This window comes from Bacillus sp. 3255 (assembly GCF_031456485.1).
Classification (GTDB): domain Bacteria; phylum Bacillota; class Bacilli; order Paenibacillales; family NBRC-103111; genus Paenibacillus_E.
Map to the genome: position 1 here is coordinate 230,685 of NZ_JAVDUS010000003.1, position 115,343 is coordinate 346,027.

The window sequence follows — 115,343 nt, forward strand, 5'->3', positions numbered from 1 at the left end:
CCGCTAGCAGTCTTGTAAGCGCTGTCGCAATGAACAATATGAAAGGAGTGGAAGAATGAATGTGGAAGAAATAGCGGTATCGAAACGTTCGTTATCGTTTAGCCGCCTTAGGAGAAGGAGCCTTCTCTCCAACGAGCAAAATTTGGCCGGTTATTTATTTATATCTCCATGGCTGTTGGGATTTTTTCTATTAACCGTTTGGCCTATCTTACGATCCTTTTATCTTTCTTTCACGGAGTACTCGCTGCTTGAGGACCCGGTGTGGGTCGGCTTTGACAACTACAAGGAAATATTTTTCAAGGATCAGCTGTTTCGCAAATCGTTAGGGGTCACCTTTACATTCGTCGTGTTTTCGGTCCCCGTGAAGCTGTTTTGCTCATTGATGGTAGCTATGTTTCTGAACAGAAGTATGCGGGGGATTCAACTCTATCGGACCGCAATTTATTTCCCGTCGCTAATCGGCGGCAGTATTGCCGTATCCGTGCTTTGGAGAAATATGTTTGACATGAAAGGGTATGTGAACCACGTTTTGGGCTGGTTCCATATGGAAGGCGTGGGCTGGCTATCCAATCCAAGCACTTCACTATATACGCTTGTACTGCTGAATGCCTGGCAATTCGGTTCGACGATGGTCATTTTTCTTGCCGGCTTGAAGCAAATTCCACAAGATTTGTATGAATCTGCATCTGTTGACGGCGCAGGGTCTTTCCGAAAATTTTTCCATATTACGCTTCCGATGCTTTCACCTGTCATGTTCTTTAATCTGGTTCTTGGTATTATAGGATCGTTCCAAATGTTCACTTCCGCGTTCATCATCACGAATGGCGGACCTGCTAACTCCACCTATATGTATGCGCTATTTCTGTTCGAAAAAGCTTTTAAAAATTATCAAATGGGTTATGCATCTTCGCTTGCCTGGATTTTGCTTGTGATCATCGCTGCACTGACCGCACTGAATTTCCTGATGTCCAAATATTGGGTGTTCTATGAGTCTGAGGGAGGTCATGCCAAATGAAAATGTCAAGAACCAGGCTTTCCTCTTTCAGTAACCATGTTGTATTAACGGCGATATCACTTCTCATGCTTTATCCGGTGATTTGGTGGCTCGGAGCTTCATTGAAAAAAATTCAGAAATGAGTTTACCGACAATCTGGCCGGAAACGCCGATGTGGGAAAACTTCAGCAAAGGCTGGAACTTTTCTGCTGAATACAGCTTTTCCACTTTTTTTGCCAACACGTTGATCATGGAATTTTGGAACTTAGTCGGTGCGGTGATAACAAGCGCATTGGTGGCTTATGGATTCGGCCGTCTGAAGTTTAAGCTGCAAAACTTTTGGTTTTCCATCCTATTGCTCACGATGATGCTGCCGGGTCAGGTTACGATCGTTCCGCAGTACATCATGTACAACAATTTAGGACTCGTTGACAGTTATATTCCCTTGGTTTTGCCGCATTTTTTTGGCGGAGGCGCGTTCTTTGTCTTTTTGCTTGTTCAATTTATTCGAGGGATTCCCCGAGAGTTGGATGAAGCCGCCAAAATCGACGGAGCTTCGGTATACAGCATTTTTTTGAAAGTCGTATTCCCCTTAATTAAACCTGCATTGATCACAGTCGCGATATTTACATTTATTTGGAGTTGGGACGATTTCTTCGGGCAAGTCCTCTACTTGAGCTCGATCGAGAAATATACAGTCGGTTTAGGGCTGAGAATGTTCATCGATCAATTCGAAGTTCAGTGGGGGCAGCTTCTCGCCATGTCCTTATTATCGACCCTTCCTTCCGTAATCGTCTTCTTCCTCGCTCAGAAATATTTCGTAGAAGGTATTGCTACAACCGGTATTAAAGGTTAGACACCATAAAATGAATCTGAAAGGGGAAAAGGAAAGTATGCTCATAAAGAAAACATGGGGTTTACAGTTCTCAGCGGTTACTCTTGCAGCACTCATGTTCATGTCCGGTTGTAGTTCAGAATCGACTTCAGGTCAAGGTGAAGGGGGGACTTCAGCGACAACGGATGCTCCTAAATCCGCTAAACAAGCAAATCTCAAAATCATGTGGTGGGGGCCAGATGCCAGGCATCAAGCTACGCTAAAAGCGCTGGAACTGTATTCACAGCAACATGCAAACATCAAGTTTACGCCGGAGTATTTGGCCTGGGACGGATATTGGACGAAATTAACGACACTGGCTGCATCCAAGTCCATGACCGATGTTCTTCAAATGGATGCTGCCTATATCCAGGACTATGCGAAGCGGGGATTGCTTGAAGACTTGACGGATGTGGACTTAAAGGGGATTGTGGATCCCAAAATTATTGAAAATTCGAAGATTAACGGAAAACTCTATGGCATCCCTCTTAGTCATAACGGGGCCGGATTTGCTTATAACAAAACGGATTTGGAAGCCGCAGGAATCAAACTCCCATCCAAAGATTGGTCCTGGGATGATTTCTTTGCCTTCGCGAAGGAAGCGCGCTCGAAATTGCCCAAGGATAAGTTCGGAATTGCTGACAGCTCTACGGGCTGGGAGTGGTATCAATTTTATCAAACTTCCTATGGCAAAGGTCCTGTTATGATCGACGGAACGAAATTTAACCTGGATAAAGACTTGTGGTATAAATTCCAGCAAACCTATGAACAGTTCCGCAAAGACGGTGTAGTTCCTCAGGGGCAGATACAGGCTGCATTTAAAGAAAACGATCCGAAAGGCGATCCGATGGCATCCGGAACCGTCATGACGAGAGGCGCGACGGTCGGCTCTGTGAGTGTGCTTGAACAGTTGATGCCGGGTAAAGTTGCCGTTGTGAACAATCCTATAGGTCCGTCAGGAGGCGGCTGGGCACAGTCTACGATCTATTTGAGCATTAGCGCCTCTTCCAAAAATAAAGCGGAAGCGAAGCAGTTCGTCAAATGGTTTATTACCGATAAGGAAGCCGGCAAGGTGCTCGGTACGACCCGGGGCATTCCGATCAATGAAAGCATTTATCAAGAGTTGATGCCGAACTTGAAGAAAACGGACACGATTGGAAAAGATCTTCTGGACGCTGCTCTAGGTAAAGCACTGCCGTTCTATCCGGCTCCTCCGGGATGGGAAGATTTCGTCAAAACGTACACTTCGGAAATGGAAAATGTTATGTTCGGCAAACAAACGCTTGATGAAGCATTCGCGAAAATTACAGCAAAGGGCAAGGAAAGCGAAGCCAAGCTCAGTAAAAAATAAGTGAATCGCAGAGGAGGCGTGGCGGCCATGAAATTAGCTGAATTTTTCACTTCTCATCCAAACCGGCTTTGGCATTTAGCCAAACAGATGGGCGTCGACTATGCGGTTGGTCCTCTTCCACGGGAAGAAAACGGCTGGAAGCCCTGGGATTTTATGAATCTCCTGCATATGAAGCAAAGATTCGAGAATTTCGGCATCGAGCTGGCTGTCATTGAATCGGCGCCCCCGACGAACAAGATTAAACTAGGCTTGCCAGGTCGCGATGAAGAGATCGAAGTGATGAGGCAATTGATTACAAACATGGGTAAATTAGGGATTTCTGTGCTTTGTTATAACTTTATGGCACAGTTCAACTGGTTCCGTACCTCAACGACAACCCGTACAAGAGGCGGCGCGCTTGTATCCAGCTATGATCATTCGCTGATGCAGAATGCTCCACTGACAGAAGCCGGCGAAGTTTCGGAAGAGCAGCTGTGGGAAAATTTGAAGTATTACTTGGAAAAAATAGTTCCGACAGCAGAAAAAGCAAAGGTAAAGCTTGCGCTACACCCGGACGATCCGCCGATTTCTCCGATTCGCGGAGTCTCTCGCATTTTGCGAAGCGCAGATAGCTTGCGTCGGGCGATTGATCTCGTTCCGAGCGAATACAGCGGCATCACGCTTTGCCAAGGAACGCTGGCAACCGCAGGTGAATCGATCCCCGCCGTCATCCGTCATTTCGCGGCTGATGATAAAATCTTTTTCGTTCATTTCCGCGATGTGCAAGGGACACCGGAGAAATTCGAGGAGACTTTTCACGACGACGGCAAAACCAATATGCTGGAAGCCATGCAAACTTATTATGAGGTCGGCTATAACGGCATCGCCAGACCTGACCATGTCCCGACAATGGAAGGGGAGGATAATTCGAATCCAGGCTATGAGCTTTTAGGGCGGTTGTATGGCGTTGGTTATATCAAAGGTCTGATGGAAGCAGCCGCTTCTCAGCAGCAGTCATCCATCAATACGTGATAGGGAAGGGAGATTATCATGCAAAAAGCAGTGTTAGGCCGAACCGGTCTTGAAGTGACCCGCCTTGGATTTGGCGCCATGGAAATACGCGGAACGCGGGTTTGGAACGGACGTCCGCTTATGGATGAAGATGCGGAGCGGATCCTAAACGCCGTCCTCGATGCAGGCATTAATTTTATCGATACATCTTATGACTATGGACTTAGCGAATCCTACATCGGACGCTATATCAACCATCGGAGAAGCGAATACTTCTTGGCGACAAAGTGCGGCTGTACGCTGGTCGACTGCGGAGATCATTTTGAGACACCGCATGTATGGACGAGAGAAAACCTGCTAAGCAATATTGAAACGAGCTTGAAACGAATGAACACGGATTACATCGACTTGCTTCAACTTCATAATCCAACGGTGCAACAGACAGAGGATGGCCAGCTCATCGAGGTTCTCCAAGACATTCAAGCGTCCGGCAAAGTCCGCTGGATCGGCGTCTCCTCTACGATGCCTCATATTACGACCTACATCGAGTCCGGCGCTTTCGACACCTTCCAGCTTCCTTATTCCGCACTGGATAGAGACCATGAACAGATCATTACGGCAGCAGCCCAGGCAGGGGCGGGAACCATTGTTCGCGGTGGAGTCTGCAAGGGAGAAACGAACGGAGGGCGCGAGCTCCCAGATCGATGGGCCGTATGGGAGAACGCCGGCTTGGACGATCTGTTGGATGTCGGGGAGAGCCGCACAGGATTCCTGCTGCGTTATACACTCAGCCATCCGGATATGTCGACCACAATCGTCGGCACCAAGAATCCCTCTCATCTGGCCGACAATCTACGAATGGTTGAGAAAGGCCCGCTTTCAACTGATGTGTACGAGGAAGCTCGAAGACGACTGCACTTGTCCAGTCAAGAGACGGAGAGTCACGCATAAGAAAGGAATGTTTGGATGATTTAAGGCGGTCCGTTAGGACCGTCTTTTTGCGATTGGAGTTAGTAGACACATTATAGTTACAGGCAGTTTAATCGGCTAAATGTTACAATGAGTTAAGGAAAAAGAAGGCATATATATGATAAGTTTTTTTGTTTGAATGATAAATTAAGCATAGGAGATAACTTAATGGAACAGATTGGTGAATATCGAGAACTTTGTGGAGTACCATGCATCATACTTGAACCTTCATCTGAACAGATTGGCCAAATTGTACTGTATCACGGGTGGGGATCAACCATGGATAGTTACAAGTTTTTTGCCACATTAATATCTAACTGGGGGTATAGAGTCATTATACCTGAACTACCTTGCCATGGAGAGCGTGGAAGTCTTAATTATTTGGATGAAGAAACGCTGCAAACGAATTTCTGGCCCATCGTTTTTCAAGGTGTACAAGAAGCGGAGAAAATCGTTTCAGAGCTTATACAAAACAGTGATAGTCCAATAAGTGTGGTTGGCCACTCAACAGGCGGGTTTATTACTGCTGGAACTTATGCTAAACATCAGCAGGTTCAATCCGCAATCGTTATTAATGGTTCCTGTGCTTGGGTTCAATTTGAAGAACTATTTCGTGAAAAAAATGGTTTGAATCCAATAGAGGCTAGTGCCAAAGCTCTTTTACAACAACATGATCCGCTTTCCTATATTCACAGGAATCTTGAAAAACCATTATTGCTTCTTCATTGCCAGGATGACACTTCAGTACCTATCGATAGTCAGTTATATTTTATCAATGCTATATCAGCAGAGGGAAAATCAGTTGATCATCTCCAATTGATTGAATATCCGAGAGTTAATCACCAGATCACACTGGGAATGCTGCAAAAGATAAAGGAGTTTCTTGATAAAAATCTAAAAGCAGAACGATAGTTCAACCACCAAGATGACTGGGAGGGTGGTGAATTTTTATAAATTTATGTCTAGCATTGTAATGCACGAAGGGAGGAAGGTGTTGTTGAAAAATATTGGAAAATTAACATTTGACCTATTGGTACTAGTGAAATATCAAAAGGTAACTCGAAAACAGATTATGGTATTAATTTTGTAGGATATACCCAGATACCAATGTCTGCCCCAAATTCGTCTGTAATAATTGTAATAATCAGTACGACTAGTCCAAAAAACCAAATGATTGGTGCTCTATTGCGGTCAACAAGTTTTACAAAAAGTAACCATGGGATACAGATCATAGGCCAGGGAGCAGATTACCGCAGCAGCGGAAATTCAGGAGGAATTGAATGGTCTGATTATTATGATGTTAGAGCTTAAAAAGGAAACGGAAGATTCATTAGAGGGGTTTGGGATTCAACTAACTGGGAACGATACTTAAATTAACAGGGAGCAGTCGCCGCGGCCGGCAGCTGTTCCCTTTTTCTTTGAAGTAATGGGAGGATAGCATGGGAAGTTTCAGTTATAATAGCTATTAATAAAAGTACCAAAAGTTACCTCGAACACCTTATGTTTTTCCCTTTACTGTTTACACTAAGCCTAAAGGTACGCGACTAGCCCCATTGAAAAACCTCTTATACATCACCTTATTGCCTTGAAGGGGGACATCTATTTTGGATGCACAGTTTCTAGATTTATTGGCCCAGAAATATGATACGGAAGAAAAAGTTATAACAGAAATCATCAACCTTGAAGCGATCTCCAATCTTCCCAAGGGAACTGAACATTTTGTCAGTGATTTGCATGGGGAGTTTCAGGCTTTTCAGCATGTGCTAAGGAACGGATCGGGTACTGTAAAAGAGAAAATCAAAGCCTTATTCTATGAGGTTTGGACGGATCAGGAAATCAATGATTTTACGACGTTAGTTTATTACCCGGAAGAAAAAATACAGATGGTTAAAGGAGACCTGTGCAATAAACAAGCCTTGAACTTATGGTACAGACAAACGATTGAACAAATGCTTAAGCTCATTTCTTATGCCTCTTCCAAATATACGCGCTCGAAATTGCGTACTGCTCTGCCGGAGCAGTTTGTCTATATTGTAGAAGAGCTTCTATACAAGACGGATTCGACTAACAATAAGGACCCTTATTATGAGGAAATATACCGGCAAATTATTTCCTTGGGCCAGGCGGACAAGCTCATTATCGGCCTTGCTTATACGACCCAGCGACTGGTGGTTGACCATCTTCATGTGGTCGGAGATATCTATGACCGGGGGCCGGACCCCGATAAAATTATGGACACGCTGATCAACTACCATTCTGTAGATATTCAGTGGGGGAACCATGATGTCCTGTGGATAGGCGCCTATGCGGGTTCCCTGGTCTGCCTTGCAAATATTATCCGGATCTGCGCCAGATACGACAATCTGAATATCATCGAAGACGTGTATGGAATCAATCTTCGCCCGCTGCTGAACTTGGCGGAGAAATACTATAATGACAATCCAGCCTTTAGACCGAAGCTGCAGACCGACCATAACGGTTCGGAGCAGGAAATTCTGCAGATTACCAAAATTCATCAAGCCATTGCCATGATCCAGTTTAAGCTTGAAATCCCTATTATCAAGAGGCGCCCTTACTTTAATATGTCTGAAAGGCTTTTGCTTGAGCAAATCGATTACGACAAAAGTGAAATCGAGATCGGCGGAAAAACGTATCCGCTGGAAAACACCTGTTTCTCAACTGTAAATCCGCAGCAGCCTGAACAATTGCTGGAGGAAGAACAGCAGGTGATGGAAAAGCTGTTGTTCTCCGTTCAGCATTCCGAAAAGCTGTCCAGACATATGAATTTTTTTATGAAAAAGGGCAGCCTTTATCTAAAATACAACGGGAATTTATTATTCCACGGCTGTATTCCTTTGGATGAAGAAGGTAATATGGAAGAAATGCAGATTGAAAACGAGACGTATTCGGGCCGTAAGCTGCTCGATGCTTTTGAATATTATTTACGTTACGCCTTTGCGCATCCGGAAGAGACGGATGATCTGGCTACGGATATGGTATGGTACATCTGGACAGGGGAATATTCCTCGCTCTTTGGGAAGAGAGAAATGACCACCTTTGAAAGGTACTTTATTCAAGATAAAGAAGCCTATAAGGAGAGAAAGAACCCTTATTATCATTTACGTGAGAACGAAGAGATCTGCCGGAAAATCCTGCTGGAGTTTGATATGAATCCGGATCATGGTCATATCATTAACGGCCACACGCCGGTTAAAGAAATACGTGGAGAGAATCCCGTTAAAGCAAATGGGAAAATGGTTGTCATTGACGGCGGTTTTTCCAAAGCCTATCAATCCACAACGGGCATCGCCGGATATACCTTGTTGTATAATTCTTTTGGCATGCAGCTCGTTGCCCATCAGAAATTTAAGTCAAAAGAAGATGTATTATGTAACGGAACGGACGTATTGTCTGTAAAAAGGCTGGTGGACAAAGAACTGGAGCGGAAGCTGGTGAGGGAAACCAATATCGGGGAGAAGCTGCAGCAGAAAATCTCAAATTTGAAAAATCTCCTGGAATATCGCTACATGAAATGAACTAACGGCGAAATGAAACAACTGTTACAGCCGCGTTACGTTCCCTCGAAAGGGAATTATAGGCCCCATATGGAAAGTATAGAGGAGACGCTGTGTTACCCTACTTATTGCACAGGGGGGAGACGAATGGTAAACCTTATCCAAGGGGCCTTTTCTAATTTCAAATTCCGAAGTTTATTTTTTCGAATTTTGTTTCTCCTCATCTTGCTGGTGGTGATCACCGTTCTGATCGTGGGATTTTTCGCAAATCGCTACAGCCAGAATGTGGTGAAGACGGAGGTTAAACAGTCCAGTATTCAAATGCTGGAACAGACGCGCCGGCTCATGGATACGCTCCTCAACGATGTGGACCAGATCACAGTCAGGTTGGCGCAGAACCGTGCATTCTCGGAAGCGTTGGAAGCAGGGGCCGAGGGCCCCACACAATCCGATGCAGACGAAATTCGAAGTTACTTGCTCGATTCATACATAACTTCACCGTATATTGAATCCATGTATGTGTATTATGCGGCTAGCGATACCGTACAGACTTCGCTCATCGGACCGGTAAAGTCGATGGAAATGGATGATTCGGCGTGGCTCCCTTATTACCGGAGTATGAACCGTACGGAAGGAAAATGGTTAATCCGTGAATATCCGGATGAGCATAAAAATTTATCCGAAACGCAGGTTACATTCATTCGAACCACACCATGGGCAAGCTCTCCTATACAAGGTGCCATTATTGTCAATATGAATCAGCAAGCACTGTTTCAAATTCCTTCTTTCCGGCTCATGCGGCAAGGGGAAGAGATATGGATGGTCAGCCCGGATGCTACGCTGGCATTCAACAGCAACACGGGGCTCGAAGTGCCCAGCGAGGAATTCGCAGCTATTCAAAAGAAGCTGGGCAGCGATATATCGGCCTTTACGGGTCCTTTCCGTGGCAGCGAGTATTCATTTACAGCGGTATCTTCGCCGTATACAGGTTGGAAATATGTCGACCTCATTCCAACCTATTCGTTATACAAAAGCAGCAAAGAAATTCAGAGCTTCATGCTGATCCTCATGGCATTCAGCATGCTGGCGGCTGTACTGGTCGCTTTTTATATAACGCTCCGGATTTACAGCCCAATTCACTCCCTCGTGCAAATGGTTAATAACAAGAAAGGCGATTGGAAATCTGTGGTTCCGGTCCGGGAGCAGAGCGAACTGGCCATGCTGTTCTCGGCATTCATCTCGTTGAAGGAGCATGGTGCGGAAATGGAGGGCCAGTTAAAAGATAATTGGCCGGTGCTGCAGCAAAGCTTTCTTCAGCAATTAATCCATGAACGGTCTAAACTCCACGAGGAGCGTTATGCCAAATTTATTTATTATCAACTGCCTGTGACGCGCTGCGGATTTTTCGTTATGGTGATCCGCATCGATGATTATCATACATATGTGAACCAGTATGGGAGTTTCGACCAGAGCCTGATTCGATATTTTATCGCTAAGCTTGCGGGTGAGCTGGGCGGCCATTTCTATAGAAGCTATCCGCTGCATACGGAAAGCAGAGATATCATCCTGGTCTGCAATCCGGAAGAGAGCATGACGGCGGAAGCATTTGGCCAGGGAGCGTTGGAGACGGCTGAGCGGATTCGCGATGCGATCCGGGAATATTTACATTTGACCGTGAGTACGGGCATCGGCGAACTTAAACAGCAGGCAGGCGATATCAGCGAGTCTTACCGTGAAGCGGTAGATGCACTGGAGAGCAGGGTGTTTAAAGGCTACGGTCTAATTGCGGCAAGCTGGCTTGTCCGGGAGAAGAAGCCAGGCGACAACCTGCTGATCCGCAAGCTGGCGGAACACAAACGCGAGATTCTTTTGCTGTTTCGCGAGGAGCCCTCGGAGAGCTTCGAAGAAGAATTGCAAAAGCTTGACGAGGCGGCCCGAGGTGCTGAGGGCTTGCCATTTCCGCTCATCCAACATGCTTACTTTCAGTTGATCGTCGAAGTGTTCCAGCGTTCCACAGAACTTGGCCTGCCGCCTCAAGCCGACAATGAGCTGGCCATGCTGCAGGAAAAACTGCTGCGGATGGAAACGGTTGACGACGTTGTTAAGGTTACCAAGATGTATATCCGTCATACCAGTCGGCGCTTTCATGATGAGAAGAGGCGCGAACCGGATACGGTTGCCAAGCAGATTCTTGACTACATACAGATTAATTATGATAAGGAAGTTTCGCTTGGAGGCATCGCTGACCAATTGCAATTGGACCCGTCATATGTCAGCCGCATGTTCCGGCAGGAGATCAGCATCACGTTCATGGATTATGTCATCTACCTGCGATTGGAGAAGGCGAAGGAACTGCTGAAGATGAGCGACCTTACGGTGAAGGATATTGGAGCGGCCGTTGGCTATGCCAATCAGCGGAGCTTTAACCGCATTTTTAAGAAACATGAAGGCATGACGCCCGGTGAATTCAGGGACATTCACGCTCCCAAGAAGCTGCATACCAACGAAATTTATTAACTTCTCATGCAGGTGAACGATATCAGAAAAGGTCCATAGCCTGGATGGACAGGGATCTCAGGCGAAGGCTACAAAGTCCGGAAATGGTCTCTTTACGCTTATCGCGTCTTGTCACTATGATCGGAGTTGTAGATGCTCGAGTCTACAACACCATCTTTTCTCAAGGAGGAAGAGTACAATGAAGCGGGGTACCAGAAAAACGTCTACGGTCTTGTTCACCACGCTGGCCTTATTCGCAGGTATGCTTAGCGGATGCAGCGATTCCACGCCGCAAGCGCCAACCAGCGCGGGTGTGACGGAGGCAGCCAAGCCCTCTGAAGCGGCTAAGAAAGGCGAGCCATTGGTTTATCATCTCGGTGAAACGGTAAATCCGGAGCAAGTCACCAATTTTAACCCGTTTCTCGCCACGGGCAACTGGCAGCCGTTCTTCGATTACGTGTTTGATCCACTGTACTACTTTAATCCCGTGAAAGGAAAGCTCGTTCCCCGATTGGCCGCGGGTGAAGGAGTCTGGTCAGACGAGAACAAAACCTATACCGTCAAGCTGAATATGAAGGCCAAATGGCAGGATGGCAAGCCTTTTACCGTAGATGATGTGCTCTATTCCTTCAATACTTTGAAAAATAATAAAGTGCTCGACCGCTACCAGCTGTGGGGAGAGGGCAGGCTGCAAGAAGTTAGTGCACAAGGCAGCGATACCGTCGTATTTAAACTGAACAAGCAATTTCCTTCCTTACCCTTCTATTTAACGACCGTTTATATCGTGCCGAAACAACAGTTTGAGAAAGAAGATCCATCCCAATTCCTGAACAAAACCCCGATTGGCACAGGTCCGTTCCAATTTAAAAGCATAAATGAAAGCGCTATAGTGATGAATAAAAATGCCGATTATTTCCTTGGCGCCCCGAATATCGATCAATTGTACATTAATCGTTTTAATAACTCCTCCACGCTAACACTAGCTTTGGAAAAAGGCGACGTGCAAGGCTCAACCGGAACCGTTGCCATGCCAAGCGTGCCGAAATTGTTGGAGAATCCCGTAAACAAATTGCAGGTATATCCGGGGTTAAATACGTTCTCCGTCATTATGAATAACGAAAAACCGGGGCTGACGGATGCCACTGTGCGCCGGGCCATCCAACTCGCGCTGGACCGCAAATCGCTCATTGAGAAGGGCGAGTCCAACGGCGTATTCCCGGCCAATCCAGGGTTCTTATCCTCTGTTTTTGGGGAGTTTGCGGACGCCAAACTGGTCGACAATCCAGCCTATGCCTATAACGTCAATGATGCCATCAAGCAATTGGAATCCGCAGGATATAAGAAAAATGCCAAGGGCATTTACGAAAAGGACGGTAAGCCGCTTTCCTTCACCTATCATATGGCGGCCAATGCACCGGCCCAGAATAAAGAGGGCGCCATGATCACCGACTGGCTGAAGAGCATCGGCATTGAAACGACAGTGAAGCTGGTGACCTGGCCGGAGCTGACGAAGCTCTTAATGTCGGGTGATTATGAGCTGCTGCAGAACGGTATTCAAACACCGCCGGACCCGCAAGCCATGCTCGAGATATTCCATAGCAAAATGACGGCGCCTACCAAAATGAATACACCAGGCCTCAATTACATGCGTTTCCGCGATGCAGATGTCGATAAATGGCTGGATGAAGCATCTTCCGCAGATACCGGCAAACGGAAAGAGCTGTACCTGCAGGTTCAGAACCGGATCGCGGAGAAAGCGCCGATAGCCGTCATGTATAACGTTGGCGGGCATATCCCTTACCGTATCGACCAATTCACGAATTACAACGAAGATCTGCCTGTCACCTCCGCACTCTCACTGCTGCAAATTAAGAAGAAATAACCAAGCCAAGAGAAGAGGAGGTGTGCCAAATGCGTTACAATTCCGTATATCTGTTGAAAAGAATCGGCTTCGCCTTCATCACGTTATACGTTGCGGCAACGCTAAACTTCTTGCTCCCCCGCCTCATGGGGGGAGATCCTGCGAGTGCCCTTGCGTCGGATAAGGCACTAGGCTCGCAGGAGGTGGCTAACGCACTGAAGGTACAATTCGGGCTGGATAACCCCAGCCTCTGGTACCAATATGTGAAGTACTTGAGGCAGCTGCTGCACGGCAACCTCGGCGTTTCCTACGCCAATTTTCCTTCGCCTGTTGCCGATGTCATGCTGAAAGCGCTGCCTTGGACATTCGGTACAGTCCTCACAGCAACTCTGTTCAGCTATCTGATCGGCTGGCTCATCGGCATCCGTGGCGCGTGGAAAGCGGGATCGCTCTTCGATAACACGACATTATTTACAGCCTTCTTCTTAAATTCAGTTCCTTTCTTCTGGATAGCGATCATCTTTATTATGATCTTTTCCTTTTATCTGGGCTGGTTCCCGCTGGGGCAGGCGGTTGATCCTGCGTTCGACAGCTTCACCGTGTGGGATAAAGGGAAATCGGTCCTGTATCACGCCTTTTTGCCCGTATTCACCTTAATCATAGCTACACTTGCCGGACATATTTTGGTACTGCGCAACAATCTGATGCGTGTGCTGTCTGAAGATTATATGCTGCTGGCCAAGGCCAAAGGGCTCCGCACAAGACGAAGGAAATACATGTACGGCGCACGCAACGCGCTGCTTCCCTCCTTTACCGGATTGATGACCTCACTTGGACACGTCATTGGGGGGGCGATCACGACCGAGATCGTCTTCTCCTATCCCGGTGTGGGACTGGTCACCTTCAATGCGATTCTGAATCATGACTATCCATTGATTCAGGGAAGCTTCTTGTGTATTGCCATTTCGGTTATCGTCTGCAATCTGATTGCCGATCTCGTCTATCCGCTGATTGATCCCCGCGTGGCGCTCAATTAACCGGTCTAGGAGGCTGACATGCAAACTATGAAACAATTACTGAAGGCAAGCTGGTCCGTCGTTCCGGGAACAAAAGGGAAGATGGGTCTCCTTATTTTATTGTTGTTCACCGTTATTGCGGTGTTCGGCTCCTGGTTCGCCCCGTACCCGAAAAATTTCATAGGTTTCGATTCATGGCTGGCACCGTCATTCAGCCATTGGTTGGGTACGGACAGCTACGGGCAGGATGTTTTGAGCCAAATGATTTACGGCACGCGAACCTCATTCTGGGTCGGAATCCTTGCCGGATTAATTACAACGGTGATCGGTGTAACGGTCGGCGTTGTATCCGGCTTCAAGGGAGGATGGGTGGAGGAATCGCTGATGCGGATCGTTGACCTGTTTCTGATTATCCCTACGCTAGCTCTGATGATTATCCTAGCATCTTTCCTTCCTTCTATGGGGACGCTCAGCACAATACTGATAATAGGTTCGTTAAGCTGGCTCTACATGGGTAGAAGTATCCGCAGTCAGACGATGAGCGAGCGGCAAAGCGGGTATGTGGAAGCCGCTAGGATGGTTGGCATGAGGGATTCAGAGATCATGTTCCGCGAGATTCTGCCGAATATTGTCCCGGTGATCCTGGCGAATCTCGTACTCGTGACGACGCAAGCTGTGTTAGCGGAAGCGGGACTAAGTTTTCTCGGGCTTGGCGATCCCACGAATGTAAGCTGGGGGACCATTCTCGCGCTCGCGAATGCGAATAATGCCGTGCTGTTCCATGCCTGGTGGTGGATTCTTCCGCCAGGGCTGGCAATCGCCTTTTTCTGCTTCGGGTTCATCTTGATTGGCAATGGCATTCTGGAGAAATATCGTTCGAACCGCGGTAATGCGGCCTTGTAGAACAGGAAGGCTGCCGGAATTTAGGAATTCGAAGGAGGAAATGTCTTGGCGGATTTGTTGCGGGTTCATCATCTAAGCATTGAATACGCTTCGCCCCGGGGTGTCGTCAAAGCGGTCGATCAGGTCAGCTTCTCCATTGGCCAAGGAGAGATTTTCGGTCTTGCCGGGGAATCCGGCTGCGGAAAATCGACGACGGCCTTCGGCATATGCCGATTGTTGCGCCACCCGGCCCAAATTACAGGAGGCAGTGTGCAATTGGCGGGCATGGAGCTGACGGCGCTGAGCGACGAGGAATTTGATCGGCTGCGCTGGTCCAAGATATCCATTGTTCTTCAGAGTGCGATGAACAATCTGAATCCGGTGATCAAAATTCGCGACCAGCTGGTCGATGCGATACTGGCACATGAGCCGGTTGCAGGGCAGGAAGCTTATCAGAGAGCTGCGCATCTAATGAGGCTCGTCGATCTTCCGGTTGACCGCTTGGACAGCTACCCGCATGAATTGTCTGGCGGGATGCGGCAACGGGTAGTTATCGCCATGGCGATGGCGCTCAAACCCAATCTGGTGATCATGGACGAGCCGACAACCGCGCTCGATGTCGTGGTTCAGAACGGCATTATACGTAAAATTCTGGAGCTTCAGAAGGAGTTCGGCTTCTCCATCCTATTTATTACGCATGATCTTCCTTTAATGCTGGAGATGTGTGACCGGATCGGCATTATGTATGCGGGCAAGCTGGTGGAGGTGACGGCTAAGGAGCAGATCCTGCGAGGACCCCGCCACCCGTATACACAGGGACTGCTCAACTCGTTCCCTTCTCTGTCCGGTCCCAAACAAAGGCTTGCCGGCATTCCCGGGAACCCGCCAGACTTGATCCGGCCGCCTGCGGGTTGCCGTTTCTATCCGCGCTGTTCGCAAGCGGTTCCCCAATGTCAGACCCAGCAGCCGGCATTCATACAGGATGAACAGGGGGAGATAGCCTGCCATCTATATTCCGAGGAGGGATTATCCCGTGAGCAAGCCTCTGCTGCACGTGAATGAGCTCGGCAAAGTGTTCAGTACCCGCTCCATGTTTCGCAAGAAGAAATTTCGTGCGGTGCATGAGGTTAGTTTTAGCCTGGAAGCGGGGGAGGTGCTGGCGATAGTCGGCGAATCCGGAAGCGGCAAGAGCACGATTGCCCGCATGCTGACTAATTTGATTCCAGCTACTTCCGGGGATATTGTCTATAACGGGAAGTCCTTGCAGGCAAGCAGGCAGCTGCGAGAGAAGCTGCCAACCTTTGTGCAGATGATCTTCCAGGACCCTTTCGCCGCACTGAACCCGCATCATCCTATCGGCTACATCATTGGCCGTCCTCTGCAGGTGCAGCGCATAGCGAAAGGTGATCTTCGGCCGCGTGTACTGGAGCTGCTGCAGAAGGTCGGTCTTACGCCAGCGGAGGACTTCATCGATAAGTATCCCTATCAATTATCCGGCGGACAGAAGCAGCGCGTTGTCATTGCCAAAGTGCTGGGGCTTGCACCCAAGGTCATCGTCGCTGACGAGCCGACATCGATGCTGGACGTTTCCATCGGCGTCGATATTATGAATTTGCTGCTCGATTTGAAAGAGAAGGAGAATCTAGCGCTGATGCTGATTACCCATAATCTAGGCAGCGCCAGATATATGGCGGATCGCATCATGGTGATGTACGCAGGGCAAATGATGGAATGCGGACCTTCTGAGGAGCTGATCCATCATCCCCGGCATCCGTATACGAAACTGCTGCTGCATTCGTCTCCCGATCCATGGAGAGAGCAGTCGGAAGACTTCGAAGTCATCGATCCGAATGGTAAGGATATCCCCAGCACGGGCTGCAGCTTCCAGCACAGGTGTCCTTACGCGAACGAAATTTGCAGGACAGAGGCGGTTCGTGCTGTACATCTAGCAGACGGACATCAAATACGTTGTCATCTCTTTGGATAAGTGGAGGAACTTAACATGAAACGACCGAATGTCATCATTTTCTATTGCGATGATTTGGGATACGGCGATCTGAGCTGCTACGGCTCCGACGCCATGAAGACGCCGCATCTCGACCGGCTTGCCGGCGAAGGCATCCGCTTCACGAATTGGTACTCCAATTCGCCGGTCTGCTCGCCTTCGCGGGCCTCACTGTTGACGGGCAAATATCCGGCGCGAGCGGGGATCAGCCATATTCTTGGAGGAAAAAGAGGGACCAAGGGACTTCCGCTTGAACAGAAGACGTTAGCGGCTGCCTTGAAAACGCAGGGTTATCGAACGGCTATATTCGGTAAATGGCATTTGGGAGCATCTGCGGCGTATGGGCCGAATGCTCATGGGTTTGATCAATTTTATGGCTTTCGGGCAGGGTGTATCGATTATTATTCGCATATTTTCTATTGGGAGCAAAGTAGCGGCGTCAACCCCGTACACGATTTATGGCAGAATGAGACGGAAGTATGGGAGAATGGCCAGTACATGACGGAAGTGATTACGAGGGAAACAGTGGCTTTCATCGATGACGCTTCAGATCAGGAGCCCTACTTCCTATATGTTGCTTATAATGCGCCGCATTATCCCATGCATGCGCCCAAAGCGTATATAGACCGGTTTCCGGATCTTCCTCCGGACCGCAGAATTATGGCTGCCATGATTGCGGCCGTTGATGACGGGGTAGGTGAAATCGTTGAGGCGTTAAAGCGGCGAGGCGTCTTCGATGACACGATCATCTTCTTCTCGAGTGATAACGGTCCGTCGACGGAAGCCCGCAACTGGCTCGATGGCACCGAGGACCTGTACTATGGGGGAAGTGCAGGCCGATTCCGCGGCCATAAGGCCAGTTTGTTCGAAGGCGGCATTCGGGAACCTGCGATCCTGAGCTATCCGGCGGGGTTAGCAGCGTGCAAAGGACAATCGAACGATGAAGTCTGCGCCATGATGGATATTTTCCCCACGATGCTGGAACTGACCGGAACTGACCCGGGAGACTATGACCTGGACGGCAGCAGCCTGTGCGCTACTCTTCGAGGTGCTGTCCCTGGCCCTCACCGGCAGCTCTTCTGGGAATACGGAGATCAATTGGCGGTTCGCGAAGGCAAGTGGAAGCTAGTGCTGAACGGCAAGCTGGACTTTAGCCGAACGGCAGCCGACCCTGTGCACTTATCCGATCTTGAGCAGGACAGCGGCGAACGTGTCAATCTGGCGGAGCAATTCCCGGACATTGCCCGGAGGCTGGAGGAAGATGTGAGACGGTGGTACCGATCACTTAACGAGGAGGCGCAGATGCTTTGAAAGCGATTGTGCTGATGTTTGATTCCCTGAACCGCCATATGCTTCCCCCATATGGATGCGATTGGACGCATGCCCCGAATTTTAGCCGCCTGGCCGCACATAGTGTAACGTTCGATAATAATTGGGTGGGGAGTATGCCTTGTATGCCAGCCAGGCGCGATATGCTTACCGGCCGTTACAATTTCCTGCATCGAAGCTGGGGGCCATTGGAGCCCTTCGACGATTCCATGCCTGCGCTGCTAAGAGCGCAAAAGGTTTACTCGCATTTGGTTAGCGACCATTATCATTATTGGGAACCGGGAGGCGCCACTTACCACAGCCAATACAGCACCTGGGAATTCGTTCGCGGACAGGAGGGCGACCCGTGGAAGGGGGAAGTCTTAGATCCTGAGATTCCTGAGCACGTAGGGAGCTTCGAAGGATACCGGAGCCAACTGTTTCGCCAGGATTGGATTAACCGGAAATATATGAAGGAAGAATCGCTGCATCCACAGTCTGAGACCTTTGCCAGAGGAATCGAGTACATTCGGGCGAATCACACCGCAGACAGGTGGGTGCTGCAAATTGAAGCCTTCGACCCGCATGAGCCGTTCTTTTCTCCCGAGAGGTATAAAGACTTGTATCCTCATGATTATTCGGGCAAGCACTTTGACTGGCCTGGCTATCAGCCTGTTCAGGAAGCGAGGGAAGAAGTCGAACACTGCAAATACGAGTATGCGGCGCTGCTCAGTATGTGCGACGCCTACTTAGGCAAGGTGCTGGATATCATGGATGAATACGGGCTGTGGCAGGACACCATGCTAATCGTCACGACCGATCATGGTTTCTTGCTTGGGGAGCACGACTGGTGGGCCAAGAATATCATGCCTTTTTATAATGAAATCGCCCGGTCTCCGCTCTTCGTTTGGGACCCTCGTGACAAGAGGAAGAACGAACGCTGCGGTGGTTTAACGCAGTTGATTGATTTGGCGCCGACATTATTGGAATTCTTTGGCGTGGAAATACCTAAGGATATGCTGGGTGTTCCCCTGCATACAGCCCTTCAGGCAAACGGGGGCTCGCGTGAAGCGGTATTATTCGGCATTCATGGCGGCCATGTCAATTGTACGGATGGCAGATATGTCTATATGCGCGCCCCGGTACGACCGGATAATACGCCGTTGTTCAACTATACGTTAATGCCGGCGCATATGGCTTCATTATTTCGTGTAGAGGAGCTGCAAGAGCTGGAATTGGCAGAACCGTTTTCATTCACGAAAGGGGTTCGAACTCTCAAAATTCCGGCGGCCTCGTATATTCCCGCGCATCGCTTTGGAACCTTGTTGTATGACTTAGCGGCGGATCCGGGGCAACAGCGGCCGATTCAGGATGCCGCAGTTGAAAAGCGGATGATCGGACATATGATCCGAATCATGAATCAGCATGATGCGCCGCCTGAACAGTTCGAAAGATTGGGCATTACCGATTAATGTGTACCTTCATAGTAGAGCGACCTCTGATGTGGGATTTATTTTAAGGGTAGTAGACCCATTTCGATTTCCCATCCAGCCGTAGGCATAATCACAATAGGGATAGTCCTCGCAGAGAGTTCGAAGTTCTGCGAGACTGTCCCTTTGGATTGGAATCAATGGATGAGCGCTCCCCTGGGTGCTTTTATGAATTCGGCGTATTTTTCTGCTACATGCGCCAAATCAATATCCGTAGCTTGCACAACGTCGTACATAACGAAGGCCGGAAGAAAGGTACCGTTGCATTTCGTCAGTGTTCTTTCGATTGGACGCAAGAGCTCGCTGATTGTATACAAGTTCTCACCGCCCGACCTATAACATGGTTCCGTTCCTCCGGTCGTAGTGGCGATCATGAATTCTTTGCCGAGCAGCTTCTCTCCACCGGGACCAAAAGCCCAGCCAAACGTCAGTACGTCGTCAAACCACTTCTTAAGCAGAGGTGGACAACTGTACCAATAAAAGGGGAACTGGAGCACAATCCGATCGAATTGCTGCAGCATCCGCTGCTCTTTTTCAACATCGATCTGCCAAGTGGGGTATTCCTGATATAGGGCACGTACGTGAATATCCGTGTATTTATTAAGCTCTTGGAGTAAGGTCTTATTGGCTCTGGACTGAACTAAATTGGGGTGTGCGGCGATAACCATAATGTTCATAACGATCATCCTTTACTTGGTTTTGGCAGTATCGCGATCTGCAATCACTATTATTAGGGAGAAAGAGCATCTTGCAAAGTACGCTCTTTTTTCGTACTAGGTTCTGCCGAACATACTATAGTTTCCGCGGGATTTATATGTCAAAAAGTACGAAAAACCGTACTAAGTACGGTAAATGATCGTACTGTTCGATTTCCGGATACTCTGGTAAAGTGGCATTAGAAGAATCGTTATCAGTAACGTGGAGGTGGGAAACATGCACGACGGTATACGCGAACCGAATCAACGCACACAAGGAATTATAGCGACGCTGCACGCGATCGGGGGGAAGTGGAAACCGCTGATCCTGTTTATTTTGCTGCATGACGGGACTAAAAGATTCGGGGAATTGCGCCGTCTGCTCCCGCACATTACCCAAGGAATGCTTACGGGCCAGCTGCGCGAGATGGAACAGGACGGACTTATCGTACGCCGGGTCTATCAAGAAATACCGCCGAAGGTCGAATACTCGTTATCCGATCATGGAATGACGCTAAGCTCGGTGTTGACCGATATGTGCGGGTGGGGCTTCAAGCATATCGAATTTATGAACCAATCGAAGACAGAATCGGAGAACGATTGAGTGATATCTTGACCCTTATTGCACCCCGATTTTTTCTCCCTAATTTACCAAGTATCGTTCATTTTTAGGTTTGTTAACAGGGAGCATATATTCAACAAGATAGAGGAGAATGGGTGAGAATTAAGGACAGGAAGATCTTGTCCTTTTTTGATATTCTTTTATCTTTAAGCGGCGGGCACAGTAAAGAAAGAGCTAAGCTGTTTATACGGCTTGGCTCTTTTTTTACATCCATTTCCGCCACACAAGCTCCCACGTTGCACATCCATCGGCGAAAAGGAAATACAGTACGCTATTTCACCACGAACCACCTATTCTGCGAATGAAGAGGAAATACGATTCGTTATTACGCGGTTTTTCGCAGAAATTGAAGGAACAACCGCGAAATAAGGTCTTACACTTCCGCATCCTCCACCAAAGCTCCCTCTTGAGGCTAAATAACGAACCGTATTTCCGTTAACTTGCTGGTGAGGAGGTGCGCCCGTATATTGAGCTGCACAAGCTGCACGCACAACATTGAGCTGCACAAGCTGCACAACTAGCCGCGCCGCAATAACTGGAAAAACTCCAGTTATTCTAGTGTCCAGGCAGCCCGCGGGAAGGTATAAAACGAAAGGCAGCATAACTAGACTGCCGGATAAATGAGGTATTCTTTGGATATATTTCATGAAAATACCTAGATGCAGGGGGAAACAAAGCTATGCCACATCAGAGGTTCCAGTCAGCTAACATAAAACCTCGCTATTCCAAAGGGCAAATATCCGTATTCGGGATCAATTCTGTATATCCCCGCACGCCTTGGGTTACATCAGGGTGGTCGGCAGCTTTGACCGTATATGTATTCTGCATTTGGGACAGTTACCGCTGTGCAGTTGAGATCAAAAAAATCATCTTCTGTCTGAAATCGAAGATGCGCCTGTCACACCATCAGATATTAGCTTTTTCGACATTGTCACCCTTGACAAGAAAATCCTTGGGTGGGAATGCTCTGGTCCGTTTTCTCACCTGGCTTAGGGCAATTATATGGCGGCAGTACAGTTGTTGGCACATTTGTTTTGGCTTGGTGGATAGTGATTTACTATAAGGCTGTGGCAGTTCGTCCATGTACGGCTTTGCAATTTATCAAGCTTATGTATCGGTAACTGAATCCAATACTTTATTCGATATTGAACAAATACGATTCCTGAGAGTGAGGGCTGAAAACTTGGGACACCGAGACGAAACCGATAACAATACCGTCCATATACTTGCCACATTCGATCATTCACCATTTGTGGAGATGGCGATCCATGATATGGAGAAGTTGGGCGTGCCGTCGCAGAATATCGTAGCATTGCCTTTGGAAAACCTGGATTCACAAACCCATATCATTGACACGATTCATCGGGTGTTTTTTCGAGCCGTAAAAGTGAGGATATTATCGAGGTAACATGTCAAGCCTCCCTTCAGGAGCAGCTGATTACAGTTTTGAAATCACGGAAGGCGGATGGGTTCGTGATTACGCACCAACGATCTTAGCTTTTGGTAGGAATGCCCATCGAAACGATATTTTTGGCGAATGTCTTCGTTCTATTTTTATGCTAGCATAGAGAAAGCGGTTTAGCATTTATACGTTTACTTGTAAACGCTAATATAGCACCTTGATTAGGCAAAATGATCCGATGGCTAAAGTTCTTCGGCAGATCCCTGGTCAAAGGGGCTTCTTCGTTATTGAGGGGAAATCAACGTACAGACGGGTGGGGCCTCAATTGAAATACAGATACGGACAATATGTCCCATTTTCTTATAAAATGATGATCCCATATCTGCTGCTAGTTATGCTGACTGATATCATCGTCGGATACTTCTCTTACCGGACGGCTGTGATGTCCAGAACTGAACTGGTCCAATCCAATGTGAGCTGGGCCTTAAGGCAAATCCGTGACAATACCCACTACCAGCTGGCTGATTTACAGGCTGTATCGGATTCGCTATTCAGTAGTCCGGCTTATCAACATGATTTGCAGGTCACCGGCGGTGCTGCGCTGATGAATAACGTCATGATTCATAGCATTGTGCCACTCATGGAAACACCGCTCAGAATGACTGCCCAAAAACAAAGAATCATCGTCTACGTTAAAAATCCCCTTATCAATGAGATCTATGGAGATTTAACATCGGAAATTAAAGATAAAAGCATCGCGATTCTTTCGATGTCCAGGCTGCAAAATGAAAAGTGGTACGGTGAGCTGGTCCTTCATGGAGAGGACAATACGTGGAGGCAAGTAGGCACTGATGAAAATCAGGGCAACATTTCTTTGCTTCGGAAGCTGATATCATTTACCGATTACCACACGGAGATCGGTTTTCTGCGGATTTCCGTCCCGATGAAGGAGCTGTTTCAGGCATTTACTTCATCTGGCTTAACCAGCGGCTCAATCATCGAAGTGGAGGATACGAGAGAAAGCCGGGTACTGTTCACTAATCAAGAGAGCGGATTACCTCTGGATGAGACCCGTTATTTAACCGTGATCGAACAAATACCGGATACAAATTTATCACTTAAAGTCAAAGTTCCTATGTCGGTTTTGAACCAAGACGCCGGTCAAATCCGAACAATCACGTTGTTTGTCTGTGTTTTAAGCTTCATGGTAATGGCGGGGATGGCTATTCTGGTTGCCCGATACTCTGGGCGTAAAATGGTTCGCATTGTCTCGTTTGCACGCGCCATGCAGTCCGGCAATTTTGCCAGACGTATTCCGGTAAAAGGCAACGATGAGTTTGGCCAAATTTCCGAAGCTTTCAATCAAATGGCGCAACATATTGACGAATTGATCCGCAAGGTGTATGTCCAAGGCATTGAAAAAAAAGAGGCGGAGCTTCAAGCACTCCAAGCGCAAATCAACCCGCACTTCTTATACAATACGTTATCGTCTATCAACAGCCTGGCGAAAATTGGCGAGACCGAGAAGCTGAGTGCGATGGTATCGGGGCTTGTCAAGTTTTACAGACTGACGCTCAATGACGGGAACATCATGATTACAATTGAGAATGAGATCAATCAGGTTCGAAGCTATTTGGACATTCAAGCAATTAAGTATGCCAATCGGTTTACCGTATTTTATGATATTGAGCCCGAAATCCAGCGCTGCTTAACGATTAAGCTGCTCGTGCAGCCCTTTGTAGAGAATGTTTTCAAGCATGCCTGGTTCGAGGAACGGATCCATATCCGGATTACCGGCAGGCGAGAAGGGAACCGCATTGTGCTTCAGATTATTGACGACGGTGTCGGAATGACGGCGAATCAACTGAAACAGGCTTTCGACCGTAAAGAGGAACCTGGCGGATATGGTGTCCGCAATGTGAACGAACGGATTAAACTGCAGTATGGGGAGGAGTACGGAGTGAAAATTTTCAGCCGTCACGGGATCGGAACGACAGTCCAGCTCAGTCTTCCCAATCAAGTAGCAGACTATTAGAAGGGAGAGCCTATGATGGCGTATCAAATCATGTTAGTCGATGACGAATCGGTTGATTTGGAGTGGCTTGCGCGAAGAATCCGCAACCGCTATGACAAACTTGAAATTGCCGCGACGGTGAATAGCGGTTTCGCAGCCCTACAAGTTTTGCGGGAAAAATCGATAGATATTCTGCTGTCCGATATCCATATGCCCATTATGAGCGGGATTGAACTGGCTACGAAGGCGAAGGAGCTTCATCCGCATGTAAAAATCGTATTTATTAGCGGTCATGAGGATTTTGGCTATGCCAAACAGGCTATTAAGCTGAACGCCGCCGCTTACCTCCTGAAACCGGTGGATGATCACGAACTGCATGAAACATTGCTTGAATTGGCGAATTCGCTGGAATCGCAGCTGCCTCCCGCCGATAAGGAGAAAGAGCGGGAGCAACAGGTGGCATCCAAACAGAACCGCAAAATCATTGATCTAATTACCGTTTATGTAAAAGATCAGATTGAGTCGAAAATTACGCTTAAGATGACAGCCGACCACTTCGGATTTTCTCCTAATTATTTGGGCCAGTTGTTTAAGGAAGAAACAGGGGAACATTTCAGTGATTTCTTAGTCCGTGTCCGTATGCAGAAAGCCTGCGAGCTTCTGCTTGATCCAAGATGGAAGGTTTATGAGATCGCGGATCGGATCGGCTATAAAAATATTTTATATTTTAACCGGCAGTTCAAGCAACATTTCAATATGACACCGGGCGAATACCGCAAAGCCAATCATGTTTGAGAGCTTCAAACCGTTGAATATGTATCATATTTCGTTGCTCAGCCCCATATTGGAAGCGTTGTCATTCATATATGCTAAAGATAGAACAATCAAGAAAAGGTTGTGAATGGCATGAATCCTATAGCACCGGCAAAAATGGCAAAATCAAATGAGAAGAGGGCCTTGTCGAAATCCCTGTCGCGCAGACTGTCCGCCCAGTGGCAAATTCAGTCGATGATCTTGCCCGGTATTCTGCTGATCTTCTTGTTCAGCTATATTCCCATGTGGGGAATATCCATAGCGTTCAAAGAGTACGACATCTTCCAAGGGGTATCCGGCAGTCCATGGGTGGGGTTTAAACAGTTTCAGCTATTTTTTCAATCCCCTGATTTCCTAATGATTATGAAAAATACAATCGTCATCGCGCTGTTAAAGCTTATTTTCATCTTTCCAGCTCCGATTATTCTGGCCCTAATGCTAAATGAAGTGAAGCATGCGGTTTATAAGAAAACCATGCAAACCCTGACCTACCTTCCGCATTTCATCTCATGGGTAATCGTGTCGGGTCTTGTATTCTCCATCCTTGCAGTTGACGGAGGGAGCCTAAATCTGCTGCTTCAGAAGCTGAAGCTCGTTGATCAGCCGGTTAACTGGCTGTCACTTCCTCAGTACTTCTACACGATATTAATCTCAGCCGGCGTGTGGAAGGAAATCGGGTTCAGTTCCATCGTTTACTTGGCTGCCATCGTCGGTGTGAATCCACATCTTTACGAAGCAGCTGCTATGGATGGAGCCAGTAGATTCAAGCAAATTTATCTGGTTACACTGCCAAGCATCGCTCCGGTCATCATCATCTTTTTTATTCTGCATATCGGCAATTTGTTGAATGCCGGGTTTGAGGATATTTTGGCGATCACGAACGGCGGGAAAAACACCATTTTGCGCGAGGTTTCTGAAGTTATCGATACCTACGTCTACAATGTCGGCGTCAACCAGCAGAGATACTCGTTCGCTACTGCGGCGGGGCTGTTTAAAGCGGTTATCAATGTGCTGCTCCTATGGGGCGCCAATTCACTCGCCAGAAGAACAGGAGGCTCGTCGCTTTGGTAAAGCACATCGCATTCACGGCATGGGAGGAAAAGAAATGAAGCTTACTCTCGAAGATCGATTGCTCCACACATTCGTATACATCGTGTTATTTATACTTTCTTTATTATCGCTATACCCTTTCTGGAATGCACTGGTCGTATCACTGAATTCAGGTACGGATACCTCCTTAGGCGGATTGACCCTATGGCCGAGAGACATGACGCTGGACAATTATCACGTGATTCTAAGCGATCCACGTTTTTTTAAAGCTTTAGGGATTTCAACGTTACGGACAATTTGCGGGACGATTGCCTCAATCTTTTTCACGGCGCTCCTGGCTTACGGGCTATCCAGAAAAGAAACGATGGGGCGCAAATTTTATATGATCATGGCCGTCTTTACGATGTATTTTTCCGGCGGCTTGATTCCAACCTATTTGTGGTTACGCGAGCTCGGTCTTTTCAATAATTTTGGGGTGTTGTTCATCCCTTGGACCATCAGCGTTTGGAATATGATCGTGTTCCGCACGTTTTTCCAAGAGCTGCCGGTGGAACTGGAGGAATCGGCTAAGCTCGACGGCTGCGGTCATTATGGTTTATTTTTTCGAATCGTTCTACGACTATCGGGTCCTGTCATTGCCACTTTGTCGCTCTTGCAAGCCGTCTTTTTCTGGAACGAGTGGTTTGCATCCGGAATTTATATTAACGATTCGAATCTGCTGCCGGTTCAAAATTACTTGATGAACATGATCAATTCGAATTCCGCCCAGGAAATGATCAGCCAGCTTAGCGGCGTATCCGGAAGCGTTGGCGATATGGTGACCCGATCGATTACACCGAAATCGCTGCAAATGACCGCTTTAATGGTCGTCAGTCTGCCGATTATTCTGGTTTATCCGTTTGTTCAAAAGTTTTTCGTGAAAGGCGTTATGGTCGGTTCGCTCAAAGAATAAGCGCATTTACAGGCATGGCCTTTAAATGATATCAATGACGGTCTGAAAGGGGTATCAACCATGATAGGGATAAGAAAGCTAGCCGTACTGCTTACCGGGGTTGTCGCTTCAAGTCTTCTACTGTCCGCATGCAGCAAGGAAGAACCGGCTCAAGCACCGGCCGCCTCTGCGGATGCGGCAGATAGTAACCCGTCTGCAGCTGTCGCGAAGTTTGGGGAACAGCCACTTGCGTACAGCTTTTACTCCAACTATGATTTTGCATCGCCGATCGGTTATGGCAACGACGTAACGACGAAGTGGCTGAAGGAGAACAAAAAACTGAATCTCATTGAAATCGGATCGAACGGTAACGCCAAACAGAAGTTCGGAGCGATGGTCGCTTCGAACGATCTTCCGGATGTCATTATGCTGGATCGAGGCTCATCGGAGTATACGACGATGCAGAAAAACGGCATGTTAGTCCCGCTTGACGATTATTACAAGAAATATCCTGTCCTGCAGAAGCTGGTGGATCCGCAGACCTACAATATGCTGAAGGCGGAAGACGGCCACATCTATGTCATTCCGAACTGGTTTGACAGCGCTCAGAATGAATATAAATATTCGAATACCGGGTGGACCGTGAATCGAAAGATATATGCAGAACTCGGAAAGCCTGAGTTGAAGACGTATGACGACTTGTACAATTACTTGAAGCAAGTTAAAGCGAAATACCCGGACGTGGTGCCCCTTGAACCTGGCATGACACTAAGTGGGATCAACATGCTATATAAATTGCTTTATGCCGGTTTCGGGGATAACCGGACGATTTGGAACATTGGCGATGTCCCCTCCTTCCCGAACATGAAAACCAGTACGTTGGAACCCATTTTTAACGATTCTGCTTATAAGGATGCGTATAAGTTTTTGAACAAGCTCTATAAAGAAGGACTCGTTACGCAGGATATGTTTACGCAGAAGCTTGAACAAGTGCAAGAGAAGCTGAATACGGGACGGATTGCCGTAACCGGTTTTTCAAACATTACAGGTCAAGGTAATAACGCGAATGCCATTTTACAAGCGAAGGACCCTAATGCGGGCTATGATTTCATACCTTTCCTATATAACAAGGGCGTTGATCCGAAAACAGTAAATCCGCACACGTATGGAACGCTGGGCTGGAATGTGAATGTGATCACGAAAAAGGCCAAAAATCCGGAACAAATATTCCAGTTTTATGATTGGTGGGCAGGGGAAGACGGGCAGCGTATCAATGCCTTCGGTCCTCCGGGACTTTTGTACGACAAGGTGGATGAGAACGGGGCGCCGATTGACAACGAAAAAGCGAAAACGATATCTCCACAGGAAAAGGCAAACTTAAAGTTTGGTCTTTTTAATCCGGAAGGCTCTTGGTTGTTCTATAAAATCGGACATTTCAAAAATGCACAAAATCCCAACGCGGTGAATTGGGGGAATGCCGCCAGCGAGTTTTTCGGTTCCTTTGCCAAGCTTAATGCCGATCAATTCAATAACATGTCGCTCGACCCTAAGTCTGACATCGGGATCAAAGAGCAGCAAATCAAGCAATTATGGTACGAAGCTAATGCCAAAATGGTGTTTGCCAAAACCGACGAAGAGCTCGAAGCGGTTTATAAAAAGCTGCAAGCGGATGTCACGAAGGTCGGCTATGAGACTGTGCTGGCGGAAAAAACAAAAATTTGGAAATCGAATCTCGACAAAATGAAATAACTAAAAATGAAATAAATAGCGTTAGTTCAAACAAGGGACAGATCGCCACGGCAGGCGGTTGTCCCTTGTTTCATTCCACTCCAAAAGGGGCTAACATTCGCCGGCAAAACGGCGGTGGTGACTGGAGCTGGCTCGGGAATCGGCCGGGCGTCCGCGTTGAAGCTTGCGCGCGCCGGAGCGAACATCTGCCTGCTTGATCTAATGGACGAGCGGACTAAGGACGTCGAGGAAGAGATTCGCGGCATAGGCATGGAAGTTGAGTGTTATGACGTTGACGTTTCCGATCCGGGTAGAATGGAGCATGCCATTCGCGCCGTATCAGAGCGCTTCGGCAGCATTGATATCGTATTTGCCAATGCCGGAATCAACGGCACGCTCGCTCCGATCGAGGACTTAACGCCTGAGGCGTGGGACGAGACGTTGGGGGTCAACTTGAGGGGGACTTTTTTAACGGTTAAGTACGCCGTTCCTTATATGAAAGAGAAGGGAGGCTGTATCATTGTGACGAGCTCGATTAATGGAAGCCGTAAGTTCTCTGGCTTCGGCATGTCAGCCTATACTTCCTCGAAAGCCGGGCAAGTAGCCTTCACCAAGATGGCCGCACTGGAGTTGACCCGTTACCGGATCCGGCTCAACGCCATTTGCCCGGGGCGAATTGAGACAAATATCGGAGAGAACACAATGCGAACTAAAGAGGCTGATAAAATCAGAATACCGGTCGAATATCCGGAAGGTTCGGAACCCCTTGAACACGGGCCAGGGCGGCCCGAGCAAGTGGCTGATCTAGTCATGTTCCTTGCTTCCGACCAGTCCAGTCATATTACTGGCACTGAGATTTACATCGACGGGGCAGAAACCTTACTTTAGAAAGACTCCTACTAATTCGGAACCGGATTCACCTGGTTCATTAACTATTCTCGTCATTAAGCGCTGCGATCACCTCGGCAACGAGCCGGTTGGCTCCGGCGATAAGTCCTTCTGGATGATGTGACATGCCCAATCGCACTACGACCAAGTTCTGTGAAGGTACGATTACAACATGCTGCCCCATATTGCCCATGGCGAAAAATGCATCATGCGGTACATGGGGCATTCCCCATGGTAGTCCATACGGTGCATTGCCATTCGCAGCAACATTTATCCAAAAGCCTGCTCCATAGCCGGTATCAAGTGTCTGTGAAGACGAGAATTGAACCCACCCTTCCGGAAGGATACGTTCAGTACCGGCCATGCCGTCGTTTAAGTACAAGAGTCCAAAACGAGCCCAATCACGCGCGGATGCCAGCATAGACATCGCACCGTTAGGTGTGCCGGTCGCATCAAATTCAAGTGTTACATGTTCCATGCCAATCGGTCCGAACAGTTCGCGCTGTGAAAATTGTCTTACATCCGAGGCCCGACCACCAACGACGTCTCTGATGATGCGCGAGAGAAGGATGTAGTTGCCGTCAGTGTAAGCCCATTGACTTCCAGGCGTCGCAACTTGTTTTGCACTCTCAACAAAACCCGCCATGTCACGTTCGAGAAAGATCATTCTGGATGCGGGATCGAAGCCTGAACTCGTTTGTTTAAGCGCGAGGCCGCTTGTTTGCCGTAACAATTCTTCGATTGTAATCGTTTGGCGCGGATCTCTTTCATGATTCCAAGTTGCAATCGGTGCAGCTTGATCGACTTTCAGTTTTCCCTGGCGGACCAGAATGCCAATAAGTGCATTGGTGACTGATTTCGTTACGGAAAATCCCAATAACGGAGTATCCACTCCTATGCCCGTAGCATACCGCTCGGCGACGATCTTGCCGTCTTTGACCACAACAATCGCTTGAGTGCGTATATAGGGCGGTTGCTCACGTTCTGCAAAAGCACGGTCGAGCGCTGCACTAAGTTGTTCGTTCGTTGGCTCAACCACAGAAGTTCCCGCAATCTCGGGGGCCTGTGAACTCGTTGAGACAACTGGGGAATTAAAAGCAGGCGTTGTACTTAGATTGGCATCTTCAGGTTTATGAACTAGCATGCAACCAATGCCTTTGCTGTACACGGCCTGGGTTTTGTAAAGTCCCCCAATAGTGGTTGAAACTTCATGCTTGTCACGGTCAACGGTGAAGTGAATCAAACGACTAATGATTCCAATTGCCCCTTCAGGCTTGACCATGTCGGAGTAAACTTGATGGGGATCAAGGTTGGAGACAAAGGTCCCGGAGCAGATTTCCTTGCTGGCGTATCCCGAAGCAACCATTAATGGTTGATAAAGGATAAAGCCTGTGCAAGCGGATAGTGCCATCACTGATGCGACCGTAAGCAAAGTAAATCTGCGTTTGTTTTTACTTCTAAAAAGGTTGGAAGATGGACTATTCAATAACGAGCTCACTCCTCACACTCTCAGGTATACACTGTATACCTGACATTATAAGTATACGGTGTATACTAGTCAACCTTCTTGTTGTATACTACGGTTATACTATTTCTTGCGGGAGCGTTGAACTGTGTTCAATAATAACAATGATCAAATACCTGAAGATACTGATAAACGGAAAGACCCTGTTCGCCTTAGTCGAGAGGCCATCGTAGGACTGGCATTACATGTTGCTGATACGGAAGGAATCGATGCGGTAAGTTTTCGGCGTTTATCCCACGATTTAGGCGTAACCCCCATGGCCATATATCGGTATGTTCACAACAAAGATGATCTTCTAGATGCTATGACCGAACAATTGTTAACTTCTTTCGATACCTCGGCAGTAAAGGAAACGGATTGGCGGGAACAGGTTAGAGGGTTACTTTATGCCTTACGTCGAGTGCTGCTTACGCATCCCTCTGGCAAATTCTTGCTATCCAGACGGTCCGTGCCTTCGATAAATAGGCTCAAAATCTTCGAGACTTCGCTTGGCATCCTTCGCAATGCTGGATTCGGGCCTCAAGAAGCATTCTTAACTTTTGAATACCTGCTAAGTCAAGTCGTATCGTTGATTCTAACGGGCGATAGTTACTTTCAAGGGTCTGAAGAAGAACGCCAAGTGTGGGGAGCTAAATTATTGGAATTCTATGGCGGACTTCCGCAGCAAGAATATCCTTGGCTTGTAGAAGCAGCCCCGAATATTGCTGCTTGCGTCGATAAGGATCGTCACTTTAAGTTCGGTGCAGACCTTATACTGGCTGGAGTGGAGGCAATGGCGGTCTCATTACGATCAAATCATGCAGCTAATTTAAACCGTCTGGAGTGATTCCTCCTGACGGTTTTTTGTGTATCAATTTTGAGATGAATGGATGTTAGAGTCCGAGGTCGTCGATTTTTTCAATAAGTCTAGCGAAATTAACTTTCCGTTTATCGCGACAGCTGGAACAGCTTGAATGCCGCAGGTTTTGGCTATAAAAATTTCGACCTTAGGCATAGTTAACTTCCTCCTTCAGATAATTTTTTGATAATAGGGCATTGTTCCTTTGGAAGTGAGAGACCCGGTTCTTTCCTAATAGCAAACTCTAATAAAGATTTGAAATAACTTAGTTGATTGATTTTTTCTTCAATTTCTTGAATTTTTACCGCGGCAAATTGGCGCATTTCCTCAATAGGAAATTAATCTTCGTTCTTGTGAACATGTAAAAGAGTTTTAATTTCATCTAGGGTAAATCCTAAATCCTGTGCACGTTTAATAAACCGAATGTCTTCAACTGCTTCGTTAGAATACATCCTGTAACCGGATTCGGATCGAGGCGGATTAATGAGAAGTCCACGTCTTTCGTAATATCTGACTGTTTCAATATGAACATTTGAAGCTTTTGCTACTTGGCTTACAGTAACCAGTTCATTTCTAGTCCTCCTTCTATACAAGTATAAACCCTGTACCAAGGTACAAAGTCAATATAATCTTCTCAATCCGATAGGTGGGATATAAAAGAAAGTGTATTGCTTTCGAATTGCGTGGGGGAGGGAGGCAATTAAATAAAAAAAATTATTGACTGATCGATCTGGAAATGATAGTATGATTTCAGATCGAACAGTCTAGAATGAATGAGAGGAAAAAGAGGTGTTAAGGAGACGCAGAGAATAGATTTATTTTTGGATTTTTCGGACTGATTAGTCAAAATAATGAATCAAATGGAGGAAAAGAACATGCAAAATCAAACATTAATACAAGAAGTGGTACGCGAAAGAGCACATCAAACATTCCGAAATCACTTGAAGCATCTGTCCGGTGGAGATATTAAGGCATGGGTAGAACTGTGGGAAGAGAACGGCGTGCTTGAATTCCCATACGGACCGGCGGGGTTCCCGGACAAGAAGGTAGGCAAGGTCGAACTATATGATTACATGCAGAATTTCCCAAAACATTTCGAAGTGGTGTTCACTGACCTTGAATTCCATCTGACGGTGGACCCGGAGCTGGTAATTGCAGAATTCAAGTCGGCCGGCAAGCATCGGGAAACGGGTAACCCATATAACCAGACGTACATTAGTGTTGTGGAAACGAAAGACGGTTTAATCACGCGCTACCGTGACTTCTGGAACCCTCTTGTTGCGATTGAATCGGTCGGCAGTGTAAATGATGCAGTACGTTTTTCTGAGTAACTTGGAGCATACAGTTAGCATAACTGCCTTTATGACCGTTACATTCCTTTTCTTGACTGAACGTTCCATTAGGGGTAGCATGGATGGGGAGAAAGGGGGAGATCCCTATGGCTAGAAGCAAGGAATTCGATACAAATCTTGTACTGCACAAAGCGATGGAGGTCTTCGGTCATTATGGCTATGAAGGCACCTCCTTGCCGCTGCTACTCGAAGGCTTGGGCATCGCCCGTCAAAGCTTGTATGATACGTTTGGCACGAAACGAGATCTTTTTTTGAAAGCTGTCAAACACTATGTGAACGAGAAGTCTTCCGCGGTTGTCGCCTATTTGGCGGAGACTACGCCTGTAAAAAAAGCCATTACCGATATCTTCCATGTAATCGGGGATACGTTGCGAGACGAGCAACGCCGGAAGGAGTGCTTTATTCTCTACAGTGCGATTGATCAAGTTCCTCATGATCCGGAGATCGCGGAGTTGTTCGAGCAGGATAAAATCCGGTTGGAACAAGCACTGTATGATGCGTTGGTACGCGGCCAGAAGCTGGGCGAATTCAGCGCGAACCGGGATATGCTGGCACTGGCACGTTATTTGTACCATGCGCGATATGGGTTGACGCAAGCAGCCAAATTGACGGATGACCCACTCGTTATCGAACAGATTACAGCAGTTACGTTGTCTGTGCTGGACCAAGAATGAAGCTTTACAAGGAGCTTCATTCCTTTTTACTCAAAATAGACCGTTTGGTCAAAAATACAAGAGAATACAGACTAACTTGTCTGCATGCGAAGGAGAATGAAAGATGAACGGATCGAATTTCAAAGGCTTAGCGTTATTTATCCTGGCGATCTCACAGCTGGTCATGGCGCTTGATTATACAATCATTTTTGTAGCTATGCCGTCTTTAGGTAATGCGCTTGGTTTCTCGGCTAATCATCTGCAGTGGGTTGTGAGTGCTTATTCACTCGCTTTCGGAGGCTTACTGCTTCTAGGCGGGAGATTATCCGACCTGTTGGGGAGAAGGCGCATGTTTATAATCGCGATGGGGCTTTTCGGACTAGGATCGCTGCTTGGGGGACTGGCCGAATCGCAACTGATGTTAATTGCTGCCAGGGGACTTCAAGGTTTAGGCGGTGCACTGTTATCGCCAGCAACTCTGTCGCTCATCATGTCGAATTTCAATGAGGGTTCAGAGCGTAACCGGGCAATGGGCATATGGGCTTCCATGGGGGGTGTCGGCATGTCGCTCGGTCTACTCCTTGGTGGAGTGCTCACTAGCTATGTTGGATGGGAAGCTACCTTCCTGGTGAATGTGCCAATCGCGCTCGGCGTCGTTATTCTAGCACCTTTCGTGCTGAAGGAAAGCAAGGTATCGACTAGCAGCCAACATTATGATGCTGCTGGAACATTTTCGGTAACAGTCGGACTGCTGCTTGTTGTCTACTATTTGATTCAAGCTCCGGTAGAAGGCTGGTATAGCGCCTCAACACTTCCGTTTGTCTTGCTCGGTTTAGTGCTGCTGTTAACTTTCGCAGCAATTGAGAAACGAACGCAGGAGCCGCTGATTTCCTTCCGCATGTTCCGTAACCGCAATTTGACAGGAGCCGCACTTACGGCATTCCTGTTCTCGGCTTCGTTCGGCTCGCTGTACTATTTTTTGACACTGTATACGCAAGGCATACTGCATTATTCAGCTATACAATCGGGGCTTAGCTTCCTGCCGCTGACACTGAGTGCTTTCGTTGGTGCCAAGCTGATCAATAAAATGCTTACCAAGGTCGGTGTGGCAGGTACTATCGTAACGGGGATGGGACTTGGGTTCGTAGGATTCCTGATGCTGACAGGCTTGTCCGAGAACGGATCGGCTCTAGGGATCATACCAGGAACCGTGATCATCGGTATCGGTCAGGCACTGGTCTTCACGACCATGTTTATCGCGGGAAGCTCAGGTATTAATCCGAAGGAGCAAGGCGTTGCCTCTGCATTGATCTCGACCGGTCAGCAAATCGGAGGGGCCATTGGACTGGCGGTTATTATGGCTATCATCTCGGCCAGCCTTGGTATGGGATCGACCCTTGAGCATATGCCGCAAGCGGATCTGAATCATGCCATCCATATCGCGTTCATAATCTCCGCCGTGATTACCTTGCTTGGTATTCTGGTTGCCTTCTTTACTCTAAAGCTGCAGAAGCCTTCAAATGTGGATGACATTCAAGTAACGTCCTCTCATTAACAGGTTATCCGCGGCTAGTTCGGTACGGTTACCGGGCGGAATTAATGAATAGAAAGGCAGCCGGCGACCGGCTGCCTTTGTCTATTGAATCGGTTAATACAGTGACCGTTATGAATGTGGTACAATATTCCATATAATGAATGGAAAGAAGGAATTGTTATCCGAACAGTCTATATCTTATCGGGGCAAGCGGGAGTTGGAAAATATTGACACTTATTTGGAATGTAATTGATTATGTTACTTTTCCAGAAGAGGCTAACTGGCTCAACGGGAAACATCTCTTGGATACAAGTCAAAATAATGTAGATGCAATCCATCAGGTGGTTGATGAGATCATGAATAATAAACAATACAGGTTAGGATAAATAATTTCATACTGAATAGCTCTCTGGATCCAAGTCCCACGGGCAGAAACGTTTGATCCCCGCTATCGCCGACTAGAAATTAGTGAGAAGAGGTGTTTATTGATTAATTTAATGAATGGTTGTCGGGTTAAAATGATCATTTTGCTAATCGTACTTATTAACTTAGGTTGTAGTGTTACACATTCAGTAAGCACATCATCAACCGTTTCCTTATCGAAACAGTTAAAAAAAGAAATCCCAACAATCAAAAACATCAAATACACATTCACTAGACCCAATCTAACTATAAACATTGAGATGAGAGATGTTCCTACCGAAGAATCGGTAAATTCCATACTAGGTAACATTAAGGAATTCTCAACGATTGAGAACATAAATGAAATTGCAAAATCCGTAAAATGGAAGAGTGAGATTTACAATATTAATCTTATTATTCATAGTCCTTCAGAAAAAAAACCTCCCTTAAAATATTCTGCGAGTTATTTCAAAACGTTTGATGCTTCTGACACTTCAGAAAAAAACATTGATGGATACAAAACGTGGACGAAGTATGAGGAACCCTGATAAGGCTAAAGAATTTTTGAATGGGTTTGAGAAACTCTGATTGAGTCCCGCTTTTCTTTCAAGTAACATTCTATAAGAGTTGGGCAAAGATGAACACTGGAAAGATGAACATTAAACAATAAACCTCCAAACCACTTGCACAGTGGAATGGAGGGAGGAATGACTCGGATAACAACCGATTATTGCGTATTTCGATTAACTAACTGACGAGGATTGATGTTGTTCTGAATGTCCAACTTCGGCAAAGCGCCATCCGCGATTTGCTCCCAACCGACAATCTTGAAGTTCTGGTTGAGTTTCTTGCCGTTCTCTAGATTAGCGTCATCCTGTGAAACGAAGATACCGTTAGGGTAGTTAACTCCGAGACCGAAGCTCATTACATCGATTCCATCCGTCTCGCTCGTTCCGTCGATTTTATCACCATCCGCAATGTTGAATGTTGTCACGAACGGATTATTGCCTTCACGCTTATAAATGGCATAGCTGTTACTTCCTTGACTTGAAGCGATGAGATAACCCGCTCCATCTTTACCGTAATAGAGGGTGAGACCCTCGATATCATCTTGTAAACGGCGTCCATCCGCAATATCAACAGTCGCTAGAGGTTCTTTGGCACCATCTGGTTCAGCGCTGTATTTCCAAATCGCGAAGTCTTCTTCAGCGATATACATCGTACCATATTCATCATCGGCTACAAGTCCTTCTGATTGTGTTGCGAGATGCAGCTCACGAACGAGCTTGCCGGCAATTTTACCATTCCCGTTATCCGAGAGCTCATATTGTTCGAATTCGCCTTTTTTTCCGAGTACAAGTGCGTAAAATTTACCTGTTTTCAAGCTGTGGTATAAGCTGAATCCGTAAACTTCGCTCATGCTTGATTTAATCGGTTCGGCCACGATATTCGTCAACTCACCCGTATCCCCAGAGATCACAAATACGTCAATCGTATTCGTTGTGCGGTTGGACGCAGCGACGATATCGACCTTTTTGTCACCTAACGGGAAATCGTAACGCAGGTCGATATTGTTCATTTTACCGACTTTATAGGACTGCAATTGCTTGCCATTCAAATCATATACGAGCAAGCCTCCTGCTTTATTCGTAGCGACCAACTTACTCTTCGCCGGATCCTTCGGATCTACCCAAATCGCCGGATCGTCGGCTGCATCTTCCCCCGAGTCAACCGCTTCCGTCTCTCCCTGTGCTTTCACGGAGAAAGTTGGAATTATATCTTTTGAGTCCTGGTATTTAGCGTTTTCTGCAAGAATACTTTGCATCAACGATGCAGGAATAACCGTTTTTTCATTCACCAATTTAACTGGAGCGGATAGTTTGGCCTCTTTTCCAGCTAAGCGGTACTTCGCATCATCGATAGTTACGATCCCAGCAATGCCATTTTTCAGCTTGAATGTAACTGTACGATCTTCCATATCCCACATAATCTTCGATCCGATCTTCTCTAATTGTTCACGCAGCGGTACATAATCAGCCTCAGCAGCGTTCAGGTGCAGTGTGGGCAAGATCATCCCCGCGATTAATGTAGATGCTATTAACGTATGATGCTTTCTCATATTGCACAGTCTCCTTATATTTCATAATAGTCTCGCTTTAGGTTAAAGAATAACAAACAAAGATCAAAACTTAGTACAAGTTATGTAAACGGTTTGTAATATATGGAAGCAAATATCAAGACGATGTAAAACCGGCGCACATCGGCTGCCGTCATCTATTGAAGTAACGGGCAGCATAGTTAAGTTTTATTCAATTAAATCGACGATGAAATAAATGTTTCTTTGGCATCTCAGTTTCACCAAGCATATTCCAGGAGCCCTTTACTTTCAAAATTAATGTTTACCGACCCTAGTAACGCTTACTTGGTGTATTCATATATTTCAGGCACAACTCACTATCATCGTGTATCGAAAATCGATTGGATGACACTTGTAGTGAAGGATTTACTTAACCATTATCAACAAGAGACTTCTCTTTACATAGATGGATATAACGAGTCAGTTGTCATTGATATACTCCCCATACGGTAGACAGGTAAAAGCCCTGCTACTGTGAGGGGAGCTTTTTCATGTTTAGAGGAAAAATGCTTTGGAGAAATTCGCTCCTGCAGGGAGAATGTACCAAGACCAAAGTCCAGCACTAAACTAAACCTTAGACAGTTATCACTATTTTATTTGTTTGCTAATCTTAATGTTGTAGTCAACAACTCGAGCGGGCCCGGGCGGCAGTCCAGATGGAGGACCAATGAACAAACTGAATACGACTAATGAATTTATGAAGAATAGGAACATGCAATGGTTAAGGAAGGTCGATCACAGCATATTTGTATGGTGCAATCAAAGGGTCAATCATTTCGTTCTGGATTGGTTGTTCGGAGTGATTACCCACATGGGCGGCGCGACGTTTACAATTCTATGCACCGTTTTAGTTATCTGGCTTGCACCCGATGCTTGGGGATCGGCCGGTCTGCAAAGTTTAGCGGCTTTGACTTTCAGCCATGTGATTGCCTTTATTATTAAGAAAAAAATGCGCAGAATTCGCCCATTCCGCGTCCTGCAGCATGTGAGAGTAGGGAAATTTCCACTTAAGGATTACTCGTTTCCATCCGGACATACTACAGCCATTTTTGCATTCGTCACTCCCTTTCTTTTCCTATCGTCACAGGGAATGGCTCTTTTATTGATCATCTTTGCTGGATTGGTTGCCTTTTCACGTGTTTATTGGGGATATCACTACCCAACGGATTGCGTTGCAGGAGGTACGATCGGAATGGGTTCTGCTTTGCTAGTGGTTTATCTGACAAATTCATTATGACCATGACACGAATGAGGTACAAGAACGGGGTGGGGGGGATGCCGCCTCTTGAACGCTATGCAACGGTTAGAGAATAAGTAAATAATAAGCCCTCGAGGAGTGTAAATATGGAGTGGATTAGCAATCTCTTTGTGCAGTATGGGTATTTTGTTTTAATTTTAGGATTGTTCGCCGAATCATTGGCCTTGCCTTTCCCAGGAGAATTGGCCATGGCGATATCTGGTCACATGTCTACTTTGGGGAGTTTGAATATCTCAATCATAATTTTCTGTTCTTATTTTGGGGCTATAGCGGGTACGACAGTTACTTATTATTTAGGTTATAAACTTGGTACCCCTTTTTTCGAAAAATATGGAAGATTCTTTTTTCTGAACCAAGAACGAATCATTACGATCACGAAATGGTTCAATAAATATGGCAACAAGCTCATTCTTGTCAGCTACTTTATCCCAGGTTTGCGGCACTTCACTGGCTATGTATCCGGCATTCTAAGGGTTCGGTTAGGCACCTTTCTCATCTATAACTTCACGGGCGGACTTGTTTGGGTATTCGCTTATGTCATGATCGGTAAAATTTTCGGAATAAAAATTGAGCAAATGCTACACATCATTTCTCAATACTCTATAGCGGCAATTATTGTATTGGTGGTTGGAGTGGTGATAGGATTTCACATTAAGCGTAATAAACAAGCAATTATAGATTGGTTACGAACATTAAACTGGCTTAAATAACAAAGACGAGTTGTTATCTGAAGATAAACAGCTCGTCTTTTTCTGTTAACTTTTGAATACGAAGTCAGTGCGAATATGTGCATCTAATCTGGAGCATTTCCAGCACCCGATAGAAGCTTGGGAGAAGGAAGGGTATAAGGTCGAGGTTAAAGCTTGTCTTAGCTACAGCGGCGATTGCACCGAATGCCCTTACATCTCATCCATGACAACAACAGTAAGGTGATAGGAACATTATCTCATTCCCGATTAATAAGAATTGATATTCACGCATGGAATGGTATACTAAGTATATCAAGATAAAGCGTTAGGGAGAATAAGATGGATACGCATTTATACGAACAGTTGTATATGCATATTGTTCATGAGATTCAACAGGGGAAATTGAAGGCCGGAGATCGTGTGCCATCCGAAAAAGAATTGGCCGAACAATTTGGCGTGAGCCGCATCACTTCCAAAAAGGCGCTCGAAAAGTTGGCGGAAGCGGGTGTTATCACACGTATTCAGGGAAAAGGGTCGTTTGTGGCCGATGGTCATCCTTCGGCTTTGAAACCAATGCGCCAATCGGAGGAAAGAACGAGTACGGTCATCCATTTTCAGCAAAGACCGCTCATCGGATTAATTATTCCAAGTTTCTCGGATGAATATGGCTTGAAGCTCCTTCAAGCCATGGAGAAGCAGAGCGCACTGCACGAGTGTGATCTAATCATTAAGAGGACCGGCGGCAGCAAAGAAGAAGAAGAGCATGCCATCCAGCTTCTTGTCAGCCTAGGTGTCAAGGGCCTAATCGTGACTCCCGTCCATGGCACGCACTATAATGCAGAACTCATTCGTCTTGTCTTGGCCAAGTTTCCTGTCGTACTGGTCGACCGGTATTTGAAAGGAATTCCGGTATGTTCCGTTTACACGGATAACCGAAAAGCTGCGCAAGATCTTACGCTTCATCTGATCGGGAAAGGCCATCAAGACATTGCCTATTTGTCGCCACCCGTCGAGAATACGTCAGCGCTGGAAGACAGGCTTCTGGGATATACTTTGGCTTTTACCTGGGAAGGGTTGAAGTTGAATCAGGAATATTGTCTAACGAATTTTACAGGCACCCGTTCAGGTTCATGGGCAGAGGATTTAGAGACGCTTAAGAGCTTTTTAGTACAGAACACCAGTGTAAAAGGATTTGTGGTTTCGGAATATCTGGTCGCCACCATGTTGGCTCAAGTCATTGACGCACAAGGAAAGCAGTTGGAAACCTACGATATCGTCTGCTTCGACTCATTAAACGATTTTTTGGGAAAGCCGATTTTTACCCATATTCAACAAGATGAGAAACGGATGGGCGAAGAAGCGGTGGATTTATTGATCTCGCAGATACATGGTGAAGTTATTACGGAACATAGAATTGTCGAACATAGAATGATCGTGCAAGAAGCAAGTATACCTAATTAACAGAGAAAGCCATGGAATTCCATGGTTTTTTGCTTTTTCTTATTAGACGTCTCCTTTCGTTAAAAAAATCATTTTTTTGTACATACATGTCGCAAAATCGTAGTGGACATGGTATATTTGCCCATATTATTATACTTAGTATACAAACATATTTTACCGGCTTGTTTGTATCAGGAAGTGTCATACTATTCTTGCTTTTCTGAAGGAGGTAACAGTATGTATCGGAGCAGTAATAAAATGTTATCCATCTCCACCTGTGTCTTGTGTGCATCCATGTTATTCGGGTGTTCGAAGGGGACTGAAACGACAAACACCACACCCAGTACGACGGCCCCGGCAGCAACTAGTGCAGCTACAACTGCGGCAAAGGAATCGAAAGCACCGGATGCAGCCAAAAAAACCATCACCATCACATATAGAGACGATGGTACTGGTGAGAACGGAACGCTATACAAATGGCTCAAAGATGTGGCTGCCAGCTATCCGAACAAAGATGTCGTTATCAAGCAGACGCCGATTCAGGCTTCGGAAGGCGACTACTTCGCGAAGATTGCGCTAGCCCTCAAATCCAAAGACACAGCACCGGATATCGTTACAGAAGACACCTTCATGTTAAACTCCGATGCCAGCGCCGGCCTCTTGTCTCCTTTGGATGACAAAGTGAAGAGCTGGGCCGACTGGACAAATGGTTCCTTCATCGAAGCGATGAAAAAAGGGGTAACAGCCGCCGACGGTAAGATTTACGGCGTGCCGTATAATACGGACTCCCGGGGCCTCTGGTACAACAAGCAAATTTTCAAACAAGCCGGACTGCCTGAAGATTGGAAACCAAAAACTTGGGATGAAGTCTTGAGCGCAGCAAGAACAATCAAGGAAAAAGCAGCCAAGGACGTTGTACCTTTCTGGATGAATATGGGGAAAGCAACTGGCGAAGCGACTTCCATGCAAACTTACGAAATGCTGCTTTACGGAACAGGTGAAAGACTCTACGATGACTCAAGTTCGAAGTGGATCGTTAAAAGCCCGGGTATTTTGGATGCGCTTTCATTCGTTGATACCATTAACAAAGAGAAACTTGGCCCTCCACTTTCCAAAGTATTGAACGGCCAAGCGGGCAACTCCTCTGCTCGTGAATATTTGCCAAAAGGCAAACTCGGCATCTCCTTGGACGGTTCCTGGATTGCAGGCAACTATTTGCCGAATGGTGCTGCTCCATGGCCGGAGTATAAAGACGTTCTGGGCTTTGCTCCAATGCCGACAAGCAAAGGTCAAGCTCCAGGTTCCATTACTTTAGCTGGGGGATGGGCGCTGTCTATTCCTGCTAACGCTCAGCATAAAGATGAAGCTTGGGATTTCATCAAGTACGCCCTTAACAAAGAAAACACGCAAAAACTTGTAACTGCAAGCGGTAACATTACGGTTCGGGCGGACGTCGCAAAAGATCCGGGCTATACACAAATGCCATTTAATGCGATTGCTACGGAGTATTTGAAAAACGCGGAGTTCAGACCTGCTCGTGACAAATATCCAGAAGTATCCACACAAATTCAGACAATGGTTGAGTCTGTAGCAACGGGCACTTCTCCCGCCGATGCGATGAAGAAGTATCAGCAAGACGTAACCCGCATCGTTGGAGAGGATAAAGTCAGCGTGAAGTAATGGCAACACCTTGCCCTGGGGCCCTATTTGCGAATACGGGGTCCAGGGCAAGCCCAGTTTGCCCTACGATCACCAGGGAGAAAGGAGCGAACTTTGATGAGCAGTCCGGCAATCCCAGTAACATCGAGAAAGACGTATACATGGTTGTATTTTTTATTCCCTTCGTTGGCCGTTATGCTCGTTTTCTTCATCTATCCGATCTTGCTAACGTTTTTCTACTCATTTACGAACTTGGCATTGACCGGAGAATCCGCAAAACAACTGCAATTCGTTGGTTTTGACAACTATGTCCGCATGTTTGCGGATCCAACCGTAAGAATCAGTATCTGGAACACGTTAGTTTTCCTGATCGGCTCTGCTGTCATCGGCCAGCAAGTGCTGGGATTTCTGATCGCAATCTTGATGAAACGGAAAAATAAAACGTTCCGCCGCGTGATTGGTACTATCGTTCTGGCGGGGTGGGTAACACCTGAAATTGTATGCGCCTTATGTCTCTACAGCTATTTCGGCGACGAGGGTACACTAAACGCCATACTAAGTACACTAGGCATTCCGACGGTCACTTGGCTATATACCGTCCCTATGCTCACGATTATATTAGCGAACGTCTGGCATGGAACAGCCTTCTCTATGCTTGTCTTTCAAGCAGCACTTGACGATGTGCCGAAAGAAATCGAGGAAGCGGCGCTCGTCGACGGAGCCTCACGTTGGAAAATTCTAATTTTCATTATCCTTCCTTATATTAAAGGAACGATTACTACCAATGCGATGCTTGTTACTTTACAGACCTTAGGCGTATTCGGCCTCATTTATGCGATGACCGGCGGGGGTCCAGGCACAGCAACAACGACCTTACCCATCTTCATGTATAACCAAGCCTTCATTAACTATCAGCTCGGCTACGGTACGGCCATTTCTTTATTGCTCTTGCTTCTGGGTATTGTGTTGAGTTTGTTCTATATTCGCACTTTAAAAGAGTAAAACCACAAGGAGAGTTCGTATGACGGAGATATACCGTAAAGTCGTTTATCGCACCTTGCCCTACGCAGCGCTCACCTTCATCGGCATTTGTTTCCTGCTCCCACTCTTATGGGTGCTAGTTGCCTCCGTGGACCCTAACGCCATGCAATCGCTCAAGGTCCCCAGCTCTTTGACAGCAGGCAACTATATCGACGTGATCACTAGCAGCGCGAACCAGCGCGCATTTCTAATAGGACTCGTCATTTCGCTCGGTCAAGCTTTAATTGTCGTTTTATTAGGTCTGCTAGCGGCTTATCCACTGTCCAGATATCAATTGAAGTATAAAAAACCGTTCATGCTGACCATCTTATTTATGACCTCATTGCCAATCACAGCAGTTATGGTCCCTGTATATCAATTGTTTTTGACCTTAAAGCTTTATGACAATATCTTTGGCGTCATTCTCTTTAAAGTCGCCTCCGCCATGCCTTATGGCATCTGGATGCTCAAAAATTTCATGGATTCCGTACCGAACGAATTAGAAGAAGCGGCATGGGTGGACGGTGCGTCCATACTCGCAGGCATCCGCAGGATCGTCACTCCATTGATGATTCCGGGAATATGCACGGTTGCCATCTTTACCTTCTCCGGCAGCTGGGGCAACTTTTTCGTTCCCTACATTCTCTTGAATACGCCTGAGAAGTTCCCGGCGGCGCTCAAGCTATACCAATTCTTCGGGCAGTACGGCATGGTGGATTACGGTAAATTGGCAGCTTTTTCTACGCTCTATGCCATTCCATCCGTTGTCATGTATATTCTTTCTCAGCAATTTATGTCCAAAGGTTTCGGCCTCCAAGGTGGGAGCAAAGGGTAGCGTGAATGCATTTCATAGTAGCACGTTCCAACTACCATAAAAGAGTATTAAGAAAGTAAAGCCTTATTTATAGGGCTTTTTTTCATTTTATCTTATTTCACCGCGGCTAATGCTGGTTACTTCCCAGGTTGGAATGTCTCGAATAACTCAACGAGATAGCATGTTTAACCGTCTAACATAAAAAGAAATGGGGTGCTTGCATCAACGACATTGTTTTGTCAGTAGTACTTCAAAACTATATTGTAATGGAGACAATTTGCAAGTTGTTAGACGTGATTGATCTCTCCCTTTTTAATGGACTGACTCTTATAGAAATACACATAAGACAAACTGGAATAGTCATATAAATTGCCGTAAGAAAGCTCTGAGAGGGAGTGAAGGTAATCGATGTTTCAACCACACCCGGATAATACCGCAATTGTGATTACAGACCCACAAAATGACTTTATGTGTCCTGGGGGGAGAGGCTATCATCTGACAAAAGCAAATATAGAACGAAACAATACGATACAAAACCTTGAACTATTAATAAGTACTGCCATGAGTAAAGGGTACCAACTATTTATCTCACCCCATTATTTATACCCTCATGATTATGGCTGGCAATTTACAGGAAATGAACAACAGATGTTATTAGGTCTTAGAATGTACCAAGTGGCAAATGTGTACACACCACCGTCATTTGGAGCTGATTTTGTTCATTCCTTAAAACCTTATATTTTTGATAGGAGAACCGTCGTTTCAACGCCACACAAGGTTGCTAGCCCACAAACGAATGACTTGGTTTACCAATTACGACAACATAGAAAAGAGAAGATCATTATCGCAGGAGTTCTTTCCAACATTTGTGTAGAGTCCCATATGAGGCATTTAATCGAAACTGGTTTTGAAACAGCTGTTGTCTACGATGCTACGGCAACAATTAGTGAAGAAGATTTTCAAGCAGCCGTTACGAATTACAAAGCATTTGCCAGTGCTAGTTGGACGACAATGGAAGCTATTTCATACTTATAAATCTATTGAGAAGAATTCGAGTGTTGCAAGTGAATGGTGACAAAAACATGATTACATCCAAAGTCGCATGATATGCGGCTTTTTCATTTTGCAAGTCAAAGATAAAGATAATCCTTAGCGTATTAGTATAAATTTACCAGCAGCGTGGTAATCTATTTGGGATGAAATTAAAGGGGGGGTCAATTTTGACGGAGAATCATACGCCAACCGGACAAGATGCTCAACGTGAGACATTGACGACGCGACAGGGCCATCCGGTGATGGATAATCAAAACATCCGTACCATCGGTAACCGTGGTCCGGCCACGCTTGAAAATTACCACTTTATCGAGAAGATCTCCCATTTCGATCGGGAAGAGATACCGGAGCGTGTCGTACATGCGCGCGGAACGGGAGCATTCGGGTATTTCGAAACGTATGGAAAAGTCGGTGATGAGCCGGTAGAGAAGTATAGTCGAGCCAAAGTGTTTTCTGGTGCTGGGAAGAAAACGCCGTTAATGGTTCGCTTCTCGACAGTAGCTGGATCCAAAGATTCGCCCGAAACGGCAAGGGATCCGCGTGGTTTCGCAGTAAAAATGTATACGGAAGAAGGCAACTGGGACTTAGTTGGTAACAACCTAAAAATCTTCTTTATCCGAGATGCGATGAAGTTTCCAGACATGATTCACGCGTTTAAAGCCGATCCGGCTTCGAATGTGCCGAATCCTGTACGGATGTTCGATTTTGTTTCCAAGACGCCTGAAGCTACACATATGATAACCTTCTTATTCTCTCCATGGGGAATTCCAGCAACATATCGCCACATGCAGGGCTCCGGCGTAAACACCTACAAGTGGGTGAATGACAAGGGAGATGCTGTGCTCGTGAAGTATCACTGGGAGCCGAAGCAAGGTATCCGTAACTTAACGCAAGAAGAGGCGAACGCTATTCAAGCGACGAACGTCGGTCATGCAACACAAGATTTATATGAAGCGATCGAGCGCGGCGATTATCCGGAGTGGGAGCTCTTCGTGCAAATTATGGACGATCACTACCATCCTGAACTCGACTTTGATCCGCTCGACGATACGAAGCTTTGGCCGGAGGACAAATTCCCATGGCTGCCGGTTGGACGTATGGTCCTTGACCGTAATCCGGTAGATTTCCATGCGGAGATTGAGCAAGCCGCTTTCGGTACAGGAGTTCTTGTCGACGGGATGGACTTCTCGGATGATAAAATGCTGCAAGGACGTACCTTCTCCTACTCTGATACGCAGCGTTATCGTGTCGGTGCGAACTATTTGAAGCTGCCTGTGAATGCTCCGAAAGTGCCGGTTCGCACGAACCAGCATCGCGGGCAAATGGACATCCGCGACCCGAAAGAGTCCGGAGAAAATCCACACATCAACTATGAGCCATCTATGATGGGTGGTTATCAGGAAGCGGACAAGGAACAGCGGCCTCCGCACCAACCGATGTATAACGCGGCGGCGATGAGCGCTCCGATCGATCGTCCGAACTACTACGGTCAAGCGGGTCATACGTACCGTAGCTTGCAAGAATGGGAGAGAGAGGAATTGATCAAAAATCTCTCCGATGCGCTTGCAATCTGTGATAAGCGGATTCAAGATGCCATGATCGGGCACTTCACACAAGCAGACGAAGACTATGGTCGACGTGTGAAGGAAGGGATCGACAAGAAAATGAAGGAAATGCAAGAAATGAAGTCGGAAATTAAAATTCCTGGCCGTGAAGCAGGCATCACCAAATACGGTCAAGGAACGTTAGCTGCGAACAACGCAACGAAAGAAGCCGTGCAAAAAAGTCACGAAGCAGATCCGTACTAATACAAAAAGGAAACTCCACTCTGCAATGAGGGGAGTTTCCTTTTTCTAGAATAAAATGGAAGCGAGCAAGCTTGCGAACAGTCAGAGACAGATACCCTCGTACAATTTACAATTTTCGGAGAAGGCGTCCAATCCAATCGGGAGACCCATCATATACTAGGATAGATTGAGAGACTAGTGTGAAAGGGTGGATCTACTGTGATGTGTAGTCTGGATCCTGTGGAAGGAGCGAGTTCAAAAAAGCAAACTGTAGCTATAATCGGGCTTGGGTACGTAGGCCTTCCTTTAGCACTCCTTCTAGTAGAGAAGGGCTTCCGGGTATTTGGTTACGATCTTAACCCTCTTAAGATTGCCACTCTTCTATCAGGGCAAAGTTATATTTCGGAGATCGAGGATTCGGAGATACGGGAGGCTCGTGAAACTCAGCGTTTTTTTCCTACAGACCGATATCAAGAGATTGAGGAGTCAGAAGTCTTCATCATCTGTGTACCGACCCCTCTTAGCGATAAGGGGACACCAGAACTTAGCTACTTAACCCAAGCTGCTAGGGAGATCAACCAACTGGTTCCCAAGGGGAAATTGATCGTTTTGGAGAGCTCAACCTTTCCTGGCACAACAAGGGAGATCATTGCTCCGATCCTGGAGCAAAGCGGCCTTACGATCGGACAGGACGTTTTTTTGGCCTACTCACCGGAAAGGATTGACCCGGGAAATAAGCGATTTCCTTTTCACAAGATACCGAAGGTTGTCAGCGGCATGACTCCAGACTGCTTATCGAAGGTCGAGGAGCTTTACCGGGGCGTTTTCCCTCAGATTCATTCGGTTTCCTCTGTGGAATCGGCTGAGATGGCGAAGATTATAGAGAATGCTTATCGTCTCATCAACATTTCCTTCGTGAATGAGCTGGCCATGATTTGCGATGAGCTGCATCTAAATATTTGGGAGGTCATTGAAGCAGCCAAAACCAAACCCTTCGGCTTCGCCGGATTTTACCCGGGACCGGGGATCGGGGGGCACTGCATTCCCGTAGATCCCATCTATTTGGAGTGGAAACTGCAGCAGTATGGTATTGGTTCCGGGTTCATTCAGCTCGCACAGAAGGTCAATCACAAGATACCTCAATATATTGCTAATCAGGTCCAACAGCTGTTGGGTGCGAAGTCGCTGCTGCATGCCAAGATCCTTGTTTACGGGGTAGCTTACAAAAAGGATATCGCAGACCCGCGGGAGTCTTCGTCACTAGAGCTTCTACAGATTCTGAACAGCATGGGGGCTGAAGCCGTCTATCATGATCCGTATATCCCTCATGTATCGGTGGGCGGCGAAAAATGGAATAGTGTGGAACTAACACCGCAACTATTGGCAGAAATGGATGCCGTAATTGTGTCGACGGATCATACCTGTATTCCCATACCACTTCTTCTTGAGCATGCAAAACTAATCTATGACACCCGGAATGTTACAAGCGGCTATTCAGGAAGCGGGAAGGCAAGGGTTGTCCGTTTAGGAGGCGGGGGATCGTAGGAAGATAACGAAAGAACGGATCGGCCTGCTGGCCGATCCTTATATTTTTTTATGCCATTTGCCAAAATCGAGAGCAACCTTCCCGGTCATTCGGGCGATTCTGGGGGCGAGAATGACGGCGTTCACACCCGTGGATAGGAAAACTAGGTCGAAAGAATTCTTCATAGCCCTTATTCGTGTAAGGGTTCGGTCAATCTGGTAGTAGTGGGAGAAGGGAATTGTCCCCACAACCTTTAACCCATGTTTTCGTTCTAGAGTATCCTTCATGTCCTCTGCGTGCTTACTGACAATCAGGATACGCCTTCCCTTCAGTAGCTTCCAGAAGCTCTTGTCCTGCGGAGCGTACCGATTTATACAGGCACTGCACTTGTAGGAGGGTGCAATTCGAAAGTGGGCGAATATAGCATTTGTTAAAGGACGTTTAAGGTAGCGCGGTGCCCGAATCAGACTGTCTTCAGGTGGCAGGACACCGACAACGGTAGCCCTCCGAATCTCGGCCACCATCTGATTTCGGAGGCGAAGATTCGGCAGGGTTACCCCCTTCTTCCCACGGTTAGCTTTCACTGCCCATGGTTCCATCAATACGCGTTTGATAGACCAAACGGAGCTTTGAGCCAGACAGATATTCTCTCCATCTCCGATTCGAACCAAGGAGAACGGCCGGTTATGATCTAAGGCATACTGGATTTTGGCGTATGTCTGTTCCCGGGTTAAGTTAATCGGCACCCATCATCGCTCCTCATTCATAGGATTTCCCTTTATCATATGACAGTACCTCCTAGTCGTTCGCGTTCGAACTTGTTCACGCTGGAAATATGCATTTATCCGTATATCTGAACCTTCCCCCGGCAATAGGAATAAAGTAAGTCAAGGAACAATATTGGGAGAGTGGAGGTTGAACGTGAAGGTGATGAAGCAGGTGCATCCAAAAGCAGGTGTTTCGGTGATTACGGTGACGAATAAGCCGGAGTTTATAAAGAATATCTTTCGCAATTACCGTCATCAGTCATGGGATCAAAGAGAGCTGATCATCGTATTAAACCATCATAACATGAAACCCTCCACTTACCGAGCTTATGCTCGACGAAAGGGCATACAAGCTGCTATTTATCAACTTCCTGAGAGTTTGCCATTGGGAGTATGTCTGAACTATGGGATAAAGAGAGCTCGTTATCCGTATATTGCCAAGTTCGATGACGATGACTATTATGGTCCTGCTTATCTCGCGGAAGCAGTCCGAACGGCGGAATGGACGGGGGCGGACGTAGTCGGTAAAAACCGATTTTACATGTACATGATGGGTTCGAAGGAGCTACTCCTATTGACGAAGAGGCGGAAGGATTGTGTCGCTGGGGCAACTTTGGTATTCCGTAAAAAGCTGTTTCCTGCCGTTAAGTTCACTCGGAGGCGCGCAGGCTCGGACATGAAATTCCTCGCGGATATTTGGAAGCGTGGCGGGGTGGTACGAACCACGAGCCATCGTCACTTCGTAGCCGTACGAAGAGCTGATCAATCCAAGCATACATGGAAATTTAATCGAAACGCAGTTCGAAATATGCGGGCTGAAGTCGTTGCGCGGACCGTAAATTATGAGCGCCTCGTACGAAGGGGGAAGATTTGAATGGTCTTCCAAGTATGGAAGCCAACGTCGGATATAGGCTCAGCGCCAAGGGCTTTATTAAAGCTCTGGCGCTTTTTGTTTTGAACCAGATACTTGAAATTTGGATATTTGCAAGCATACTGGCGAGATCGTTCCTACTTCTAAACCAGGCTCATTCCTTTCTTCGGATAACTGTGAAAGTTTTCTTTTTTGTCTTCCTCCTCTCCACAATCGTAGGAATACGATCAATTTTTAAGATATCTGTTATCCCTCGTTTATTTTTAGATAGAGTCAATGACAAAATCATTCCCCGAATCGTATTATGATTTCTTATTAATCTCGTTGATACAAAGTTACCTAAAGAAGGAGCTGCGACTCGATTTCGTACTTGACCATAGATGTCTTTCACCTTTGCCTGAGTTACCGGGTAGAGCAGATGAGGATGTGCACCTAAAACCACATTTACGCCTTGTTTAAACAGTAAATGCATCAATTGTTTTTGATTTTTGCTCGGAAATGGCCGATACTCTCTCCCGAAATGGAGGTAAACAACGATGAAATCTGTTTTATTCTTCATTTCGCGGATATCCGCTATCATCTTCTTATGGTCGATGCGGTTAACTAACCACCGATTAGGTACTTGTAAGGAATTTGTGCTTTTCGTATAGGATAAAATCCCAATATTCACTCCCTTTACACGCATAATCAGATGACGCTTAGATTCTTGGATGGAACGAAAGGTTCCTGTATGCTTGAGTCCATGTTTATCGAGAACATTCAATGTTCGTTTTAAACCGGTTACTCCTCCGTCCATACAATGGTTGTTTGCAGTAGTTAATACACGAAATCCGACGTTTCTCAACGTTGATGCCAACGTGTCAGGGCAGTTGAATAATGGAAAACCTGTTTTCGGATTCCTTCGTTCTCTCGGACAGTTACATTTTGGACGGCTTCCGATAACGCCTAGTTTCCTTGTACCGGAGAACGTCGTTTCCAGATTCCCGATCGTCAAATCGTGCTTTTTTAGATAAGGTTTAACTTTTTCAAAAATAGGACTGAACGTATATTCGCTTGATCTCTTAGCTGAGGCAATGATTTCACTTTTCATCAACAAATCCCCGACAGCGGCTATCGTTATATTGATCACATGGATTCACTCCTTCCCTGACTAATTTATTCAATGAAAGGAATTATTGTTTACAGGATAGGCGATGTCCTATAGCCTGTTACAGCTAGCCGAATATGATATGGAAATATTAGTGTGAGGAGACTAATCCATGAGACAAAGTAATGCCACCGTTCCTGTCAAACCGAAGAAACCTGCAAAAGGTATCAAGTGGGATCAACATCGAGAATTAATGAAGAACAGCCACATTAACAGGCACCTTCCCGCAACGATGAAACTAAATAAACAATCTTTCTTTGCCATGCTTTCTCGTTATAAGACTATTTATTTGAAACCTAATCAAGGAGCTTTTGGAGTGGGGGTCATGCAGGTTCGAAGGATTGTTCATAAAAAGAAACCGTATTTTCGTGTCCATTCAGGAACCCGGCAAAATAAGTTCCAATCAAAAGAGGAAGTATATGCCTTTTTTTTGGGCAAAAGAGTGAGCGCCGATTATCTCGTCCAACAAGGCATAGACCTGCTCAGATGGAACAAACGCCCGTTTGACCTTCGCTTAATGATCACAAAACAAAAGGATCATACTTGGCGAAATGAAGGCTTTGTCGGCCGCGTTGCGCATCACAAAAAAATTGTAACGAATATCCGCAGTGGAGGTACCGCATTATCCGTCGAGGACCTGTTAGCCTCGCATACCAATCCAACTACTCAAAAAAGTGTCATCCTGAAGTTAAACAAATTGGGTAGTCGCATTTGCAAGCAGCTCGAAAAAAAATATCCTGGTATTCAGCTTTTTGGGATTGATATGGGCTTGGATCAAAACTTAAAGCCATGGGTTATTGAGGTGAACACTAGACCGGAGAAAATATGCTGGAAATGTATGAGGAAGCTTTGCAAAAAGAACATCTCCGTCAAAACTCGTTGAATAAAGAATACAAAAGGGCTGTCTATTATGGCAGCCCTTCGCGCAACAATTACATAAACAAAGTTGTGAGATATATAATCATTTCGTTCGTTTCCACTGTCACAAATCAGAGGCTTACGTTGTTATATGTGCAAAACGTTAAGGAGCTGAGGAAAGATGAATGGTTTGACATGCGTAATCATCGGCGGCGGCCACGTTGGGCTTCATTCACTCAAAGCAATTAAGGAAGAGACCCAGGGCATGGCGAGCGGACGGCAGATCCGGTTTGTTCTGATCGACAAGCAGCCCGGGCATTTGCGTAAAATGCTGTTGTTCCGACCAGCCGTGGACCAGGAAGAGATTATGATTCCTTGGACGCACTATTCGTTCTCAGAAGGTGTCGAATTCATACAAGGTACGGTTGCATGCGTGGATAGCGAGGGAAAACAGGTTCATTATGAGGATGCACAAGGAAATCATATCCGCATGCCGTTTGACCTTTTGGTCGTAGCGGTCGGCAGCATTGTTCGGCAACTGGAACCCGATAAGGGCGGCATCGCCTTGACCGACCCGCAAGCTGCAGCGGACATCCGGGAGCGCTGGCGCGCAAACCTGTTGAAAGCTGCCGGAGAGATGAACCCTGAGGAACGTAAGCGACTCATGACGATCGCGGTTGCGGGAGCGGGCATCAGTGGCGTTGAAACATCCGCCGAGCTGGCGCTTGAGATGCGGAAGGAAGCATCGTTGCTAGGACTGAACCCGTCCGGAATCTCTGTCTATTTGCTGAGCGGACAGAAACGCCTGTTCCTGGAAGGGCCCGAAAAAGTCGGAAAGAAATTAGATCAGTATCTCGACGAATGCGGCGTAAAAGTACTATATAACCGTAAGGTAATGCAAGCGGAAGCAGGGGCGGTGAAGCTCAGTAATGGCGATCTTCTGCCGGTTGGCCTATGTATATGGACAATTGGTCTGATCCCGAATCCGGCCCTTCGAAGCATGGGCTTGCCTCTTACTCCCGATGGTCAAGTGCTGGTGGATGAATGCTATCGTGTCAAAGGAGCGCCGGGCGTATATAGCATCGGCGACTGTGCGAGAATCGTCGATCCGGTGAACGGCAGGGCGGATCTGATGAGGGCCGGAGAAGGCGCGCTGCAGGCTGATAGACTTGGGAAAATTGTGATGGCTGATCTGGAGGGACGCCCCGCTCCGGTTCATAAATCCGCCAGCTCGATACTGGATTTCTTCTGCATCGGCTTGGGGGAGAACCGCGGATTTGTATGGGGAAGCAAATGGGGACTTCATATCATATTTACGGGAAAGCTGGGGTGGAAAATCAGGAAACTGGCCTGGGATAAAGGCAGTATGCTACGATAACAACGGCACTAATACCAACAGTAGGAAAAAGGTGAGACGGCGAATGGAGGAACTGTACGATCAATATAGAGCGTTGTTGTTCACACTGGCCTATCAGTTGACAGGCTCCGTTGCAGACGCGGAAGATGCTGTGCAGGACGTGTTTGTTAAAGCTTGCGATGTACATCCTGAACGGCTGGAAGAGCCGAAGGCGTATTTGTGCAAAATGGTAACCAATCATTGCCTCAATCTGCAGAAGTCAGCGCGGAAGAAAAGAGAAATGTACGTCGGACCGTGGCTCCCCGAACCGCTTCGGTCGCCGGAGACAGATCAGCTCGAGACGACAGTCGTCCGCCGTGATCTGCTGTCATACGCCATGCTCGTGCTGCTTGAGCGGCTGACGCCGACAGAGCGGACGGTTTTCGTCCTGCGTGAGGCGCTGGGCTTCGATTACCCCGAAATCGCGGACCTGCTCGGCAAGCAAGAGGCGAACTGCCGCAAACTGTTGAGCCGGGCAAGAAGCAAAATGGGCATATCTGAGGAAGAGCTAATTACAGCCGAAGCTGTCGAATTGGAATGGGTCAGCCGATTCCTCACCTCCCTCGAGCAAGGGAATGTCGATCATGTAATGGCACTGTTGACCGAAGACGTCATGTTCATCGCCGACGGAGGCGGTAAAGCAAGCGCGTTCAGGCATCCAGTACAATCGTGTGAACACGTAGCCCAGGTCCTGCTCGACGGTCTCCGGAGCTTAAGGTCCCATTTCCAGGGTGATTTCCACTTCGAGTTCGCCCCTCTGAACGGTGAGACCAGTATCGTAATCCGGTCGAAGGGCGAAACCGTGGCTGCTTTATTCATGCAACTCCGACACAGTAAGATTGCCCGGATATATGCCGTTCGAAACCCAGATAAGCTTGTGCGGGTTTAAGCAATCTACCGAAGAATATGATCATAATTTTCCTGATTCTACTTTTTGTAAAAGGCAGACCACGAAAAGCCATCCCACGAGGATGGCCCTATCTAAACTTGCCGTAACAAATACTTGTGCGCTTTTTTTAAGACTTCACTAGAATAGTGTGAGGTCTTTTATTTATTCCAAAATGGCGGCATCCATTAGATGGTATAACAAACTTTTAGCCAGAAGTCTCTATCGGAGGGGGGATGACGCTTCTTTGTCGTAAGAAATAATAAAAGTAGTAGTAACAAAACTTGGAAATTGATATACTGAAGATAACGAACATGCGTTCTTTTTTAGCGCATACAAACCAAAAGTGGAGGATTAGTTCATGGCAAATGGGGATTTTCCAAGAAATGAGATTGAAAAATCGGGTTATACACTAGTATTTCAAGATGATTTTGAGTCCGATCGTTTAAACCATGCGAAGTGGTTTCCTTACTATTTGCCTCAATGGAGCAGCCGCGAAAACTCCAAAGCCAAGTATAGAATCGATAATAGCCTTCTTATCCTACAAATAACCGAGGACCAGTTACCGTGGTGTCCAGAGTTTAATGGAGGTGTGAAGGTAAGCAATCTCCAGACGGGGGTATATGCAGGTCCCGTTGGCAGTCCATATGGTCAACACAAGTTTTCAAGCAGCTGTCTTGTCCGGGAAGAGCAACCGGTTGAAAGATTGTTTACGCCTCAGTATGGATATTTTGAAATACGGGCAAAAGGGATCAGAAGTCCCTACAACGTTTGTGCATTTTGGATGATCGGTTTCGAGGATGAACCCTATAAATCTGCCGAAATATGCCCTTTTGAATTGAAGGGTTGGAATGTGAGTTCCGATACATGTACGATTGGATTTGGCATTCATCCATTCGGTGATCAGGAGATTCATGACGAATTTTTTGAAAAGGAATTTTGTCTCGACCCTACTCAGTTTCACCTTTATGCAGTCGATTGGACTGAACAGGGCGTTGATTTTTATATCGATAACGATTTGATACATACATCTCGCCAATCACCAAGATATCCAATGCAATTGATGCTTAACATTTATGAAATTCCTTCAGACGATAATGTTTCAAGTCTTACGCATATATATCCCAGCGAGTTTAGTATTGATTATGTGCGTTGTTATCAGAAAAATAGTTGATGAAAAGGGGATTGTATTTCTGGAAAAAGTCAACAGAAGAAGTTGTTCGTTACATTTTTAATCTAAAAATAATAATCCGCTTTAATTTATTGTTAAAATACCAGCAGTTTAGTCTACTTAAGCAATCAGGATGAAGAATTCCTTTCGGTTAATTGTAACTTTGAATGATTACTTTGGTTATCGTTAAAAAACTGTAGTACTGCACCTTCAGGGGTAAAAATCGTGTTAATATCCCCTTGAATCCATGTTGAAATATCAAGGTATTGCACAACAAATTTTCCTCAAGTGTTTTGTGTTGAAGTGGATCGACTTTATTCATCTGCTGATCATTTAGTTTAATCATCGACAAAGTTGTAGGAACTGCCAATATGATGGTGAGTGCGATCCATAGCGGTCTGCACCAATAACCAAGCGCCAGCAGACGAATAAATATATAAGTGATGGACAGGCCAACTACAAAAGGTATCAGGCTGATCGTTAGGTTAATTGGGCCAAATCCATTTTCCGTAATATCTAAAAACATATTTACAATCCGATATACATAAAAGTACAAGACTGTTAGACCAATCCATGTAATCGCAATGGGTAACCTCTTCACATGCATAATTGTCTAACCTCGATTCTTATTATATGTAAGAGATGAATACATAACTATTATACTGAACCGTAAATATTAGTGCTAATGGCAATCCTGCTTGTTTGGTTTTCAAAAAGATACTGGTTCGGGTCATTGGGCAGAATGCCTATAACCATTGCTCATACTCCTTCATAGAATACAAAGTCAAACCATATGAGGGGAAGAGGTATATGGATATTCCAATTACTGGATTCATTATGCATCCCAACGATGAAGGACCCAATCACTCGCATAAATTATTTATTACCACGTGGAACGGTCGTCCTGTTCATGTTCACCCGTTTTCAGGAATCACTTCATTTGATGACGGACATCATCACCAATATGCAGGTATGACTGAAGCGGCGCCGAGTGGTGTTCAACATGTCCATAATTATTATTCGGAAACATCGTTTAATGATGGTCATACGCATATTATTCGAGGAACCACCGGACCCTCTGTTCCCTTGCCCAATGGTGGCCATGTTCATTATTTCCAAGGATATACGACAATTAACGGAATGCATCCACATTCTCATATGTACAGCGGGAACACGGGCAACGAACTATAAGCATACTTTTGAAGCCGAAACCATCATCCTTGATGGAGGAGAATATCTTGTTAAAAGGTTCAACTTTTGGTAATCATATACCAAAAGGGGTGTTTATATTGTGGATTGTAAAAACAAAACACAAAAGAAATGAAGATGGTGGAACTGTAGCTCTAGAACTGGAAACCGATGATAAGTGTCTCGATGTTAATGTTAGATGGGATGGTTGTACAGAAATTCACGTATATTCAGTTACAGAAGAGAACCGAGAACTTAAAGATACCTTCCACACGTGTGATTTAAAAGGATTTATTGATACTTTGCAGACGCTTGATAACGTATGTCAGGACTACTTTGGCGAGGGAAGTTATTGGGAACGGGAAAAAGAGGAAGAGGTAGCGTACATGTAGCGCAAATGACCCGCATATTGCGGGTTTTTTGTTCGGGGAAGTGGCGTGTTTGTTTCATTATTCCAGCTAAGCCTTCTCATATAATGAAAGAGGGAGAGCTGCCGCGGCAGACTACTCCCTTGCATTATTACACCAGACCACAGCAGCTTGCCGAGGCAGCTGCTTTTTATTATCTATTCAGTTATATGATGATCGGACTACTCAACCTTATTATTGGACACCAAGGCGTCACGGTCCGCAGCTTGCGGCGGCTGTTCCAACCAACCGTGCTCAATCATAATATTTGCTCCATCTTCGACAAAATTTCCGACTTCAAGTGTAAGACGTCCCAACTTTTCGGCAACATCGTGTCTGGCACACATCGATAAAGCATTCCCATAGGCTCTTATTCTCATTGCAAACATGTCCAGCTTATGGAACATCATCAATTTGTCTGAAAACGGCGCAATGGTTGAAGTCGATACCAAAGGGTCAAAGATTGGGGGGGACGATAAATTTTCTTTTTGCAGCATTTTACTAAAGATCTCATAATGTTTGGTGGCTATTTCCTTTCCCCTTAGAAAATAAGCCTTTACTTCTTTCGACTTGGCAACTTGACTAAAGCCAATTAAAACCGCTTTGCTTGTCGCGTTATTCTCGATGTTATCGAACAGATGTGTAATCTCTAAAGCTTGAAGCGGTCTAATGTTACCAAAAAATCCATTGAGATAACTTTGCTTCTTAATGAATTCCACACTCTTGGGATAAGGAATTAAGGATGGTTTTGACATAAACCCTTTTTTGATTAATGTTTTGTTCACCTCATTCAAAAATTTAGTGGTTGAGCCGAGACATTGAGTGAAAAATGTCCGAACATCCGGCCTCGTTACAATCGGAACGGCGATTGCATATAGACTTGCTCCCGCTTTGCCGACATACTTCAAGTAATGAAGGTAAAACTCATCACTAAATAGCCTCGGAGCACCGGCATTTACGTCCTCTTCAGAAAATCCTTTAGGTATGGGATAATTTTCTTGGACAAATATCTCTTTGATGGACTGTACAAATTGTTCGGATAAGCTTAGACCGTCTTCAAGGACTTTCCTGATCTCTAGATCTTCAACATGATTCAGCATATAACTTAAGACGCATATACTCATGGTATTCCCCGTATATGTTGCCCATAGCTTACCTTGCTCTGCTGACGTTAATTTTTCGTTTGCGTAACTTTCAGAGTTAAGCTGCATTTGTTCTTTCACATCATTCATTTCCAACAGATCCTCCGTTCGTAAATATCTTCCATCTATTTTTCCCTTTCTTGGATAAATCAATGCATGAAACCTAATTAATAAATAGAAGAGCGTGAGTTAAAAGAGAAAAAGTATTCAACATGAGGGCACTCGACGGCACCCTATACATTCTTTTATGAAATCTGACGTTCTTTTTGTAAATTGCGCATCTGTTTATTCCCCAGCGAAAAACTGATGCATGCAGACACTAGCGCTAATCCTATAATAAAACTTGCCATCCATGGATTGTAGAGAACGGTGGAATTGGCGCTTATCATCGCTCCGCCCACCCCAGCGCCAGTCGCCAACCCTAAATGAACGATCGATGTATTCAAGCTAAGGACGAGACTGGAAGATTGGGGTGCTTGTTGAATGAAATATGTTTGTGTCGCTGGACCGGCCATGAACAGAGAGACCATCATGACTAAAATCAACAGTAAACCGATGAGGGTCGACCCGGCTAAGAGAGGCAGAAGGGCCAGAACAACAACGTGCATGATAGTACTGAAAGCTATGATGCGAGCGGCTCCCCATCGATCGATTCCGTAACCGCCCAGACGCGTACCGACTGCACCAGAGATACCAAAAACTAGCATGACGATGCTGATGTTGGACGCTTTAAGTTGAAGGATGTCTTGCATAAAAGGGGTTAAATACGTAAACAACACCGAATTTCCTGATTCCCTAAAGAAGGTAAGAAACAAACCGCTCACGATTACGGCATTTCCCAACACTTTGAATTGTTGTCGGAATGACATCGGTGCGTCTCCATCGATCTCTGGCAGCAAGCGGTAAATGACGAAGGTAATCAACAAGCTTACAAGTCCTAACATCAAGAAAATAACTTGCCAGTTCAACCAATTCGTAACGGCTATGCCGATAGGTACGCCCAAAATCATCGCACTGCTGAAGCCGAGAACGATCGTGCTAATCGCACTGCCTATCTTCTCAGGAGGAGCAATTTTGGCAGCCACACCGAATGCTGCGACAATATAAACGCCTGAACTTACACCCAGAATAAGGCGGGACACAATCAAGGTGAAGATATCCGAACTCAAGAAGGAAAGCAAGCACCCCATGATGAAAGCTGCCAATGCACCTATCAGCACTTTTTTGCGTCCCATGCGGGATGTCAGCGATACCAAGAGAGGTGTTCCAATTGCAAAGGCTAGCGAGTAGGCGGTGATTAATTGCCCTGCAAAGGCGATGGAAATATTTAAATCTTTAGCGAGTACTTGCAGGATTCCGGCGACAACCAACTCGGAAGTAGCCGTTAAGAATACCCCTAGAGCAACTACGTAAATCGTCCATTTATTCATTCCTTTCATTCCCTTCCATTTGTGTTATTGTCATTATAGAAGGGGTACGATAATATTGTAAGAAGGCAAAGTATTCGGATATAATCCATTTATTTTGATTAACTTACTTTTTGTTAGGGTGGGATGTTGGATGTCTAAGCAAGTTAAATCTAATTCCTGTTTGGAGACGGATAGTTCCAATATCTGCGAGGTATTGCAAATTCTTGGGGCCAAGTGGGCTTTTCTTGTACTGAACGAATTGCTTCGCGGGCCACAGCGATTTAATCAGCTGCAAAGAAACGTAGCTGTAGTTAAGACGCAGTCCCTCACGGATACACTCCGCCATTTGGAGCATAATGGTCTTGTCTTGCGCCAAGTCTTTCCTACTGTACCTGTAACTGTGGAATATTCATTAACAGAAAAGGGATACGAATTTCAAACCGCGCTGAATGAAATGAATAAATGGGTGGAAAAATGGGGGAAGTCTCAGCAAGTAAACAGTGAAACGAGCATTTCTTCCTAACAAGCGAAGCTTGCCGCCGGTATAGAGCACAACAGAGGGGATAAGCTGCGCCTGAGCTGATCGTATATGAATTCATATTTAACTAGCTCGCGACCGAAAAGTCGCGGGCTGTTCTTTTCTTATTTAAATACCGGAAATAAAGCCTTTCCGCGCCGATGTTGGAGCAGGAAAGCAAAACCAGTTCATCGAATATGATATACCTTACAAATTATATCTTGTAATAATGCTGAATTTACAAATTAAAGGAGTTAAAAATGAACCACGAGGAAATCAAGCAACGTATTAGAGATTACCAGCAGGCAGATGGCGTGCAACCCCTTACTTGCGCATATAACAATAAACACGAGAAATTATACCCCAAAGTTCTTGAAGAAGGGTTGGTTCTTCTTTGTCCTAACTGCAATTACACGCAGACTTACATCCCTGATTTATTTTTCGAATCTCGCTTTTATGAGTGGCTGCGAGGCATGAAGAGCTTGATTTAAGGAGAGAGCGGAAGCCGGTTATCCTTTCTATTTCCAGCACATAAGTAAATCCACGTTATATTTGTATTGAATCTATATGGCGCTAAGGAGAAAAATGGACACAATAACACACCTTTTTATGGGATTAAGTCTATATGGCGCGGTCGATAAGGGCAACATGACGAAAAAAGAACGGTATGCGCTACTGTTCACAACAGCGACGGGATCGCAAATTCCAGATATCGATGTGATTTCCTCCTTGTGGGATACGGCAGGACGCTATCAAATGTGGCATAGGGGTTTGACGCATTCGGTCTTCCTGGTACCGGTTTGGGCGGCCATCATCACAGGGATCAGTAAGCTTCTTTGGAAAACTCAGCGAATTCGTTTAATCCTGATGATTGCGCTTCTCGCTGTGTTTATTCATGACACAATTGATTTATTTAATGCATGGGGGACGGGTTATTTTGAGCCGTTCTCACCAATGCGGGTTACGTTTGGCACTATCCCAATCGTGGATCTTGTGTTTTGGGCATTTATGGGGGCCGGGTTGCTTACTGTTCGATTCGTCAAGAATCTGAGCCTGCCATCGCATCGCATCCATCAGCTGGTTTGGCTGTGCATGGCTCTGCATGTAGCGGTACAATCCGCGCAAGGAGTTCAACTATATAAGCAGTATATCCATCAATATGAGCAGGTGGCCCTCGCCGCTGATTTTGTTCCAGGAGTATTTACAGTAATCGGCAAGAAGGGGGAGAACGTGGATTTGTTGCGCGCTACCTTATGGGGAGGAGCTTCTCTTCAGACACAGCTTGTATCGAAAGAGAACTCTGACCTGGAGAAGCTGTTCGCCACGAATACCAAAGCCCGAACTCTCAAAGAGTGGTCGCCATTCGTTGTTGTAGTCGATGATGATAAGGTTCTTGGGGTATACGATCCACGCTTTTACCGGAACGGTGAATCGTTTTTATTTGAATATATCGAAAAACAGTAGGAGCAGTGCAGTTTAAAATCGCATTCAACTGAGGAGTGTGAACCCATGAATTGCACGAAAATTCCGGTTAGGTCGTTCAACCCCAAACGCCCGGGGGCCCTCGTCGGGGTCATGATAACCGTTTCGGAGTACCTTGCCGTACTTTACGGGAGTATAGCAGAGGCGAAGGGCTCCGGTTCTTTTAACGGTCCTTGTGCCGAGTGCAGTGGAACCTTAACGTTGCCCGAGATCGACCATGGCCGTATGATCGCCCCCGAGCTGTCTCTCAAGAACGGTGCCGTCCTCTTGTAGGCCGGAACGAATTGCGCGCCGGTGCCGAGAATAAAGCAGCTAGCGGCGATGCTTGGAATCGAAACAGAGTGTCAGGCATGCCGGGGAACTCGCTTGAGCAAGGGTGTATCGGGTATCCAAATTGCCGGAATTACACTCGCTGAAGCTCACAAACTACCGATCGCAGAAATGCTCACCTTCATCAAGCACCTGCGGGAGTCGATGAACGCGCATGAGTTCGAGCTAGTCAGCCCCATCATCACTCATCTTTCGCCAATGCTTCTCTACTTGAGCAAAATCGGACTCCGGACGCTGTCCCCGGTCATCACGAGGAGCGGTCTAACGATACGAATGCTTAATGTCCGTGAATGGAATTGCGATAATCCGATATCAATTATCTTTCAAAATTTCTTTATCCGAGAGCAGTTTGCCGCCGCGGCAGCTGCTCTTAGTGTTGTTAGGCAAATGGCAGGGGACTTCCAATGAGCGATAATGACGATAATCGCAAAATGTGGATTGAAGGCGGCCATTATGGAAGCACAAACCTTAACCTGAAACTGGAATATGAAACTACAACTGACCCGTTTTGGCTTCGGGCAACTCTGTTTCAAACAAGGCAGATTGGCTTTAATAGGAGGTAGTCCATAGGAAAAGGAGTGTTTGAAATGTCTTCTATAAATACACTATACGTTTCTGTATCAACCAAAAGTCTGGATAGGGAAGCTTCTACGAATGAACAGCTTGAGGTCCGCGGGACAGAGGAAGAGCTCGAAACGCTGCGTCAAATGCTTGAGCAACTACAGCGGGACGATGAAGTGACTCAATTCAGAGCTCCAATACCGTATAAATCCGCCGATCACGATAAAGCAACGGATCAGTTTAATGATGATATGCTCAAACTTTATCAATTCATTTACATTTTGGGAACTGACAAGACGAAGGCTCATATTCATGATATGAACATACTTAATAAGCTGCAGAATACCGATTACGAACATCCCGGTTACGAGCGTTAATATTAGAAAAATACCAAAATAAGCCTTCCGGTTCGATGGAAGGCTTATTAGCTTAAACGCTTTGTTTTATCATGAAATTCTACGACTGCCGCTGTATAGTAACTGGGTGTACTGAGGACGGGAAATTTTTATCCATAATTAGTAAGACCTTCGAGAACTATTTCGATTGTTGCTTGATCCGTTCATCTATTTCTGATAGTATCTGTTTTCCGAATTCCTCAACCACAGAAAAATTCGTTGCGCTTACATAGAAGGCTTTAATTTGCGAATCAATGGCTTCAGCTGACGCTAAGCAGGAAGTGGCTTCCTTCATTTTGGCTGAGTACCGTTCTTTAATTGCGGCGATTTCTGCTGCGTATGCTTCATCGGTACCGGGGGACATTGTGAGCGTATACATATCCAAGATTTCATCCCCGTTGCGTTCAGGAAAGTATTCATGAGGGGCCGTACTGTCAAAGATAGCTGTGCTAAGCTCAGGGAAAATCAGCATATCAAGGCTGTTCGGATCGAAACCGCAATGAAAAACCTGGACTTCTATACCGTTCGTTTCGGCAGCGGCAGCAAGCTTTTTGAGCAATGTCGATTTTCCGGAGCCCGGTCTTCCTTTAATGAAAATCCTTCTCTCTAACGGCATCGTCAGCCGTTGAATGAAATCGAACGCACCTTTCGGGGTTGCTGCACCAAAAAATAAGTGACGACCGCTTATCGATGTCGTTTTTTCATGTCCGGCGTATAGTTCTTGGATTAATCCCTGCGCAACTTCGTCAGCCTTCTCGAAATCCATGCTCTCGATATAATAGCTTTCCCATTCGTCATGAATCTTCAATGCAGTCAAGAAAGTCTCATAAGCCTTGTCATAGGCAGCGGCAAGCTCAGCTTGTAGCTTTTCGATCTTGGATAATTGCTCAGAGAGAAGAAGTCTGCTGTCAACGGCCTGCCCAAGATCGATTCTGATGACTTCACAATCCGGAATTCCCTCACAAACACGCCCATCGACAAGACCAACCTTAAGTTCGGTGGCGATGATGCCATCCAGTTCGTTTGGCCGAAGCGGAGAATGAAAGCATTGCACATGCTGACCTTTCTCCAATAAATGATCCGATATTTTTCGAAGAATGGTGGACTTCCCCGTTCCTTGAGGACCCGTGAGGACGAAAATCTTATTCAGTCCATCAAAGGCGGAATGATATAAGAAATGGGCTCCGCGCGCTGTATTGCCTCTAGCAAAATAGTGGGATGATTGATCGGTCAACCTGAAACACTCCTTTGTACCTGATCTTTACACCAATAACATAGTGGGCCGAACAGGATGTATGGGATAAATAGATAAATGCCTATGGTTTTTGTATATTCAGGAAAGTGATTAGAGGTGAAGGGACAAACATCGCGTGTAGCATTGCAGCCGGCGTGAATTGGTACTGGGTACGAAGGTCTTTTTACAGAGTTCGTAGTTGAGCTTTATTGCTCGAGGAATATGGAGTAAAGGCCATCCCTCCAAAATCACGGAGCACTTGCACACCTGAAAAAATAAGCAGCCCCCATGATTCAGTAGGCTGCTTAGCATAGCGTGAGGCGACTGTCGGAAGGGCTTGAAAAGATGGCTAACCATTAGGTTCATTCATAATAGCTGGCCACCTAGTTGGAGCAATCAGATCGACAACCGCTTTAATTTTAATATGGGCAAAATCGATATCCGGCACTGCATCTATGGACAAACGGTCTGTTTGGAGCATGCTCAGCATGCCAGGATAATGTTTCTCAATCTCTTGAAGGCGATTGATGGCCGTTTCGAAATCGTGATGCGACGCGTTAACGGAACCGATGATACACTTGTTTTTAACAACCATTTCCCGGTATGTCTGATCGCTAGGGAGGTCTAGGCGGTCACTGCCCGGTGTAACCCCAAGGAGCGCCAGAATCCCATTGTTGTTGAGCAGTGGAATTGCTGCATAACCTAGTGGGGCGTGACCGCTGCATTCCCAAATCATATCAAAGCTCATGCCCAGTTGATTCCCATATTCCGTCAATCTGGAGAAAAATGTTCCGTCGGTTGAGGATTCGGCTTGCCGGTAATGCCCTCCGATCGAGCGAATGATCGCCGCATTCAAGCTTTCGGGGTCTGATTTGGACCATACATACGTATCAAATCCAAGTACTCTGCATGTCAGAGCCGCCAAAATCCCCAACGGACCGGAGCCCGTAATAAGTACGGTTCGCGGCTTCCAAATCATGCGCTCTTGAATCACCATCGTCTGATTCCAGACTTTCTCCACGATGCTTTGCGGTTCTACCAGAACACCATATGGCATGCACGCATTGGGAACTCTGACGACGTATTTCGCATTCTCTACGACATATTCACATAGAAAGCCATCGGCTCTTGCAATTCCATGTTCGGTATAGTTGCCGGTTTGACAGAAATCCTGCCGTCCATGATGGCAATTCACGCACGCTTCTTCGCCGCAAGGTCTTCTTACAAGCGCCGTCACAAGATCTCCGGAAGCAAATCCGGATTCGATGCCTGCTTCCGCGACTACGCCTAGCAGCTCGTGCCCGATAACCATTTCCAACTTCCCGCTTGGGAATCGGGCAAAGTTCTCAACGATGATTTCCCGGTCTGTCCCATCGAGCCCGACACAGAGCACTCGAATGACTACGTCCTCCGGACCGGTCAGACTTGGGTTCGGGATATCCCTCACTGTAACTTTCACCCGGGACTCTTCGTCTCTGATCGCAACCGCTTTCAACGCCATCACTCCTTGTATTCAACTTTTACCTTCTATAGCGATTATACATGAATTTAATATGTGTGAATCTTTGTTTTTCGTGTGTTATTTTTGTAAGTTCAACTGAGCACACTTGTTTTTCGAACATGGTAGAGGAATAATGAGAGAGTATCCTAAAATGATAAGGCGGTGTTCGAATTGGTTCAAATGGGCGCAGGAATTACAACTATTCAGTTAGGCGCAGCAAATAATAGCAATCCATTCATTCCGACAATCCTATGGGATGATAAAGACGTCATTCTCATCGATACCGGCATTCCCGGTCAACTAGAGCAGATTCGTGCTGCTTTTCAGGAATTACCGGTCCCTTTTGAGAAATTGACCAAAATTATAATTACCCATCAAGACATGGACCACATCGGCAGTTTGCCGGCGCTCATTCAGGCCTTCGGCGATCAAATTCAAGTGTATGCCCATGAGAAAGCTGTCCCTTACTTGGCTGGGGAAATTCCGCTGGTTAAAAGCAACAGAACCGCTCCTCCTGTCAAGGTCGACGTTATTCTGCAGGACGGCGACATGCTACCGTTTGCCGGAGGCATTCAAGTCATTTATTCGCCCGGCCATACGCCGGATCATACTTCTTACTACCATATCCCGAGTAAAACCTTGATTGCCGGCGATGCGCTCACATCAAAGGACGGCGTACTCCAATCCTACAATCCAATTTATACTCCCGATCAAGATACGGCGCTTGCATCGATTTCCAAATTCCAAAAGCTGGAGCTTGATGCGATCATTACGTTCCACGGCGGTCTCTGCACCGACAACCTGCAGGAGCGTCTTCAGGAAATCATAACAGCCGGACCCGTAGTGAATCAATAATTCCCAAATGAGCAGGCGGCCTCAGTCCTATTGGAATTCGGACCGAGGCCGCCTTGCTGTCTATAAATTTATATTACATACAATTTGCCAAAAACAGTTGACAATTAATAGGGATCAGAGTTAAGATTCTAGACAAATAGATAACCAAGTAACTTAATCGGTTTTATTGAATTAATATCAACATAAGTCGACCGTATCAACGGAGACGTATCGCATGAACGTAATTGTTCTTGCTGTACGTCTCTTTTTTATTGCTTTCCATAAGAAGAAAGGAAGATATTTCATGAAATCAAACCAATTAAGCTGCTGTTCCGCCGTTCGAACGGAGGCTCAGCCGGCAACCGTCACACCTCCAAGCACAATCACTTTGCTACATAAGGAATTGATAACACGGATTGATAAGAAAGAGCAGCTTCAAGCAGAAAGCATGATTTATTTGTCGGGAGGCGATTTCTTAATGGGCACCGACGATGCCGAAGGCTTCCCGGGTGATGGGGAAGGCCCGATTCGAACGGTCGAGCTTTCGCCTTACTATATCGATGCCTGCACGGTTACGAATGAGCAGTTCGCCAATTTCGTCCGGCAAACCGGCTATGTGACAGAGGCGGAGAAGTTTGGCTGGTCATACGTCTTTCATTTATTTGTTCCAGACAAAGTGCGAGAAGAGAACGCAAAACCGGTGCCCAATGTACCGTGGTGGCTCGCTGTGAATGGGGCTTGCTGGTATCGGCCGGAAGGCGGAGGCTCTTCCATAGAAGAACGTTTCGATCATCCCGTTGTTCATGTCTCCTGGCACGATGCTTCGCAGTATGCGAAATGGGCCGGCAAACGGCTTCCAACGGAAGCGGAGTGGGAATATGCGGCTCGCGGAGGCTTAGTGCAGAAGCGCTACCCTTGGGGCGATCTTCTAAAACCTGGCGCAGAGCATCTATGCAATGTGTGGCAGGGAAAATTCCCCGAGAAAAACCATGCCTCCGACGGCTATGCCGGTACTGCACCTGCCTGTTCGTTCCCGCCGAACGGTTATGGCTTGTACAATACAGTCGGAAACGTATGGGAATGGTGCTCCGATTGGTTTACAGCTGCGCCGGCTGCGAACGGAAACCGGAAAAACCCGCGAGGGCCTTCTTCCGGCGATAACCGAGTGATACGCGGAGGGTCGTATTTATGCCATAAGTCTTACTGCAATCGTTATAGAGTTGCTGCCCGCAGTTCTAATACGCCGGACAGTTCAACAGGGCACATGGGGTTCCGCTGTGCTGCGGATGCCTAAATCTATTCATTTGAATCAAAGGAGATGATTAGCGGCATGCAAATGGTAACTCGTCACCAAACGGGGAGAAGAAGGAAGCCTGCATGGTTGCATTATCGATTGCGCAAAGAGCTGTGGTGCTGGGCTTTTGTCGCGCCGCAGTTGGTACTGTTCTTGTTATTCACGGTGTACCCAATCGCAATGAGCTATGTATATGCCTTTTTTCATTGGAACGGATACGGTCCTCTACGGGATTTTGTCGGTTTCGATAATTTCAAGGAGACGCTTCTTGATCCGATCTTCTGGAACGCTTTTCGCAACAGTATTGTGTTTATGATCTGTTTGGTCGCTTTACAAGTACCGCTGGCTCTCCTCATGGCGCTTCTGCTGAATGCAAATTGGCTGAAAGGGAAGGTATTTTACCGTATGGTTTACTTCTTACCTGTTGTAACGACCACAGCGGTTGTCGGCTTAGTGATGCGATTTGCATTTGGTGCCTATAAAGGGCTAGTGAACGAGGTACTGCTGTGGCTCGGATGGATTGAGCGACCTGTGGATTGGCTCGGATCCATTGATACGGCACTGGGGATTGTCATTGTGGTTGGCATTTGGAAAACGTTCGGGATGAAGCTGGTGTATTGGTTAGCGGGGATTCAATCGCTGCCCAAGGAATTGTTCGAAGCGGCCCGCATCGATGGAGCCTCCTCTTGGCAATTGTTCCGATATCTGACAATACCTCTGCTGCTGCCGGTCGGGAGCGTGATCGTCCTGATGTCAGCCGTCAATGCGCTTCATGTCTTTGATCTAGTTAAGACGATGACGAACGGTGGCCCAGCCTTCAAGACGGATATGGTCGATGTGTATATTTACCGCTACGCATTCTCCGGTAACGGGGAAGCACGGGTCGGCTTCGCATCAGCTGCAGGCGTTTTGTATGGTATTGTGGTTATGCTCATTTCAATCATGCTGGGGCTATTCGTCAAATGGACTGGCGGACGTAAGGCGTCTGGGCGGTTATAGGAGGGACTCAATTTGAAAAAGAATCTGGTGCGTGTACCGCTAGTCGCTCTGCATGCTTTGTTGATCGGCCTTGGTATTGTGTGGATTTATCCGTTTATTTGGATGATTGCCGCATCTTTCAAGACGAATAACGAATATATCGCTTCAGGCATCACGCTATTACCGCAAAAGTTCCAATTTGCTAATTATAAACGGGCATGGGAGACAGCACATTTCTCCGTATATTTCTGGAATACACTGATCGTTACGGTTTCCGTTGTGCTAATCGTACTCGCCGTTTGCTCGCTGACCGGTTACGCCATAGGGAGGTATCGGTTCAGGGGACGGCTGTTGTTCGTAACGGCTGTCACAGCGACGATGTTCATGCCCAAGGGATATACGATTATCCCGGTTTATTCACTTGTAAATGCGCTGGGACTCAACAATTCCCTTTGGGGCGTTATTGTGGCCGAGGCTGGCAGTGGGCATATCTTATTCATTTTGCTATTCGTCGCTTATTTCCGCGGACTTCCCAAGGAGATGGAGGAATCTGCAGAGATTGACGGCAGCGGTTTCTTCAGGACGTTTGCGAGCATTATGCTGCCAATGGCAAAGCCCATCATCGCAACGACAGCGATCATGCAGTTTATGTGGACGTGGAACGCCTTCCTGCTGCCTCTCATTTTCACACTCAGTAAACCCAATTTAAGGACACTCGGTGTCGGTATGTTTCAATTCGTTGGTGAAAATACGATGGACTGGACGGGAATGGCTGCTGCGGCAAGCATCTCTTTACTGCCCATCCTGACTGTATTTATATTGCTGCAGCGCTATTTTATTGAAGGAGTCTCAGGCGCAATTAAAGGATGAGCTTAGCGAAACAGATTTACAAAATAGAGGAGGATCACCATGAAAAAGAAACGGATAAATAGATTAAGTGCTTTGGCGCTAGGAAGTGTTGTGGTTCTCTCTGCCTGCACAGGAAACTCCGAGAATCATGAACCATCGAAGAAAGACGAGCAAGAGGCGGTCGTTACGGTATGGGGAGGAAGTGATTTCTTGAAGGGGGACGACAGTCCCGGCCAGCGTATGGTTAAGGAGTTTAATGAGAAAAACAAAGGCCACATTCGGGTTGAAGCCCGCTACATGCCTTGGGCTGAATACAATTCTGCCGTTCAGGCGGCGGCTACTTCAAATGAGCTTCCAGATATTTTCCAAACGCCGCAAAATACGGATATACGTACTATCGTAGCAAATGGTTGGGCACTTCCCTATGACGGTCTTGTTTCAGAAGAGTGGAAGAAGCAGTTTATTGCAGGCTCCTTTGCCGAAGGTGTTAACGTAATTGATGGAAAAACCTACGCGTGGCCGCTTACCGGACCGCAGCTGAGTTCAATTCTGTATTATAACAAGGATGTACTGCAGAAGGCGGGACTTGACCCGCAGAAACCTCCGACAACATGGGATGAGCTGCGAAGTATGTCAAAAACGATTACAGACAAAGGAAAAGGCGACGTATACGGTATCGTCTTCGGCGGCGGTGAGAGCGGAGAAGCATCCGGTATCGGGAAATTCGTAAGCGCGCTGAGCGCGGGCGTTGACCCACAGGCCGCTGATGGGTTTAATTTTAAAACCGGCCAATACGCCTATAGCTCCAAAGCAACGCTCGACGCTTTCGATTTCTTGCAAAAGCTTAAAGCGGACGGTAGTATACTGCCCTCATCGTTTACATTGAAAAGCACAGAAGCGAGTGTACTATTCGGTCAAGGTAAGGCAGCATTTCTGATTGATGGCCGTGCCCGTATGTGGATTGCAAAGAGGGATACGCCGGATGTTAAACTGGGACTCGCTTCCGTACCAACGCCAACCGGCAGCAAGCCAACCTATTACTATGTGCAGGCCGCCCCGAACGGCTATCTCATTTCGTCCAAATCTAAAAATGCGAAAGCCGCTGCGGAATTTATCGAGAAAGGCTTCGCCTCTCCGTTATTTTATGAAAAGTACCTCAACAGCGGTGTAGCTTTGACACCAATCGAACGGATTAATGAAAATAAGGCGCTGTATCCGTATCCGGAATTTGAATCGTTCTTGAAACTGCATAAAGAAGATTTAAAGCTTCGCCCGGATTACGCAATTCTTAATCCGCAGACCGCCAAGGTCATCGTGGGACTTGGCAATCTCTCACAGCCGAAAATCAAGCCGGCATTCAGCGATATTTTGCAAGCTGTGCTTACGGGTGCTGAGAAAGATGCTGCACCTTTGCTGAAAGCTTATGATGAGAAATTAAACAAAGGCCTGGATGAAGTTGTGAATAAAGTGAAGGCATCGGGTGTACAGGTGAGCAGAGACGATTTCACTTTTCCTAATTGGAATCCAAGTAAAGATTATTCAGCGGAAGATTATAAGCAATTAATCAAAAAATAAATTCGAAGTGGAGCTGCATTCTGTGAACCACAAGCCGAACATTTTGCTTATTACCAGCGACCAACAGCATTGGAATACAATCGGAGCCTTCCAACCGGAAATCAAGACGCCGAATCTGGATCGCTTGGTCAAGGAAGGAACAACATTCACTAGAGCTTACTGCCCCAATCCGACGTGTACGCCGACACGCAGCTCCTTAATTACAGGACAATACCCGAGTCAGCATGGCGCATGGTCGCTTGGGACTAAGCTTTCTGAGAAGGTGCATACCGTCGGCGAAGACTTCCAACAAGCTGGTTATGAAACTGCGCTGATCGGGAAGGCGCATTTCCAACCACTGACCTCGACGGTGGACTACCCATCAATTGAGGCATATCCACTGCTGCAGAATTTGGATTTTTGGAAGCAGTTCAACGAATCGTTCTACGGCTTCAAGCATGTAGAGCTTTCACGGAATCATACGAATGAGGCTCATGTTGGTCAGCACTACGCCCTATGGTTAGAGGAGAATGGCTGCACGGATTGGCGCAACTATTTCCTTCCACCGACTGGCACGATGGATCCAAAGCAAGCCCACAAATGGTCAATTCCTGAACAATATCATTATGACGCTTGGATCGCTGAGCGCACCAATGCGCTGCTGGAACAATACCAACAAACAGATCAGCCATTTTTCTTGTGGGCAAGCTTCTTTGATCCGCACCCGCCTTACCTTGTACCAAAACCATGGGATACGATGTACGATCCGAATCAGTTGACGCTTCCGAAGCTGCAACAGGGAGAACATGATGCGAATCCGCCGCATTTTCGGTTAACACAGGAGAAGAAGCCGGATTTCTCCCCGTACCGGGAGTCCGGTTTCGGAATGCATGGATTCCGTTCTCATGTACATAATGAGCATGAACTGCGCAAAAATATCGCGGTGTACTACGGGATGACGAGCTTGATGGATAAGTATATCGGACGTATTCTCGACAAGCTGGATGAGCTCGGTCTTGCTGAAAATACGCTCGTCATATTCACATCCGATCACGGCCATTTATTCGGCCACCATGGTCTCATTGCCAAAGGTCCGTTTCACTATGAAGATCTTATACGCGTTCCAATGATCGCTCGTTATCCCGGTCAGATCCCAGCAGGACGTGTGTCGGCTTCCATGCAATCACTCGTTGACTATGCGCCGACCCTGCTAAGCTATGCAGGTCTGCCCATTCCTTCCTCCATGACAGGGAAAGACCAACGGGAGGTTTGGAATGGAAGTCAGGACTCAGTACGTGACCATATCCTATGTGAGAATCACCATGAACCGACAACCATTCATTTAAAAACATACGTGAATGAGCGTTACAAGCTCACAGTTTACTACAATCAAACCTATGGCGAGCTGTTCGATCTGCAGGAGGATCCGCAGGAAGTGCGGAACCTCTGGGATGAACCGGAACATCAGGCATTAAAATCAAGTCTGCTGTTAAAATATGCATGGGCAGAGCTCGGGAAAGAACCCATTGTCATGCCTAGAATCTCTCATGCTTAATTAGAATTTCCATTAACTTTTTCATTGATAAAAAGGAGATGCATACATATGGCAAACGCGCAAAAAACTTCACAACCGAATGTCATCGTATTTTTTACGGATCAACAGCGCTGGGATACAACAGGAGCACATGGCAATCCGCTGGGACTTACACCTAATTTCGACCGCATGGCTGCGCGAGGCACGCATCTGTACCATTCGTTCACTTGTCAGCCAGTATGCGGTCCTGCGCGATCGGTCTTTCAAACGGGCCTCTATCCAACGACGACAGGTTGTCATCGCAATTCAATCCCGCTGCCGGAAGGAACCCAGACGCTGGCACATTATTTCCGTGACGCAGGATACAAGACCGGATACATCGGAAAGTGGCATCTGGCCGGCGAGAATCCGGTTACCGAGCCGAGACGAGGCGGTTACGAGTATTGGCTTGCGGCGAACGCTTTGGAAATGACATCCGATTCTTACGATGCCGTTGTTTATAATAATGACAATGAAAGAGTAAAGCTGCCCGGTTATCGGGTCGATGCGTTGACTGACGCGGCCATTCGTTTCGTCGATAAGGAGAAAGAGAACCCTTTCTTCCTGTTCCTATCATTCCTGGAGCCCCATCATCAAAATCATCGGGACGACTATCCGTCGCCAGACATATATCAAGAAGCCTACACCGGCAGATGGACTCCACCTGATTTGGCTGCGTTAGGCGGTACGAGCGCACAGCATTTAGGCGGTTATTACGGAATGGTAAAAAGGCTCGATGAAGCTCTGGGCCGGCTATTCGACGCAGTCAAAAGCTTGGGACTCGCCGAAAATACCATTATCTTGTTCACTTCCGACCACGCTTGTCATTTCAAAACACGTAACAGCGAGTACAAGCGGTCATGCCATGAGAGCTCCATTCGTGTACCGACAGCGGTAATTGGTCCAGGGTTTGACAGTCGAGGGCAAATTCGAGAGCTTGTCAGCTTGATCGATCTGCCGCCTACGCTGCTTGATGCGGCAGACATTCCGATACCGGAGTCGATGCAGGGGAAATCGATTCTTCCTCTATTACGTCGGGAAACTGCAAGTTGGCCGGACGATGTGTATGTACAGATCAGCGAAGCGCAGACTGGAAGAGCGATTCGAACGTCGCGATGGAAATATTCCGTGTCCGCTAAAGATCCTATTGGAGATGTACCGACTGCTGATTCCTACGTTGAAGAATTTCTATACGATCTTCAATCGGATCCTTACGAACTGACGAATCTGATCGGGTTCGAATCCCATCGCGAGGTCACAGCTATTTTGAGAGAGCGCCTGCTCCGAAGATTGGAAGCGGCAGGTGAACCGAAAGCTGTCATTGTCGAGGCACAAAGTAAGCGGAGCGGGCAGCGACGCGTATCTGAATTCGAAACACGTGTGTAAAGAGAGGAGAATGACGATGAGTAATTCCGTCCTTATTATTTCAGATGAACACAACCCATTTTATTCTTCTGTATACGGACATCCGTTTCTTCGCACGCCGAATATGGAACGGCTTGCAAGCAGAGGTACGGTTTATGAAAATGCTTATTGCCCATCGCCGCTTTGCAGCCCAAGCCGCAGTGCATTTTTTACGGGTAAGAGAGTTCATGAGCTCCAAAACTATAGCAATTGCAATCTGGCCTTGAAGACGGATGCTTCTTCCTACGGCAAAGTGCTGGGAGAGCAAGGCATTCACACAGTCTACTTCGGCAAATCGGATGTTTATGACGATATTGAACGTCTAGGCTTCTCGGAGCTCCATTATACGAAGGAACGGCAGCAGCCAGGTGATGTCAATTTCCAACGCAGGCCGCTTGCCATCCGTAAGGGGGCAGCCCAAAGAGCGAACGGTTATGGAGTGAAAGTGGATGCTTTCGTCTCTGATTTAAAGATTATGGATGCGGCATTGGAGTGGTTGCAGGATGTCGCTCCTACCCTTACAACACCATGGAATCTAACGATTAACTTGATCAATCCTCATTTCCCGCAATGGAACACACAAGCTTATTGGGACCTGTACCCGGAAGCTGCTGATCTGCCCCGATACGGTGTCAATGAGGAGAGTGCCAATCATCCGTATGCCAAGGATTTGCGCGAACATTTTGAAGCGGATTTGTTTACAGAGGAGCAAATACGCGGACTTCGACGCGGTTATGCGGGCAACGTCGCATTTATCGACGATCAGCTTGGAAGGCTGTTGGATGCGGTAGATGACACTGGGTTAGCAGAAACTACGCAGGTGATCTATACCTCGGATCATGGCGAAATGATGGGTAAATTCGGGATGTGGTGGAAATGCTCTTTGTATGAAGATTCGGTGCGTATCCCTTGTATAGGAGCAGGACCCGGTTTTGCACAAGGCATTCGGGTAACGACTCCTGTCGATTTGCATGACGTGCAAGCTTCGTTGTTTCACGCTGCTGGTGTGACAAGACCTGTTGATTGGGCAGGAAGCCCGTTGCAGCAAATCGCCGTGGAAGACAACGAACGGATCGTTTTTTCCGAATACCACGGTCACGGCACCCGTTCGGGCGCTTATATGATACGCAAAGGAAATTGGAAGCTTATTTCTTACATGGAAGCACCGCATCAGTTGTTTCGCCTAGATACGGATCCGGATGAGCTTTGTAACGTTTATGAGCAATATCCTGAGAAGGCTGCAGAGCTTGATGCGGAGCTGCGGCGAATATGCTCACCTGAGGCGGAGAATGAGAAAGCGCATCGTTTCCAAGAGAAGCAAAATGAAATGCTTCAGAGCTTCATAGCACGAAAATAGTTCCTAGAGAAGGAGGGAAGCGGATGAAAGAATATCATCATGAGTTCGCCGAATATCTGTTCCACACCCCCTCTGAATTCGAGAAGAACGGAGGGTTATGGATCATTCGGGCTGGGCAGAACAGGGCAAAATCGAACTACCAGGTTGGTCCTAGAGTGATCGAGTGTTACTCTGTTCATGCTGTGATAACTGGAAGTGTTTCTTTACTGCATGGCAATGAAACCGTTCAACTGCGGAAAGGTGATCTATTCTGTCTTTACCCTGGGATTCGATACAGTTATCACCTCGCACAAGCCAATGACGATCAGCAGTTAAGAATGTATTGGCTGGCCTTCCAAGGAAATCAAGCAGAGTCTTTTCTTACTCGCATCGGTTTTAGTAAAGAGAAGCCATATGTCAACCAACGGTGGATGCCTGAACATAGCCAGACGATGAACCGCATTCATAACATGCTCCGAGTCCGTGCTGAGTATGACGAAGTGATTCTGCAACTGAAGCTGTATCAGCTTTTTGAATCGCTAATCGGCAAGAAAGAAGAGCAAACGAAGAGCCCTGCTAATATCGATTGGCTGGAACGGTGCAAACAATACATGGATACTCATTACATGGAAGGCATTGCCGTCACCAATGTTGCAAAAATTGCTGGCGTACATCGATCCCATTTGTATCAAGAGTGCATCCGCCTACTCGGCTTTAGTCCGATGCAATATTTGATTAAGCTGCGTATGGAGAAAAGTATAGAATTGCTGAATGACGGAGAAATCAATATTACGGATATCGCACTTTCAATTGGTTACCCTGACGTTTACTCCTTCTCACGGGCGTTTAGCAGATATTATGGAATGTCCCCGAAGCAATACCAATCAGGTGAAAGAGCAAGATCTAAGCACATAAGGTGATTGAATATCATTCAATGCTTAAGTTCTAAGTGTTCATTATGCCAACAGGAATGACATAAACCTTTGATATTGAAGAATTTGCAGGAGACAAATTGCTAAACCTGTGGCAATCAAAATGACATTTACCATTCGCGCTTCAATCCGTTAAACTTGTAATACCAAGTAGTTCTCTGTGTTTTAGTGGTTTTGGTTAAACGGGAGAGGGGGTTCGGGCATGAAAAAGAAACTGAAAGTTGGCGTGATCGGGATCGGCCATGTAGCTGCCATTCATCTTGAGGCCTACCGCGCTCATCCTGAGGTAGAAATTGCCGCACTGTGTGATACTATCCTTGAAAAAGCGAAGCGCGCGGCACTAGAGTTTCATGTCCCTAGTGTATATACCGACTATCGGGAGCTTCTCAAGCAGGAGGATCTCGACTTTATCGATATCTGCACGCCGAATGCGTTTCACGCGATTATAGCCACTGAAGGCTTACATGCAGGAAAACACGTGTTTACTGAGAAGCCTGATGCCATTGATGTTGAAGGAGCGCTTCAAATGGTCGAAGCGGCCAGACAGTCAGGCAAGCATCTCATGGCTATGCGCAATAATCGGTTTGCGCCAGGCGTACAGTTTCTGAAACGGTTTATTGATCAAGGGCTGCTAGGCGAAGCGTACACGGGCCGCTGCGGTTGGCTGCGAAGACGCGGAATCCCCGGTAAAGGCGGCTGGTTTACGACACGCGAGATCTCCGGTGGCGGACCGCTTATCGATTTAGGCGTTCATTTCATCGATGTTGCCATATGGCTGATGGGTAATCCGAAGCCAGTCAGTGTTGTAGGAGCAACCTATGCGAAGTTTGCGGAAACCACCTTGTCGGATTCCATACATAGCGGCTATGGCGAGAAGCAGGAAGACGGGACCTATGATGTGGAGGATTTGGCGTCTGGATTCATACGCTTTCATAATGGGGAGACGCTGCAGCTTGAATTCAGCTGGGCTTCAAATGTCGAGCAGGAGGAGTCTTTTGTAGAGCTGCGGGGTACCAAGGCAGGATTCTCGCTGCGCAAAGGAGAGGTGAAGCTCTACTCGGAAATTGCGAATACAATGTGCATAACGGTACCTGATTTATCCAAGGCGAAGACAGGTGGCAATCACGCGAAGCATCTACATCATTTTATTGACGTCCTGCAAGAGAGAGCGGAGCCTATCATAAGGCCAGAACATGGCGTTGACTTGATACGTATTTTGTGCGCGTTATATGAATCAGCTCGAACAGGCAGAGAAGTCAGGCTGGATGAGGAGAGAGGAAACCGCCTTGAAACAGAAATTCGCCCTTCAACTGCATACGTTACGGAAAGAATTTGAGCAGAAGAGCGGAATTGCCCCTATGTCTTTCATAAAGCAATATCCGAATCGAATCCCCTACATTCACATAAAGGATATGACGCGAGGGGACAATGCGGAATTCACTGAAATTGGAACAGGAAGTATTGATTTCAAACCTATTCTCGAATGGGGCGAGAAGCATGGCATCGAAGGGTATGTAGTCGAGCAGGATCAATGCAAAGGCTCGGCAATGGACAGCGTGGCAATCAGTTATTCCCAATCGATACGCCTTTCTAGAGACCTAAGTTGGGTAGATGATATGAAGGAGGAGGACAGGTGGGCAAACCCAATATCTTGATCTTTATGACTGATCAGCAACAAGCAGGGGTCATCGCTCCAAATCATCCTTGTCAGATGCCGAATGTTCGAGCTTTGGCGGAAAATGGCCTTACGTTCACGAATGTATATACGACTATGACGCACTGCTGTCCTTCTCGCGCCTCCTTCATGACAGGGAAATATCCTTCGCAGCATGGCATTCATAATAATGTGTGCAATCCAGCAGCGTTACGTCGTGGGCTTTACCCGGGCGTCACGACATTCTCAGAAGGCCTCAAGTCGGCAGGGTACCAGCTCTACTATTCTGGCAAATGGCATATTTCTGCGGAAGAAAATCCCGTAGATCGAGGCTGGGAAGAGCTGTTCGTAACGGCAGGAATGGATGTGGTGATGGGTACCACCATAGCAGGTTGGCAGGAAAAAGAATACATTGATCAGAACGAACCAAGGCAACAAGGAGAAATTGTAAGACCAGGCTGGGGCAATTACAAGCTTTACGGCACTTCGACAGTGGAGTATGAGAAAACGAGAGATTATCAAGTGGTCAAACGTGCGGTTGAACAACTGGAAAAGTTGAACGAAGACGATACACCATGGTGCATGTATGTGGGGGTAACGGGACCACATGATCCTTTTCAAATCCCCGATAAGTATGCTCGGCTCTACAATCCAACTGAGATCCCGCTTCCGCCGAATTATTACGATTCCCTTCGTAACAAGCCTGGGATATACCGACGAATGCGCAAGATCTGGGATCAATTATCCGTGGAAGAGGTTACAGAATCCATTGCTTATTACTGGGGTTACTGCACGATGATTGACGACCTGTTGGGAGAAGTACTCGAGGCTTTGGACCGAACGGGTCAAGCAGATGATACCCTCGTGGTCTTCTTGTCTGATCATGGTGAAAATGCCGGAGCGCACGGCTTGTATTTAAAAGGAGTCAGTCCTTTCGAGGAAACGTACCGACTACCTTGTGTGCTTCGCTGGCCTAACGGAATCACACAACCGGGGAGAAAGATCGATGCACTGACAAGTATCATGGATTTTGCACCGACTTTTCTGGACGTAGCTGATGCAAGAATGTACATACCATCGGATTCAAAGGGACTCAGCCTGACGGATTGGTTGGACGGCAAGGAGCCGGCAATGTGGAGAAATGCGTTGTTCACACAATGCAACGGTGTAGAAGTGTATTACATGCAGCGAATCGTCCGAACGGAACGCTATAAGCTGATCTATAATCCGACGGATGTCGATGAGTTGTACGATTTGCAAGAGGATCCTTACGAGCTTATCAATATGGCGGATGAACCGGAGCTGCAGGAAATTAAACGATCATTGTGGATGGCGATGTGGAGAGAAGCCGCTGATGCAGGGGATGTCATCTTCAATCAATATCCGACAGTGGCATTAGCAGAATGGGGACCGGCGTGTGCCATTGGTAAAACCGTACAAAGGAACTTGAGAGGAGTAAAAGAATGAAACCGAATAAATGGATACACCTAGGTCTCACCGCTGTGCTAGGCATAGGAGCATTAACAGGCTGCGCTGGGGGAGGCAAAGAGAATCGTTCTTCGGCTGTAGCCGAACAAGCTCAAGAACCCGTATCAATCAAAGTTATGACCATCCATTACGAAGATCAGCCTCCGATGGAAGGTAACCAAGCTAAGGAATTTATTGAGAAGAAACACAATGTGAAGCTCTCCATGGAATTAGTGCCAGCTTCGACTTATGATGAGAAGCTGAATGTCACGATGGCTAGCTTGGACCAGTATGACTTAATCCTTTTGAAATCAGGTATTAAGGACCCTAAATTCGAAAAATTGGCAAAACAAGGCGCATTCTACGATCTGACTTCCTTAGTCAAGGGGAAAAAGAATTTGGAGCAAAACATTCCCGAAACGGCATGGAAAGCATCCAGTGTCAATCATAAGATTTATGCTATTCCTAGACCACAATACGCTTATGGGAACGGTTCAGCCAATGTGATCATGCGTAAAGACTGGCTTGACCGCTATGGCCTAAGTGTACCGAAAACGATGGCTGAGTTTACGAATGCCTTGCGTGTATTCCGTGATAAAGACCCCGTTGGTGGGGGGAAAACCATTCCCTTCGTAACGTTCGCTGCCGGGGCGGATGACGCCAAGTCTGTTTTTGGCGGAATGGCACCGATTAAGTTTGCATTTGGCATGCCAAATAACTACAGAATTGAGAATGATAAAGCGGTATACGCTTTGGAGACGAAGGAATATAAGGATTACCTGGATTGGCTGAAGCTGGCTTGGAGCGAAAAGCTGTTCAATAAAGACGCTACTTTGCTCAAAAATCAACAGAATAAAGATAAATTTCTGGCAGGCGAAGCAGGTGCGTTAATCTACCATGTAGGTTTGCTTGGCAGTAACAACTATGACAAACTCAAGACTGTAGACCCGAAGGCTGAAATGGTCGTTCTGCCTACAATTGAAGGACCTGGCGGAAAAAAAGGCGTCAATCAAAGCTTGGGCTTCTTCGGTTCGTGGGTGATTCCATCTACGGTATCGAAAGAGAAAGCGGAGCGGATTGTCGAATTTCTGAATGCTCAAGCGGCCCCTGAATATGAGTATTACCGCAATGGCGGGATTAAAGGCGTCCACTCCACTGACATAAAAGATGGGATCGTCATTCGAACTCCGGAACAAGAGAAACTTAGCGAAAAGGAAAAGCCTTCAACCTTCTTGCTGTTATGGCCGCTTGACCCTTATAACTACGCGAATTCAACGGATCCGCAGGTGAACAAACTGCAACGTGGCATATTGGACAGTTTTAAACAGATCGGCGTACTGGATACGTTCTCCGGGTTAATCTCGCCTACCGACCAGAAAAATCCAGATCATGAGAAGAAGGTCGATGCATCGGCGGTCAAATATGTGACCGGGCAAGCTGGATGGGATGTCGTACAGAAAGAAATCGCATCTTGGCAGCAGAACAGCGGCAACCAAATTGGAAAAGAGCTAATGGAGCTTTATAAGCAATAATGAAGCTAACCAAGACAAAGAGAGGTAAACACTGATGGCAGTAAAGTGGAGAAGCAATGCATGGCTCTATGTATTGGCCGCTCCGGGCATAATCTATTTCTTAGTATTTCATTACTTTCCGATGTGGGGGGTATGGATTGCCTTTCAGGATTACAGCCCATTCTTGGGAGTTTTCAAAAGCGAATGGGTCGGTTTGAAGCACTTTCGCAACTTTCTGACCCATGATGATTTTCCTCTCTTGCTGAAAAATACGCTGCTGCTTAGTTTGTATCATTTATTCTTTTATTTTCCATTTGTTTTATTTATCGCCATCATGCTTAATGAGCTCCGGTGGATGATCTATAAGCGGCTTATACAAACGATATTGTACCTGCCGCATTTCATTTCCTGGGTTATTATAGCGGGAATCACATTGGTATTCTTCGGGCCTTCCGGTGTAATCAATTATTATATTGGTGGCGAAGATTCCATTCCGTTTCTTATCAGCAATGAGTGGTTTCGTTCGATGACGGTGCTGCAGCACATATGGAAAGACTTGGGTTGGGGGACGATCATCTTTCTTGCCGCAATAGCAGGGGTAAATCCCGAGTTATTCGAAGCGGCTACCGTAGATGGTGCCGGGAGATGGCGTCGCATTTGGCATGTGACGCTGCCCGGCATTCGCAGCACCCTTGTCATTCTGCTGTTGCTTCGTCTTGGACATTCATTGGAATCGAATTTCATGCAAATCTTTCTCATGTCCAATGCGATGAATCTGGAAGTATCCGATGTGTTTGATCTTTATGTATATCGTGTAGGGTTGCTTGGCGGGGATTATAGCTTTGCCACTGCAGCGGGGTTGTTTAAATCGATCGTTGGTTTGATTTTAGTTTTATTGGCTAATAAAGCTGCCAAAGCGATAGGGGAGGAAGGGATATTTTGAGTAAACAAACCTCCCTATTTGATCTTGGCAATGCCGCTATGTTCTTAATGTTAGGATTGGGCGTGGTCGTTCCGTTTCTGTACATGATCGCGGTATCTCTCAGCTCCACACTGGAATCCGCAGGCGGGCATTTCTATTTTATTCCCAAAGACGTTATGCTGGATGCTTACCGATATCTGTTTTCCACGAATCGCTTCGTACGGTCGTTAGGTAACTCGGTATACATCTCTGTCGTAGGAACATTCATTAATTTATTCGTTTCCATTTCGCTCTCCTATGCGTTGTCTAAGAAGAAACTGCCGGGACGTCGGAGTATGCTGATGTTTGTTTTCATTACCATGCTGTTCGGTGGAGGACTGATTCCTCATTATTTACTGATCAAGTCGCTGGGTATGATTAATACGTATTGGGCTTTGCTGCTGCCAGGAGCAACAAATGCGTTTACCGTTCTAGTCATGAAAACTTTCTTTCAAACTTTACCGGAGAGTTTGGAAGAAGCAGCTCGAATCGACGGGGCAGGAGAGATTCGCATTATGATGTCAATCGTATTGCCGTTATCTAAGCCGATTCTAGCGACCTTTTCATTGTTCTTCATGGTTCATCATTGGAATGAATTTTTTGGTGCTGTGATTTACCTGAGTGATGCGAGCAAATGGCCGATTCAGGTGCTGTTACGCCAGATGGTTGTGGGAGGAACGGCTGAGATTGGATCCCAGAGTTCCCTCGAGGAAGAGATGGCCACATCGATCGGTAATAATGTGAAAATGGCGGCAATTTTAGTGGCTATGCTGCCTATTGTGGTAGTCTATCCTTTTCTGCAGAAATATTTCGCTAAAGGCGCGCTGGTTGGATCAATCAAGGAGTAAAGCCTTTTTACATGGTTTATATAGACAAAATGTTAAAGTGAAACCAGCACTTTTGCTATCCCTGATAAGCGACGAAATTGCCGCACTCAAAGCCGCATTCCCGAATACGGTAACGATCCAATTTACCAACTTTCCGCAACAAAGTCTTAGCGGGCTTTTTGCAGCGGAACTTGCGAATGGGGTTGGTTCTGGTGGTCCAGATATTAAAGCATATTCCGCCATTAACACCAGCTTAATCGGAACCAACACCGCACCGGGCGCTTATTCCTATTATGCCAATGCATGGAATTATAGCAGCGTTCAAGGACAGACACTGGCAGGCATCGTACCACTCGGTACTGCCGTTCAATCAGCGGATTATTTCCAAGATGATGCCAAAACAATCCCTGCTACTATTAACGATTTGTATAACTTCGGCCACGATAAACTGCATCTGAATTATATTTATTGGTTATATAACGCTAATCGGATTAACGATGTGGTGGATTTCTTACAAACGAAGGTAACCTCAACGGATAAAGCAGGCGGACTGTACCAGACACTCCCTACGGTTTATCAATAAAGCGGTTAATGCTCTTCCTCTGTGCAGCAGGGGGGAGTTTTTTAAAATAGCGGGAAGGGGATTATTCACTTGAAACCATTGGCAAAGAAGCAACACACCTTAACACCCGCCCCTCCTATGGGATGGAATAGCTTCGATTGTTATGGATGCGCGGCATCCGAGGAAGTGCTGTTCGATAACTTGGAGGTTATGGCGAAGCGACTGAAGAGCGCCGGCTATGAATATTTCGTTGTCGACAATGGTTGGTTTGCAGAATATGAGATTGCTCCAGGTTATAGCTTTCCGACAGCTAAGCATGCTAGCGATGTAAGAATCGATGAATACGGAAGGTATTTACCCTCACATTGTTATTTTCCGAACGGTCTGCAGCCATTGATCGAACGTGCTCATGAGCTGGGACTCAAATTCGGCCTACATATCATGCGTGGTATTTCCCGAAAAGCCGTCGAACAGAACCTGCCGATCTACGGTACGCCATATCGGGCTGCAGACATTGCTAATACGGCGGATACCTGTGTTTGGTGCCATTATAACTATGGTATCGATATGGATAAACCTGGTGCACAGCCATTTTATAACGCTTGGATTGGTCAACTCGCCGAATGGGGGGTGGATTTCATCAAGGCTGATGATATTACCGGCTTTCCTCGTGAAATAGAGGCTATCGTGAAAGCAATCGAGCAGAGCGGTCGTGATATCGTACTAAGCCTCTCACCTGGGGGCCAGACGATCCTTGAACGGATGGACACCTATAGCACGGCAAATATGCTAAGGACGACCAAGGATGTCTGGGATAATCAACGTGATATCGATAGGGCCTTCGACAAGTGGCTGGAATTTAACGACGTTCGGAAGGAAGGCTTTTGGCTGGATATGGACATGATTCCTTTCGGTCATCTGAGTGTATGGAGACCTGAAGTGAAACAACAAGACGTTGACTCTACGAAATCACATCAGGAAGAGCTGTTTAGCGGAAAGGGATCCGAACGCATGAGCGGGTTAAACCGCAGCCAGAAGCTAACCTTCATTACGATGAGGGCGCTTGCTGCCTCTCCTTTATTCATGGGAGGTGCACTGCCCACAACGGATGAGTTTTCGTTTGCACTACTGACGAATCCCGATATGATTGCTTGCAATCAAAACGGCGTCATGGGAAAAAGAGTTTATCACAAAGAAGGGATAGAGGTTTGGTCTGCTTTGAAAAAGGGCAGTCTCACAGAGGGATGGCTCGGTGTTTTTAACCGTACGGGAGAGCTGAGGTCTGTTGAGATTACGCTGCAAGAGCTCTCCTTGTTGCAAGCATCCGTCTATCAACTGCGAAATCTTTGGGAGGAACCTGCTATGAACTATGATGGAGCTCAAATAGAAACGCAGATTGATGCGAATGGCGTTTTGTTTCTACAATTCCAAGGAAGGGATGGATTGGTATGACGTCTGAAGCTGCAATTAATAATTGGAATATTCTTGTTATTACATCGGATGAACATAACGCCAAGCTTATGGGCTGCGCGAACCACCCTATTATTCGTACACCAGGCCTTGATCGACTGGCCAGAGAGGGGACGCTTTTCACAAAAGCTTATTGCGCTTACCCGATCTGTGCCCCTACCCGGCAAAGTTTTATCACGGGGCAATACCCGATGGAGCACGGTCAACTCAGTAACGCACATGTGTTTGATAAACGAAACCAGACATGGGCGCATCATTTTAAAAAGCATGGGTATACGACGGCTTGTATTGGTAAAATGCATACCAATCATGAATCCTACGATTACGGCTATGATTATAGATACAGTACGGAGCACTTTTCAGACGAGATCAAAGCGAGCAGAGCCGCCAATCCACCGCAATTCGATCCTGATGACAAGCTGATATTCGACGCCATAACCGATATTCGGGCTGGAGGGAAACAACCCTCACGGCTGCATGGTAAAGTCGTTAGCGATGAGTCGTTAGAAACCGATGCTATTATGTTGAAAGAGGCGATTCAATACTTGACGGAGCATCAAGCGGAGAAATTTTTCTTGCATGTTTCGTTCGTTCAACCCCATTGGTATTGGAATACGGGTCAAGATTATTATTATATGTATGACCCTGACAAGATTGATCTGCCAGAGAGCATCCCTGGTGAATTGGAGAGCAATGCGATCGTATATAAAATGGCGGAGCAGGCCGGATGGTTTCAAAATACGGAAAAGATGAACAGGTTGGCGCGAGCGCGGTATTACGGCAGTATTAGCTGGATGGACCATAATGTCAATCAACTGCTTGATACCCTAGATGAGCTAGGGCTTACGGGGAATACACTGGTTATGTACTTCTCTGATCATGGTGATATGGCCGGTGAAAAGGGGCTTTGGCTTAAAAATCAGATGTATGATTCCTCAGCTCGTATACCGCTTATTGTACGGATGCCAGGTGTCGTTCCTGCTGGTACAGTGAATGACAAGCTGATCAATCATGTCGATTTGTTTCCAACACTTGCGGGTCTGACAGGTACGCAGGATCATCTGCCGAATAATATTACCGGCACTGATTTATCGGGTCCCGTGATCAGCAGTGGAGACAGCCATCATAATCAAACAGAGAAGACATTCACATTCAGTGTACAGGGGTTAAACAGTGTTGACGGCATACCTATGCAGGTTATGGCACGTTCGGAACGCTGGAAGTTCATTCAGTATAACCTAGAAGCTCCCGAGCAGCGATATGTTATGTACGATATGAATGATGATCCGGAAGAAACGCGAAATCTTGCTTATGAAGAATTGTTACAGCCTGTCGTTCAGGAACATCTGCATGCCATCAAAACGTTTCTTCAGGGATTGCGAAAGCCGAAATATGAGGTGGTGAAGCTCATAAAGGATGCGAAAGCAACGCACTAAAACACTCAATATCATTGAAGAAATTTCTAGGAACACCACGGCAGCCGGCAGACGATCGGTTACCGTTTTCATTGAAGAAACAGGTCGTTTAACGTGGAGACTTCAACAAAAGCTGATTAAGGGAAGGCATATGAATTCATTGATTATGGGGAGTATTTTCAAGAGATACAACTGCCGATATTGCACCGAATCATTTAATCAAACCTGGAATGAAATTTGTATTCAAGAATAAAGTAAATAATTTGCCTTATGGCGGCAAAGTAACAATACATTTATGCAATGGATAAAAATTTTTTGCAACAATTTGAATCCATTCTACGTTTGAGGTATTGTAAGCGAACTAAGCTCAACGAGGGGATAGAAACTGCGTAAGCATTTAGAGAAATGATGGGAAACAAAGTGAGGAGGAATTTACTTGAAGAAGAAATTATTAATTGCACTTGGACTTACGGGTGTTATCGCAGCATCTATTGCTGTTGGAGCATATGCGGCAACGGACATTAAATTATTTATTAACGGGAAAATAATCAATGCGGATTTGCAGATCGTAGATGGATCCAGCTATGTTCCTTTGAGGGTTGTTTCTGAGTCACTTGGAGCTAATGTACAGTGGGATGAAGACAAACGGGAGATTAGAATTACGGGACAACCGGGTCAAGTAGGCCAAACCATCTATGAGAATACCCAATATGGCTTCCGTTTCACGCTGCCGGACAGTTGGAAAGGGTACACGATCGTAACGGACAAATGGGAGGGTCTTCCTGTAGGGGATGCCCAAGGCGATAAGGTCAGCGGCGCGAAACTCAGCATCCGCCATCCCGAATGGACCGCTGAAAAGCCTAGACAGGATATCCCTATACTCGTCTTTACTGTCGACCAATGGAACGAGCTTCAGCAGGAGAAATTCCACATTGGCGCAGCGCCTATCGGCCCAAGCGAACTGATGCGCAATGACAAATACGTGTTCGCACTTCCGGCGCGTTATAACTTTGCATACCTTGATGGCTACCAAGAAGTGGAAGACATCTTGAAGAGCAATCCGATTCAACCGATGAAGTAATCCAATCTCAAGAAAAGATTACCCTTTGCCGTATACGGCCTAGAGAATATGCAGACACAGTGGTATCGAGCTAACGAGGACCGATCGCGCAAATACAAGGGACAGATTGCCGCGGCAGCTGTCCCTTGTTTCATACAGGAGAAGATAAGTTAGAGGCTGCCGAACGATTCGGCAGCCTTGCTGCGCTAGTCGGAGTTTATTTTAAATCGCTCTTGTTATTATGCGCGAGACAATGGTAACATTTACTAGGAACACGTGTTTGTTTTTTTGTATTTTCCAACGGAGGAGCCGATGTACATGATCCAGTTGACGAACAGCCAGGCGCGGCAATTTCTGCTATTGAAGCACGGGCTGTTGGGTGAATATCAATTTGCCGGAAAGCAGGGAGTATTGGATTTTGTGCGGCAGGTCGGCTGTATTCAATACGATCCTATCGATGTATGCGGTAAAAACGCCGAACTGGTGTTGCAGTCGCGAATAAAAGGTTTTACCAAGAACATGCTCAACGAGTTGCTGTATCAAGATAGAAGCCTTGTCGATTATCCCGACAAGAACTTGGCCATTATCCCTGTCGAGGACTGGCCGTATTTTGAACGGTACAGGCAGGCCGCCCGAGAACATGCCAAGCGCTATCCCGAAATGGAAGCGCTGATAGAGCAAGTACGGGCTTACATCCAAGATCACGGTGCGCTAAGTTCAGATGATCTAAAATTGGATGGGAATTTCGCTTGGCAATCGGCCATCCACTGGAGCAGCGGAAACAATTCAACCCGCTCGGTGCTGGAGCAGATGTACTCGACAGGCGAGTTGATTATCCATCACAAAAAAGGAACGCGAAAGTATTACGATATCGCCGGGAAGTACATACAGCCAACTCTGCTGAATGCGCCGGAGCCGCTGGAGAGCGAGCTTGAGCATCACAAGTGGCGGGTACTGCGTCGAATCGGCGCTGTTGGCCTATTATGGAATCGTGCATCCGATGCCTGGCTGAATATATGGGGATTGAAAGCGGAGCAGCGCAATGAGGTTTTCCGCCTGCTGTTGCACGAAGCTCGCATTGTTGCTGTTGCCGTGCATCAAATGAAGGATATCCTGTACTGCCGCGTGGAGGACTTGCCGTTGATTGAAGCTGTCCTGCAAAAACCGGCGTCAAAATGGCGATGCGAGCTGATTGCCCCACTAGATAATTTCATTTGGGACAGAAAACTGATCAACGAATTGTTCGGATTCGATTACACTTGGGAGATTTACACGCCTGCAATCAAACGTAAATTCGGCTATTATGTGTTGCCTATAATATACGGAGAAAGCTTCATCGGACGAGCCGAGGTAATCGCGGAGCGAAAAGCAGGGACGCTAGTTGTCAAAAACATCTGGTACGAGAACAACATAAAGCCAACAAAGCAATTGCGAACAGCCTTGAACAATTGTTTCCGAAATTTTGCATTATTCAACGGATGCGACAGGATTTTGATAAATTCTATGGATTGACATACCCAGTCCCAGGTAACCTTCCATCGGTGACTAAGAAGCTGCCATTCCTTTATGCATTGCAACCAAGTGTTTCGACATTCGTAATACAGCATATACTGATGTACGGAGGTGCTTGAGATGGATTTTCTGAAGGATTTAGGCAAGCTGGCAGGCCATGTGACAGGCAAAGTGCTTGGAGGAACTGTCCGTGTGGCAGGGGAGCTTGTTCGCAGTGATTATATAAAGGAAATTGGGAATGATGTAGAACAGGTCACGGCCAAAACGGGTGAGATCGCAGGCCATGCAGCGAGCGGTGTATGGGATTTAGGCGCAGGCTTAATTACCACGGATAAGCAGCAATCGAAGGCTGGACTTCATGAGCTTGAACAAACGGCAATTACGACGGCAAGAGGAATTGGCCATGGAATCGAGTATGTGGTTGAGAGCGGAAAAGATGTCGTGACAGGCTTCAAGGACAGCGATAAAGCACGGTTGAAAGACGGCCTGAAAAAGCTGGGAAAAGCTGCCGCTATCAGCATTCTGGCTATCGGTGTGATCGATATCGTCGATGGTCCGGACGTACCGGATTCCTCAGGTTCGACATAAAAACAGACCCAACAAGATATCGGTCGGGTCTGTTTTTATGACGCTACTATCGCCGTCGCATCAAGCGACCGGGTTCCCTCCTAATAGGGGCCCGGCTTTTTGCTAGCAAAAACTCTATTGCATACCTGAGGCCCATTTGACCGTGGATTCGAAGATTTTCCACCCATCATCCGAGATTTTCCCTTCCGAGTCATAAAAAACGTAGTAGTATACGAGCCGAGCAGGCGCGACTTCGCCGTTCGCGTCTTTGGTACCATTGTCGTATGCGAAAATCATTCCCTTGGACTTATCATCCGGAGCTGTAGCGATGACTGCGGCTTGTTCACCGGGGGTGGCATATTCCGTGTTGCTTATTTTAGTGTACACATCCAATCTGCCCTTAAAGCCGGAGGCAATCGGATGCTTTTCATTTACAATCTCAATCGTCTTAATGCCTTGTTCATGGACAAATTGTCCCGCTTGATCCTGGTTCTTGATCATTCCATGAAGGGCTGCCACCTTCGAGTCGATGTGATAATAGGAGCGGTTGTGCTTACGAGTTTAGTTCCGAGGTCACTGGGCTTGGCCGTATAGCTAATATAGATCAAACCAACATTTTTTACATCTTCTGCCGTAACTTCTTTACCGGTTTTAGCCGTGACTTCCATCCCCATTTTCTTTAGCCGTTGAATGAGGAAGGGGTCCCCGACTTCACCGCCTATAAAAAGAACCTTATTCGATTTCGGATTGGCTGTGGTCGTTTTTGTTTCCGACGAGCATGCGGTGATAGAGAAAAGAGTTAACATGAAAGCCATTAAAGCAATGAGTCGTTTCATCAACGAATTCCCCCCTATTATAGAGAGTTACTAATATTACCATTGTAGAGAAGTAGATGAAAAAAAGTTGGGGCGATGCCATCTTAGAATAGGGGTTTCGAATGATTGTATGTAGTGCATAGATGAGTGAAACATAATCATAATTATTAATTTAAAACCAGTTGTTGAGATCCATGGAGATCAATTTACCGATCGAGAGGAAATAAAAAAAAATAAAGTATGTGCTGATAAGCGTTGGTACATAATATCAATATTATTCGTTGAAGGAGTGAAAAAATGGATACAGAAATGCTTGATGAAAATCTTGAAGCATCTGTTGAGGCATCGGATGTTCTCTCCGTTCCAGAAGGAACAAAAGAGTTTGTCGACATCATTGGTGATGAAAAACTCGATGGCTATGGTAACCCAGCCTCAAATTTTGATACACAACAATAAAATTTGAACTCCCCGTGAATTTGGGGAGTTTTTATTTTTAATATCGAAAGAGGGGGCTATTTCCCACGAAAATTTGCACATGATACGCTCGAAAAAGAAAATTATCGATCTCCTTACCAAGTTGTGGGGCCTTGATCGACAAAGGTTGTTTGGATGGGATGGGGCTCTACATTTATCACCTGTACCAGTAGAAGTGAAACCTATTCCGGCTGCGACCCGGCGCTGAGATTTAGAGGCTTCTTGGGAAACAAATGGTTAGTGCCTGTTTAGGTCTTTTCTTTTTCGGCTGGATCGCCGTTTTGGTTATTCTGCTGATTCAAATATTCATAAGCCACTTATATTTTTCGTTAATCTAATAGGAACGAAATGGAAGGCGCCACCGGCGTCTTTTTTCGTTTTGTGAAGAATGTCATTTTTAAACGAACGGGAAGGGTAGTGTTGAGATGATTGCGAGCAAGGGAAAACAACCGACTTTCAGACTAGTCTTTCGGTCTTTATTAGAGGACCTATTCTTTTGATTAAACAATAATGTCGTATAATGTCGAAATTAAGAGGAGTGGTCGCGATTATTGTCGAACCAGACATGGCAGCTATTTGATTTCTGTATAAGAAACCTTACTTAAGATGTTGAAGAAAGGACACATCCCCAATGAAAAAAAATTACTGGCTTGCAGCTCTGTTTAGTTTGATGCTGCCTGTACAGGCTGTGCCGGCATTTGCTTCTGACCAGCAGCCTTTCACGGATATTCAAGATTCCTATGCTAAAGAAGCAATCATAAAATTGTATAAGGATGGTATCATCTCGGGAACTGGCGAACACTTGTTTGAGCCTTCTCGGAGGATTTCCAGACAAGATGTCGCTCTTCTCTTGGTTCACGCACTTCAGTTAGATACCGGCGAGATTCGTGCAACCAACTCCTTCAGCGATATACCAGTCGGACATTACGCTTATGAAGCCGTTGAAACATTACATAAATTAGGTGTAGTTAATGGAATTTCTGAGGATCAATTTGGTGCGGATGTACCGATAACCCGAGAAGAGATTGCAGCCATACTTATGAGAATAGGCCATTATTTGAAGAATGGACAAGGCGTTCGTTTAGCTGTTCAAGATAAGGAAGCCGTTAGCGATTGGGCTAAGGACTATGTCCAAGCGGCTATTGAGTCCGGCATTATGGTCGGAGATGGAGTTAATTTTCACCCTAAGGATAATCTTCAAAGGCAGGAAGCTGTCCAAGTTATTTTTAACTTTATTCTTAATCATAAGAATTTTGCCGTCGTTCAGAACGTGTCCAAGGACTCTGTTGTTTTGAACGGAACAACATATAAGATTCCTGTATATTTACAAGGGATTTTAAACGAAGATAACAATCCAGTGCTGCAAGATGCATTTATTACATTCACATCCTACCATAATACGATACAGAGAATTACCTCTCTCGAAATAACCAAGGGTGGCAAGGAGCCGCGGTCTGAGGAGAAAGAATTTACGGGCAACCTCGTTTTTAATGGACATGGAGCTGTTCTCGACGGAACTCTCTACATCGGTGCGGATTTTATTACCCTGAAAGATATGTATATCAAAAAGGATCTAGTGATAGGGGAAGAGGCAAAGAACGACTTCTATTCAGAGTCCATTCGAGTAGACGGCAGTACCCTTGTTAATGGCGGTTCACAGGATACCGTCGTGTTTCAAGACGCGACGCTAAACAGCGTGGAAATTAACAAGCAGAACGTCAGAGTGGAACCTATCGGCCAAACTAGCGTTTCCCAGATTACTGTGAACAGCAGCTCAACGATCCAGGCTGATAGTAATATTACGATTCCAAAATTAACTATTGCTGACGGTGCGAATAATGTTTCCCTAAACGCAGCAGTCTCAACCTTAGAGGTGTCTGGAACACAGGGTAAAACGCTGTCTGGAACATCGAATATTGCAACACTAACAATAACCGAAGGTGCAAGTGTCAATCTAGCAACCACCGGATCCGTAGGTACTCTCCAAATCGTATCGGACGCCAGCAAGCTTACTTTGGGATCGACGACTACGGTAAATTCTCTTGTGATTCCGGAAAATATAAGCGTCTCTTCGGTTGTAAGCAACTATAACCAAGTTAGTTCGCAAGTGGGTACCGTCTCGACGCCTACTTCCACGACAACAACAACAACAACAACGACTACAAATTCAACGAATACAAACCATGCTCCGCTTGTAGCGAAGCCGGTCGCCCCTCAGCAGATCAATTTGTATGGCGGCGAACAAACCATTAGTATATCAGAAACTTTCCAGGACCAGGATAACGACTCGCTTAAACTGACCGCCACATCCAGAAATCCTGGGATTGTCGCTGCAACGCTGAATGGCACGGACCTTACATTAAAACCGATATCCTTAGGTACAGCGGTGATTATTCTAGGAGCGAATGATGGTAAGAAAACAACAAGCTCCTCAATAAGTGTTACTGTTTTTAATGGGAATCGCGCTCCTCAGGCAAGCGAGGTCTCTATACCTGACCAGCTGCTCTCCTTAGGTAAAGAGCCTGTAGCCATTGATTTGAGTGATAAATTTAGCGACCCTGAGGGAAATCCTCTTACATATGAGGCAAAGGTGATTCCTTCCGACTTGGTCACAACAGTGGTGAAAGATAATAAGCTTTACTTAAGTACGGAAGCAACATCAGGAAAAGCAGTAGTTACGGTAACAGCCGCGGATGGTAATGGAGGCGTAGGTTCCCGATCCTTCAATGCGAATATCAATGAGGCGCCTGCAATCGTTACTCCGATACCGGAGCAAAAAGAGATGACTGAAGGAGGGCCATCAGTTAGCCTTGAATTAACTGAATATATCAAAGACCCGGAAGGCAATGCGCTTACCTTCGCGGTGAACTCACAGGATCAAAATGTGGCAACAGCTGATTTGGTAGGAAGTAAGCTTACTATCACTCCGCTGTATGCAGGCTCCACAAAAGTTAATGTTACGGCAGAGGACCCATTCGGCAGAACGGTAACGTGTGAGGTAACTGTAGACATTAATGGTAACCCATCGGCGGACAAGATTATTGCCAACCAAATTGTAACGATCAACGGAAATGAATTGACAGTTGGTCTCGCTGACGTGTTCAGTGATCAGAACGGTGATCACCTCAATTACCGAGTCAAAGTAAAGGACGAGTCTATCGTCAGCGCGGATATCGCTCCGGGATCGACGAATTTGCTCATCCGCGGGCAGAAGGCGGGATCAACACAAGTTACAGTAACTGCCGAAGATGGCAGGGGCGGTTCTGTCTCCACGTCATTCGAAGTTCTATCCAATCAGGCGCCAAAAGCATCTTCGATTGATTTGAATGAACAAATGATATCTATCGGGATAGATCCGATAGAGATTGATTTGGAAGACAAATTTGCCGATTTGGACGGTGATGAGCTTAGCTACGAAGTAAAAAGCGAGCATCCCGAAATTGTGGTTTCAGTAATGGATGCAGCGAAGAAAAAGCTTTTATTATCGACCGTCGCTTCGAGCGGTGAATCGAAAGTGACGATTACAGCTAACGACGGCAAGGGCGGAAGCGTTACGCGCGAAATCTATGTTAAGGTGAATCAAGCTCCGCTTATCGCTAATAATATGCTGATTAACGATTTAACTGAAGGCGGACCAAGCAAAGAACTGGATGTTCAAAAATATTTTGCAGACCCGGAAGGCCAACCTCTGACATTCAAAGCGAACCCGCAGGATCTGAGTAAGGCTACGGTGCAAGTAAACGGAAGCAAGCTGACCGTCACTCCGTTACTTGGCGGAACGACCAAAGTTACTGTTACAGCAGAGGATACGTATGGCCGATCGGTGTCGTCAGAGTTGGACTTGATCATTAATAATAATCCTGTAGCCGGTAACCTTGAGAGCATTCCCGTTACTATTGGAGTTCCGTATACGGTAGACCTGGGCAATATCTTTAGTGATGCGGATGGGGATCAACTCACGTATACTGCTGTATCGTCTCAAGAAGGTACAGTAACGGCATCCGTATACGACGGAAACAAGCTTCATCTGAACGCCTTGCAGGCAGCTACAGGATCGATTAACGTGACGGTTTCTGCCAATGACGGGAAGGGTGGCTCATCGAGCAAGGACCTCCAAGTGGAAGTCAACCATGCACCGACTGCAACGGTCTTCGATCCAATAGATCTCGAGAAGAGCTTCTCAACAGAGATCAGCCTGAGCGGGATGTTCCAAGACGTTGATCAGGATACCCTTTCCTTTAAAGCAGTATCGGAAAAACCAAGCACAGTTACAGCATATGTGAATGAAGACGGATTGCTGAAGCTGACGGGACTTATGGTTGGAGCCTCAAAAGTTAGCGTTACGGCGGAGGATGGCAAAGGAGGCACTGTTACTACCGATGTGTACGTAAATGTCATCCCTAGACCTAATTCAGCACCGATCGGGCTGCCTATTAATGATCAGACACTACAATATGGTGATTCACCGCTTAACCTGGATTTGTCTTCTTATTTTAGCGACTCTGATAAGGACGAACTCACTTACAGTGTACTGTCCTCGGACCTCAATTCGGTTACGGCCGCAGTATACGGATCCAGCCTGCAGATAACTGCTGCGGGGGTTGGATTTGCAACGGTTCAAGTAACGGCTGACGATGATTTTGGAGGCAAGACTGACAATCAATTCGATGTGCTGGTGACGGATCCGGCAGCCAACCAACCACCGGTACTGAGTGCCGTTCCAACCCGGACGGTTGTTCAGGGGAGTCCTCCGCTTACAATGGACCTAGCTAATTATTTTACTGATCCTGAGGGGGATGTACTTAGCTTTAAAGCAATATCGGATGATACTTCCGTGGCGGACGTATCTTTAAATGGAAGCTTGTTGTCCATTAGTCCTGGACTGATAGGAACAACTACGGTAACTGCCTCCGTGTATGACGGAACAAATCCTTGGCTTAAGAGCAGCTTTAAAGTGATTGTTAAACGGCCTAACGTAGCTCCGATTGTTGCATCTTCTATCAGTGACAAGCTATTGACGTTAGGTGTTCAAGCGAATGCAATTTCATTGACCGGAGTTTTCCAGGATGCTGACGGGGATGGGCTTACGTATACCGCAACCTCCTCTGATACAGCCATTGTCGACACTGCTATATCCGGCAATGAGCTTACATTGACTGCTCAAGGAGTTGGTACGGGTACGATAACGGTTACGACCAATGATGGAATGGGTGGATTCACCAATACTTCTTTCCAAGTAACAGTTAAAGACGCGAACAAGGCACCAGAAGTTTCCTCGACAATTGCGGATAAACTGCTAATTCTGGGAGACCCGACCGACCCTATTTCACTAGCAAGCTTGTTCCAGGACAATGATGGGGATACCCTTACGTATACGGCTGTCTCATCGGACAGCTCGCTAGTAGGCACGTCAGTAAGCGGTAATAATCTTCAGCTTCAATTGAATGGCAAGGGAACGGCTACTGTCACGGTTACAGCTAATGACGGGAAGGGCGGAACGGTGGATACATCCTTCAAGGTAAGGGTTTTGAAGGCTGAAACGTTAACGATTAATACCAAATCCGGCATACAGAATATAAGCTTTGATATAAAGACTTATTTCCCGACCCAGCCAGCGACAGAACTCAAAGTAATACCACAGCCATTGTCAGGCATTCTATCCAATTACCAGCTGACCTTAACAACTGGCATGGCAAACGGCTCCACTTTAATTGTTGCTGCTAGTGATGATACCGGTCTGCGCGTGAAACTTATGATAGAACAGCAGACGACACGTAAAGCGTTTATTTCCGATTATGTGGATGGTTCCAACGGACGAGCAGCCATTCAGGTCTATTACCCGGATGACGGTATGTCGGGCATGCAAACGGGTTACGAATTGTTTTTTTATCAATGGGTGAACTCAACAAATAAAGCACGAGTTTGGTCTTTGCCGTTTTTGCCGTTCTACCCAGGGATGCCGTACATTATTATAAATAGCAATTTCTATGACTTTTTTGATATCACTAACGCCGCTTATTATAACGATGAGGCATTCTTTAGCTTAGATGGATACACTCTATACGCTCTCGTATTAAAGAAAGACGGCCAAGTTGTTGACGTTATAGGGAATCCGGTAGAGAACCCTACAATCGCTCCACCGTCTATTCTCCCTAAAGGAGGCACCATTGTTAGAAAATCGGGCATTCTTTCCGGATCCCAGTCGTTTAGCCCGTTCGGAGAATGGGATAGTTTCCCGAAAGATACATTTACGAACTTAGGACGTCACCAGCCATAAAAAGACGCAAAAAGAAGCGGCGCATATGGATAGCCGCTTCCTTCTGTAAACTTGGCGTGACGTAAAATAGGAATTGGATAAAGTTCTTTGACAATCATATAATGGGGTGAAATTTTTGAAAAAAAAGAAGTTCAATGGGCGAAATTTGCTCGTAGTCATCATGCTTGTTTTCGCTAGTATAGGATTCCCTCAATTCTCTGGTACTACTCTAGCTGCAGCCCCTTGGGGGAATGCTGTTTCTGGGACAACGGATGATCTAGTCAATGTTTACTATGGAAATGGGTTATTTGTCGCAGTTGGTAATGCGGGGACCATATTAACCTCTAGCGATGGAATCACTTGGGACAAGAAGACGCTGTCTGGCGGAGATGATTTATCCGCGGTTGTGTACTCTGAAGGTAAATGGGTAATTGGCGGTGCGAATGGAGTCATTTATACTTCAACGGATCCAACGATTGTCTCTTCGTGGCAACTTGCAGAAACCGATGGCGTTAGTAGTATCATATGGAACATAACTGTAGGTGGGAATGGAACATTAGTCGCTGTCGCTGAAAACGGTGAAATTCTTTATTCAACGGATGGCGGCGAGATTTGGCATAATGATTTTACCAATGCTTTTGGTTTCTATGGGGTTCATTATGGAACTGCCAAAGGTAAGAGTCGATATGTGGCAGTAGGTCAGACAGCTGAGATTCAAACTTCGGATGACGGGGTCGGAGGCTGGGAATGGAGAGACGCTGGAGCTGGTGTGAATTTGTACAGTATTACCTCAGGTAATGATCTTTTTGTTGCTGTTGGAGACACAACATTGCTTACCTCCCCAGATGGCATAGACTGGTCGTCGTTAACATGGCCAACTGAAGCACCGACAGGCAACTTATACAGCGTTGCATATGCGGGTAACAAATTCATAGCCGTAGGTGAGAACGGTACGGTTCTTACCTCGCTAGACGGTAAAACATGGGATTATGAATCCGCTGGCACCACAGGTTATCTGCTGGGGGTTGCCGGGGGACATGATCGATATGTGGCTGTCGGTGAGGGTGGAATGATTAAAACTCAACCGATGAGCAGCAATGCGAACTTGAGTGGTCTGAAATTGGACGGGGGAACTCCATACGCACCTGCGTTTTCAAGTGCTACTACTTCATATACATGGAGCGTCACGAGTGATGTTGATACGGTGCAAGTTACCCCTTTTCTTCAGGACTCTTTTGCAACTGTGACCATTAACGGGAAACAAGGGTTCGACGGTATGAACAAGTCCGTATCCTTAAACCAAGGTTTGAATCAGATCACAATTGTTGTCACCGCTCAAAATGGAACAAGCACAACCTATACGCTTGATATCACTAGGGGCAGCACAGTTTCAAATAATGCGAACCTAAGCAACTTGACTGTGAGTGCCGGCACGTTAGCACCAAGCTTTACAGCTGATCAAACGGAATACACGGCAAGCGTAGCTAATGGTATAACGAGTGTAGACGTAACGGCAATGGCAGCAGACAGCAGCGCAACAGTTGAAGTTACAGAAGCAGTGAACGGTCACGTGGCGCTGATTGTGGGTGAGAATATGATTCATGTACAAGTCAAAGCCCAAGACAGCACACCGAAGACATACACAATCAAGGTAACGCGTGAGGCATCCTCGAATGCGAACTTGAGTAATCTAACGTTAAGTGAAGGCACGTTAGCACCAAGCTTTACAGCTGATCAAACGGAATACACGGCAAGCGTAGCTAATGGTGTAACGAGTGTAGACGTAACGGCAATGGCAGCAGACAGCAGCGCAACAGTTGAAGTTACAGAAGCAGTGAACGGTCACGTGGCGCTGATTGTGGGTGAGAATATGATTCATGTACAAGTCACAGCCCAAGACAGCACACCGAAGACATACACAGTCAAGGTAACGCGTGCGGAGGCTCCCACAATGAACAGTACAATCAGCACTGCTATGGCCAGCTTTGATAAGAAGATAGCCGCACAGGCAGACATAGCCACAACTATGACGCTGAACGGCAATATACTCAGCAGCATCCAAAACGGGGCGGCAAATCTGGTGCTGAATACGGACTACACGGTTTCGGGAAACGATGTAACCATCAATAAAGCCTATTTAGCAACACAAGCGGTGGGCACTACGGTTCTGACGTTTAACTTCAGTGCAGGCAGCGCACAGACACTGACAATTTCTATCACCGAAACGATAGATCCGGACACCACTTTACCAGAAGCACCAACAATTAACCTAAATCCGAATTCATGGACTAATGGCAGTGTAACGGCAACAATCTATGGTGAACCGGGAGCAACAATAGAGTATCGTCTATCTCCAACTGCTAGCTGGCACGTTTATAACACACCGGTTGTTTTGAATGAAGAGGGCGAATACAGTATCTACGCCAGACAAACGGATGCATCAACTAACATAAGCGGGACAAATAGTGCGATTATAAGAATAGATAAAACTAAGCCTGTTATTCAACTTATTGGCGATGAATCTGTCTCTGTCTACTACCAAGGAGAATTTACGGATCCTGGCGTTCTTGTAACAGATAACTTAACTCAGAATCCGCAAGCTACTGTAACGGGGAATGTAAATACAGGTGTTGTCGGTAGCTATCAAATCTTCTATCAGGTTGTGGATGCAGCCGGCAACGCGGCCGATCAGAAGGTGAGGACAGTACACGTGATTGCGAAACCCAAAGATCTTCGATTTGATCAAGCAACCTATACAGTGAAAGAAAAAGGCAGCATGCCTTTCCATCTTCATATGAATTTTGACGGTGGTGATGATCAAGACGTTACTCTTCTGGGTAACTATTCCTTTGCGCCTATTGGGATAGCCAGTGCCTCGGTGGACGGTACCATTCAAGGCATTAAGGCTGGACAAACTGTACTCACAGCTGTTTATGATAATCGATCGATTAGCGTTCCAATTAACGTACAAGCAGAGACGCTTGATGTCTATGATGCAGCCCAGCAAGTTCAAATTGGTTATGATGCAGGGGATACTTGGGAAAGTGTAACACAAAATGTGGTTCTCCCTACTATAGGGAAAAACGACACTATTGTTACATGGTTATCTAGTGATCCAGACGTAATCTCAAATATAGGTCGTGTTACGCGTCCAACAACTGGTGACAAGACGATTTACATGCTTGCAACGGTCAAGAAGGAGCAGCTAGTAGCCAAGAAAACATTCCTTGTGATTGTAAAAAAGAGCTCCTTAAGCGTAGTTAGCGAGGAATCAACACGCACTGTACCCGTTCGTGTAGGTGAAACGCAGAATGATGTGGAGCAAACGACAATAGTACGGAAAACCTTGTCTGACGGAACGAAGATTGATAAGGTAACGCTGGAAGCAGATAAAGCACAAGCCGCAATATCTGAAGCGATTGCCCAGAACCAAACACTTGTAAGGGTAGTCGTTAACGACATCCCGACAGACCGTGCGAATGAAGTTGCGGTAGAGGTGTCTTCATCAGCTTACAAGAATATGGCCTCTAAGCTAGACTTGGCTATTGAAACGGATGAAGCAACCGTGTTGCTGCCTAAGGATACCTTACAGCTTCTGGAGCAGGCAAATGTGGAACTTTTCTTCCGGTTTGTTCCAATTCGGGACGCTGAGCTTGCTAATCAGGTTAAACAGCAAGCTCAGATGGATGCAAAGGTAGCCGAACAATCTGTGAATAAAACTGTTAGTCAAATCGGTACGCCGATGGAAATTGAAACCAATGTAACGTCGGACAGTCCAAAAGAGACCAAGCTCGTATTCCCGTTGGCGAAATTAAACCCGCCTTCGAATACATTGGAGCGCGAAGCGTATTTTGCTAACTTGTATATTTTTATTGAACACAGTGATGGAACGACTGAATTTAAAAAGGGTACGGTGGAGAGAGATACCGGAGGCAACATTATCGGATTATCTGTCCTCATTAACAAATTCAGTACCTTTACCGTGTTAAAGCTGGATGAAATTAATAACACTTCAAATGGTAACTCCGGTCATGTTACGACGGCTCCTGAAATTACTCAAACGGTTCCTACTACTGAGGATATAGAAAACGTTACCGTGAAGCCTTATATTAATGGCTTCGAAGACAGTCTCTTCCTTCCGGAACGGCAGACAAGTCGAGCAGAGTTTGCTGCGATGTTATGGCGGATCATGCTAAGTGAGGGAAGCGGGCAAGCTATAGCAACGGGGAAAAATAGCTATGAGGATGTTTCGGCAAGCCATTGGGCTTTTGAAGCTATTGAAGGTCTACGCTTAAAAGGAATTATGACCGGTGTTACAAAGAATGAATTCCAGCCTGAGCGTCCTGTCACTCGTGCTGAGCTCGCAACATTAGCCGTTAGATGGAAAGTGCTTAAGGATACCGAAATATCTGGAAATGCCTCCTTCCCTGATATTCAAGGCCATTGGGCTGAAGAATCGATTAAGTTGTTAGAGGCACAGGGAATTGTAAGAGGGTATGACGATGGAGGCTTCCATCCCAATGATGGCGTTACTCGAGCAGAGGCAGTGACGATACTGAATCGCTTGATGAAGCGAGTGTTACCTGAGATCGGTAACCCAAAAGCGACTTGGAGAGATGTGAATAGTTCTCACTGGGCTTTCAAGGATATTGAAGCGGCATCACGAGTTTATACAATAGAAAGCACAAAATAATAACAAATTATAGGGCGTCCTACAGCTATCTAGCGGAGGGCGCCCTTCGTTTTTATCAAAGTCGATCCATCCTCTCCTCTCAGTGGTAGATGGTGGTACTTCCGTCTTACTAGGGTTACGTTTCCTTTTGTTGTGCAAATGTTTTATCTGCGAATGATATCCGGCGAAACAAACATATGGTCATAATCGCGGTGGTACTATAGGTTGGATTTGTAAATTTTTTTTACGTGTCGGTTAAGTAATGGGCAGTTTAGTTCCAATATGTGTTAAAATGAGACAACATCATTCTTGCCATTGGAGGACCAAAAATGCAAAAGCTAAGCCATTCTTTCAGTGGAGCGCTGCGAACATTTTCCTTTTGGTTAGCAAACGGAACTGTGGGACTGCCATTACTTGAAGGTATTGATTATTCTTGTATATTTGAAGAGCCGAGCGCATTAGAGAGAGCATATGCAATCTTTGCAAATGTGATAGAGATGGATGACAATGGAACAGTTCTGAATGCAAAAAATGCAGAAAAGAGGGCTGCGCAGTTTATTCGAAGTTATGTTGACAGTAGTTATCGTGTTGAGCCAGAGTTTGAGGATTGGGAAATTTCACTTTATTAGTAAGGGAAACTATTGCATCAACGAGGAACGATAGTTGAATCAAAAGGCGATGCGGAGGAAATACAATTGACACTTCAAATACAAGTTGTATCCACAGAAACATCCTTTCAACCATCGTATTCAAATGTTCAACCCATATGGCACTTGATTGTACTTACTGTGGTTTCACTTGGGTTCTATCAAATGGTATGGTTCTATAGAACATGGAAACAGCTATGTAACCATAACAACTGGAATATTAGCTATGTCTATAGAACTGTATTCACATTCATTCCCATCATTGGTTTTGTTATTGTAACTAACTTGTTTAAGCGTATCAAAAGGCTTTTAGAACTTAATGAAATTGAGATAAGAGTCTATCCAGTTCTTTTTATGTTATCTTTCTATGTTCTAAACGCCCTCTTTAGATTACCAAGTCAAAATTGGTGGCTATTAGGATTTTTATCAATCATTCCAATTGCATACACACAATATGCTTTAAATATCTATTGGAGGAAAAAGCAAGTGAATTACATTGTACGGAGCAAATTCTCTATAAGACAGTGGATTCTAATAGCTTTAGGTATGTTGTTTTGGATTCTTGCAATAATAGGGATGTTTGGGTGATTTCTAAGCAAGAGTAGGGAGCAGGCTGTCACAGCGCTGCTCCCTGTTTCATTTAAAGTAACGGGAGTTTAGCGCAACTTATTAAAATGGGTATATGACATAAAAAGAAAAAAGTTATTTATAACGAATATCAATTGAATGGAAAAACAAGATTTTTTCATGTTGCAAAACCGTATTTATCAAGTGAAAGGAGTCAATAATGGATGTTCTTGTGGGGTTTTTATTAAATTGACCAAAACGAAAGGATTATTGAATTAATGAAAGAAAAATGCAGTAAACACTCCGCTAACGGAGATCGATAGTGTAAAAAAGCGTGACTGGTGGTATAAGGTAACCCAAGATAAAATTAGGAAACATGGCCCTGCCTTACCGTCAATTAAAAGATATGGGTTCAGTCTTGCTGACCCATCGACATGAAGCGACTTACGTCTCCTGCATACTCGGTTAGAATAGATTTACCGATAATGAAAAGGAGGATTTTGACATTGAATAGTTACGATGTCATTATGATTGGAAGCGGCCACAATGCCTTGATTACAGCCGCTTACTTGACTAGAGCGGGCCGCAGTGTGTTAGTGTTAGAGAAAAACGATCGTCCAGGAGGTTTCCTACGCACGGAGGAACTCACCCTCCCTGGCTTTAAACATGATGTGTATGCAGCGGCCCATCCGCTTTTATTGACTGGCCCCGCCTATGCAGACCTTCGGGAAGCTCTTGAAGAACGCGGACTTCGTTACATAAATACCGAACTTCCAACCGGCGTTTCGATGGAGGATGGGCAGACGGGCGTGTTTTCCCGTTCATTTGAGGACCTAGTAGTAGAAGCTGAGCGGCTGGCACCTGGGGATGGCGACGTTCTGGCTCGTTTGTTTGGAGAATTCAATCCCTATGCCGGCGATGTATTTTCACTATTTAATTTGGACCTCTCCGGTACTCAAGCATCCGAAATACTTACTAAGCTGCTTCACGACAAAGGACGGCCGGGCTACTCGGGGTTCGCTGCATCTTTCTTTTCAACCGCCCGAAATGTGGTAAGTTCTTTGCAATCCGCTGCACTTCGCTCGATGCTGGCGTCGTGGGTTACACATCTAGGGCGGACACCGGACGAAATCGGAAGCGGCATCTGGGTCCCACTCACAGCTATGGCGTTGATGGGCGGCGGCATGCCTATACCTGAAGGTGGCAGCGAGAAGCTTGCACAGGCCTTAGCGCAATTGATACAGGACCAGGGTGGTACCATCCGCGTCCATTCAAACGCTAAACGTATTATCGTGAAGCATGGTCGTGCCGTTAGCGTGCAGACATCAGACGGCGAGGAATTCCAAGTTAATCAGGCAGTCGTTGCCTCGACCGGTCCGGATCAGCTCTACCTTTCGCTGCTGGATAATGTTGAGGTTAGTGCTCCTCTGCGTGAGCAAGCCAAGCATTTCCGTTATGGTCGAGGCTGCGTACAAATCCACCTTGCGCTTAGCGAGCCCCCGCGATGGCCGGATGCGCGTTTCGCCAAGGTCGGTCAGCCGCATTTGACGGATGGGTTAGATGGGTTCACGCAAGCGATTGCGCAAGCGATGTCGGGTTTGCTTCCGGCCAAGCCGACCTTTACGGTGGACTGCTCCACAAATCTTGATCCGTCTCGCGCGCCGGCAGGCAAGGCTGTGATGCGTATTCAAGTTCTTGAAGTGCCTTGTCGTCCACGTGGCGATGCTGCAAATCAAATTGATGTTGGCGACGGGACTTGGACCCCGGATCTCACTGCGCGTTTCGTAGAGCGTGTGTTAAAAATTGTAAGAAAACATATCCCTAATATTCCAGACGCGGTTATCGGTCATGCGGTTGTAACTCCTGATACGATTGCACGCTACAACCCCAATTCAGGCCCAGGCGATCCGTACGGAGGTGCCCATGATTTGGCGCAGAGTTTTCTTTTCCGGCCGCTTCCGGCGCAGCCCAGTCATCAGACGGAAGTGCCGAACCTGTTTATGCTGGGAGCGGCAACCTGGCCGGGTCACGGCATTAATGGAGGATCAGGCTACATCGTCGCCCAAAAGCTACTGTCACAAGATTACTAGCAGTATCGGAAAAATCAGATCCAAGAACATTGAAACACCGCGGCAGCCGGTCATATGACGATCGGCTGCCTTTTCTACGCTAATTAGAGTTTAGTTTCAATATGTGTTAAAAGATTGGGATTCTGGGTGGCCCGGCCAGTCGGCTTAAAAATTATTTTTTCTATCTTGTAAAAGGAAAGGAAAACGTTATGAAAGCAAACTCTTGCAGCAGCAAGACAAGATATGCCAAGAGCTGCATCGGCAGCTGCAGGACATCGCGTCTGATTTCGTTATAAGAAGAAATTGGGGTAAGGAGATTACCATGAGGCAGGAAGAAATGGTATATAACTATAATTACTTGATTAGTGCGGAGAAGGTGCCCAGCTTTTTAAGTGTTTTCGACCAAATTCAAGATTCGCTCAAAGAATCCGGTTGGATGTTAGAGCTGACCGGTCCATGGCCTCCTTATCATTTCGCAAAACAAGGCAGGGAGGAGTGACCTTTGCATCAAAACTATCGAAACAAAGAAATGACATTGTTGGATATTCTGGATGGATTGATTGATAAAGGCGCTGTAGTTAGCGGAGAGCTGATCATTTCCGTAGCCGATATTGATCTGATTTATGTAGATCTTAAATTGTTAATTGCATCTGTACAATCCATCCTCGAACAAAACTCGGGTGATCAGAGAGTTGAATCTCATCAAGGATGGGGGTCTTCGAATGAGCAGCCTTCAAACAAACCGAATTCATTAACATTCATGCAGCTTGAGTCTATCATCTAAGGCAAGTGATTTAGAAACGGAGCAAGGAAAGCTTAAAGAGCGAATTAATCGAATAGAAGGCTATCTGGAAACAAAGCAAGATCCAGTCGTGTAGGGAGAGGGGCAGCGAGCCCCTCTTTTTTTCTAGCATGATATCTCATTGAATATATATACATAATAGCGTATATTAATACATATCTAATTGGTAAGGGGTGGAAAAATGAAATATAAAATATTTGTTGATGGTCAAGAAGGTACAACTGGTTTAAAAATACATGATTACTTATCCAAGATTTCTAACATTGAAGTACTCAAGATTGAGTCGGAACAGCGAAAAGATCACGAAACCCGTAGGGCTTTAATTAACGAAGCAGATGTCGTCTTCCTTTGCCTTCCAGATGCTGCCTCAAAGGATTCCGTATCTATGGTAATTAATGACAAGACCAAAATAATAGATGCAAGTACAGCGTTTAGGACCAACCAGGATTGGACTTATGGATTACCAGAATTACATATAAATCAAAGAACTAAAATCCAAAATTCATCTAGAGTATCTGTCCCTGGATGTCATGCAACGGGGTTTATTTTAGCCATACATCCTTTGGTAGCGGAAGGAATAATTCCAAGGGATTACCCTATGTCTTGTTATGCGCTTACGGGATATAGTGGTGGAGGTAAGAAACTAATATCCGAATATCAGAACTCAAATAAAGAACAGCTTTTTGCCCCAAGACATTATGCACTTAACCTTAATCATAAGCATCTTCCTGAAATGCAACTATATTCCGGATTAAGCGCAGCACCACTTTTTACTCCAATTGTCGGAAACTATTATCAAGGTGATGCAGTAAGTATTCCTCTCTTTCCTAGAATTTTCAATAAAAATGTGACGGCAAGAAATATTCAAGAAATGCTTGCCTCTTATTATAGAGAAGATCGGTTTGTTCGAGTCGCCCCATTCGACTCTGAGGCATATCTTGAAGATGGTTTCTTCAATCTCATGCAATGCAATAATACAAATTATTTGGATATATTTGTTTTTGGTCAAAAAGACCAGATATTACTTGTATCGAGATTTGATAATTTAGGTAAAGGTGCTTCAGGGGCAGCCATTCAAAATATGAATATTATGCTTGGATTTGACGAAAATTCAGGACTAGATTAAAAAAAATAAGTTCTTCGTTGAACTAACGGAAACTAGAATTTAAAGAAACATTGAGCAGCCGAAAAAGGATTATGACACGAGTAACGTTAAAAAACTCCTCTCTAAGTGGAACTTAGAGAGTTTTTTTTCTTTTACCCCCTTGTTATAGTACCACTTCAGCATCACTACACCTACTGATCGACAGCATAAGAACCCGCTTGCGCTCCTTGGCTCAATTTTTATACATGTAACCTTCGTTTTTTCGATTATCACCGCTTTCTCTAGTTGATATAGTTGGATGTATCAGATACGGACAAATCAACTTGTAAGCGCAATCTGAAACAATAAGACACTATATACAGAGGTGATCTCATGAAGGGGTTTAAGCGGGGAAGAGCAGGAAAGGGGCAATTATACTTGATGCTGCTCCCCAATCTAGTGTTGTTTGCAGGATTAACGGTGTATCCGATTTTGTGGTCGCTGCGGTTGTCAGTACCGATGAATACCTAAGAAGGGATGAGAGAAACATGAAAAGAACATTGGTAGTTATAACCGTTGCAGCATCTGTAATGATGCTGACCGCATGCGGGAATTCGGATGGAGGAGCTAAGTCCACGTCGACTGAAAGCGCTGTCTCAAAAACGCAACAGGATCTGTTGGGGCTAAGACCGTTATTAAAGTATGGACGTTAAAACCGTGCCGATCAAGATTATATGAACAGTAAGATTGCGCAGTACAATAAAGATAACAAGGACAATATTCAAATTGAATATCAAATCTATGCGGAGAACTATAACCAGTCCTTGGATATTGCTCTGGCTACGAATGAGGGACCTGACGTCTTCTTCGACGGCGGTACGGCATTCCAAGACCACTTGACCAAGGGGGATCTCGCTCCGCTGGATAAGTACCTCACACCTGAATACAAGAAGAGATTCGGGGAGGGGGCGTTCATTGACGGCATCAATGTCGTAAACGGAAATATTTATTCTATGCCTGCCATCAGCACAACTCCTCGTTTATACTATAACAAAGGGATATTTGACAAAGCTGGAATAGCTGAACCTCCGAAAACGATTGACGAGATGGTGAAGGACGCCAAGCAAATTACAGATAAGTTGAAAGGAGAAGGCATATACGGCTTCGCGGCTAACTTGAAAAATCCGGCACAAGCGTACTCCCGCTCGATCGACTATATGTTAATGAGAAGCGGCGGTGTGGAGGCCGGATACGATTTCATTAACGGTAAATATGATTTTAGCAGCTACAAACCGATTCTGAACGCATACCGTGCGATCTTCACTTCCGGCGCGGCATTCCCGGGATCCGAATCCCTTGATATTGATCCGCTGCGCACACAATTTGCTGCAGGTAAAATTGGTATGTATATTTCATGGTCCCACTCGGAGCCAGGCGTGTACATGAACCAATTCCCTACCAAAGAGGTGTGGGATGTCGCACAGCTTTCAACGATTGACGGACAAGTCAAAGGATCTCAGCATATTAACCTGGCAGGACGCTGGTTCTTGATGAACAAAAATTCCAAAAATCAAGATCAAGCTTGGAAAGTTATGGAGTTCCTGTACAGCGATGACTTGCTCTCCGGCTACTACAACAAAGGCTTAGGCATGGTGATGCTTCCTTCCGTACTGAAAAATGCCGAGAAACCGGATACGGTAAAAAAATGGCCGAACCTGGAATTGACCGATAAAGACAAAATCTGGCAGCCGCTGCCAACAGGCGTGAAACCGGAAGGCAACGATATGTACTTTGTGTTTAACGCAATCATTCTAGGCGCAATTGATATCGACAAAGGTATTCAAGATTTGAATACCCGCTATAATGCCGCACTGGATAAGTCCGTAAATGATGGAAAAACGAAGCGCATTCAATATCCGAATTTTACTCCGGACAACCCGGGCAAAGTATTTGAAAATAAATAAGGCGGAGAAGAAGCGGAAAGCGGCGGAGAAGGAGAAGCCGACGCTTCCTCTCTTTTCTTCATTTGAGGTGAAATGATGGAGCATCGTTGGAAAGCAATTTGGATTACAGATCCAGAATTTGCTGGATATGAACCGCAGCCCATGTTGAACAAGGAATATGATCCGGTAGAGCGTATGGCGCATCCCGAGCATCTTAAGAACCGGCATATGCTTGTGCGGAAGCAGTTTCAATTACAGACTGCTCCCAAAGAAGCTCTGCTCTGCATCACCGCGGACGACTATTATAAGCTGTATGTGAACGGGCATTTTATAGGACAAGGACCGGCACAGGGATATGCATTTCATTATAACTATAATGAGTGGAACTTGAGCGCTTACCTGCATGAAGGAACGAATGTGATTGCCGTACATGTGTATTATCAAGGCTGCGTTAATCGCTATTATAATAGCGCGGATTTACGGCAAGGTATGATCGCTGAATTGCACACGGAGCATGGGCTTGTTCTTGCGACAGACGGCAGCTGGCGGTATAGGGTTGCGTGTGAATTCGGACCTGCCGACACGGTCGGATACGAGACGCAGTATTTGGAGAATATCGATCAACGACTAGCCAATGTAGGATGGATCGAAGTCGAATATGATGATCGTGAATGGCTGTATGCGAGAGAAAATCATCAAGCTGATTACATATTGGTTAAGCAGTCGACGCCGCCCCTTAGCGTGTACCGTCTCAAACCGCAGAGTGTGCGAACTGTGAGGAAAGGCGACTATGTCATTGATTTTGGCCAGGAGGTTACGGGTCAGTTTGAAATGGTCGCTTGCGGAGACCCCGGAGAGCAAATCATTATTCGCTGCGGTGAAGAATTGTACGAGTCTAGTCAAACAGTCAGGTACGACATGCGCTGTAACTGTAAGTATGAGGAAACTTGGACGTTGTCGGGTAACCGAGATACACTCCGGCAATATGAGTATAAAGCGTTCCGGTATGTAGAGGTACTCGGATTGCCTGGTACCATCGACGTTAACAGTTTTGCTGCTATGGTCAGACATTATCCGCTAGATGAACAGGCGATGACATTTGAGTCGAATAATGAGCTATTGAACCAAATCTGGTCCATCTGTAAAAAAGGCGTGCAGTTCAGCGCCCAAGAAAACTTCGTAGATTGTCCGTCCCGCGAGAAGGGGCAGTACCTGGGAGACAACACCGTCATTGGGCATTCACACATGTACATCAGCGGAGATTTGCGGCTATTTAAGAAGGCAATTCGGGATTTTGCATTAACAAGCACGGTATGTCCGGGTCTCCTGGCGGTTGCACCAGGGCACTTTATGCAGGAGATTGCTGATTTCTCCCTGCAATGGCCAATCCAGCTGTTGCTATATTATGAGCACAGCGGAGACAAGGAATTTTTGCAGGAAATGCTGCCTGTCGCCGAAGGGATTCTAGCTTATTTCCAAAAGTACGAGCGCGAAGATGGACTGCTTGAGAATGTGAAAGAAAAGTGGAATCTAGTCGACTGGCCCGATAACTTAAGGGACGGCTACGATTTTGCGCTTACCCGTCCCGTTAGCGACGGATGTCATAACGTCATCAATGCGTTCTACTACGGCTGTGTGAAGACGGTTCAAGCCATTAAGGACTTGTTGAATATCAAATATGAGGACCGGCTTCCTGCTCTTAAAAAAGCCTATCAGACAGCTTTCTTCCGTCCGCAATCCGGATTGTTCGCCGATGCATTAGGCACGGATCATGCCTCGCTTCACTCGAATATGCTTGCTTTGTATTTTGAGATCGTCCCGGAGCACGCAATTTCATCCGTTTGTGCTCTTATCCAAATGAAAAGATTAAGCTGCGGCGTATACATGTCCTATTTCTTGCTGAAGGCACTGGCCAAAGCTGGTGAAACCGAGCTGATCTACGAGCTCATTACTTGTCAGGATGAGCGTTCATGGGCGAACATGGTGAAGGAGGGGGCGACAACTTGCTTTGAAGCGTGGGGGAAAGAACAGAAATGGAATACAAGCTTATGCCATGGTTGGGCCAGCTCGCCGATTCCTATACTTATCGAGGAAATCATTGGGATCAAACCGGCAGCTCCAGGTTGGTCATCGATCCGATTTGATCCTCACTTGCCTGATGGAATGCCAGAATTCTCTCTAACCTTTCTCACTATGGCGGGGAAAGTTCACATTCATTACGCTGGCGGACATCTGGAACTTATAGCCCCAGAGGGGGTAGTTATTCGTCGGTGTTGAAACAGCTGCATAACCAAGCCCTCAGCCCCAGGAAAGCCGGGAGCAAGGAGTTGTTAGCTTGTGAGGTCGGCATGCTCAGCGGAAACAACGATAATGCCATAACCATATCAATGCCAAATAAGTGAAAAGAAACATGAAGACGTTCCCGACTGACTGAAAAATAAAGGATTAGACCGAGAAAAAATTGGAATCGAATGGGATTGCGATAACGGGGGGCTGTTGACTGCCCCCTTTTTTTTGTTTTTACCGCTTGACTTGGTGTTAACACCAAGTTGTAACATAAGCGTTGCAACAATCACAAGCGTAATGATATCCGTCATTCCGCTCAAACAAAGATAAGGATAGGTGAGGAGCAATGTCTGTACAAATGAGTAAGGTAGCCCTGATTACGGGAGGAAACAGAGGACTTGGCTTTGAAACGGCGCGTCAATTGGGAGGATTGGGATATACCGTTCTTTTAGGCGCAAGAGACAAGGAAAAGGGATCCCAAGCAGCAGCAAAGTTACAGGAGCAGGACATAGATGCACGTTATATCGAACTGGATGTCACCGATCAGGCCACGATTGATGCAGCCGCCACGAAAATTAAATCGGAATACGGGAAACTCGATGTACTGATTAATAACGCAGGAATTGGCGATCGGCATAAATTTACGGATCTAAGCGTGGCGGATTTAAAGAAATCGTTTGATACGAATTTTTTTGGTGCATTCACTGTCAGCCAAGCCATGCTGCCCCTTATCGAAAAATCAGATGCCCCTCGGATTGTCAATATCTCCAGCTCCATAGGATCTATAACGCTGCATAGTGATCCGGGAAACGGCGTATACCCTTTAAAAGCATTAGCGTATAGCAGTTCCAAAACGGCGCTGAATCAGCTTACCACTCATCTTGCTTTTACATTGAAACATACCCCTGCTAAAGTCAATTCGGTTTGCCCTGGCTTTGTTGCTACCGGTTTCAATAACGGATACGGAGATCTGACACCAGAACAAGGTTCCCGAATCATTGTCCAATATGCTACACTTGCACAAGATGGACCCACAGGGGGCTTCTTCAATGAGCATGGTATTATTCCTTGGTGACTTTATTTCATGAGGATGGGAAGGTCTTAGGATGAGCAGTGACGCCGCTTTTTCAATCAAGGAAATTTCAATGATGACCGGACTGACAGAGGATGCGCTCCGCTATTACGAGAAGATCGGACTGCTTCCCCGGGCGAAAAGAAAAGGGAACGGCCGACGAATGTATCACAAAGAAGACATGCAGTTAATGGAGCTTATTATTTGTCTGAAGAAAATAGGGGTCCCCCTTAAAGATATTAAAGAGTTTGCATCACTCTCCTATAAGGAAGACATCCAGTCTACACCCGAAGTGTATGATAAAGTTCAAGCGTACAGAAGGAAGCTCCAGGACCAAATCGATCATTTGCAGAAGATTTTGGGTGTACTGGATTACAAAATTGCGAATAAGAAAAGCCTGCTGAAGGATTCACAACTTTAGATTCATATTGTTTGGGAGCTTCGTATGCAATGACAGAACACGGTGAAAGCGACTACCAGTGTTCTGTATTTTTTTGTAGGAACCAGGTTCCCGCACATAAGGCTGCCGCGCCTAATTCAATGCCTAGAACTAAGCAGCTCCTTGAGGAGAGACATACTTTAAGATAGTCTATTAAAAGTAAAATGCAGAGAGGATAGTGGACGAAGATATGAAAACAATAGCTGTATACTGTGGATCAGGCACTGGAAATGACCCTATCTATATGAATGAAGCAAAGAAGTTAGGGAAAGTTTTAGTAGCACATGGATTGGATCTTGTATACGGAGGAGCAACAGTCGGCTGTATGGGTGCTGTTGCCGATGCGGTCATAGAGTCTGGTGGTAAGGTTATTGGAGTGATACCCAGAAAACTGGCAAATGTGGAAATTGCTCACGAACACCTAACGGAACTTCATATCGTTGAAACGATGCATGAAAGAAAAGCTCTAATGGCGGAGCGCGCTGATGGATTTATCGCACTCCCTGGTGGGACAGGCACTTTAGAAGAATGGTTTGAAGTCTTTACATGGGCACAGCTTGGATACCACAATAAACCATGTGCCTTGCTAAATATCAATCAATACTACACGCCGATGTTATCGCTTTTTGATCATATGATTGAACAAGGGTTTGTAAAAGAGCCGTATAAAAATTTAATTGTAATTGACGATGATTCTACAAACTTAATCGAAAAGCTAAAGAAATATAAAGCAGAATATATACATAAATGGTAGCCCATTCGGCTAACGGAGGACGATAGCGCTGCGGTGGAACGGATCCGACGCAATAAGTGTTAAAATGAGTTGAGGCAGGAAGTTCAGTTTTACAGTTTGTACGCACCCCACAAAGGGGTTAACCATGTTACAACAACGTAAGAAGATTATTTCTACCATAACCATACGAGCTTTGAGAAATAAAAAGACTCCTTGGTATGATGTAGATGCATCCCAGTTGCTGGTCAGCGATCGGATCCAAAATACAAATGAGCCCATTAATCAAATCACTTCTTCAAACAAGTGTACAAAATTAAATATGAAAATACATCAAGGACTGTAAGTGGAGCAGAGCCGTACGACAAATACGTACGACTCTCTTCAATCTTAATTATTTTATTTTATTCGTAGCCTCTTTGCCAGTTACCTTATTGATCTTGCCTTGGTTGAGGCATTCCTTGCCATACGCCCTGTTGACCATGCCATTGTCCTTGGTGCATGCCATGATACGGCATAGGGGTTGGATGATGCGGGTGTTGACCTGGATGAATAACCACATGATGGAAGTGGTGGTGATGTATCTGATGATGTTGTTGGTGGTGTTGCTGGTGATGCATCTGATGCATATGATGCATATGATGAGGATGATGCTGCTGGTGATGCATTTGGTGTTGTTGATTTATATTTTGGTTGTAACTCATAGGGTATCTCCTCCAAATTTTGATACAACAACCTATGTTGAATAGTGATAGTCGGAAGCTTGACTTTATCGATTTGGGCGTGTGCCCTTTACCAGATTAAATAAACATTAGGTAATGGATCAAAAGACTGACCGATATGGCCCCTAAGCAGAGGGCAGTAAGTTGTGTATGTGCCGGATGT

95 protein-coding genes and 2 pseudogenes are annotated in these 115,343 nt (G+C 46.1%); 83 read left to right on the top strand and 14 right to left on the bottom strand.

Annotation, left to right across the window (positions count from 1 at the left end):
• Positions 1-55: 55 nt before the first annotated feature.
• The 15 genes and pseudogenes from J2X61_RS05900 to J2X61_RS05970 all read left to right on the top strand — a co-directional run bounded on the left by J2X61_RS05900 (position 56) and on the right by J2X61_RS05970 (position 19,733).
• Positions 56-1,015, top strand: a complete 960-nt coding sequence (locus J2X61_RS05900; RefSeq protein ID WP_310186566.1) for a carbohydrate ABC transporter permease — start codon at positions 56-58, stop codon at positions 1,013-1,015.
• Between the two features lie 2 nt (positions 1,016-1,017).
• Positions 1,018-1,850 (top strand): annotated as a pseudogene (locus J2X61_RS05905) (carbohydrate ABC transporter permease).
• Positions 1,851-1,887: 37 nt separating this feature from the next.
• Entirely contained in the window at positions 1,888-3,219 is a 1,332-nt protein-coding gene (locus J2X61_RS05910) for an ABC transporter substrate-binding protein (protein WP_310186567.1), read from the top strand.
• Between the two features lie 27 nt (positions 3,220-3,246).
• The gene (locus tag J2X61_RS05915; RefSeq protein WP_310186569.1) at positions 3,247-4,230 is read left to right on the top strand and encodes a mannonate dehydratase; all 984 of its coding nucleotides are present in this window, start codon (positions 3,247-3,249) and stop codon (positions 4,228-4,230) included.
• Between the two features lie 18 nt (positions 4,231-4,248).
• The gene (locus J2X61_RS05920; RefSeq protein ID WP_274469152.1) at positions 4,249-5,160 is read left to right on the top strand and encodes an aldo/keto reductase; all 912 of its coding nucleotides are present in this window, start codon (positions 4,249-4,251) and stop codon (positions 5,158-5,160) included.
• A gap of 153 nt (positions 5,161-5,313) precedes the next feature.
• Positions 5,314-6,090, top strand: a complete 777-nt coding sequence (locus tag J2X61_RS05925) for an alpha/beta hydrolase family protein (RefSeq protein ID WP_310186572.1) — start codon at positions 5,314-5,316, stop codon at positions 6,088-6,090.
• Between the two features lie 692 nt (positions 6,091-6,782).
• On the top strand, positions 6,783-8,714 hold the full coding sequence (locus tag J2X61_RS05930; RefSeq protein WP_310186574.1) for a fructose-1,6-bisphosphatase: 1,932 nt from the start codon (positions 6,783-6,785) through the stop codon (positions 8,712-8,714).
• A gap of 126 nt (positions 8,715-8,840) precedes the next feature.
• Positions 8,841-11,210 (top strand): helix-turn-helix domain-containing protein, encoded by a 2,370-nt coding sequence (locus tag J2X61_RS05935; RefSeq protein ID WP_310186576.1) that lies wholly within the window; start codon positions 8,841-8,843, stop codon positions 11,208-11,210.
• A gap of 178 nt (positions 11,211-11,388) precedes the next feature.
• Positions 11,389-13,071: an ABC transporter substrate-binding protein gene (locus J2X61_RS05940; RefSeq protein ID WP_310186578.1), complete on the top strand. Its 1,683-nt coding sequence runs from the start codon at positions 11,389-11,391 to the stop codon at positions 13,069-13,071.
• A gap of 29 nt (positions 13,072-13,100) precedes the next feature.
• Positions 13,101-14,087, top strand: a complete 987-nt coding sequence (locus J2X61_RS05945; RefSeq protein WP_310186580.1) for an ABC transporter permease — start codon at positions 13,101-13,103, stop codon at positions 14,085-14,087.
• An 18-nt stretch (positions 14,088-14,105) separates the two neighbouring features.
• A complete protein-coding gene (locus J2X61_RS05950; RefSeq protein ID WP_274469159.1) occupies positions 14,106-14,969 on the top strand; it encodes an ABC transporter permease in 864 nt (287 codons plus the stop codon).
• Between the two features lie 45 nt (positions 14,970-15,014).
• Positions 15,015-16,010, top strand: a complete 996-nt coding sequence (locus J2X61_RS05955) for an ABC transporter ATP-binding protein (protein WP_274469160.1) — start codon at positions 15,015-15,017, stop codon at positions 16,008-16,010.
• The gene (locus J2X61_RS05960) at positions 15,982-16,935 is read left to right on the top strand and encodes an ABC transporter ATP-binding protein (protein ID WP_310186583.1); all 954 of its coding nucleotides are present in this window, start codon (positions 15,982-15,984) and stop codon (positions 16,933-16,935) included. Before J2X61_RS05955 ends, J2X61_RS05960 begins: the two co-directional genes overlap by 29 nt.
• A gap of 15 nt (positions 16,936-16,950) precedes the next feature.
• A complete protein-coding gene (locus tag J2X61_RS05965) occupies positions 16,951-18,264 on the top strand; it encodes a sulfatase-like hydrolase/transferase (protein ID WP_310186584.1) in 1,314 nt (437 codons plus the stop codon).
• Positions 18,261-19,733: a sulfatase gene (locus J2X61_RS05970; RefSeq protein ID WP_310186586.1), complete on the top strand. Its 1,473-nt coding sequence runs from the start codon at positions 18,261-18,263 to the stop codon at positions 19,731-19,733. Before J2X61_RS05965 ends, J2X61_RS05970 begins: the two co-directional genes overlap by 4 nt.
• A 155-nt stretch (positions 19,734-19,888) precedes the next feature.
• Here the strand turns inward: J2X61_RS05970 and J2X61_RS05975 are convergent, their stop codons facing one another.
• Positions 19,889-20,428, bottom strand: coding sequence for an NAD(P)H-dependent oxidoreductase (locus J2X61_RS05975; RefSeq protein WP_310186588.1), 540 nt, complete (start codon positions 20,426-20,428; stop codon positions 19,889-19,891).
• Positions 20,429-20,684: 256 nt separating this feature from the next.
• Here J2X61_RS05975 and J2X61_RS05980 point away from each other — a divergent pair, with 256 nt between their 5' ends.
• From J2X61_RS05980 to J2X61_RS06010, 7 genes are all read left to right on the top strand, one after another.
• Entirely contained in the window at positions 20,685-21,050 is a 366-nt protein-coding gene (locus J2X61_RS05980) for a winged helix-turn-helix transcriptional regulator (protein ID WP_274469167.1), read from the top strand.
• A 1,814-nt stretch (positions 21,051-22,864) separates the two neighbouring features.
• Positions 22,865-24,505 carry a sensor histidine kinase gene (locus J2X61_RS05985; RefSeq protein WP_310186590.1) on the top strand — a complete coding sequence of 547 codons (1,641 nt, stop codon included), beginning with the start codon at positions 22,865-22,867 and terminating at the stop codon, positions 24,503-24,505.
• Between the two features lie 12 nt (positions 24,506-24,517).
• Positions 24,518-25,279 (top strand): response regulator transcription factor, encoded by a 762-nt coding sequence (locus J2X61_RS05990; protein WP_274469171.1) that lies wholly within the window; start codon positions 24,518-24,520, stop codon positions 25,277-25,279.
• 135 nt (positions 25,280-25,414) lie between these two features.
• Positions 25,415-26,368 carry an ABC transporter permease gene (locus tag J2X61_RS05995; protein WP_310186593.1) on the top strand — a complete coding sequence of 318 codons (954 nt, stop codon included), beginning with the start codon at positions 25,415-25,417 and terminating at the stop codon, positions 26,366-26,368.
• A 34-nt stretch (positions 26,369-26,402) separates the two neighbouring features.
• The gene (locus J2X61_RS06000) at positions 26,403-27,299 is read left to right on the top strand and encodes a carbohydrate ABC transporter permease (protein ID WP_310186594.1); all 897 of its coding nucleotides are present in this window, start codon (positions 26,403-26,405) and stop codon (positions 27,297-27,299) included.
• A 60-nt stretch (positions 27,300-27,359) separates the two neighbouring features.
• The gene (locus J2X61_RS06005) at positions 27,360-29,027 is read left to right on the top strand and encodes a type 2 periplasmic-binding domain-containing protein (protein ID WP_310186595.1); all 1,668 of its coding nucleotides are present in this window, start codon (positions 27,360-27,362) and stop codon (positions 29,025-29,027) included.
• 72 nt (positions 29,028-29,099) lie between these two features.
• On the top strand, positions 29,100-29,894 hold the full coding sequence (locus tag J2X61_RS06010) for an SDR family oxidoreductase (protein WP_310186765.1): 795 nt from the start codon (positions 29,100-29,102) through the stop codon (positions 29,892-29,894).
• A gap of 40 nt (positions 29,895-29,934) precedes the next feature.
• Here the strand turns inward: J2X61_RS06010 and J2X61_RS06015 are convergent, their stop codons facing one another.
• Complete coding sequence (locus J2X61_RS06015) at positions 29,935-31,380, bottom strand: serine hydrolase domain-containing protein (protein WP_310186596.1); 1,446 nt, start codon at positions 31,378-31,380, stop codon at positions 29,935-29,937.
• 127 nt (positions 31,381-31,507) lie between these two features.
• Between J2X61_RS06015 and J2X61_RS06020 the strand changes: the two genes are divergently transcribed.
• Complete coding sequence (locus tag J2X61_RS06020) at positions 31,508-32,245, top strand: TetR/AcrR family transcriptional regulator (protein ID WP_274469176.1); 738 nt, start codon at positions 31,508-31,510, stop codon at positions 32,243-32,245.
• 170 nt (positions 32,246-32,415) lie between these two features.
• On the opposite strand, the gene J2X61_RS06025 is transcribed toward J2X61_RS06020, so the two are convergent.
• Both J2X61_RS06025 and J2X61_RS06030 read right to left on the bottom strand, forming a co-directional pair.
• Positions 32,416-32,580 (bottom strand): hypothetical protein, encoded by a 165-nt coding sequence (locus J2X61_RS06025; protein WP_310186597.1) that lies wholly within the window; start codon positions 32,578-32,580, stop codon positions 32,416-32,418.
• A gap of 15 nt (positions 32,581-32,595) precedes the next feature.
• Entirely contained in the window at positions 32,596-32,868 is a 273-nt protein-coding gene (locus tag J2X61_RS06030) for a MerR family transcriptional regulator (RefSeq protein ID WP_310186598.1), read from the bottom strand.
• 264 nt (positions 32,869-33,132) lie between these two features.
• Here J2X61_RS06030 and J2X61_RS06035 point away from each other — a divergent pair, with 264 nt between their 5' ends.
• The 5 genes from J2X61_RS06035 (at position 33,133) to J2X61_RS06055 (ending at position 36,746) form a co-directional block, all read left to right on the top strand.
• Complete coding sequence (locus J2X61_RS06035; protein WP_274469179.1) at positions 33,133-33,588, top strand: nuclear transport factor 2 family protein; 456 nt, start codon at positions 33,133-33,135, stop codon at positions 33,586-33,588.
• Positions 33,589-33,695: 107 nt separating this feature from the next.
• Complete coding sequence (locus tag J2X61_RS06040) at positions 33,696-34,283, top strand: TetR/AcrR family transcriptional regulator (RefSeq protein ID WP_274469180.1); 588 nt, start codon at positions 33,696-33,698, stop codon at positions 34,281-34,283.
• A gap of 103 nt (positions 34,284-34,386) precedes the next feature.
• Positions 34,387-35,817 (top strand): MFS transporter, encoded by a 1,431-nt coding sequence (locus tag J2X61_RS06045; RefSeq protein ID WP_310186599.1) that lies wholly within the window; start codon positions 34,387-34,389, stop codon positions 35,815-35,817.
• A 206-nt stretch (positions 35,818-36,023) separates the two neighbouring features.
• Positions 36,024-36,182, top strand: coding sequence for a hypothetical protein (locus tag J2X61_RS06050; RefSeq protein ID WP_274469182.1), 159 nt, complete (start codon positions 36,024-36,026; stop codon positions 36,180-36,182).
• Positions 36,183-36,281: 99 nt separating this feature from the next.
• On the top strand, positions 36,282-36,746 hold the full coding sequence (locus J2X61_RS06055) for a hypothetical protein (protein WP_274469184.1): 465 nt from the start codon (positions 36,282-36,284) through the stop codon (positions 36,744-36,746).
• Positions 36,747-36,925: 179 nt separating this feature from the next.
• Here the strand turns inward: J2X61_RS06055 and J2X61_RS06060 are convergent, their stop codons facing one another.
• Positions 36,926-38,317 (bottom strand): phytase, encoded by a 1,392-nt coding sequence (locus J2X61_RS06060; protein ID WP_274469185.1) that lies wholly within the window; start codon positions 38,315-38,317, stop codon positions 36,926-36,928.
• A 685-nt stretch (positions 38,318-39,002) separates the two neighbouring features.
• Here J2X61_RS06060 and J2X61_RS06065 point away from each other — a divergent pair.
• The 9 genes from J2X61_RS06065 to J2X61_RS06105 all read left to right on the top strand — a co-directional run bounded on the left by J2X61_RS06065 (position 39,003) and on the right by J2X61_RS06105 (position 49,600).
• Positions 39,003-39,572: a phosphatase PAP2 family protein gene (locus tag J2X61_RS06065; protein ID WP_274469186.1), complete on the top strand. Its 570-nt coding sequence runs from the start codon at positions 39,003-39,005 to the stop codon at positions 39,570-39,572.
• A 107-nt stretch (positions 39,573-39,679) separates the two neighbouring features.
• Entirely contained in the window at positions 39,680-40,303 is a 624-nt protein-coding gene (locus tag J2X61_RS06070) for a DedA family protein (protein ID WP_274469187.1), read from the top strand.
• A 318-nt stretch (positions 40,304-40,621) separates the two neighbouring features.
• Positions 40,622-41,743: a GntR family transcriptional regulator gene (locus J2X61_RS06075; RefSeq protein ID WP_310186600.1), complete on the top strand. Its 1,122-nt coding sequence runs from the start codon at positions 40,622-40,624 to the stop codon at positions 41,741-41,743.
• Positions 41,744-41,959: 216 nt separating this feature from the next.
• A complete protein-coding gene (locus tag J2X61_RS06080; RefSeq protein ID WP_274469189.1) occupies positions 41,960-43,402 on the top strand; it encodes an ABC transporter substrate-binding protein in 1,443 nt (480 codons plus the stop codon).
• 96 nt (positions 43,403-43,498) lie between these two features.
• Positions 43,499-44,383, top strand: a complete 885-nt coding sequence (locus tag J2X61_RS06085) for a carbohydrate ABC transporter permease (protein WP_274469190.1) — start codon at positions 43,499-43,501, stop codon at positions 44,381-44,383.
• A gap of 19 nt (positions 44,384-44,402) precedes the next feature.
• Positions 44,403-45,236, top strand: coding sequence for a carbohydrate ABC transporter permease (locus J2X61_RS06090; protein ID WP_274469191.1), 834 nt, complete (start codon positions 44,403-44,405; stop codon positions 45,234-45,236).
• Positions 45,237-45,623: 387 nt separating this feature from the next.
• The gene (locus J2X61_RS06095; protein WP_274469194.1) at positions 45,624-46,250 is read left to right on the top strand and encodes an isochorismatase family protein; all 627 of its coding nucleotides are present in this window, start codon (positions 45,624-45,626) and stop codon (positions 46,248-46,250) included.
• A 161-nt stretch (positions 46,251-46,411) separates the two neighbouring features.
• On the top strand, positions 46,412-48,076 hold the full coding sequence (locus J2X61_RS06100) for a catalase (RefSeq protein ID WP_396135402.1): 1,665 nt from the start codon (positions 46,412-46,414) through the stop codon (positions 48,074-48,076).
• A gap of 201 nt (positions 48,077-48,277) precedes the next feature.
• Positions 48,278-49,600 (top strand): nucleotide sugar dehydrogenase, encoded by a 1,323-nt coding sequence (locus tag J2X61_RS06105; RefSeq protein ID WP_310186767.1) that lies wholly within the window; start codon positions 48,278-48,280, stop codon positions 49,598-49,600.
• A 39-nt stretch (positions 49,601-49,639) separates the two neighbouring features.
• On the opposite strand, the gene J2X61_RS06110 is transcribed toward J2X61_RS06105, so the two are convergent.
• On the bottom strand, positions 49,640-50,326 hold the full coding sequence (locus J2X61_RS06110; protein WP_274469198.1) for a GT-D fold domain-containing glycosyltransferase: 687 nt from the start codon (positions 50,324-50,326) through the stop codon (positions 49,640-49,642).
• Between the two features lie 184 nt (positions 50,327-50,510).
• Between J2X61_RS06110 and J2X61_RS06115 the strand changes: the two genes are divergently transcribed.
• The gene (locus J2X61_RS06115) at positions 50,511-51,221 is read left to right on the top strand and encodes a glycosyltransferase family 2 protein (RefSeq protein ID WP_310186769.1); all 711 of its coding nucleotides are present in this window, start codon (positions 50,511-50,513) and stop codon (positions 51,219-51,221) included.
• Between the two features lie 151 nt (positions 51,222-51,372).
• Here the strand turns inward: J2X61_RS06115 and J2X61_RS06120 are convergent, their stop codons facing one another.
• On the bottom strand, positions 51,373-52,347 hold the full coding sequence (locus J2X61_RS06120) for a CapA family protein (RefSeq protein ID WP_310186602.1): 975 nt from the start codon (positions 52,345-52,347) through the stop codon (positions 51,373-51,375).
• A gap of 130 nt (positions 52,348-52,477) precedes the next feature.
• Between J2X61_RS06120 and J2X61_RS06125 the strand changes: the two genes are divergently transcribed.
• From J2X61_RS06125 to J2X61_RS06140, 4 genes are all read left to right on the top strand, one after another.
• A complete protein-coding gene (locus tag J2X61_RS06125) occupies positions 52,478-53,248 on the top strand; it encodes a YheC/YheD family protein (protein WP_310186603.1) in 771 nt (256 codons plus the stop codon).
• Positions 53,249-53,404: 156 nt separating this feature from the next.
• Positions 53,405-54,601, top strand: coding sequence for an NAD(P)/FAD-dependent oxidoreductase (locus J2X61_RS06130; RefSeq protein ID WP_310186604.1), 1,197 nt, complete (start codon positions 53,405-53,407; stop codon positions 54,599-54,601).
• 43 nt (positions 54,602-54,644) lie between these two features.
• Positions 54,645-55,508 (top strand): RNA polymerase sigma factor SigJ, encoded by an 864-nt coding sequence (gene sigJ, locus J2X61_RS06135; RefSeq protein ID WP_310186605.1) that lies wholly within the window; start codon positions 54,645-54,647, stop codon positions 55,506-55,508.
• Positions 55,509-55,866: 358 nt separating this feature from the next.
• Positions 55,867-56,679, top strand: a complete 813-nt coding sequence (locus tag J2X61_RS06140) for a glycoside hydrolase family 16 protein (protein WP_310186606.1) — start codon at positions 55,867-55,869, stop codon at positions 56,677-56,679.
• Positions 56,680-56,827: 148 nt separating this feature from the next.
• Here the strand turns inward: J2X61_RS06140 and J2X61_RS06145 are convergent, their stop codons facing one another.
• The gene (locus J2X61_RS06145; RefSeq protein ID WP_274469205.1) at positions 56,828-57,202 is read right to left on the bottom strand and encodes a hypothetical protein; all 375 of its coding nucleotides are present in this window, start codon (positions 57,200-57,202) and stop codon (positions 56,828-56,830) included.
• Positions 57,203-57,486: 284 nt separating this feature from the next.
• On the opposite strand from J2X61_RS06145, the gene J2X61_RS06150 reads away from it, so the two are divergent.
• Together J2X61_RS06150 and J2X61_RS06155 are read left to right on the top strand one after the other, a co-directional pair.
• Entirely contained in the window at positions 57,487-57,867 is a 381-nt protein-coding gene (locus J2X61_RS06150; protein WP_274469206.1) for a YmaF family protein, read from the top strand.
• A 47-nt stretch (positions 57,868-57,914) separates the two neighbouring features.
• The gene (locus J2X61_RS06155) at positions 57,915-58,256 is read left to right on the top strand and encodes a hypothetical protein (RefSeq protein WP_310186607.1); all 342 of its coding nucleotides are present in this window, start codon (positions 57,915-57,917) and stop codon (positions 58,254-58,256) included.
• Positions 58,257-58,453: 197 nt separating this feature from the next.
• On the opposite strand, the gene J2X61_RS06160 is transcribed toward J2X61_RS06155, so the two are convergent.
• Both J2X61_RS06160 and J2X61_RS06165 read right to left on the bottom strand, forming a co-directional pair.
• A complete protein-coding gene (locus tag J2X61_RS06160; RefSeq protein ID WP_310186609.1) occupies positions 58,454-59,503 on the bottom strand; it encodes a DUF3231 family protein in 1,050 nt (349 codons plus the stop codon).
• Positions 59,504-59,658: 155 nt separating this feature from the next.
• Positions 59,659-60,843, bottom strand: a complete 1,185-nt coding sequence (locus tag J2X61_RS06165; RefSeq protein WP_310186610.1) for an MFS transporter — start codon at positions 60,841-60,843, stop codon at positions 59,659-59,661.
• Between the two features lie 130 nt (positions 60,844-60,973).
• Between J2X61_RS06165 and J2X61_RS06170 the strand changes: the two genes are divergently transcribed.
• The 4 genes from J2X61_RS06170 to J2X61_RS06185 all read left to right on the top strand — a co-directional run bounded on the left by J2X61_RS06170 (position 60,974) and on the right by J2X61_RS06185 (position 64,089).
• Positions 60,974-61,345 (top strand): winged helix-turn-helix transcriptional regulator, encoded by a 372-nt coding sequence (locus J2X61_RS06170; RefSeq protein WP_274469210.1) that lies wholly within the window; start codon positions 60,974-60,976, stop codon positions 61,343-61,345.
• Positions 61,346-61,924: 579 nt separating this feature from the next.
• Complete coding sequence (locus tag J2X61_RS06175; RefSeq protein ID WP_274469212.1) at positions 61,925-62,803, top strand: metal-dependent hydrolase; 879 nt, start codon at positions 61,925-61,927, stop codon at positions 62,801-62,803.
• A 339-nt stretch (positions 62,804-63,142) separates the two neighbouring features.
• Positions 63,143-63,559, top strand: coding sequence for a hypothetical protein (locus J2X61_RS06180; RefSeq protein WP_310186612.1), 417 nt, complete (start codon positions 63,143-63,145; stop codon positions 63,557-63,559).
• A 179-nt stretch (positions 63,560-63,738) separates the two neighbouring features.
• Positions 63,739-64,089 (top strand): hypothetical protein, encoded by a 351-nt coding sequence (locus tag J2X61_RS06185; RefSeq protein WP_310186614.1) that lies wholly within the window; start codon positions 63,739-63,741, stop codon positions 64,087-64,089.
• A gap of 157 nt (positions 64,090-64,246) precedes the next feature.
• Here the strand turns inward: J2X61_RS06185 and J2X61_RS06190 are convergent, their stop codons facing one another.
• Both J2X61_RS06190 and J2X61_RS06195 read right to left on the bottom strand, forming a co-directional pair.
• The gene (locus J2X61_RS06190; protein ID WP_310186615.1) at positions 64,247-65,341 is read right to left on the bottom strand and encodes a hypothetical protein; all 1,095 of its coding nucleotides are present in this window, start codon (positions 65,339-65,341) and stop codon (positions 64,247-64,249) included.
• A 349-nt stretch (positions 65,342-65,690) separates the two neighbouring features.
• Positions 65,691-66,836 carry a glucose 1-dehydrogenase gene (locus J2X61_RS06195; protein WP_310186616.1) on the bottom strand — a complete coding sequence of 382 codons (1,146 nt, stop codon included), beginning with the start codon at positions 66,834-66,836 and terminating at the stop codon, positions 65,691-65,693.
• Between the two features lie 186 nt (positions 66,837-67,022).
• Here J2X61_RS06195 and J2X61_RS06200 point away from each other — a divergent pair, with 186 nt between their 5' ends.
• From J2X61_RS06200 to J2X61_RS06300, 21 genes are all read left to right on the top strand, one after another.
• A complete protein-coding gene (locus J2X61_RS06200) occupies positions 67,023-67,697 on the top strand; it encodes an MBL fold metallo-hydrolase (protein WP_274469346.1) in 675 nt (224 codons plus the stop codon).
• Between the two features lie 283 nt (positions 67,698-67,980).
• Positions 67,981-68,970, top strand: coding sequence for a formylglycine-generating enzyme family protein (locus tag J2X61_RS06205; protein ID WP_310186617.1), 990 nt, complete (start codon positions 67,981-67,983; stop codon positions 68,968-68,970).
• A 36-nt stretch (positions 68,971-69,006) separates the two neighbouring features.
• Positions 69,007-69,969, top strand: coding sequence for a carbohydrate ABC transporter permease (locus J2X61_RS06210; RefSeq protein WP_310186618.1), 963 nt, complete (start codon positions 69,007-69,009; stop codon positions 69,967-69,969).
• A 12-nt stretch (positions 69,970-69,981) separates the two neighbouring features.
• Positions 69,982-70,818: a carbohydrate ABC transporter permease gene (locus tag J2X61_RS06215; protein ID WP_274469220.1), complete on the top strand. Its 837-nt coding sequence runs from the start codon at positions 69,982-69,984 to the stop codon at positions 70,816-70,818.
• A gap of 39 nt (positions 70,819-70,857) precedes the next feature.
• The gene (locus J2X61_RS06220) at positions 70,858-72,372 is read left to right on the top strand and encodes an ABC transporter substrate-binding protein (protein ID WP_310186619.1); all 1,515 of its coding nucleotides are present in this window, start codon (positions 70,858-70,860) and stop codon (positions 72,370-72,372) included.
• A gap of 22 nt (positions 72,373-72,394) precedes the next feature.
• Positions 72,395-73,906 carry a sulfatase family protein gene (locus tag J2X61_RS06225; RefSeq protein ID WP_310186620.1) on the top strand — a complete coding sequence of 504 codons (1,512 nt, stop codon included), beginning with the start codon at positions 72,395-72,397 and terminating at the stop codon, positions 73,904-73,906.
• 48 nt (positions 73,907-73,954) lie between these two features.
• Positions 73,955-75,310: a sulfatase family protein gene (locus tag J2X61_RS06230; protein ID WP_274469224.1), complete on the top strand. Its 1,356-nt coding sequence runs from the start codon at positions 73,955-73,957 to the stop codon at positions 75,308-75,310.
• A 16-nt stretch (positions 75,311-75,326) separates the two neighbouring features.
• Positions 75,327-76,685, top strand: a complete 1,359-nt coding sequence (locus tag J2X61_RS06235) for a sulfatase family protein (protein ID WP_274469225.1) — start codon at positions 75,327-75,329, stop codon at positions 76,683-76,685.
• Positions 76,686-76,708: 23 nt separating this feature from the next.
• A complete protein-coding gene (locus J2X61_RS06240; RefSeq protein ID WP_274469226.1) occupies positions 76,709-77,584 on the top strand; it encodes an AraC family transcriptional regulator in 876 nt (291 codons plus the stop codon).
• Between the two features lie 214 nt (positions 77,585-77,798).
• Complete coding sequence (locus J2X61_RS06245) at positions 77,799-78,932, top strand: Gfo/Idh/MocA family protein (RefSeq protein WP_310186621.1); 1,134 nt, start codon at positions 77,799-77,801, stop codon at positions 78,930-78,932.
• Positions 78,883-79,251 carry a sugar phosphate isomerase/epimerase family protein gene (locus tag J2X61_RS06250; protein ID WP_310186622.1) on the top strand — a complete coding sequence of 123 codons (369 nt, stop codon included), beginning with the start codon at positions 78,883-78,885 and terminating at the stop codon, positions 79,249-79,251. Before J2X61_RS06245 ends, J2X61_RS06250 begins: the two co-directional genes overlap by 50 nt.
• On the top strand, positions 79,230-80,717 hold the full coding sequence (locus tag J2X61_RS06255; protein ID WP_310186623.1) for a sulfatase family protein: 1,488 nt from the start codon (positions 79,230-79,232) through the stop codon (positions 80,715-80,717). The genes J2X61_RS06250 and J2X61_RS06255 overlap by 22 nt, the downstream gene beginning before the upstream one ends.
• Positions 80,714-82,249 (top strand): type 2 periplasmic-binding domain-containing protein, encoded by a 1,536-nt coding sequence (locus J2X61_RS06260; protein WP_310186624.1) that lies wholly within the window; start codon positions 80,714-80,716, stop codon positions 82,247-82,249. The genes J2X61_RS06255 and J2X61_RS06260 overlap by 4 nt, the downstream gene beginning before the upstream one ends.
• A 34-nt stretch (positions 82,250-82,283) precedes the next feature.
• Positions 82,284-83,171, top strand: a complete 888-nt coding sequence (locus tag J2X61_RS06265) for an ABC transporter permease (protein ID WP_310186625.1) — start codon at positions 82,284-82,286, stop codon at positions 83,169-83,171.
• On the top strand, positions 83,168-84,037 hold the full coding sequence (locus J2X61_RS06270; protein WP_274469233.1) for a carbohydrate ABC transporter permease: 870 nt from the start codon (positions 83,168-83,170) through the stop codon (positions 84,035-84,037). The genes J2X61_RS06265 and J2X61_RS06270 overlap by 4 nt, the downstream gene beginning before the upstream one ends.
• Positions 84,018-84,599 carry a hypothetical protein gene (locus J2X61_RS06275; RefSeq protein ID WP_310186626.1) on the top strand — a complete coding sequence of 194 codons (582 nt, stop codon included), beginning with the start codon at positions 84,018-84,020 and terminating at the stop codon, positions 84,597-84,599. Before J2X61_RS06270 ends, J2X61_RS06275 begins: the two co-directional genes overlap by 20 nt.
• Positions 84,600-84,677: 78 nt before the next feature.
• A complete protein-coding gene (locus J2X61_RS06280) occupies positions 84,678-86,030 on the top strand; it encodes a glycoside hydrolase family 27 protein (RefSeq protein WP_310186627.1) in 1,353 nt (450 codons plus the stop codon).
• Complete coding sequence (locus tag J2X61_RS06285) at positions 86,027-87,484, top strand: sulfatase family protein (protein ID WP_310186628.1); 1,458 nt, start codon at positions 86,027-86,029, stop codon at positions 87,482-87,484. Before J2X61_RS06280 ends, J2X61_RS06285 begins: the two co-directional genes overlap by 4 nt.
• Before the next feature lie 415 nt (positions 87,485-87,899).
• Positions 87,900-88,544: a stalk domain-containing protein gene (locus J2X61_RS06290; RefSeq protein WP_310186629.1), complete on the top strand. Its 645-nt coding sequence runs from the start codon at positions 87,900-87,902 to the stop codon at positions 88,542-88,544.
• 297 nt (positions 88,545-88,841) lie between these two features.
• Entirely contained in the window at positions 88,842-90,035 is a 1,194-nt protein-coding gene (locus tag J2X61_RS06295) for a winged helix-turn-helix domain-containing protein (protein ID WP_310186632.1), read from the top strand.
• A gap of 120 nt (positions 90,036-90,155) precedes the next feature.
• Positions 90,156-90,623: a hypothetical protein gene (locus tag J2X61_RS06300; protein WP_310186634.1), complete on the top strand. Its 468-nt coding sequence runs from the start codon at positions 90,156-90,158 to the stop codon at positions 90,621-90,623.
• Positions 90,624-90,737: 114 nt separating this feature from the next.
• Here J2X61_RS06300 and J2X61_RS06305 read toward each other — a convergent pair whose 3' ends face one another.
• Entirely contained in the window at positions 90,738-91,103 is a 366-nt protein-coding gene (locus tag J2X61_RS06305; RefSeq protein WP_310186635.1) for a hypothetical protein, read from the bottom strand.
• A complete protein-coding gene (locus tag J2X61_RS06310; RefSeq protein WP_310186636.1) occupies positions 91,100-91,438 on the bottom strand; it encodes a hypothetical protein in 339 nt (112 codons plus the stop codon). Before J2X61_RS06310 ends, J2X61_RS06305 begins: the two co-directional genes overlap by 4 nt.
• A gap of 276 nt (positions 91,439-91,714) precedes the next feature.
• Here J2X61_RS06310 and J2X61_RS06315 point away from each other — a divergent pair, with 276 nt between their 5' ends.
• The 14 genes and pseudogenes from J2X61_RS06315 (at position 91,715) to J2X61_RS06380 (ending at position 115,207) form a co-directional block, all read left to right on the top strand.
• Positions 91,715-91,873 (top strand): hypothetical protein, encoded by a 159-nt coding sequence (locus J2X61_RS06315; protein ID WP_310186637.1) that lies wholly within the window; start codon positions 91,715-91,717, stop codon positions 91,871-91,873.
• Between the two features lie 649 nt (positions 91,874-92,522).
• A complete protein-coding gene (locus J2X61_RS06320) occupies positions 92,523-98,168 on the top strand; it encodes an Ig-like domain-containing protein (RefSeq protein WP_310186638.1) in 5,646 nt (1,881 codons plus the stop codon).
• A 115-nt stretch (positions 98,169-98,283) separates the two neighbouring features.
• A complete protein-coding gene (locus tag J2X61_RS06325; RefSeq protein ID WP_310186639.1) occupies positions 98,284-102,840 on the top strand; it encodes a cadherin-like beta sandwich domain-containing protein in 4,557 nt (1,518 codons plus the stop codon).
• A gap of 308 nt (positions 102,841-103,148) precedes the next feature.
• A complete protein-coding gene (locus tag J2X61_RS06330; RefSeq protein WP_310186641.1) occupies positions 103,149-103,448 on the top strand; it encodes a DUF7677 family protein in 300 nt (99 codons plus the stop codon).
• A gap of 1,112 nt (positions 103,449-104,560) precedes the next feature.
• Entirely contained in the window at positions 104,561-106,123 is a 1,563-nt protein-coding gene (locus tag J2X61_RS06335) for a phytoene desaturase family protein (protein ID WP_310186643.1), read from the top strand.
• Between the two features lie 175 nt (positions 106,124-106,298).
• Positions 106,299-106,601, top strand: a pseudogene (locus J2X61_RS06340) (GvpL/GvpF family gas vesicle protein); the annotation flags it as partial.
• 3 nt (positions 106,602-106,604) lie between these two features.
• Positions 106,605-106,886 (top strand): gas vesicle protein, encoded by a 282-nt coding sequence (locus tag J2X61_RS06345; protein ID WP_274469246.1) that lies wholly within the window; start codon positions 106,605-106,607, stop codon positions 106,884-106,886.
• A gap of 199 nt (positions 106,887-107,085) precedes the next feature.
• Entirely contained in the window at positions 107,086-108,030 is a 945-nt protein-coding gene (gene argC / locus J2X61_RS06350) for an N-acetyl-gamma-glutamyl-phosphate reductase (RefSeq protein ID WP_310186645.1), read from the top strand.
• A gap of 692 nt (positions 108,031-108,722) precedes the next feature.
• Positions 108,723-109,952 (top strand): ABC transporter substrate-binding protein, encoded by a 1,230-nt coding sequence (locus tag J2X61_RS06355; RefSeq protein ID WP_310186646.1) that lies wholly within the window; start codon positions 108,723-108,725, stop codon positions 109,950-109,952.
• Positions 109,953-110,093: 141 nt separating this feature from the next.
• A complete protein-coding gene (locus J2X61_RS06360) occupies positions 110,094-112,208 on the top strand; it encodes a family 78 glycoside hydrolase catalytic domain (protein WP_310186647.1) in 2,115 nt (704 codons plus the stop codon).
• A gap of 367 nt (positions 112,209-112,575) precedes the next feature.
• On the top strand, positions 112,576-113,292 hold the full coding sequence (locus tag J2X61_RS06365; protein ID WP_310186648.1) for an SDR family oxidoreductase: 717 nt from the start codon (positions 112,576-112,578) through the stop codon (positions 113,290-113,292).
• 31 nt (positions 113,293-113,323) lie between these two features.
• Positions 113,324-113,710, top strand: a complete 387-nt coding sequence (locus J2X61_RS06370; RefSeq protein ID WP_310186649.1) for a MerR family transcriptional regulator — start codon at positions 113,324-113,326, stop codon at positions 113,708-113,710.
• 208 nt (positions 113,711-113,918) lie between these two features.
• Positions 113,919-114,482, top strand: a complete 564-nt coding sequence (locus tag J2X61_RS06375; protein ID WP_310186650.1) for an LOG family protein — start codon at positions 113,919-113,921, stop codon at positions 114,480-114,482.
• A 536-nt stretch (positions 114,483-115,018) separates the two neighbouring features.
• Positions 115,019-115,207: a hypothetical protein gene (locus J2X61_RS06380; protein WP_310186651.1), complete on the top strand. Its 189-nt coding sequence runs from the start codon at positions 115,019-115,021 to the stop codon at positions 115,205-115,207.
• Positions 115,208-115,343 lie beyond the last annotated feature (136 nt).

Bases quoted from the DNA above. Each gene is read 5' to 3' on its own strand.
- J2X61_RS05965 (WP_310186584.1), top strand. From the start codon at position 16,951: ATGAAACGACCGAATGTCATCATTTTCTATTGCGATGATTTGGGATAC.
- J2X61_RS06095 (WP_274469194.1), top strand. From the start codon at position 45,624: ATGTTTCAACCACACCCGGATAATACCGCAATTGTGATTACAGACCCA.
- J2X61_RS06145 (WP_274469205.1), bottom strand. From the start codon at position 57,202: ATGTTTTTAGATATTACGGAAAATGGATTTGGCCCAATTAACCTAACG.
- J2X61_RS06100 (WP_396135402.1), top strand. From the start codon at position 46,412: ATGAAATTAAAGGGGGGGTCAATTTTGACGGAGAATCATACGCCAACC.
- J2X61_RS06285 (WP_310186628.1), top strand. From the start codon at position 86,027: ATGACGTCTGAAGCTGCAATTAATAATTGGAATATTCTTGTTATTACA.
- J2X61_RS06370 (WP_310186649.1), top strand. From the start codon at position 113,324: ATGAGCAGTGACGCCGCTTTTTCAATCAAGGAAATTTCAATGATGACC.
- J2X61_RS06295 (WP_310186632.1), top strand. From the start codon at position 88,842: ATGATCCAGTTGACGAACAGCCAGGCGCGGCAATTTCTGCTATTGAAG.
- J2X61_RS06365 (WP_310186648.1), top strand. From the start codon at position 112,576: ATGAGTAAGGTAGCCCTGATTACGGGAGGAAACAGAGGACTTGGCTTT.
- J2X61_RS06080 (WP_274469189.1), top strand. From the start codon at position 41,960: ATGTATCGGAGCAGTAATAAAATGTTATCCATCTCCACCTGTGTCTTG.
- J2X61_RS06040 (WP_274469180.1), top strand. From the start codon at position 33,696: ATGGCTAGAAGCAAGGAATTCGATACAAATCTTGTACTGCACAAAGCG.
- J2X61_RS06160 (WP_310186609.1), bottom strand. From the start codon at position 59,503: ATGAATGATGTGAAAGAACAAATGCAGCTTAACTCTGAAAGTTACGCA.
- J2X61_RS06330 (WP_310186641.1), top strand. From the start codon at position 103,149: ATGCAAAAGCTAAGCCATTCTTTCAGTGGAGCGCTGCGAACATTTTCC.
- J2X61_RS05915 (WP_310186569.1), top strand. From the start codon at position 3,247: ATGAAATTAGCTGAATTTTTCACTTCTCATCCAAACCGGCTTTGGCAT.
- J2X61_RS05910 (WP_310186567.1), top strand. From the start codon at position 1,888: ATGCTCATAAAGAAAACATGGGGTTTACAGTTCTCAGCGGTTACTCTT.
- J2X61_RS06130 (WP_310186604.1), top strand. From the start codon at position 53,405: ATGAATGGTTTGACATGCGTAATCATCGGCGGCGGCCACGTTGGGCTT.
- J2X61_RS05990 (WP_274469171.1), top strand. From the start codon at position 24,518: ATGATGGCGTATCAAATCATGTTAGTCGATGACGAATCGGTTGATTTG.
- J2X61_RS06085 (WP_274469190.1), top strand. From the start codon at position 43,499: ATGAGCAGTCCGGCAATCCCAGTAACATCGAGAAAGACGTATACATGG.
- J2X61_RS06150 (WP_274469206.1), top strand. From the start codon at position 57,487: ATGGATATTCCAATTACTGGATTCATTATGCATCCCAACGATGAAGGA.
- J2X61_RS05945 (WP_310186580.1), top strand. From the start codon at position 13,101: ATGCGTTACAATTCCGTATATCTGTTGAAAAGAATCGGCTTCGCCTTC.
- J2X61_RS06115 (WP_310186769.1), top strand. From the start codon at position 50,511: ATGAAGCAGGTGCATCCAAAAGCAGGTGTTTCGGTGATTACGGTGACG.
- J2X61_RS06000 (WP_310186594.1), top strand. From the start codon at position 26,403: ATGAAGCTTACTCTCGAAGATCGATTGCTCCACACATTCGTATACATC.
- J2X61_RS06025 (WP_310186597.1), bottom strand. From the start codon at position 32,580: ATGCGCCAATTTGCCGCGGTAAAAATTCAAGAAATTGAAGAAAAAATC.
- J2X61_RS06335 (WP_310186643.1), top strand. From the start codon at position 104,561: ATGATTGGAAGCGGCCACAATGCCTTGATTACAGCCGCTTACTTGACT.
- J2X61_RS06360 (WP_310186647.1), top strand. From the start codon at position 110,094: ATGTTGAACAAGGAATATGATCCGGTAGAGCGTATGGCGCATCCCGAG.
- J2X61_RS06265 (WP_310186625.1), top strand. From the start codon at position 82,284: ATGGCAGTAAAGTGGAGAAGCAATGCATGGCTCTATGTATTGGCCGCT.
- J2X61_RS06305 (WP_310186635.1), bottom strand. From the start codon at position 91,103: ATGATCAAGAACCAGGATCAAGCGGGACAATTTGTCCATGAACAAGGC.
- J2X61_RS06035 (WP_274469179.1), top strand. From the start codon at position 33,133: ATGCAAAATCAAACATTAATACAAGAAGTGGTACGCGAAAGAGCACAT.
- J2X61_RS06200 (WP_274469346.1), top strand. From the start codon at position 67,023: ATGGGCGCAGGAATTACAACTATTCAGTTAGGCGCAGCAAATAATAGC.
- J2X61_RS06060 (WP_274469185.1), bottom strand. From the start codon at position 38,317: ATGAGAAAGCATCATACGTTAATAGCATCTACATTAATCGCGGGGATG.
- J2X61_RS05935 (WP_310186576.1), top strand. From the start codon at position 8,841: ATGGTAAACCTTATCCAAGGGGCCTTTTCTAATTTCAAATTCCGAAGT.
- J2X61_RS05900 (WP_310186566.1), top strand. From the start codon at position 56: ATGAATGTGGAAGAAATAGCGGTATCGAAACGTTCGTTATCGTTTAGC.
- J2X61_RS06210 (WP_310186618.1), top strand. From the start codon at position 69,007: ATGCAAATGGTAACTCGTCACCAAACGGGGAGAAGAAGGAAGCCTGCA.
- J2X61_RS06240 (WP_274469226.1), top strand. From the start codon at position 76,709: ATGAAAGAATATCATCATGAGTTCGCCGAATATCTGTTCCACACCCCC.
- J2X61_RS06175 (WP_274469212.1), top strand. From the start codon at position 61,925: ATGGACACAATAACACACCTTTTTATGGGATTAAGTCTATATGGCGCG.
- J2X61_RS06075 (WP_310186600.1), top strand. From the start codon at position 40,622: ATGGATACGCATTTATACGAACAGTTGTATATGCATATTGTTCATGAG.
- J2X61_RS05940 (WP_310186578.1), top strand. From the start codon at position 11,389: ATGAAGCGGGGTACCAGAAAAACGTCTACGGTCTTGTTCACCACGCTG.
- J2X61_RS06245 (WP_310186621.1), top strand. From the start codon at position 77,799: ATGAAAAAGAAACTGAAAGTTGGCGTGATCGGGATCGGCCATGTAGCT.
- J2X61_RS06315 (WP_310186637.1), top strand. From the start codon at position 91,715: ATGGATACAGAAATGCTTGATGAAAATCTTGAAGCATCTGTTGAGGCA.
- J2X61_RS06180 (WP_310186612.1), top strand. From the start codon at position 63,143: ATGCTTGGAATCGAAACAGAGTGTCAGGCATGCCGGGGAACTCGCTTG.
- J2X61_RS06185 (WP_310186614.1), top strand. From the start codon at position 63,739: ATGTCTTCTATAAATACACTATACGTTTCTGTATCAACCAAAAGTCTG.
- J2X61_RS06170 (WP_274469210.1), top strand. From the start codon at position 60,974: ATGTCTAAGCAAGTTAAATCTAATTCCTGTTTGGAGACGGATAGTTCC.
- J2X61_RS06005 (WP_310186595.1), top strand. From the start codon at position 27,360: ATGATAGGGATAAGAAAGCTAGCCGTACTGCTTACCGGGGTTGTCGCT.
- J2X61_RS06375 (WP_310186650.1), top strand. From the start codon at position 113,919: ATGAAAACAATAGCTGTATACTGTGGATCAGGCACTGGAAATGACCCT.
- J2X61_RS06355 (WP_310186646.1), top strand. From the start codon at position 108,723: ATGAACAGTAAGATTGCGCAGTACAATAAAGATAACAAGGACAATATT.
- J2X61_RS06300 (WP_310186634.1), top strand. From the start codon at position 90,156: ATGGATTTTCTGAAGGATTTAGGCAAGCTGGCAGGCCATGTGACAGGC.
- J2X61_RS05920 (WP_274469152.1), top strand. From the start codon at position 4,249: ATGCAAAAAGCAGTGTTAGGCCGAACCGGTCTTGAAGTGACCCGCCTT.
- J2X61_RS06105 (WP_310186767.1), top strand. From the start codon at position 48,278: ATGTGTAGTCTGGATCCTGTGGAAGGAGCGAGTTCAAAAAAGCAAACT.
- J2X61_RS06165 (WP_310186610.1), bottom strand. From the start codon at position 60,843: ATGAATAAATGGACGATTTACGTAGTTGCTCTAGGGGTATTCTTAACG.
- J2X61_RS06235 (WP_274469225.1), top strand. From the start codon at position 75,327: ATGAGTAATTCCGTCCTTATTATTTCAGATGAACACAACCCATTTTAT.
- J2X61_RS06320 (WP_310186638.1), top strand. From the start codon at position 92,523: ATGAAAAAAAATTACTGGCTTGCAGCTCTGTTTAGTTTGATGCTGCCT.
- J2X61_RS06070 (WP_274469187.1), top strand. From the start codon at position 39,680: ATGGAGTGGATTAGCAATCTCTTTGTGCAGTATGGGTATTTTGTTTTA.
- J2X61_RS05950 (WP_274469159.1), top strand. From the start codon at position 14,106: ATGCAAACTATGAAACAATTACTGAAGGCAAGCTGGTCCGTCGTTCCG.
- J2X61_RS06220 (WP_310186619.1), top strand. From the start codon at position 70,858: ATGAAAAAGAAACGGATAAATAGATTAAGTGCTTTGGCGCTAGGAAGT.
- J2X61_RS06205 (WP_310186617.1), top strand. From the start codon at position 67,981: ATGAAATCAAACCAATTAAGCTGCTGTTCCGCCGTTCGAACGGAGGCT.
- J2X61_RS05975 (WP_310186588.1), bottom strand. From the start codon at position 20,428: ATGAACATTATGGTTATCGCCGCACACCCCAATTTAGTTCAGTCCAGA.
- J2X61_RS05980 (WP_274469167.1), top strand. From the start codon at position 20,685: ATGCACGACGGTATACGCGAACCGAATCAACGCACACAAGGAATTATA.
- J2X61_RS05995 (WP_310186593.1), top strand. From the start codon at position 25,415: ATGGCAAAATCAAATGAGAAGAGGGCCTTGTCGAAATCCCTGTCGCGC.
- J2X61_RS06380 (WP_310186651.1), top strand. From the start codon at position 115,019: ATGATGGAAGTGGTGGTGATGTATCTGATGATGTTGTTGGTGGTGTTG.
- sigJ (WP_310186605.1), top strand. From the start codon at position 54,645: ATGGAGGAACTGTACGATCAATATAGAGCGTTGTTGTTCACACTGGCC.
- J2X61_RS06125 (WP_310186603.1), top strand. From the start codon at position 52,478: ATGAGACAAAGTAATGCCACCGTTCCTGTCAAACCGAAGAAACCTGCA.
- argC (WP_310186645.1), top strand. From the start codon at position 107,086: ATGAAATATAAAATATTTGTTGATGGTCAAGAAGGTACAACTGGTTTA.
- J2X61_RS06310 (WP_310186636.1), bottom strand. From the start codon at position 91,438: ATGAAACGACTCATTGCTTTAATGGCTTTCATGTTAACTCTTTTCTCT.
- J2X61_RS06045 (WP_310186599.1), top strand. From the start codon at position 34,387: ATGAACGGATCGAATTTCAAAGGCTTAGCGTTATTTATCCTGGCGATC.
- J2X61_RS06140 (WP_310186606.1), top strand. From the start codon at position 55,867: ATGGCAAATGGGGATTTTCCAAGAAATGAGATTGAAAAATCGGGTTAT.
- J2X61_RS06230 (WP_274469224.1), top strand. From the start codon at position 73,955: ATGGCAAACGCGCAAAAAACTTCACAACCGAATGTCATCGTATTTTTT.
- J2X61_RS05985 (WP_310186590.1), top strand. From the start codon at position 22,865: ATGCTGACTGATATCATCGTCGGATACTTCTCTTACCGGACGGCTGTG.
- J2X61_RS06065 (WP_274469186.1), top strand. From the start codon at position 39,003: ATGAACAAACTGAATACGACTAATGAATTTATGAAGAATAGGAACATG.
- J2X61_RS06260 (WP_310186624.1), top strand. From the start codon at position 80,714: ATGAAACCGAATAAATGGATACACCTAGGTCTCACCGCTGTGCTAGGC.
- J2X61_RS06090 (WP_274469191.1), top strand. From the start codon at position 44,403: ATGACGGAGATATACCGTAAAGTCGTTTATCGCACCTTGCCCTACGCA.